The following is a 115,343-nucleotide window of genomic DNA, read 5'->3' as shown; positions in this document are numbered from 1 at the left end:
CAGTCGAAGCATGTGCACGCGGTTCCCCCCAGAGCCGAATGGCTATCTCCACATTGGGAGCGCCTATGCCATTCACACAAGCTATATGCTTGCGAAGCAGTATGGAGGCTCATTTCATCTGCGATTCGACGACACGAATCCTCTGAAGGAGGACATCCATTATGTTCACTCCATCATTGAGGATATGAAATGGCTTGGATATGACCCCGATTATATTTATTATGGATCGGACTATTCGGAGCAGATTTACCAAGCAGCAGTGACCTTAATTAGAAAAGGGAAGGCCTATGTCTGTGATCTTGCGCCAGACGAAGTAGCGAATTATCGGGGGACGTTGACAGAGCCTGGCCGAAACAGCCCTTATCGCAGCCGCACGATACAAGAGAACTTGGAGCTATTTACTAACATGAGACAAGGAGTCTTTCCTACCGCATCTAAAGTGCTTCGCGCCAAGATCGATATGAGCTCGCCGAACATGAATCTGCGGGATCCGATTTTATATCGAATTATTCATGCTGCGCACTATCGAACAAAGGATAACTGGTGTATATACCCGATGTATGATTTTGCACATCCGATTCAAGACGCCATCGAAGGCATCACGTACTCGTTATGCTCGATTGAATTCAAAGACCATCGTCCATTGTACGAGTGGGTTCTCCGCGAACTCGAAGTTCCAGAGCCTCCAAGGCAGCGCGAATTCGGACGATTGAATCTTACGGGTGTCGTAACAAGCAAGCGTTACTTGCGTCAGTTAGTCGAGGAGAGACTCGTTGAGGGCTGGGACGATCCAAGATTGCCAACGATTCGGGGCCTTCGTAGAAGAGGGTACACGTCAGAGAGTATACGCGCATTCATCGAAGAGATCGGCAGCATTCGGAGCGAGAGCACCGCGAATATCTCGCTGCTGGATCATTGCGCAAGACAGGATCTTCAAGACCGAACAAGCGGCATCATGGCAGTACTGCACCCGTTAAAGGTTGTCATAACAAACTATCCAGAGGATAAGGTAGAATGGCTGCAATTGGAGAACAATCCTCATAATGAGCAGCTGGGCCAACGGGATGTTCCCTTTTCGAGAACCATTTATATCGAGCGAGATGATTTTCTGGAGCAGCCACCAAGCCAGTTCCACCGACTACGTCCCAATGGCGAGGTTCGATTGAAAGGTGCTTATTTTATCCGGTGTGATGAAGTTATCAAAGATCCAGCAACCGACGAAATTACAGAACTTCGATGCACATATGATCCGGTCACGAAGAGCGGCACAGGCTTTACTGGAAGGAAAGTGAAGGGAACCATTCACTGGGTGTCAGCAGGTCATGCGGTGGAGGCCGTCGTACATTTGTACGAGAACCTCTTGCTAGAAGAGTCTGTACCGAAGGATAACGACATCATCTGGACTGACCGAATCTGCCGAGACTCACATACTTGTATCTCTAACGTTATGTTGGAGCCTTGGGCAGCACAAGCTCTAACCGAACAGCGATTCCAGTTTATCAGACATGGTTATTTTGCCAGGGAGCAAGGTAGGGAGGGCACACATCTCGAATTTCATCGGATCGTACCGTTGAAGGATTCCTGGGTCAAGAAATAAGCTCTGTATGGAGCGAATCATTTGGATGCCACTCGTGCTGTATAATCTGCTTGTTATTTCATTGCTGTGAAAACGTTTGGTGTGGAAGTTTCGGCGAAATAACACGATAGATCTTTGCTTTTCTGCGAAAATGTATCATTTTCTTTGGAGAATATGAACGAAAATGGAGAAAGAGCTCTCTCGATGCAACACATTCGGGAGAGCTTATTTTATTGCTGTGATTCACCCAGACTGTACTCCTTGGAGATCTGTATGGCTTTTCTTTGGCCGCTGGAACAATTGCTTCAAGCTGTCGTAATTGATAAAGGCTGTGCCGACAATAATGATTACTGCGCCAACAGCCGATACCCATGTGATCCTCTCCCCATAGAACAGTACGCCAACTACAAGCGCGAGCATCGGAGATACGTACAGCCAAGTAGAAGCAAATATTGGCGTCGTCTTGGCGACAAGCCAATAGAACAGACTATGCCCAATCATCGAACCAATCACAATTAAATAAAGCAATGAGCCAAGTGCGCGTTCAGTTAGTATACTCCCAAAGTTCCAATCCTCCGTAAAGGCGGATAGAGTAAGCAGTAGAGCTCCTCCATATATCATCTGAACCGCATTAAGTGCAAATGGTGACGTAGTTGCAAAGCGCTTCGCAACCCGTTTGGAGTAAATTGCACCCCCTGCATAGAACAATTGACCTAAGATAATAACGATGCTGCCGACAATAACCCATACGCTTGCCGATACTGAGATCCCAGGTACTAGCATAAGAACAACTCCTAGGAATCCTATGACACAACCTAGTAAAGCGTGAATGGTGGGTTTGTGGCGCATGAAGATCATCTGCAGCACAAGTACTAGAATAGGCGCTGTAGCTGACAGAATCGCTGCGATCCCCGAAGCAACAAATTGTTCTCCCCAATATAGAGCAGCAAAAGTTCCGAACGTAAGACCTATCCCTGTAAGGAGCGAATCTTTGTGCAATAACAAGGACAGGCTTGCTTTCTTCCTCCATAGCATCCAACTGAACAATAGGAGTCCAGCAATGAAAAATCGAAGCCCCCCTGACAGGAAAGGCGGGGCAGAGGCGTCCACACCAATTTTCACCGCCAGGAAGGTTGTGCTGAAGATGAGACAAACGAGCACATAATTGAAAATAACCATGGTTCCTCCTCCTTTTGGATTGATCATACACGCTATGGGATATGACAGATTACTGCAAATAGAACAGATTACTCCGATACGTTAATCAATGGAAGGAAGATAAGATGTATGCATGTCCATACGAGGAGAGCAAGTGTAATAACGATCAGTCTCCAGCTTCCCATCGTTTCATTGGATGCAAACACGATGTTGGTTTCCATCATAATTGAAGGAGTACACGTCTGTAATGACGCGTAGAAACGGAACATACTTTATGTCTTTACCTTGCGATTTTTACCCAATCATTTCTTTCATATGTTCATATAATTATAGGGTAATTGAAAATACAACTTGCGGGAGGGATTTCATTTGTCACAATCTAATATCCCCAACATTACTCCTATTATTTCTGTAACTAGAGACGATGCAATCAATTTATTGTTATCTTCTATTGCTTTGGAAGAGCTCGGATTAAGTCACATTATTAATGCTGAAGGTGAAAAAATTCAGTTTGCTTTAGGTACTTTACCAGGTGTTACTTCTCCACCTGCTACAATTAGTGACATTTTGCTTGTAAACCAAAGTGTAAGAAATACAATTCAAGACTTAACCAAAAAAGAATTTCTTCTGCAGAATAAACTAGATAGCATCTTGTCTACACCGATATCTGTAGGTCCAACAGGGCCGACAGGCCCTACCGGCCCTAGTACTGGGGTTACTGGTACTACAGGTGCAACAGGCGCTACTGGAGCCGCTGGTGTTACAGGTGCAACAGGCGCTACTGGAGCCGCTGGTGCAACAGGCGCTACTGGAGCTGCTGGTGTTACAGGTGCAACAGGTGCTATCGGCGCTACTGGAGCTACAGGTGCTACTGGCGTAACAGGCGTAACTGGAGCTCCTGGTACAGGAGCCATTATCCCATTTGCTTCCGGTGTACCTGTACTATTGACCACGCTCGCAGGCGGATTGGTAGGAACAGGCGGACTAATTGGATTTGGTAACTCTGCGCCGACCGTAAGTGCATTAGGTGCAACGATCGATCTGACAGGAGCGGCAGGTTTGCTTCTGAACATGGCATTCTCGATGCCACGTAATGGCATAATTACGTCTATTTCTGCTTACTTTAGTACGACAATAGCCCTTAGCCTAATTGGAGCAACTGCAACGATACAGGCCCAATTGTGGCAATCGACTACGCCGAACAACACATTCACTCCAATTCCAGGAGCTATCGTTACATTAGCACCAGCTCTTACTGGAATACTAGCAATTGGTGCAATCTCCCATGGAGTAACGACTGGACTAGCTATACCTGTAACAACAGAGACTCGCTTGTTAATGGTCTTCTCGGTTACAACAACAGGTTTGACACTGGGTACTACGGTTGCAGGATATGCAAGTGCTGGTGTAGCAATTACGTAATCACGAAGATGAAACAATAAACATCATGCATTGGAGCGGCAGTGATACACTTTTAGTCAACGGTGTGGGAACTGCCGCTTCTTTGCTTTGTTCATGTTAATCCATTTCCAGTTCGATCAACGATTCACGTTTCATTCGCTTTATTCTTTTAAAGGTCATCTGCCAGATCTTCAAAGTTTAGTTCCCGTAAGAATCTATCAGCAATTTAATATCAAATTGTGCTAATTTGTTTGTTCTGAACCTACATATTGAACAAGAGCAAAAATTAAAATATTGTTGGCTTCCTCAACTGCAACTATTTCTCTCCCAGGATTATAAATAATCCGTTTACCGGCATAATCAATCCGTTTTGCGGTAGCAGGATCAATCCTTTTTCTTATACCATCTATAGGGAATCATCCGAAGAAGGGGTATAGGAGAGGAGGGCCATTTAAGATGGCTAGAATTCGATTTAGCGTATTTTTCAGTGTATTTGTCTCGATGGTTGCGTTAATGATCATTGCGCCGGTCATGCCGCCGCTCATTCGTGAATTGGGATTAAGTGAGGTGCATTCAGGCATCATCATTTCATTAGGTTCTGTCGCCATGGCTGTTATGGCTCCTGTATGGGGACGACTCAGTGATCTCAAAGGGAGAAAGCCGGTTATCTTATTGGGCTTCATCGGAATGTTTGTCAGTTATGTCATTTTCACTGCAACGATGTATGCCGGATTACATGGAGCAATAGAAGGGGGGCTGCTCCTTGGACTTCTAATCGCTGCACGAGCCATGGTTGGCATGTTCATTCCAGCTGTACCTTCATCTGCACAGGCGTATATGGCTGACGTAACCGATGAGAAGGGGCGTTCTTCAGGCATGGCCCTTATAGGGGCAGCAAACGGGCTTGGTCTTGTGCTCGGTCCTGCAATTGCCGCTGTATTCGCATTTATTGGGCTGATATGGCCTCTGTATATTGGGGCATTACTACCGATTATCGCATTCTTTGTCGTGCTCATGTTAGTTCCTACTCATAAGCAGTTGAATCACACCAAGCCGCCCAAAGTGAGTCCGTTCCAGAAAGGGATACCTCTTAACTTACTGGCCGGGATGATTACCATGCTCAGTATCATTACGCTTCAGGTAGTCGGCGGTTTCTATTTCCAAGACCAGCTAGCGCTATCTACACAAGAGACTGCCCGCATGGTATCCATGGGATTAATGTTGACAGGATTCGCAATGATTTTGACGCAGGGCATTCAAATGAAATCATCGAAGCTGCATCCCGAGCAGCTGCTGCTCGTCGGATCGCTGCTCCTTCTATTCAGTATCGCACTGTTCCTGTTTATAAATAGCTTGCTCAGCTACTATATCGCATTCTCCCTGTTCGGAGTAGGGGCTGGATTGTTGATGCCCGGCTTCATGACAGGCGCATCGCTTGCGGTATCCAGTGAACAACAGGGAGGGGTTGCAGGACTTATTGCGGCCGTTCAGGGAATTTCTGCAGTAATTTCACCTATTCTAAGCACGATGCTGTATCGGCTGGATAAGCATGTTCCATTTGCAATCATGGGTGTACTCGTTCTTATATTGAGCATTACAATGGTTGCTGTACTGAATAAGCCGACCATTAGCAATTCAGCTATCGAGAAATAAAATAAGACTCAAACCGTAGAGTAATCAGCAGCTAAAAATAACAAGAACGGCAAGAAGACAAGTGAAATAATGAAAAGCGATTTTATATTTTCACTGATTGATAATGATAATCATTTGCTTTAATATGGAGATATATACATGGATTTGCTTGATTTGGACTAACATTGGGGGACGGCACAACAGGATCGTCACAACTAAGCCTGCTAGGTTTCATGGGAATATACCGACACAGGATTGCTTTGTTCATGTACCATACAGAAACTTATATAGACATGGAGTGGAGGAGAAGGTCTTGAAACTGCACATCGATTCCCGCGACTTAAGTGATACATTCGGAGATTTCATAGATATCACTCCTTCACTTCGGCCAAATGACGAGAAGCGCATCTATTCCATTCCGACACCTAGCGGAACAGGGCAACTACAGCGGTTTCTCTTAAGAAAAGGGCTAGAAATCAACTTCTTCAACGCAGAATTTCATCGTCCGGTAACGATGGACGTCGATATCCATTATCCTCATCTTGAAATTTCATATACGACTTCAGGCAGCGGCAGTTGGTCAGCGTCATCGCAAGAATATGCAATGATCCCGGGGATGTCCTCGCTCATCTATGTCAAAGAGGCCAACATGATTGCGCAGCTGCACCCTAATGAACGGATGCAGCATATGGAGCTCCGGATTGATCTCAGGTATTTCGACAACGATCTTCCTGAGCTTGAACGATTGACTCGCAGCTCCGTCTTCTGTAAGCAAACGGCTGGCTCAGCCCAGATCTCATTGCTTGTAGAACAGATGAAGCAGTGCCCTTACCAAGGCGCGCTCCAAAAGCTATATTTGGAAGGAAAAGCGCTTGAGCTGCTGGCGCTTCATTTAGCTGCCTTGGAAGAAGAGGAGCCAGCGCAACAGACCACTTCCAAGCTGACTGCCGAAGACATTCAATGTCTGTATGAAGCGAAGGATATCTTGACAAGAACGTGGAAGCAGCCGCCCAGCCTGCTTGGGCTTGCGCGCTTAACAGGACTTAATGATTATAAGTTGAAGCTAGGTTTCAAGACATTATTCGGGACTACCGTATTTGGTTACGTACGGGAACTGCGCATGAATGAAGCAAGACGAGTGCTGGAACGAGGGGAAGCCAATGTAAGCCAGACGGCAATGATGGTTGGGTATCATAATGTCAGCCATTTTGCTTCTCTCTTCCGGAAAACCTATGGCTACAACCCAAGTGAATGCGGCCGATTGACCGCATCAACTTCACAGCATGAGCTGCACCAGATTTGAGTAGAATGCGCTAGGGATAGGGCTCAGGTAATTATTGAAAGTTTTTAGGATTCATGTCTGAGATGCTTGGTTCATTACTGGCTGGATCACGATTGGTGTAACTCCCAATGGTATGGTCGTACATGTGCTTAACTAGAACAGATTGCTCCAAATAGAACAGATTGAAGATGGGTGTAGTACAATATAAGTTCAGATGGGAGAGGAGGCGTGCCGATGCGATCCAAGCAAATATACGATTACATATTGACGAATATTGAACGAGGAGAGTGGGGGGCTCATGATAAGCTCCCTTCGGTACGATCCCTTGCCGCTGAACTCGGCGTGAATCGATTGACCGTGTTCAAAGTCTACAAATTGTTGAAGCAGCACGGTGTGGCCTATGTCAAGGAGAAATCCGGCTACTACGTAAGCCCATCGAAGTCAGCAGTTGAACTGGATTATTTCAATAGTAAGTACAGCTCAACAGCCATACAGTTAACAAGCAATCTGTCCGATATTCACCGAGTGGCGGCTAACTATCAATTTTCTCAAGCTATAATCGATCCGAATTTACTGCCTAATCTGTTCCTGTCCGAATACGTAAAGAAAGTATTCGATAAGTACCCCAAGCTCATGGGAAGCTATTCCACACCGCAAGGGGATGAGGAACTGCGTGATGTGCTGTGTCAATATTTCATGCGGCAATATCGAGTCGATCTGACTATTGACGAAATTCTGATCACAACAGGTGCACAGCAGGCAATTGATCTCCTCGCCAGAATTCTAATTAGACCGCTCGATGCCATTCTCGTAGAGCGGCCAACATACAGCGCTGCGATTGACATCTTTCGAGGGCATGGCGCCCGATTGATACCGGTGGAGTTCACGCCGGAGGGGTACGATTTGGAAGCGATAGAGAAGCTGATGAAGCAGCATCGTCCACGAATGTTCTATATGAACCCAACCTTCCATAATCCGACGGGTTATACGCTTCCTCCGTCCCAGCGCAAGCAGCTTGTAGAATTGGCTGAGCGTTATCGTTGTATGCTTGTGGAAGATGATGCATTTCATGATATTTATTTCGATGAGGGGCCGCCGCAGCCTTTATTCATGTACGATACCTATGGATGGGTTGTCTATCTCCGAAGTTTTAGCAAATATGTCGCTCCTGGTTTGCGCATTTGCGCGGTGTTCGCTCGCAAATCGATGATCGATCCGCTGATTACAGCCAAATCGCTTGCAGATAACGGAACACCACTCGTCACGCAAAAAATATTTCTTCATTATTATCAATCTGAACGGATGCAGCAGCACCTAGAGAAGTTGCGGATCGCGCTGCAAATTAGGCGGGACGTAATGGAAGAGGAACTATCGGCAGCCCCCATTGATTGGAAATGGACAACGCCGCAAGGCGGATTGAACATATGGCTTCGTCTGCCAAGCGACATTTCCTGTGGCGCACTATTACACAACTGCTTCCAGCAATCCATTTCCTTTGTCCCCGGTCATATATGTGATCCGCTGAACGACATGCAATCATGGATTCGTCTAAGCTACTCACTTATGAACGAGATCCAAATACGAGAGGGAATTCAGCAGTTAGCGCAAATCGCCCAGCGAGTAGCAATAACCGATTCACAACCGATGGTTAATCCGAAATAATCCGAATCCTGAAAGGGGAATAGAATAATGAAAAAATACATTATTTTCGGTGCAAGTAAGGGACTAGGTGATGCGTTCGTAAAAGGTCTGCCCAAGCAAGGAGATCAAGTGTGGATTGTCTCCCGTAATCGTCCAACCAGCATAGATCTGGAAGATGGGGTCAAGCGAATCTGGATTCAGGCGGATCTGTCGCAGCATGAGGCTTCCTCTCGTATAGCGGATGCAGTTGCAGAGGATGTGATTGATGTAATCATATACAACGTGGGCATTTGGGAACAGGACGGTTTTGAAGACGATTACAATTTCGACAATGATGATCCTGCGGAAATTGCTAGAATCATTCAGGTCAACATTACATCAACAATAACGTGTATCCAGTCGCTGCTTCCGAATATTCGCAAGTCAAAAGCAGGCAAGATCATCTTCATTGGTTCGACGGCTGGGCTAGATCATACGAACAATTCACAGGTGTCGTTCGTTGCATCTAAGTTCGGGCTGCGAGGAATAACGAATGCGCTGCGCGAGCATGTACGACAAGATCAGATTGCCGTTACCTGCATTAATCCAGGCGAGCTCGCCGCTGAAATTCCTTATGAAGCGGGCGCAGAAAAGGCGCTCTCAGCCTATGACAGTACCCGCATCCCAGTGCAAGATATCTTATCACTCGTCACATGCGTAATTGGACTATCCAAAGCAGCCTGTGTCAAAGAAATCAATATTCCTGCGATGCGGGATACGAATGCATAAATTCGAATTTACTTTTTAAAACCGTGCGATGCACGGTTTTTTGCTTTTCATACACAGGATTCGAGTTACGCCTAACTATTGGATTGACATTTGTAAAAAAAGGAATATACTCCTCTATAACAGGAGATGATCTAATGAATTTGAATACACCCAAGTTCTCTGCCGTCCCTCGCCGCAAGCTGGTGGATCAAGTGCTTGAACAGCTGCACGATGCGCTTGACCACCACTATCGTCCTGGCGATCGCATGCCGACTGAGCCGGAGCTGATGGAGATGTTAGGCGTAGGACGTTCAACGATTCGTGAAGCCGTCAAGATTCTGGTGCATGCTGGAGTGCTGGAAGTGCGACAGGGGGATGGGACGTATGTTCGTTCACGCCCCTCTGATTCAGACTCGTTGGAACAGCGGCTGCTTAGAGCGGAGACCGTGCACATTACCGAAGTGAGAAGCATGATGGATGCTCAGGCAGCACGCTTGGCATCAGAGCGCCGCACGGATACGGATCTTGAGCGAATGAAGCAGCTTCTTGAAGAACGAAAAAAGGCACTGGAGGTTGGCAATTACGCTGCCTATGTAGATTATGATGTGGAATTCCACTGTTCGATTGCAGAGGCGAGCCACAATCCTGTGCTGATTGATCTGTACCGTGCCTTCTGCAGCGCGCTTCGCGGTGAACTAAGCCACCTCATCGTCGACACGCAGCATTATGAAGACCGGTCGGAGCTGCATGATCAACTGCTGCAGGCGATTGCGAATAGAGACGCCGGTACCGCCGTTCGCTTGTCGCTTGCCAATCTGGAGCCGCAAGGCGGCCGTAGAAACAGCAAATAACTGCCGAACACACAAGGGAGAGGAGAGATGTTATGGTTATTGATGTTCGCGATGTAACTTGGAATAGGGATAACAAGATGATTCTGGAACAGGTCTCTTGGGAGGTGAAGCAGGGAGAGCATTGGTGCTTGCTCGGGCTTAATGGCTCGGGGAAGACAACCTTGCTGAATATGATTAACGGCTATATCTGGCCGACCTCAGGCAGCGTATCCGTCCTCGGAAAGAAATTCGGCACATTCGATCTTCGCGAATTGCGGAAGCAGATCGGTTGGGTAAGCACCTCGCTGCAGCAGAGACTCCATGGACACGAAACAGTTCAGAAGATCGTTCTTAGCGGAAAGTTCGCTTCAATCGGACTATACGATAACATCGAAGAGTCTGATGAGGACAAGGCATTAACCTTAATTAAGCTGCTCGGCTGCGAGCGACTGCTAGGCCGCACTTATGATACATTATCACAGGGCGAGCGGCAGCGTGTGCTCATCGGGCGTGCGTTAATGGCTTCCCCGAAGCTTCTAATCCTCGATGAACCGTGCACGGGACTTGATATCTTCGCGCGTGATCAACTGCTCCACATGATTCAAGCAATTGCACGCGAGCCTGAAGCGCCAACACTCATCTATGTTACGCATCATGTTGAAGAGATCATGCCCTGCTTCAACAAAACGCTGCTAATTAAACAGGGATCTGTATTTTCATCAGGCAATACAGCCGATCAGCTGACCTCGGCTCATCTGAGCGAATTTTTCGATTCGACTATCGAGGTGCGGCAAGAATTGGGACAACGTTATTCCCTTCAATTGCTGTCAAATGAACCACATTATCATAAGTAATGACGGAAGCGGGCGAGAGTGCCCGCTTTAGCGAATCAACTTCCACCTCCTTAGCTATGTGCGATCCGGGAGACGACATCCTTATTTTCATACAAGCAGAGAAACTTGCTGTTCAGCATGTCTAATTGGAATGAAATTAGTAGAGCTGTCTAACGCTGTTTATTTGCAGCACAGACCATGCAATTTGCCATGAGGATACTCATATCCCCATGGTTTTTTTGTAGAGACTAGTATTTTCCGATTCAATATGGTAGAATTCGAACAATTTCTTGTTACATAACCATAAAGGACAACTGGGGGACATCAGTATGCCACAACTTGAAACGAATAGATTGTTATTAAGACCTCTGAATTTGAGCGATGCTGCGAGAATTGAACAATTAGCTGGAGATTATGACGTCGCCAAGACAACATTAAATATTCCGTATCCATATCCGAGCGGAGCGGCCGAGTCATTTATCAACAGCATGCTGGAAGCTGAGGCGAAGGGTAGAGTAGTCATTTTCGCAATCTGCGAGAAATCATCTGAAGACTTAATCGGCATTATGAATATCAGCATCTCAGTAATGCATAACCGAGGAGAATTAGCATACTGGATTGGGAAGCCTTATTGGGGCAAAGGGTATGGCACCGAAGCAGCTCAAGCGATTCTATCTTATGGGTTCGAAGAACTAGGGCTTCATAAAATATTCGCTGAAGCATACACCTCTAATCCTGGATCGTGGAGAATCATGGAGAAGATCGGTCTCGCTTATGAGGGAACACTGAAACAACATGTGTATCGATTCGGCCAGCATTACGATCTGGCATTCTATGGCATGTTAGGAGATGAATATAGACAAAGAACGAGCTAATTGGCTCGTTTTTTTGTTGCCAGATTTCACAGTTCTTATAAATAATCATGCCTTCTGTCACAAAAGAGCCGACTGAAATTGTTATATAGAGTAGAACAAGAGAGATTGGAATGGTGAATTCGTATGAATCATGTAGAGAGCAATCCTAATTCGAAAAACAAGTTCAGCTTGATCAAAAAAACCATCATTGTCACTTCCACTGCAGTACTGCTTGGCATTGGAGCATTCAGTTCCAGCATGCCAGCTACAGCAGCACTGAGGATAGATGGCTTTAATGAAAAGACGGCTATCAAGCAGGGGTACCTATACAAGCCTAATTTGAGTGTCAAGCATGATGGAATTACCCTAACTTTGACCGATGTTCGCTACGATGGAACGATATTATCCTTCGCATTGCGTCCGGAAGGAGCGAATCTTGATTTCCCCTTTACCATCAACCCGGAGAAAGAGAAACTCAAAGGTTACATCAAGTCAGAGTGTGAGGTGCTTGCCGATGGCAAACCCATCACCATAAGCAGCTCTGAGACCTTTGGAGAAAATAAGAGCTATCAATACTATGCAAAAGGGGTGAAGCTCCCTGACGAATTCGAGCTCTCGATTAAGGCCGGAGTGACGCATGTGAAGGAAACTTATGATTTCAAAGTGCCGGTGAAGTTGAAAAGCAAACCGCTCGTTGTGAAGCCAGATCGCGCATCCAAAACTTCCGGAAAATTCAGCTATACCGTTAAGCAGATTGTTCTGTCGCCGTTCTCTACACGGCTTATCCTGGACAGCGAAGGTTTGCCCCCTGCTTCAGCTGAGCAATCCGGGAAGTACCATGCAAGTCCAGTTTATTATGAGTTATTCGACAACAACGGCAACGAGATAGGGCCTGAAATGATTGGATTCTTCCATAAAATGCCGGAACCCAAGTACCATGTTGATAAATTCTACTATCCAACAGATAACAAGGCGACATCCATCACGATTAAGCCATATACGTATACCATTAATAGCAAAAACTGGGCTATCCTCGAGGAGAAGGGGAGCAACGGGAAAATGACTCATAAGAAAACGTATTTGAAAGGCTTGGAGCTCACGATTCCAATCAAACGATAACACAAAAATGATTTCCAAATGTAGAAGGGATGATAGTTACAAATGAAGTCAATCAAAAAAACGGCAATCGCAATATCTGTGGCAGCACTGCTTGGAACGGGGGCACTCGGTTCGAATTTGCCCGCAGCAGCAGCGCCGAAACTAGACAGCATCAATGAAAAGACGGCTATCGAGCAGGGTTACCTATACAAGCCTAATTTGAGTGTGAAGCATGACGGGATTACCTTGAAGCTGGAAGAAGTGAAGTACGACGGTTCTACATTATCTATCTTAGTCAAGCGAGAAGGAGCAAATCTGGACGGTACGGTATCCCCATATTTCAGCATGGAGGATCTAAAAGAAAATCCGAACAATGAATTTATCAAAAAAAATGCCGTCCCTGAGCAGGATCAGCTAAAGGGTTACATTAAGCTAAGCCCGAAGGTATTAGTTGATGGAGAGCCGATAAAATTGAACAGTGCCAGTTTCTCTGGTCCTCAAAATAATTTTTATTATGTCGCAAAAGGAGTCAAAGCGCCCGAGAAATTCGAGCTTACCATTAGGGCTGAAGTTACAAAAGTTAGTGAACCATTTGAGCTCAAGGTACCGATCGAGTTGAAAAGCAAACCGCTCGTTATCAAGGCAGAAGCATCCAAAACGTCTGGGAAATTCAGCTATACCGTCAAGCAACTCGAACTGACGCCATTCTCGACCCGACTCATTCTAGACAGTCAAGGTCCAGTACCTGCTTCTGTCGAGCAATCTGGGAAATACCATGCAAGCAAGGTCTACTATGAGCTTATGGATAACAAAGGGAAGGAAATAAATCAAGAAACGATCGGATTCTTTAATAAAAAACCGGAAACCAAATATCATGTTGATCAATTCTACTATCCGATTGACGACAAGACGACATCTATCACGATCAAGCCGTATACATACACGGTAAACAGCAAGGATTGGAGCATCCTCGGAGCGAAAAAGGGCAGTGAAGGAAAGAGAACCTATCTGAAGGATTTGCAAGTTACGATACCGATCAATCGATAATAGATAAACACAAGGGGGTTGCTCCAGAACCATGTTAGCATGGCTGGAACTGCCCTTTTTCATGTGGTGACTTGAAAACCCATCTGCCCTGATAAAATAGGATGGCAAAAAGTCATTCCTAATGCATTTCCTGATAGATCATCCGATGATGATTGCGGAAAATGTCTTTTTACATTGCCTAGATTTAAATTTTTTTGAATGCCTGTCACAAAACCGCCTGTTCCGATTGTTATATATAATAAGTCAACATGAAAGGAGTTAAGCTCTTGCATTCCGCCATCTCTGGGGAACGAGTAGTGAAACCTATGAATATTGAAAAGGTTGTCGCGCAGGTACAATCCGGTGACAAGCAGGCGTACAGAGCAATTCTGCAGCATTATGAACGCCAAATGTATACATACTGCTATTATATTTTAAAAAATCATGCGGAAACGGAAGATGCTGTCCAGGAAATCTTTATCCGTGCATACGTAAATTTACATCAATATAATAAGCGGGTTTCTTTCTCCGCCTGGCTATATAAAGTCGCCTATCACCATTTGATCAATCTGAAGAAAAAGAAGCTCCGATGGCTTAATCTGATTAAGCAGGTTGAGAAGCAGACTGAGCATTCTGAGATTGCCTTTTCCCAGCATGAATCGATAGTCAGTCAGCTGTTGACCTATCTTACTGCTGAAGAGAGGCATATTTTGCTTTTAAAGGCAGTAGAACAGTATACGTTTGAGGAAATTAGCGAAATCATGGGCCTAAAGTCTGCTACTGTACGCAAAAAGTATGAGCGGTTACGCGCAAAATTAATGGATCGTATTTGTAATAAAGGAGAGAAGGTTCATGGAGCATATGCAGCGCACGGATTACGCTGAAATGGATGGAATCGAGCAAATGATTCGTAATTCGTCACTGCCTTATAGCCGAAGCGATGAAATTATGAACCACATTGAACAAGCAGGATGGTCAAGAACAAAAAAACTTTCGTGTAATCCGAATGTGTGGAAAAGAACGGTGCTTGTTGCTTCTATCACGTTAGTATTGGGAGCGGGAATCATTGCTATGGGGTACGTATCACCGGCAATGGCGGAGGCTTTGAGAAAAGTACCAATGATCGGTCAATTATTTTCAGAAATAAGTGAAGAATCTGCACAACAGGCGTTTGACCGCGGTATTGTAACACAGCCAAATCTGAGCGTGACACACGATGGGATTACCTTGAAATTGGCCGAGGTTCTGTACGATGGCACTCGTTTGTCCATTCTTATCGAGCGCAAGGGAGATAATCTACCCGCAAGCACTGTCAGTCCCGATGTTATGAATGATAGTACGCGGCGTTTAAAAGGGAAAAAGACGCCTGAGGAAGAAATAGAAAAAGGGTATATTACGCTTCAGAATATTCTTGTGAATGGACATCCTTTTCAATACGGATCTGCCAGTTTTGGAGATTATCCTTTAGAGGATGTTGCTTATCGTATAGAATATACGGAGGGTCTGAATTTACCCGACGAGTTTGAGCTGAGTATGCAACTGAATGTCACAGGAGTGAAGGAATCGTTCGCATTCAAGGTTCCGGTGAAGGTTGATAATAAATCCGTCGTATTCAAGCCAAACATGACGAAATCCGATGGCAAATTCTCTTACACGGTGAAGCAGCTCAACTTTACACCTGTGTCTACTAGGCTTGTGCTGGATAGTAAAGGCCCTGTACCGGCAACGCCGGAGCAAACCGGCAAATATCATGCCAGCAAAGTCTATTATGAGGTATTAGATGACCAGGGACGCGTCATAGAGCCGCGAATCTTCGGTTATGTTCATGCAAAGCCAAAAACTGAATATCATGTTGATCAGCTGTACCTGCCTGTCGACGGCATACCGAAGTCTATCACGATTAAACCGTACACGCTTACGGTATACAATAAGGGATTCATAGTGAAGGGGCTTAGCAAAACTAGTCAAGGGGATCGAACATACTTGAAAGATCTTGAACTCACTATTCCAATTCAGGATTAACTTCTTTTTATGTAGAGGGGAGTTTCCCGATTCCATGAATTCATGGTGAAGGGACGACCCTCTCTATGTGTTTACTCTGCTCTTCCCTATTCATATACCTCAAAATTCATGCATGGAATGGCTTGTTCAAATAAAAAAATGAAATTTAAAAAGGAGCTGATCTCTTGCAGTCCATTACTGCCGAGGGAATAGAAGCGAATTCTATAGATATAGAAGCAGTTATCATACAAGTCCAAGCAGGAGATAAACAGGCGTATAGAAAGATACTTGACCAATATGAACGACCGATGTATACATATTGCTATTATATTTTAAAAAATCATGCTGAGACGGAAGATGCCGTACAAGAGATTTTTATCCGTGCCTTTGACAATCTACATCAATATAAGAGGCAAGCATCCTTCTCCGCTTGGCTTTATAAGGTAGCTTATCACCATTTAGTTAATGTAAAGAAGAAAAAGAGCCGCTGGTTCCGCATGATTGAAGAGTGTAAAAAATTGGAATCAGAGCAGCAAATCTCCCAACATGAAACGCTAATCAGCGAGCTGTTGACTTATCTTACGGCTGAAGAGCGGCATATTTTGCTACTTAAGGCGGTGGAGCAGTATACCTTTGAGGAAATCAGTGAAATTATGGGTCTCAAGTCTGCTACCATACGCAAGAAATATGAGCGATTACGAACGAAACTGATGGAACGTACTTGTCAAAAAGGAGATGGTGCCCATGGAACCTATGTCCCATCAAAATAAATACGCTGATATGGATGATATCGAAAACATGATCAGAGACTCGTCGCTGTCCAACAGCCGAAGCGATGAAATTATGAATATAATTGAACAAAGAGAATCCGCAATAAATCGAAATTTCAAGGACAACAAGCCCAACTGGACAAAGAGATCGCTATTTGTTGCTTCTGCTGCTGCAATTATCGGCGCAGGAATCATTGGAGTCGGATATATATCTCCAACAATGGCCGAGGCCTTGAAGAAAGTGCCGGTAATCGGACTGCTATTCTCAGAGACGAGTGAATATGCCGTTCAAAATGCGCTTGAGCGCGGGATTATATCAACGCCAAACGTTAGCGTTACGCATGATGGAATTACGTTAAAGGTAACTGAAGTATTATTTGACGGTACTCGCTTGTCATTTCGCATCGAACGTGATGGCCCAAATATGCCAAAGTATCTGACTTCTCCATATATTGCAAGCTATTCGAATGCGGAAGAACCTGCGCCCTATGATAAATTTTTCGAGACAGATGCTAACATGGCGCAAGCCGTCGGCACTCCTGACGAGAAAAAGATCAGAGGGTACATTCGAAGCCCGGAAGTTCTAATCAATGGTGAGCCTATCAAATCCTCTGGCCAACTCAGCAGCTATATGATGGATGATAAGCCGATGTATATGCTGGAGTTTAGACATGTCGCAACCTTACCGGATGAATTTGAACTGACTGTGCGGACAAAAGTGACACAGGTTAAGGAAACGTACGAATTTAAAATTCCTGTGAAGGTGGAGAACAGAGCTACGATTTTAAAACCGAATGCAACCAAGTCCGATGGCAAATTTTCGTATACCGTTAAGCAGCTTGATATCTCACTTGTATCCACTCGCATCGTACTGGACAGCAAGGGTCCAGTTCCAGCCTCTGCAGAACAGACGGGGGATAATCATGCAAGTAGAATGTACTATGAGATTGTGGATGATCAGGGACGTGTACTAAGACCATCCAAACTTATCTATACACCTGTTCTGCCAACAACCGAGTATCACCTCAACGATTGGTATGCGCCAGTAGGGATGAAATCGAAATCCATCACAATCAAGCCTTACAACTATACAATTAGCAACAAGAACTTTGAAATGAAACGAACCAATAAGAACGATTTTGGAGATCGAACATACTGGAAAAACCTTGAGATGACGATCGAAATTCCGCAATTCAAATAATAAATAGTCAGGGCCGACTCTGCGAACCATGAAATCATGGGGAAGAAGTTGGCCCTGTCTCATTTTTATATAGAGAGGTATTTCTCCCTACTTTATTGCAATTTATCCCTTATGATCCGTCCTTTTTTTCTTGATAATGATGGTGTAAGGCTGAGCTGCACGGAACGCCAGTGCAGATGCTCATGCAGGTGTTGTCTCATATGTCTGGTCATGAAGTAGGAGGGATAACCAATTAATTCTGTTATCAACATTTCGCAAGCGCTATCATTATGGATTAAAGGAGGATGATTACGTATGTTTCGCACAGGGAATCCATCCCGCAGCAAATGGATGATTGTCTTACATGCAGCTCTAGCATTGATGCTCCTGCAAGGCCTGGTACTCTGGGCGCCGCAAGCTCAAGCTGCCGTATCCAGCAAGACGATTGTAGGGTACTGGCACAACTTCGATAATGGCTCCGGGTTCATCAAGCTCCGTGACGTATCTCCTACGTTCGATGTCATTAACGTCTCCTTCGCAGAACCAACCTCTGGCGTCACAAATGGTACAATCGGCTTCACGCCTTACAATTATACGGATGCCGACTTCAAGGCGGATGTCGCTTACTTACAGAGCCAAGGCAAGAAAGTCATTATCTCCATCGGGGGCCAGAATGGGCAGGTGCAACTGCCGAACGCCGGAGCCCGTGATAATTTCGTTAATTCAGTCATTGCAATCATTGAGAAATATGGCTTCAACGGACTTGATGTGGACTTCGAAGGACACTCCCTCTATTTGAACGCTGCCGACAGTGATGTCAAAAATCCGACCACGCCAGTTATCCTCAACCTCATTGCAGCACTCCGTACGATTAATAATCATTTTGGAACCGACAACTTCTTCCTGACAATGGCTCCTGAAACCTTCTTCGTTCAATTAGGCTATACCTTCTATGGCGGCAGCTGTATTAGCTGCGACAACCGTGCAGGCGCATATTTGCCTGTCATCCATGCAACCCGCGATATTCTCGACTGGCTTCAGGTACAGAATTACAACTCAGGCCCGATTACAGGACTGGATGATCAGTATCACACGATGGGGAATGCTGACTTCCATGTGGCAATGGCTGACATGCTGTTGACCGGATTCCCCGTTGCCAAAAATCCAAACAACTTCTTCCCGGCACTGCGTCAGGATCAAGTTGTACTCGGATTGCCTGCAAATGCGAATGCAGGGGGCGGCTTCACTACGGTTGCAGAAGTGCAAAAAGCACTTGATGCGCTCATGAAAGGCGTACAGTTGTCCAGCTACAAGACACGAGGCAGTTCGACTGGATATCCGAACTTCCGTGGGTTGATGACATGGTCAGTGAATTGGGATAAATTCAATAGCTTTGAATTCTCAAACAGTCATCGTACTTATCTGGATGTTTTAAATCCGCCTATTCCCGATACGGAACCTCCTTCCGTACCAACAAACGTAATCGTTACAGCTAAGACATCCACCAGTGTCAGCCTTAGCTGGACGGCCTCCACAGATAATGTTGGGGTTACCGGATATACCGTCTCCTATGGGACTCAATCTGTGAGCGTTTCAAATCCGAATGCTGTCATCTCGGGATTGACGCCAGATACATCCTATACCTTCACCGTTACAGCGAAGGATGCGAAGGGGAATCTATCCCCAGCAAGCGCACCGCTTACGGTGAAGACAGATCCAGCAGGATCTGGAGGGGATACAACACCCCCAACCGCCCCAGGTAATTTACAGGTAACAGGAAAATCTGCAACTTCAGTGACACTCAGCTGGTCGGTTTCTACGGATAACGTCGGCGTAACTGGCTATACCGTGTCTTTTGGAACGAATGCAGTCATTGTAACGGCTACGACCGCATCCATTACGGGATTAACGCCAAACACAAACTACGTATTTACCGTAACTGCTAAGGATGCAGCCGGCAATGTTTCCACTGGAACTAGTGTTCAAGTAACGACAGATTTACAAGGCGGAGCTCAGCCATGGGCTCCAAATGTCAGCTATAAGGCAAACGACGAAGTCACTTATGGCGGAAAGACTTATGTATGTCGGCAAGCTCATACTTCATTGCTAGGTTGGGAACCGTCTAACGTTCCAGCTCTGTGGCAGCTCAAATCCTAATAGAACGGAAGTAGGGGAGTTCTGAATCGATCAGAACTCCTTTTTTCATGTAGGTAAACTGTGTCGCTTCTCCTATTGACACTTCCCATTTATGGCTTATAATCATGATTAATACTTAGATTTACTTAATAACACTTAACTTTACTTAACAGAACAGGGGAGAATCCATGTTTCAAGAGGAACGCATGGCAGCTATATTAGAGCACCTGAAGAGAAACAAGCGCATTGAAGTGGAAGAAGTATGCGACCTGCTGTCTATATCACGAGATACGGCACGCAGGGATATTATCAAGCTTGAGGAACAAGGATGTATCGTCCGCACACGAGGTGGAGCCGTCCTTCCTACCATATCGAAGGAAATGCCCAATTACGGCCAACGGTTACAGAAGGAGACGACGTCCAAGCAGATGATCGGTCAGGTTGCCGCTACTCTCCTTCACGACGAAGATTACTTATACATGGACTCATCTACGACGGTACGGTGTGTGGGAGAACATATGAAGACCAAGGGGAATGTCATCGTTACGAATTCCATCGACATGGCTGGTATGATGGCGGCAAGGAATGAAGCTCGCATTCAGCTGCTTGGTGGCCTATTAAACAATGATCAACGCATGATTTATGGATCGCGGGCGATTGAGATGCTAAGCGACTATCATTTTGACAAGGCCTTCCTCGGCACTTGTGGATTATCCATGAATGGACTGACGACCGACTTTGAAGAAGAGACATATCTCATCCGTCAGGTGATTCGCAGCGCAGACCAAGTCATTGTCCTTGCTGACCACTCCAAGTTCGGCAAGACGATGTTCCATCGTGTTGCAGGCTTAGAAGATATAGACTTTATCGTCACAGATCGTGAGCCAGATGCGGAGTGGCAGCGTTATGTAAATGAAATAGGCGTTGAGATCATCATTGCTGACAGAGAGGTGCACCATGATTAACAGACTAATTTGGATGGGTTGTCTATCATACATTGTAACTGGGGTAACACTTGTCATTATGGGTGCAGTGCTCCCTGAACTGCTTCTGAACTATGACTTGAATTATACGGACGGTGGAATACTTGTTTTCGTTCAATTCGTCGGCATGCTGCTCGGCGTTCTCAGTATGCCTGCTATTTCTCGAAGGTTCAGTCGGAAACGAGGAGTTATGATCGGATTGCTGATGATTAGCGCCGAGCTGCTGCTGTTTTTCCTTCCGCCATGGCCAGTCGTTATTTTGATAGCCGGATTTGCGGGGGCAGGAGCGGGGCTTGTGGAGTCAGGGATCGGTACCATTATTCTTGTCGCTGTCAAAGAGAAGCAAGCCATCGCGATGAGCAAGCTGGAGGTTACTTTTGGCCTCGGCGCCTTGATGATACCATTCGTGGCAAGCTTCTTAATCGCACGTGGGATATGGACATACTCTTTCCTGCTGCTCGGCATAAGCGCACTTCTCACGGCAATCGCCTGGCAGCGGATGTCATTCGGTCATGTCGATGCCATGTTGACGCGCACAGTAGGTAATGGCTCCGAAGCCAAGCGTGAATCTTACTCAGCGAAGTCCATTCCTTTCCTTGTCCTATGCGCCTTCTTCTTCATGCTCTATGGAGGAAGTGAAGTGTCTGTTGTGCACTTCTTCCCATCCCTGTTTATCGAGAGATGGGGCGTCGCAACCTCTGATGCAACATTGACGGTTACGGTATATTGGACGGCGATGGTTATCGGCCGTGCGCTATGCGGTGTCCTTGCAGAAAAGATAACGTACTATCGATTTTTATGGATCACGACAGTGCTCAGTGTCCTTGTATTGCTCATTCTGCCTTTCATTTCACAGGCTTGGGGAGGGTACGTCATTAGTTTTCTCCTCGGGCTTGGAATGGCAGGCATGTTCGCGATCATGCTGATTTATGCGAATAGTGTCCTTCCCGGCATGACTGAGCGGACAACGAGTATTTTGCTGGCGGCAAATGGACTAGGTGGTTCGCTTCTGCCGATTGCAGTCGGTAGAATGATGGATGTCTGGTCAGTCCAAGCCGTCATGTGGCTCTTCTTCGGTGTGATGATGACGATGCTGCTGCTCGTATTCGGATCAAAGCGCCTGAATTTGTTCTTGTCGACGAGCAAACAAACGAGCCAAATCCATACTTCAGAAGCGAAATAATATAATGAAAAGCAATTCCTGCCTCGCAAGATGGAAGCGGAATTGCTTTTTTGTTATGCAATCATAGAATGAGGATTCCAGCCATATATTTTGACCATCGGTACATTAAGTGGATTCACTATCCCACAATAACTCCTTTGGAAATGAGGGCAAGCAAGAATGCGCGAAAATACCCATGTGCACCAGCTAGCAGCACTTGTAAGCGGGGGAGGACATTGAATGCCAAAAAAGCTTCACTATACCATTGCCATTGTCGGGGCAGGCAGCGCCGGATTATCGGTCGCGGCCCGCTTGCTGCGCGAATCGAAAGCGCTTCACGGCTCAGTCGTGCTGCTTGATCCGCAAACCAGACATTATTATCAGCCCTTGTGGACGCTTGTCGGCGGAGGCGTCGTCAGCAAGGAGACGACCGAACGCAGCCAGCAATCGCTGATCCCGAAGGGAGCCGACTGGATTCAGGAGGCGGTTGAGGAATTCAATCCGGAGGTCAACCGATTCGTTACCAAGGCGGGCACCGTCATCCAGTACGAGATCCTCGTCGTAGCGGCGGGAATTCAGGTGGACTGGGAGCGGATCAAGGGACTGAAGGAGTGTATCGGACGGGATGGGGTGTGCAGCAACTATGATTATCGATACGTCGATAGCACGTGGAAGTCCATTCGCCAGTTCCGTGGCGGCAATGCGATCTTCACGCAGCCGAACTCGCCAATCAAATGCGGGGGAGCGCCTCAGAAAATTATGTATTTGGCCGATGATGCATTCCGGCAGGCAGGGATTAGAAATAAGACGAACATTATCTTCGCTTCGGGAAATGCGTCTATCTTTGCCGTTCCGAAATATGCTGCGGCACTTAATCGGGTGATCGAACGAAAAGACATTGCGACCAAATATCAGCTTGATCTGATCTCGATTGATTCGGTGAGGAAGGAAGCCGTGTTCGAGCACGTGGTTACGAAGGATCGGGAGACACTCCGATACGACATGATTCATGTCGTGCCGCCCATGTCGTCTCCCGACTTCATTCGAAATAGCCCGCTTGCAGGAGCCGCAGGATGGGCCGAAGTCGACAAACATACGCTGCAGCATGTCCGGTTCAAGAACGTGTTCGCGCTCGGAGATTGCAGCAATCTCCCGACTTCCAAGACGGGAGCAGCCATCCGCAAGCAGGCTCCCGTCGCAGTACAAAATATCGTCAGCTTGCTGGCTGGACAACCGCTTGCCGCACGTTATGACGGCTATACATCATGTCCGCTCGTTACCGGCTATAATCGGCTTATTCTGGCGGAGTTCGATTATGATCTGACCCCGCAGGAAACATTCCCGTTTGATCAGTCGAAGGAACGGTACAGCATGTATATGCTGAAAAAAAATCTGCTGCCTAAAATGTACTGGCACGGCATGCTGAAGGGCCGAATGTAAGAGAAGTCTACGAAAATTTCAGGGTGTGAAGTTAATCAAGTACCCGCGGTTGTTTTATTTAGAAAGGGGAGAGTATTGCCTAATGCTGCTGCGTTATTTTTATGATGACAAATTAGCTCATGCTTCCTATCTCGTCGGCTGCCAAGCTACGGGAGAAGCGATCGTAATCGATCCGGCTCGCGATGTAACTCCATATATCACAACAGCTAAATCCGAAGGCTTGAACATTATCGCTGCTGCCGAAACCCATATCCACGCTGATTTCGTGTCTGGAATGCGCGAATTCGGAGTGGAGCACGAAGCAACGCTTTACTTATCGGGCGAAGGCGGGCCGGATTGGATGTATTCGTATGTGAACGATGAGAGCGGGAACGAGGTCAATCATCACCTCGTGCAGGATGGAGACCGATTCCACATCGGCAATCTCGAATTCGAAGTGCTTCATACCCCTGGCCATACGCCTGAGAGCATTTCGTTCCTGCTAACGGATCGGGGCGGAGGGGCCGATTCTCCGATCGGCATTTTTACGGGCGACTTCGTGTTCGTCGGTGATGTGGGACGCCCTGATCTGCTGGAGAAGGCAGTAGGGCTGGCAGGCACGGCAGAGGAGGGAGCAAAGCAAATGTTCCGCTCCTTGCAGCGCTTCAAGGAGCTTCCCGAATACGTGCAGGTGTGGCCTGCCCATGGTGCGGGAAGCGCATGCGGCAAGGCGCTGGGCGCAGTTCCTTCATCGACGGTAGGCTATGAGAAGCGCTTCAATTGGGCCCTGTCCTTCACGAACGGAAATGAGTTCGTCAACTCATTACTGGCGGGGCAACCCGAACCGCCAACTTATTTTCCGAGAATGAAGCACGTGAATCGGGTAGGGCCTACATTACTTGGCCAGCTTTTTGTTCCAGAGCAGATCGAGGGGAGTGTGGAAGAAGTCGCGAGTTTCGTGCAAGCAGGAGCAATCGTCGTGGACACTCGCCCATGTGCTGCATTTGGAGCCGCGCATGTAAAGGGGACGATTAATGTGCCATACAATCGTTCCTTTACTTCATGGGCCGGATGGCTCCTGAATGACGAGCATCCGCTGTATGTGATGGGGGAAGAGGAACAATTGCCTCACATTGCCCGAGATTTGCGATCCATTGGCATCGATCGAATTGAAGGTCTGATCGAAGCAACGAAGATGTGGGTGGATAGCGCCCTCCGTTCATCTTCCAAAGAATTGCTGGAATCTTATCCTGACGTTACTCCTGCGAGTATCGCAGACCAGGTAGTTGGCGGCGAGATCGCAGTTGTGGATGTGCGCTCAAGTGCAGAATGGGAGGAAGGCCACATTCAACATGCCAAACATATACTGCTTGGCAAGCTTCCGGAACGCGTTCGGGAGGTTCCGACTGAAATGCCCGTTCTCGTCCAATGCCGAACCGGAATGCGTTCCGCCATTGCAGTCAGCATTCTTCAGGCGCATGGCGTTACGAATGTCTTCAACCTGCAGGGAGGCATTATCAGGTGGCAAGAAGAGGGGTTGCCTATTGTAACGCGATAGATGGCAAGATCTTGGCCTATGCATTTCAGAGAATACCCTAAGATAACGAGTAAAAAGCGGGCAAATCATGCTCGCTTTTTTTATTGGCTGTACAGGCAATCACCCATTGACTATATACTATAGGGGGGTATACTATATGGGTAACAGAATACGAACATACGCCCTAAGTATATAGAGGAGGGATCGGATGTCACATCTCGCGAAGTTTGCAGTAACTCCGGGTTTTGAGGAAGGAGGAAGTCTTTTTACGCCTAAACAGTTGTCACTGCTTGGTTCTATCGTAGGCAATCAGGCAAAGATCGAGCTGACTACCTTCAAGCAGCTGTATGTCGAAATGGAAGAAGAACGAATGGATGAGGTACAGCAGCGGTTGAAGGAAGTAGGGTTAGAGATCTATCCAGCGGGCTTCTACACCAAGAGCTTGATTACATGTAATTTCTGCAGAGGAGCAGAAGATACGAATATGGAGCTTGCCAAGCAGCTGAATGAAGCGATAGCTGGAATCGAGGTTCCGTACCCGCTCAGGATAGGCTACTCTGGATGTGCACTCGGAACAGGAGAACCGTTGCTGAAGGATATTGGGATTGTGAAAATGAAGGATGTATTCGATATATACATTGGCGGAGAACCGAAAACAATCAAGCCAACCCTCGGACAATTGGCGATTTCCGGAGTGACAGCGGAGCAGTTAATCCGTTGCGTCACCCGAATGATCGATTTCTTTCAAGCGAATGGTAAGAAGAAGGAGAAATACGCTAAGTTTATTCAACGCGTGTCGATCGAAAAGATTATCGAAGAAGCTGTGCGTACCGAAAGTGAAGCTGAATCAAGTTAACCTTGCACGCTAGGGAAGAGCTGCATGTATATGATATCGTTTCTCGTTCTGATAACCTCTTATTTATAGTTGAATGATGCTCGATACACACTTGTGTATAAAAAAGAGCGGCAGGATCAAGAATCTTCTTGATCCGTGCCGCTCTTGTATTATGGATTATGAGAATTCGTTCAACGCTTCAGGCGTCCAATCCGTAACTCCGTTATCCTCTAAGACGCCCAATATGACATCTGTAATATCTGGATCCGCCATCAGCTTGTCTTGAACGCGGAAAATAATATCATCAGCGTCGGCTAAGGTTAAGCCCTTGCGCAGTTCGATCATCGCATCGACGTGATAATAGCGCCCTTCCTGCGTAATTCGCAAATCATTAATATCCGTAACATCTGTGTCAGCAAGAATAAGGAATGCTACCTTCTCCGCAACATCGCGAGGAGCTGCTACCCCGATAAGTCCAACCATATTGTCATACCCGACACGAAAAGCAACGCCAATCATTAATATCCCGATTAGAAGCGTCGCAATTCCATCCAAAGCCTTAAATGCTGTCAAGGAAGTGACGACAACTGCGCTCATGGCCAATAAGGCACCCGTAACAGCAACCAGGTCTTCATAGAATACCAAGCGAGTGGGCGGTGCAGAACGACTAACATGCTTAAATGAAGCGGGGATAAATGCAATACCTTTTGTTTCAACTCTTGCTTCCTTCGTAATTTCCTTCATCGCTTTGAGCAAAATAGCTCCATCAACAACTAAATTGAATACTAATGCCGCGATATTTATCCAGAACGCCCCACTGCTTGCTTGTACGGGGTGCTGAAGTAAATGCAGGCCCTCACGTATCGTCTCGTAGGCCATAATCGTTACAACGATAACAGCCACCATACAAAAGAGGTTAATGACTCGACCGAATCCAGTAGGGAATTGGCGAGTGGGCTTCTTCTCCGCAAGTATACTGCCGACGAATACAAAGCCCTGATTTACGCTGTCCGCCAGAGAATGCATGGAAGATGCGAACATCGCTCCACTGCCGCTCATTGCAGCACCTGCGCCTTTTGCAGCTGCAATAATGGCATTGCCTATCATTGCAATTGCAGAGGACTTATTTCCTTTCTTAATTAGCTGTAATACCGTTTCTCGTTCCGATTCGGGCTCCATTGCTTCCTCCTAAATGATGAATAAGATAACTGAAATTGTTGCCTAAGCTTACTAATTTTATTACAAAAGGCTTAATGCATTCAATTATTAATACGATTAAATCAAAAATAGTTTCAAGATTTCATTTTTGCTTCTATCATTGATATAATTACCAAGATAGGAGATTGATAGTATTACAGCAACAGAGTGTGTCCGCTGTAAGCTGTTTGTTCGTATTACCAATTTACATAGATTGAGCCTTTGGGGAGGGAACGGTACATGAACCAAGAAGCAAGCACCGCCGGATGGGATGCGATTGATCAAGCAGTCACAGCAATTTATGGCGAGCAGGAGCCTAAGCATTACGGCACGATCATTTCATATGCTTTGGGTGGACATGACCCCTTGGATGGATTAAGTGCATACAAGGCGGATTTTCCATATCCGCATTGGCATTTTGTAACCTATGGTTTTTCAGAACTTTATGATAAAGAATTAGACGATGAAGAATGTAGCGGATACGGGTTTGAACTTACATTCAGACTGGTTAGGCAGGCTGAGGATGAGGAACCTCCCGCATGGGCGCTTAACCTGCTGCAAAATATGGGGAGATACGTATTCAACTCGGGCAATGTATTTCGATCGGGAGATTATCTGGATGCGAACGGGCCGATATGCTTGGATGCAGATACCCAATTAACAGCGCTCGCCTTCGCTGAAGATCCCGTTTTGCGTGCAATCGATACACCGAATGGCAAGGTAGAGTTCATTCAGATGGTAGGGATTACGAATGATGAGCTTGAAGCGATGCAAACTTGGAATACATTAGGCCTTTTGAATGCCTCCCAAATGCACCTGCCTTATTACATTACCGATCTGGAGCGGGAGTCGCTTCTTCGCATGCCAGAAGTGGCCGAAGCTGCTGAGCGAGGAATGCAGAATGACGGTTCAAACACCGGAATCTTATTCGTTCAGCAATTAGGATGGGAATCTGGCAAGAATGGATGGTTAGGCAAAAAGCCGGCTAAACTCATCATCGGTGCAAAGCAGGCAGATTTAATTGGGAAGCTGCTGCAGGGGCGGATCTTGAAGCGCAAAGAACTTACACTGGTTGGGCCAGAGGTTACAATCGTGATAAAAGCGGGCGATCATACCTCCCACGAAACGACGGAAAATGCGATTCAGTTGTTCGTAGATGATCGTACGGTTGCTGAACTAAGCACGAAGCTGGAGCCGAAGGCGGGCATGATCGAACTTGCGTCTACACAGAGCATCGTCTTTCAGATTGAGATAACAGAAATTAAGGATCAAGAAGGCAATGTCGTCGAGGTTATTGGATAAGGCAGACACGAGAGACACGAATGGGTACGAGGAGGAGTTGTCATGAGCTGGCTAAGAGAAGAAATTGCGATGAAGTGGCGCACAGAAGGAAAGCGATATGCCTCGGAAATTAATGAATATGTGCGCGTCGGGATGGAAAGCAACTGGGAACAGGCACAACAAGAGCCTGGGGATGATCAGCGTTCGGGCATGGCCGCAGACATCGTTGACATGATACGGGCTGCCAATCAAGCAGGGGACACCGAACGGCTGCGTCAGGAGATTCCGCCAGCATCCTGGCCAATTACACCCGGTTATGAGGAGAAGCAGCAAGCTATTAAACCAATTGTCTGCTTGAATGATGGAACTGTTCTTGTTCGTACTTATGGCGGCAGCATCTATCTCATTCAGCAAGATCAAATTACAGAGCTACCTGACTTCTATCATATTGGATGCTCCTCGGACGGAAACTATTTCGCGCTTAGTAATGAACAAGGAATACGTATAATACGAGGAATCGTTACAAGCTTGGGGGAGGGCGAAGAGATTGCCGCTTGGTCCTGGCAAGTTATACAGCAACGTATTAAGGCAATCTTGAATGATTGTGAATCACTTGCCGATTCAGAACATCCGGCTAGCCATATTGAGGAGGCTATCCCATTCGACAATGGCTCACGTCTTCTTCTCGTAACCGATTGCGGCATCTATTTGCTTAGCAAAGACCAAGTCGAGCTGCTTCATCCTGAACTGACGGAGATGCAGCAATATGATTACGAGGATACTCACATTGATATGGTGCACGGTGCTGTGTCTCCGGATGGATGCTGGCTTACGTATGGCAGCCAGTGCAGTGAACATCTATTGCGAGATGCGGCGAGTGGGAAGGTGTATACGTTCGAGCCGCAATCCAGTTATCCGCATTATGCGCTGTTCGCCAAGGACAGTAGCGAAGTGTGGTATAATGCATGCCATTTCTATAATGGGGCAACGATTCAAATCCCGCTTGCAGACTTGGAGCAGCTTGAAGCTGGGGCAGAACGAGAGTGGCCGCTCATGAATGATGAGATGCGTGTATACGCCGCTGCTGCATTGACAGATGGTCATATATTGGGTGATGCCTATGGATATTTGCGCAAAATAGACAGTGAAGGTAATGAGATATGGCGATATTTTGTCGGCAGCACCTTATCCGGTATTGTCGCATCTCCAGATGAATCACGATTAGCGGTAGGCACATATGGAGGAATGCTCCATCTCATTGACTTACAGAGCGGTGTCAAGAGTGAGTACAGCATCGGTACTGCGAATATCATAGAGATTGACCGCTGGATTCTATGGCGAGATGAAGAACCGCTCCGCTGGTAGCTGAAGTAAGGTAGAAGTACGGCTGTATGGCATATAACGCTCTACTGATCGAACCTGCTAACCAGATATGAATATAATATTGATGATCTGCGCAGAGTGAGTTTCTGAGTTTGTAAGTTGTCAGCACACACCATAAAATCATGATGTAAAATCTCTAACTTGAAGAAAGATTTATTGAAGAAGAAGGACTGGTCTACAACGATGTGTAAACGATGCGCTTGGGTAAAAGAAAATGAGCCTTTATATGTGGACTACCATGACAATGAGTGGGGAGTTCCCGTATACGACGATCGAAAGTTATTTGAAATGCTGTGCTTGGAAGGTGCGCAGGCGGGGCTCAGTTGGTGGACAATCTTGCAGAAGAGAGAACATTACCGTGAAGCCTTCGATCAATTCGAGGCAGAGAAAATCGTGAAGTACACGGAAGAGAAGCTGGAATCCTTGCTCGATGATGCAGGGATCGTTCGCAACAAATTAAAAATTCACAGTGTCGTTAAAAACGCACACTCTTTTTTGCGGCTCCAGAAAGAGCACGGCTCTTTCTCCACGTACATATGGAGCTTCGTCGATAACCAACCCATTGTAAACCATTGGGCGACCATCAAGGAAGTTCCCGTTACAACCGATATTAGTGATCGAATGAGCAAGCAGCTTAAGAAAGACGGGTTCTCATTCGTAGGCAGCACGATTTGCTATTCCTTCATGCAGGCGGTTGGCATGGTGAATGATCATACGCTGGACTGCCTCTGCCATACGTCACATCAAACAATTCGATCTTAGTTTTTGGATAGATGTCTGTTTATGTATGAATAGAGGTTTCGATTATGAAAAGAGATTTGAAAGGAGGTGAGAAATCGATGAGTTCCATTCACATGCTGGCCGGCATACCGGGTAGCGGGAAGAGCCATTACGCGAAGGAGTTGTGCAAGCAGCATAGGGCTGTTCATGTAGCAACCGACTCCATACGTCAGAAGCTGTTCGGAGATGAGGCGAAGCAAAAGAATACGTATGTCGTATTTGATGAAGCTTTCTCTCAAATTGAGCAAGCATTGGCTTCTGGGCGCAATGTAGTATTTGACGCAACCAATGTCAGCCGAGAACGAAGATTGAAGTTCTTGAAGCGGTTCAGGGAGGTCCCGGTGGAATGTCATGTGTGCAGCACGCCCTATGATATCGCCATGCAGCGGGCCCAATCTAGGAAGCGTAGGATCGACGAGAGTGTAATGTCCAAGTTTGCTAAGCACTTTGAGTTTCCGGTCCTTGGTGAAGGCTTTCAACAACTTCATATCGTGCATGCTCCAGCTGATGCTATGCTTTCGCGCTCGGAGCTGGAAGAGCTGCTTGCGGATAATCCGGATCACGACGAATTGTTCAACTATTTGTCCAGTTCTCCGCATTTTCGGGTAATGGTAGGATATGATCAACAGAATCCGCATCATTCGAGAACGTTGTCCGAGCATACCTATGCGGTGCTGGAATATGTACGTGCGTTCTACGAAGGAGATAACATGCTGGCAATGCAGTTCGCTGCACTGTTTCATGATGCAGGCAAGCCATTCTGCAAGGTGTGGAAGGAAAGCCGGGGATATTACTCCTATTATGGTCATGAACATGTATCCGCAGCGATCGCCTGCCATGTCCTGAAGCAAATGGGGTACGACGAGGAATTTGTCCTTCAGGTTGTCAATCTAGTCAGCTTCCATATGGAGATCCTGCACGGCGGGGATGCTGGAGCATCTCATATTTATCATTTGTTAGGCGATGAGATGCTGGCTCAATTGTATTTTTTTGCGGAAGCCGACACTTTCGCGAAATAAGGAGGTGAAACGACATGAAAATCAAATATCCGAAAACGATGCACCTTCCCTGGTCCAGAAGCTATACGAATGACGATAAAATCTTGCGGAATACGGATCATTTCATCGGCCGCGAGGTTGTTGTTACAGAAAAAATGGACGGGGAGAATACAACGATGTATAACAATGGCATCCACGCTCGTTCCCTGGACAGCAAGGATCATCCTTCTCGGCACATCGTCAAAATGCAGCATGGCGGCATTCAATACATGATCCCTGAAGGCTATCGATTATGCGGTGAAAACGTATATGCGAAGCATTCGCTATCTTATACGGACTTGCCGAGTTATTTCATGCTGTTCTCGGTATGGAATGATCAGAACATATGCCTATCTTGGGATGATACCCTCGAATGGGCTGAACAGCTTCAGCTTACTGTTGTTCCGGTGCTGTATCGGGGAATATGGGATGAGGAAGCTGTCAGGAAGTGCTATACGATGCAATCCCGCTGCGGTGGTGAACAGGAGGGCTATGTTGTTCGTCTCGCGTCTGCATTTCATTATGATGCATTCAAGGACAGCGCAGCTAAGTTTGTCCGCCGCAATCATGTACAAACCGATGAACATTGGTTAAGTAAGCCGATCGAACCAAATGGTCTTGTGAGACGATAATCGAATTTGCGCTTATTTACAATACTAGATTATAAGAAAGGAATGGGTATCATGTAATTCATAATAGAAGTACCCATCAATAGAGGATATATCCTAACAACAAAACTAAAAAACCAGCTTCCTCCATAAGCGGCAAGCAAGCTGGTCTGCTATCGAATACCGTATTTATTTTACCCCTGCTTTTTCTTGCTCCAAGGCATAGGTCGTGCTTCTTTCTAAGAACTCCAATACCTCATCTGATATCGGAAATAACCCCGTCTCACTGGCAGGACGTTTTCTTACTTCCCAGAACTTCTCGATTAACTCCTCATCACCCTCAAATGTGATCATCGACAGCTCATTCAGCTCAATTGCAATTTTGCAGCCTTCAACCGATTCTGGCGGGATAGACTGCTGGATACACCATTCAATCCGCCGCAGTAAGGACACATACTGTTGAGTGATTGGGTCGCTATTGCCTAGATTCGGAAGAGTCTGGCGCAAAAACTCGCTTTCTTCTTCTCCGAAGTAATCCATCCACTGCTTCGAATTCTCCGGTGCGTTCTGCACAAGACTCGATACCTTCTCCCAAGAGAGATTTCCCTCTATATCAATCATATGTATGAGTGTAGCTGTATTGGAAATACTCGTCTGCAGCGATGTTAACTGCTCCTGAAGCTGATTATAATGGGCAGTTAGGATGTGGCGGTAAGACAGCTTGTCTATCAATTGCTGAATATCCTCCAGTGGGAGCGACAATGACTTCATGAGCGTGATCTTCTCAAGTGTAAATAAATCTGCTTCCGAATAATAGCGTCGACCGTTGTCTTCCTTATGACTCGGCGTAAGCAGGCCAATCTGATCATAATAACGCAATGTTCGTACGGATACATTTCTCATCTTCGATACTTGTCCTGTTGTCCAGCGATTCATGTCAGTCCTCCTGAAAAAAGTGCTTGCAGGTTACGTAACGTCACCTAATATAGTTGGATTATAACATAGAGGATTGAGGGATGAAGATTGAAGACAACCGAGATGTGGAAGAAAAGTGATCCTTGGACTTGGCGCCAAATGCTGGCCTTGCTGGCACTGGAATTCGTATTTGTGATTTGTGTGATTAAATATCCACTGCAGCAATTGTACGCTGATTGGATGCAGAACACACTATATGCAGGCACGATGACGGGACTTACGATAGCCATAACGCTAATGCTGGGCATATATTTCGTTGCTTTACGGCCACAGAAATTGAGCTGGGCAGAAGTTGGAGTAAAGTCATTTTCGGCTAAAGATTGGTGGAGAATTATACTCTGGATCCTTGCACTTATTATACTCAGCTTGGCAACCGTTTATCTTACCAGCTTTCTTGGGACTACGGTGGAGAATAGTAAAACAGAGAGCCTAAAACAGCATGTTACGTTATTTACTTTGCTGCTTGGTGTCATATCGGCAGGGATCATTTCGCCAGTATATGAAGAAATCTTCTATCGCGGCTTCATCTATCGCTGGCTGCGGACACGTGTTGGAATGGGAGGAGCAATCCTTCTAAGCGCGCTGATCTTTACTGCAGCGCACTACCCGACGACAAATGCGATGCCCGTTAATTTTGTTGGCGGAGTCATATTCGCATGGGCGTATGAACGAACGGGTTCCGTATGGCCTGGAATCCTTGTCCATGGCATAACGAATACGATTGGTGTTCTATTAACGGTGGCAGGCTGATGCTGATTTATTGTTATCATCATTTTTTCAAGGACAAAGACAACTGTGTCTAATCACGCAGTTGTCTTTTTATATGGAAGGAAATGTATTGATCATCTAACTCTGTCGTACTATTCTATACTTACTTATGAAAATGAGCGAGTTTCAACACCATGTATCATTCAACCGGGAAATAGGGGAGAATCTCACCTTATAAAAAATAAAAAGAGGAGATGGAGCAATATGCCGCATATTACTTGCAATAATATGGACATGTTTGTCGAGCAGCTAGGCGTTGGATTTCCCGTTATTTTTCTGCATAGCGGATTTTCAAGAGGGATTCTCGCATTTGCCAGCCAGATTCTTGATTTTCAAAATAAATATGCTTGTTATTTCCCCGACTTCCGTGGGCATGGCAGAACAAGAAGTGGCAGCTTGGAATGGAGTACGCCGCAGCATGCTGATGACATCATTGCACTCATGAATCGATTAGGGATTCAACAGGCGCATCTAATCGGCTACGGCATGGGAGGAGGGGTCGGCTTGTATTGTGCGATTCACCATCCTGATCGTGTAACTTCGTTAACTTCAATTGGTCAGAGCGGGTATGTTGCTTCGTATGGATCTGAGGAATTTGAACCGGAGTGGCTGCTTGAGAATGATGGCCATGCATTTATCCGGTTAATGGAAGATAGACATAGAGAAGCACATAAGGGTAACTGGCAGGAATTTTTGCGCCAAAAGCTTAAAGATTGGCGAAAGTATCCACAGCTAAGTGAAGAACAATTCAGAGGCATAAGTTGTCCTACCTTGTTCATTGCTGGTCAGCATGATCCTTATGCACCAGAAGGAGATGTATTGAAAGTGACTTCTCTTATTCCCAATTCACGATACCTCATTATAGAGGGAGCAAGTCATCGCCCCCATATGATTCGTGAACAACCTATCTTGGTTAACGATACTATTTTGGCGTTCTTGGAAGAGGTAGAACGTGCGAATGAACAAGCAAGTGCAGTATGCCACACATAGCCATGTAAGCTGAGAAAGTGGGCATATGTGAGCCTGTTATCTTTCCATACAGATGATTATTCTGACGAACCTCGTCCATCTTTGGGCGGGGTTTTTCTATACTTCCTAACAATGACTACCGATTCTAAGAAGGGGGGAATGGAGTTAATCGTGCTTTACCTGTTAACAGAATGATTGAGAACATGGGAGGATCTGAATTTGACATCAACTATTTTAGAGGTATATAATTCAGTAGTAAAATAATAGGTAACCTAATTATTTGATTATCTAATAGTTAGCTAACCTAATATAGAGATGAAACGTGTTCTAGAATCTATGAGGTGATGCGGAAATGTTCGATCCAGATACAACGGCGTATAAGCTCGTCCAATCGTTCATGCGATTCAATCGGGCCGAGTGGAATCAACGGATGTCAGCAGGCAAGAAACGCAGTGAGATGATGATGCTGTTCTGCATCAAGCGCCATGCGCAAGAGGGAGAGCCGGCTATGCGGGTATCCGACATCAGCAACCATCTGAGGCTCACTTCTCCGACGGTTACTCAGACCTTGAATGTGTTGGAGAAGAAGGGACTTGTGGAGAGGTTTATGGATAAGGAAGACAGGCGTGCCGTTCGAGTACAATTGACCGAAGAGGGATTGAAGACAACAGAAGAAGGTCAGAAACAATTCGAGGAACAGATTAACGGGCTGATTCAGCATCTAGGTGAGGAGGATAGCCTTCATCTCGCGGATTTGTTAAAGAAAGTATACGAATACTATGACATCCGCAGCCAACAACGAGAAAAAGAAAAGACACATGATGATGGAGATGGAGTTGAGGAAGCATGATGAAGTTGTTTCGGTATTTGAAACCATACCGAGTGCCGATAGGCGTCATATTAGCGCTTGTCTTTGTACAATCGCTGTCGGAGCTGTATTTGCCGACGCTTATGTCTGATATTGTAAACTTCGGGATTTCAAAAGGAGATGTCCCGTACATTTGGAAAATTGGCAGTCTCATGCTAGTGGTAGCAATCGGAGGAACAATCTGTGCGATTGTGAGCAGTTATTTGTCAGCCAAGGTTGCAATGGGGTATGGAAAATTAATGCGCGGCAAGGTATTTAACCACGTTCAGCATTTTTCCCTGCAGGAGTTCGACAACATTGGTACTGCTTCGCTTATTACGCGTACGACCAATGACATTACACAAGTACAACAGGTGCTTGTCATGATTCTTCGCATGATGATCAGCGCTCCGATGATGTGTATCGGCGGGATTATTATGGCCGTTAATAAAGATGCCAAGCTAACGTTAGTGCTAGCCGTTGTTATCCCAATCTTGGCACTTGCAATCTTTCTCGTAGCTAGTAAAGGGATTCCCCTGTTCAAGGCACAGCAGAAAAAGCTCGATAGGCTGAATCAAGTGCTTCGTGAAAGCTTAATTGGTATTCGGGTAATTCGTTCCTTCAATCGCACCGAGCATGAGAAGGATCGTTTCAACGAAGCCAATACAGACCTAACGCAGACAGCGGTAAAGGTAAACCGCATTATGGCATCGCTAATGCCAGTCATTATGCTTGCCTTTAACTTCTCGACACTTGCGATTATTTGGTTCGGAACGGATCGAATCAATGCCGGCAGCATGCAGGTTGGCGATCTGATGGCATTTATTCAATATGCGGCTCAGATTATGTTCTCACTTGTTATGGTATCGATCATTTTCGTTATGATACCGCGCGCCTCCGCATCTGCCACACGAATTAACGAGGTGCTTGACATGGAACCAGTCATTCGTGATCAGGATCATGTAAAGAAAGCGGAAGGACTTCGCGGATACATTGAGTTCGATCGCGTGACGTTCAGCTATCCGGGTGCAGAGAATCCAGCATTGTCCAATATCTCATTTAGCGCCCGCCCTGGAGAGACGACTGCCATTATTGGCGGTACAGGTTCCGGTAAATCTACGATGCTGAATCTCATTCCGCGATTCTATGACATTGACAGTGGGCGCATCCTGATTGATGGTGTAGATGCGAGAGAGTTATCTCAGGAGGGCTTGCGGGAGAAGATTGGGTACGTGCCGCAGAAGGCCGTACTATTCTCAGGCACAATTGCAGATAATATTCGCTATGGCAAGCAGGATGCGACAGATGAGGAATTGCAGCATGCAGCAGTAGTTGCGCAAGCTGCTGATTTCATTGCAGCTATGCCAGAAGGATACGATTCAGCTATTTCCCAAGGGGGAACGAACGTATCAGGCGGACAGAAGCAGCGCTTATCCATTGCGCGGGCACTAGTGCGCAAGCCTGAGATTTATCTCTTTGATGACAGCTTCTCCGCTCTAGACTTCAAAACAGATGCCAAGCTGCGGACAGCATTAAGAGGAGAAACAACTAACGCAACTGTAATTATCGTCGCACAACGTGTAAGTACGGTGAAGGACGCTGATCAGATTATTGTGCTGGAGGAAGGACGAATCGCAGATATTGGCACGCATCAAGAACTGCTGAAATCTAGTGAAGTGTATCGTGAGATTGTATCCTCGCAGCTGTCGGAGGAGGAGATCGCATGAGTGAAAAAAATAAAGCAGCGAATTCCGGCCGTAAGCATGGCGGCGGTGGACCGATGGGGCCAGGGATGATGATGCCGGGCGAGAAGGCCAAGGACTTCAAGGGTACCCTACGCAGACTTCTCGGTTATTTGAAACCGAGCCGAACCAAGCTATTCATCATCTTTTTGATGGCTATACTCAGTACCATATTTTCAATCGTCAGTCCGAAAATTATGGGGAAGGCAACAACCAAACTGTTTGAATTTACAATGGCGAAGTTCAACGGACTCCCAGCTGTCATGGACTTTGACTTTATTAATAATATCCTAATGCTGCTTGTTGGCTTGTACCTGTTCAGTGCGTTTTTCAGTTATATCCAACAATACTTGATGGCAGGTGTAGCGCAAAAAATTGTGTATGACATGCGTCAGCAGGTCAATGATAAGCTGAATCGTCTACCGCTCAAGTACTTTGACGGGCGCACGCATGGCGAGATTCTAAGCAGAGTTACGAACGATGTAGATAACATAAGTACAACGCTGCAACAAAGCTTAACGCAGTTAATTACGTCCATCATCACGATCATTGGAGTCATCGTGATGATGTTGACCATCAGCCCGCTATTAACCCTCATCTGTATGCTGACATTGCCGCTCAGTGCGATCGTCATTAAGATGGTGGCTTCTCGGTCGCAGAAACACTTTATGGGACAGCAAAAGTCACTTGGTGAGCTAAACGGGCATGTGGAAGAAATGTATACGGGGCATAATATTGTCAAAGCGTTCGGCCATGAGGAAAAATCACTCGAAGAATTTAATGAGGTTAATGAACGCTTGTATGAATCGGGTTGGAAGGCACAATTTATTTCCGGCATGATTATGCCGCTTATGAACTTCATCGGCAATATTGGATATGTGCTGATTTGTGTAGTTGGCGGATTGCTCGTGACGAAGAAATCGATCGAGATCGGTGATATTCAAGCATTCATTCAATACGCTCGGCAATTCACACAGCCAATTGCTCAAACAGCCAACATTGCAAACGTCATTCAATCGACGATTGCCTCTGCAGAGCGGGTATTCGAAGTACTCGATGAGGTAGAAGAGGTTCCAGAAGCAGCGAAGCCGGTTGAGATCGCACATCCAGTCGGCCAAGTGGACTTCGAGCATGTGCAATTCGGCTATAAGGAAGATGAACTGCTCATTACAGACATGAATATCCATGTAAATCCAGGACAAATGATTGCGATTGTAGGTCCTACTGGAGCAGGGAAGACGACGCTCATTAACCTGCTGATGCGCTTCTATGAAATTAATGGCGGTGCCATTAAAATCGATGGCGTGGATATAACCGACATGGAACGCAGCAGTCTGCGGTCGATGTTCGGTATGGTGCTTCAAGATACATGGCTCTTCAATGGTACCATTCGTGAAAATATCGCGTATGGCCGAGAAGGAGCGTCGGAAGCGGAGATTGTACGCGCAGCGAAGGCTGCGCACGCCGATCATTTTATCCGTACGCTACCGAAGGGATATGATACGGTTCTGAATGAAGAAGCCTCCAACATTTCACAAGGTCAGAAGCAGCTCCTTACGATCGCACGCGCGATTCTTGCGAATCCATCCATTCTTATCTTGGATGAAGCAACGAGCAGTGTCGATACACGCACTGAGGTTCATATCCAGCGCGCAATGAACGAATTAATGAAGGGAAGAACGAGCTTCGTTATCGCTCATCGTTTGTCGACAATACGTAACGCTGACCTGATTCTTGTAATGAACAAAGGTACTGTAATTGAGCAAGGAACCCATGATGAGTTGCTCGAACAAAAAGGCTTCTACGCGGATCTATATAATAGTCAATTCGAAGAATCAACACCAGAAGCAATTTAATTTCTATAGCCTGAGTATGTCAGTCCACGATGGATCAGCATACTCGGGCTTTTTATTTGCAAATGAAACCCGAATTTAAGTTTACATAATAAATATTACGTTACTTCATTTGATTACAAGATCTCTATTTTTGAGTAAATTACGCGTTACAGAAACGAATAAAATTTGACAATTTCCGATTACGAGTGTAATCTATACCTCGGGATGTTAATTACATATGTAATCAATAGAAAGAAGGTTGAAGATATGACAGAAATTCCGCGAATCTCGGATGCTGAATGGGAAGTCATGAAGGTATTCTGGGGGACAAACCATAAGCTGTCAGCGAACGATGTAATCGAGAAGCTAAGTGAGAATAGCGACTGGAAGCCAGCTACGATTAAATCGTTAATTAATCGATTGCTCAACAAAAATGCGCTCGGCTATGAACAGGAAGGGAAAACCTATCTATATTATCCTGTAGTCAGTGAAGAAGAGTGCGTCAGGGCAGAGAGCAATTCCTTCTTGCAGCGTCTATATGGAGGCGCCTTGAAGCCAATGTTTGTTAATTTCCTGAAGCAAGAGAAGCTATCCACAGAAGAAGTAGAGGAGCTGAAGAAAATACTCGACGAGGGGCAGCGTAGAGATGAATAACTTATTAACATGGTTAACTATAATTTTTGATTGGGTTGCAAAGACTTCCTTAATGGCATCAATCATTGTTGTCCTTATCTTGCTTGTGAGGGCCGCATTGAAGGATCGTCTCCCGATCAAATGGCAGTACATGCTCTGGTTCGTTCTGCTTGCCAGGATGCTGCTGCCTTGGGTACCTGAAAGCTCGTTCAGCTTATATAATCTATTTTCATTTACAGATAAACCAATTGCGCTTCCTATCTCGTCAATGGATGATGATATGAACAGATTATCGGCGGAACATGCATCAGGAACAAACGAAACCAGCCATATTCTGGACAATAGCATGTCTGGTGCTGAGCGGTCAGATGTCACGAATAACGATAGTCCTACATTCATTCACTCCGCATTGTCACTTAGCTGGTTACTTGGCGTATTGACAATGACAGCCTATGTGCTTGTATCGAACCGCAAATTTTCACGCGGGATGATGAGAGAATCCTATGTCGTATCCGATGAAGCCAGCTTGCGTGTACTTCAGCAATGTCGCGAGGATTTGAAGATAAAGAGAACACTGCCGCTGCTGATATCGAATGGAGTGAGCAGTCCTACACTGTATGGGGTATTACGACCGAAGATATTGCTGCCCGGCAAGTATTTTGCACAGTTTCGCAATGAAGAACTAAGACATATTCTGCTTCATGAATTTGTTCATTACATACGCAAGGATATTGTGACAAACTGGTTATTCACCATCCTGCTTATCCTGAACTGGTTCAATCCGATTCTATGGTACGCATCCAGGAAAATGAGGGAAGACCAGGAGCTGTCTTGTGACAATCGCGTCATTTCTTGTTTGGAAGAAGATGAGGTCAAACAGTATGGATACACCATTGTCAAGCTGGTGGAAGCGAATATGACAACCGGCTTTCGTTCTGTCAGTGCGACAAGCTTCTCAACCGACAAATCCCTCATTAAAAGGAGAATTAACATGATTGCTTTGTTCAAACGAGGTTCGTATAAATGGACCATTTTCGGGATCGCGATCATTTCCATTTTTGCCTGCATTGCCCTAACGAACGCGGCAGCGGATAAACCAGAGCCGAAGAAATCCGAAATCCTTGAGCTGTATGCAAAGGAGCCATTATTTAATCAGGTTAATGAACAGATCCGCAATACGGTTAAGCAAACGGTTAGTGATGTCATGCAGCAGTTGGGCAAGCCGCTTCCGCTCCAAGAGATCATGCCCACAGAAGACACGAAGGATTTGTTCCTTGCATTCAAAAGCTCTCCAAATGACGGCCCCGGTCAGCGTTACATATGGGTAAACGCTGACACCGGCAAGCTATCGAGAGTACAACTAGGGTTGGATCTGACGCCAGAAGCAGCCGGCTCTGAATTGTTGAAGAAGGCTGCACAAGCGCTGCAAGATAGTGGATACAAAGGGAATCCATATTTTAAAATCAGTCGTTCCATTTTCAATGATCCTTACACGAATGAATATACGGTTCAAACGAAATTGATAGATAATCAGAACGATCATCGAGTTGAAGTACTCTTTTTGAATGACACAATCACTACGTCCTATGATGTAGGTCCTGACCAAATTTCGGATGATGAAAATAAAAAAGGTCAATACATGCTTGCTGTACTGCGCGGAAAAAAGGCTGATCAGCTTACCGCTGCATCCAAACTTTTCTCTGACAGCTACAATACCGTGTATTTGTCTTATGGTTCTGACGGCGGTGTCAGCTTCGATCCGAAAACCTATAAGATTCGTCAAATTTATGATTCTTCATTATCTACCTATTCGAGCAATCCTAAAACAAGCGCGAGCCAAAAGCAGAAAAAGCTTGAAATCACGGATGAGCAATTACAAACAGCTGCTTTCCCTCTTGTTGCTGAATTGCTCGGATATAATCTACATGAATATGAAATGCAGAGAAATCCAAAGGCTCCCGGCAGTGCTCAATTTGTTAAAGATGGAGAGCGTATATTTGCGATAGAGTTTAACGAGAATGGTGATATATGGATGATCAACGACTACACGAATTAAAGCAGACATTCATATCCAAATAACGACGACCTCAGACATAGTCATGCATAACAAGTATTATATAAATCCATGACAGGAATCCTGAATCATCAAGATTCAGGATTCCTGTATTTTGGTCAATGGTTTGGCTGCCGGGCCCTCTAATACATCGCCTTCATAGGAGAACCTTGACCCATGGCAAGGACAATCCCAGCTTCGTTCGCCGTGGTTCCATTCCAGTTCGCAACCCATGTGCGTACAAGTGGTATCAACGAGATGAAGCATGCCATGTTCATCTCGATAAGCTCCAGCTCTTTTACCGTCAATCGATACAACGGCGCCTTCATCATTCGATAGATTCTCAGGCTTATTGTGAACACGCTCCAATTTGCCGCTAATGAGATGTTTGGCAACATCCGCGTTCTGAGCGAAAAATGTCTTCACATCAGGATCGACATGAAAGCGCGACGGTGTATATAGTTCCTGATAGGCATTCTCTCTCCCCATAATCATATCCCTCAACAGGAGCGCAGCAGCCGTGCCATTGGTCATGCCCCATTTCCGGTATCCGGTTGCAACGTAAACATTCGGTACTGAAGAAGATATTTGTCCGATATACGGCATTTTATCCAAAGAAACTAAATCCTGAGCCGACCATCGATACGATATTTCTGCTGCCCCAAACACATCATTCGCGTATGCTTGCAGTGCTTCATAGTGCTTAATGGTGCAAATGCCCTGTCCGGTCTTATGACCTTCACCGCCAATAAGTATCAAGCTTTCACCGGTATCCAATGCCGCTGTACGGATCGAGCGTTTTGGGTTCTCTGCGCTAATATACATGCCTGACAATTGAACATTCTTATTGGGGATGCCCACAACATAGGAGCGTTCAGCATGCATTCTTGCAAAATAAAATCCCATCCCGTCATAACAAGGAAAGTGGGAGCATGAAACGGCATGCTTGCAGGTCAACTTGAAGCCATCTTGCGTAATTACGGTCGGCAGCGTACCCTTATCGATGGTTTCTACAGTGGTATGTTCATAGATCTGCCCGCCTAATTCCACAAACAGCTGAACTAACTTGTCCAAATACTTAACCGGGTGAAATTGGGCTTGATTCCGCATGACGAGGGCCGCCTTGATCGGCACAGGCAGATCGATTTGAGTGACCAATTCACCGTCAATCCCGAGCTTCTCATAGGCAGCGAGTTCCGTTTGAAGCTTCGGCAGGTACTCATCCGAATTTGTATAGATATAAGCGTCCCGTTCCTCATAATCGCATGGAATCTTATGTTCCTGAACCATATGCTTAATAAATTGCTTTGCCTCGATATTCGCTTGATAGTACAGCTTTGCCTGTTCTTGACCGAAATGGTGATTGAACTCGTCGTAAATAAGGTCATGCTGCGCTGTTATTTTGGCCGTCGTATGACCAGTCGTGCCATTCAGCAGCTGACCTGCTTCAACAAGCACGACGCGGAGTCCTTCCCGTGCCAAGAGGTAGGCCGTTGTTATGCCGGAAATTCCGCCTCCAACTACTACAACTTCTGCTTCCGTATGTTTAGCAAGTTTCGGGAAGGAGGGAATCGTTGCGGAGTCCCGCCAATAGGATTCAGGAAATTGGGGGAGATCTTGAATGGACGAGGAATCATTGTGCATAGTAGCGAACCTCCTATATAGATTGTCTTTGTCTATTCATTTCCTTGGGAATCCGTGTTTAATCAGTGTGTGATTGAAATCATACATACAGATTAGGGAATACAAACATCGATCTGTATGACGAAGAAAGGAAATATCAGCGCTTCTAGGGTATAATCCGAATCGTTCGATGCCTTGCAGCCTAATTGACATGCTAGCCATTCGCGGATATTATCGATATCATAAATCTATGATTAAGAAGGGTTGTCCATGAAATTTACAAAAGCAACGAATTATGCGCTCCATACTATGCTCATGCTGATTGAGGCATCTACCGTTAAGCCAGTTGGCGTACAACAGTTGGCAGAATCCCAGGGCGTGTCCCCAACGTACTTGTCCAAAATATTAACGAGACTTGTGAAGGCCGGCATGATTGAATCGATCTCGGGAGCAAATGGGGGATATCGCCTGACTCGTCATCGAGATGATATTACATTTCTGGATATTATCCATGCTATCGAAGGCTCGACCTCGTTATTCGAATGTAACTTCGTCCACGGCGAAGAATGCCTGATTCAAGCCGTGATGAAGGAAGCAGAAGAGAAGATGGAGAATCATCTGAAGAATAAGAAATTAGTCGATATCGCTCAACAACTCCATAAAAAATCGCATTCGTAATCTACTGAAATGGAGATCATTTCGTCTAGTACCTAATGTTGTTGTTAATATGTGTATCTCGAAATGTCGAATGTTCCAAACTACAAATAAATATGAAGTGTTCATGCAGGGGGACAGATGAAATCTCAAGGGATATGAACTGTCCGCTGAACGAAAAGTGAAGAGGGGTATGTCCTGATGTCAAATCGTCAATTGAATCCGAAGGTCGATGAATTTATACGGAAAGCGAAAACGTGGAAAGAAGAATACGAGAAGCTGAGACATATCGTTCTTGACTGCGAGCTGACCGAAGATTATAAGTGGATGCACCCATGCTACACCTATGAGAACAAAAACATCGTTTTAATACATGGGTTTAAAGAGTACTGTGCACTTCTGTTTCATAAAGGGGCCCTGTTAAAAGATCCAAGCGGAATTCTCATCCAACAGACGGAGAATGTACAAGCAGCCCGTCAGATTCGGTTCACCAATGTTCAAGAAATCGTTGAGATGGAAGATATCTTGAAGGCCTATATTAAGGAGGCCATTGAAGTTGAAAAAGCGGGATTGGAAGTGAACTTTAAGCAAACGGCAGAGTACACAGTTCCCGAAGAATTTCAAGTTAAACTCGATGAAAACCCTGCCTTGAAAGAAGCATTTGAGGAATTAACGCCAGGGCGTCAACGACAATACCTGTATTATTTCTCAGAACCCAAACAATCCAAAACGCGAACATCAAGGGTAGAGAAATATAATCAGCAAATTCTTGATGGAAAGGGATTAAAAGATTAGATTATTTGACGATAATCGTGGGTGGACAAGAACATACCTTCATGTAGATCCGCGCATTGCGCGGTTTTTTTTATTTATATGCATACCAATACAAACAATAGGGGTTGGATCGGGCGCATGAAAATCAACCGTTGACAGGACACCTTTTGGTGTCTTATAATCAAACCGACACCAAAAGGTGTCTCTTTTGAAGACAGTCATAGCGAAATTTGCAAACCTGATTATGTTTCACCTGAATTATTCTTTGTCATGACTGGTGCAGCTCTCTCTCATGCGTTTGCTAATGATTATGGTGATTACGGTTTTTATGCGATCCTCCCGCTTTCCTATGCAGCACTGAACATCCCCTCATGGACACTGTGTCCAAATAGCCGTAAACTCTAAGGAGGTGATAGAAGTAGTCATAGCTGATCCCTCATATCACCAACAGATTTCTACTACAGAATGTAAGATATTGGAGAGGTTGTTGTGGGTGAGAATAATCAGTTGCGGGATGTGTTTGACGCGATTGCAGATCCAACTAGGCGGAGACTCATTCGTTTGTTAGCAGAGAAAGAGGAGATACCGCTTCATGAATTAACGGCACAATTTCAAATGGGACGTACAGCGGTATCCAAGCATTTGACAATTCTTAAAGAAGCCGGACTGGTATATGACCGCAAAGTCGGCCGAGAGACACGATTTAGGCTGAATGCCGCACCACTGAGAGAAGTCCAAGACTGGGTGGCTTTCTACAGCAAGTTCTGGGGTTTGAATATGTTGCGCTTGCAACATTTATTAGAGGAGGAAGAAGAATGAGTGTAACATTAACACTGGATTTTCAATACAAGACTACAATTGAGAAGTTGTGGTCCGCATTAACCGATTCCAGCAAGCTTGCCAAGTGGGTGCAGAATATCCACACTGGTGAGGCAATGGAAAATGATTTTAAAGCCGTCGTTGGACACCATTTTCAGTTCCGCACGCAGCCGAACGAATGGTGGAATGGAATTATTGATGGCGAAGTACTGATTGTAGACGAACCTAACAAGCTGTCCTATACATGGGAAAGCGGGGAGAAACACACGATCACGTGGACACTGCAAGACTTAGGGAACGGAAGCGTTAACCTTCATCTCGAACAAACCGGAATTTCCAATGAGCAAGCACTCGCAGGCGCTAAGTATGGTTGGACGAAGTGGTGCAGTGAGCTTGAGAAGGTATTCGCTTAGTTATAAACAAGTGCACGTTAATGCAGCAATCAGGCATAATGAGCACAGGTACCGCTTATAAGAAGAACTCTCCATGTCAGGAGGGTTCTTTCTGTATTTTTTACGATAACGCGAGTAATAACTGCTTCATAAATAGGAGAAGAATATGTTATCATAGATATTATCAGTCTGTAATATCCTATTTAGTAAGGAGATGAGTATCATGATTTACGATTGCGCCATCATTGGGGGAGGACCTGCAGGATTGAACGCTGCTCTCGTACTCGGAAGAGCAAGAAGAAGCATCGTATTGTTCGACCACAATCGCCCTAGAAATGCGGTGACACATGCATCCCACGGTTTTATTACGAGGGACGGGGTAACGATTCCAGAATTCCGGCGCATCGCGCACGAAGAACTAGGTCGCTATCCATCCATCCGTCTGATGCATGTTGAAGTTACGACAGTTGTTAACGTGGATGGTGTCTTTATCGTACACGACACAATGAGTCAGCGCATTCAAGCGAAGAAATTGATACTTGCGACAGGGGTCAAGGAGAAATTCCCGGAAATTGAAGGATTCACTCCGCTATACGGAAAAAGCTTGTTCAACTGCGTATACTGCGATGGCTGGGAATTGCGCGATCAACCACTTGTAGTGGTGTCTGAGCATGCCGCTGGATTTCACACCGCCAAGTTGCTCTATCAATGGAGCAAGGATTTGGTCGTTTGTACGAACGGTCACTCCGCCCTGACACAAGAGCAGAAGATGAAGCTTCAATCCAAAGGGGTGCAGGTTATAGAACAACAGATAGCCGCTTTTATCGGAGAGCATGACAAACTACAACATCTCCAATTTGCAGATGGAACAGAACTTGCAAGATCAGGGGGCTTCGTCACTCCCAAGTTTGAACAAAGTGCACCATTTGCTGAACAGTTGGGCTGTGAATTGACCGCTTCTGGCGGGATTAAGACAGAAGAATCAGGACGAACTACGATAAAGGGTGTCTACGCAGCAGGGGATGCGTCTTCCTTTTCTCCTTCTCAAGTTGTATTCGCAGCGGCAGACGGCAGTCGAATCGCGATGCATATCAATCGAGAATTGACCGAGGAGGAGTTCGAACAAGGGAAGCACTAGATGGGACGAAATCACTTTGGTAGTCATTCAAATCATTATTGGAGGGGTAACACATGAACATTGCATGGAATGAGCGTTTCGGTTCAGCAGAATATTACTACGGGGAAGAGCCAAATGGATTTATTCGGGAGCAGGCGTACCGATTAGACAGCAACCAACGTATCATTGCTTTTGCGGAGGGTGAGGGCAGAAATGCAGTCTATTTAGCGCGAGCAGGACACGATGTGACGGCCGTTGACTACTCAGAGAACGGTCTAGCTAAAACGAAAAAGCTGGCTCAAAAGCACAATGTCCTTGTGCATACGAAGCAGTTGAACCTACTTGAAGATCATGTCCCTCAAAAAGAATATGATGCTGCGATCATGGTATTTGGTCATTTTCATCATAGTGATCAGTTTGTAGTTCTGAATAAACTCAAGCAGGCTGTAAAGCCTGACGGTATGATCATGCTTGAGGTCTACTCGAAGGAGCAGATCCATTATCGAACAGGCGGACCTTCCGATATTGAATTGCTTTACGAGCCCACGGACATCCTCGCTTGGTCTAGGGGATTAAAGGTGTTGCATTTCTTTTACGGAGAGCAGGAACGGGTAGAAGGGAAAGGACACACTGGATTAGCCCATGTTATTCAACTCGTGCTGAGGCTATGACCTATTAGCCCTTTAGAGAGTAGTATTACTTTTTACTTTACATTAAAAAAATCAATTGTGTTAAATTTCTAAGCATTATATTGTAAACAAAGTCTGTGGGTGCTACTATTTTACAAAGTAGGGCAATTATAGTACCTCTGCATATTAGCCAAGATAAACTCCAGATTCGCTTAGCCTACTATTACTTATGATAGGAAAACGAAACAATTAGGAGGACTGAAGGCACCCCAATGGATAAAAAACTATTTCCTTTAACCCAGGCGCAACGAAGGATATGGTACACGGAGCTTTTATTTCCGGATACAACATTGAGCATGATGGCCGGAACGATGGTAATGAGGGGATCTATTGATGCATCTCTTCTCATGCAGGCGGTTCAAAAGCTCGTCAAAGATCACGATGCATTTCGGATTCGCATAACTGAACAGCACAATCAACCCGTGCAATGGTTTGAAGATGAGTCCAATATTCATCCCGCAATCGATTATTTGGAAATGCCGAGCCGCGCGGAAGCCGAGAAATGGATGCAACATTTCTGCAGCTCCCCGATCAACATGTTCGAAATCAACAAGTATAAGATTGCCATCATGAAAATCAATGATGAAGAGTATTGGTTTAACTTGAAAATCAACCATGTCATTGCGGACGGCGTGTCCATGTATCAAGCATGCAAGTACATCATGAATAATTATATGGCATTAAAAAGTGGAGCAAATCCGCTCCCTGTTCCAAAAGGCACATATATGGAGTACATACATGCCGACCACGATTATATGATGTCGGAACGTTATCAAAAAGATAAATCTTACTGGATGAAAAAGTTCGAAACATTGCCGGAAGTCACTGGAGTGAAACACATTTCCCCTGATGAACCACTAACAGACGCGAAAAGAATCAGCATCTCCCTCACCGATGAACAATACCGTCGATTACGAGCATTTAGCGAAGCAAGCAATATTAGTGTCTTTGTTTTTTTTCTAACCGCCATGTATCTGCTGCTATACAAACATACGGGAAATGTCGATGTTCCCGTCGGTACCGTATTTGCCAACCGCACAAGCAGGAACGAGAAAGAAGCTATAGGAATGTTTGTAAGCACGGTTGCCACCCGATTGTCGCTTGACCCCGATCAAACACTGGAGTCCTTGCTCTATCTTGTTTTCAAAGAACAGCAAGCCTATTTCCGTCATCAAAAATACCCATACAACCACCTTGTCCAAGATTTGCGGGAGCGGGATGCGAAAAGAGATATGGAAGACCTGTTTCGCGTATCTTTGAACTACTCGCCAATTAAGTGGACACAGTATGGCGATATCTCTGTTCAGCTGAACGCTAGATTTTGCGGCCATGAGACGAATGACTTTTTTGTACATATCGATGATTTCTTAGATTTGCAACAGATGAGCCTGCATGCAGACTATCGGATTGAATTATTTAAAGAACACGAAATTGAGAGAATTATGGAGCAATTACTTATTATTGCGGATCAGATACTTTCAAATCCCCAACAAACTGTGCGCGAGTTGTCGATAGTCGGGGAAAGGGAGCTAAGCAGATTGTTGACGGAGTTTAATCCTCATTTTCTGCCGCATTGCCCGGAGCGCTTATTGCATCAAGCTTTTGAAGAGCAAGCCAAGCAGAATCCCGACCATGAGGCCATCATCTGTATAGACAAAAAGCTTACCTACAAGGAGTTGAACGAGAAGGGAAATCAGTTGGCAAGAACATTGCAAGCCCACGGTATAGGCAGAGCATCAATTGTTGGAATATTGGCCGATCGTTCCGTCGATATGCTCATTGGCGTTTTGGCGGTATGGAAAGCGGGAGGTGCGTATGTTCCGATCGATGCCGATTATCCTGAGGAACGCATTCAATTCATGATTGTTGATAGCGGAGCGACATTATTGCTGACGCAGTCGCATTTCCTGCAGCGTTCTCCAGTTCTTGGGGAAATGCCGTCCCTGCCAGCCGTACTCTGCATGGACGACGGAACGATTTATAACGGAGACAATGCGAACTTGCCTAATTTGAACGAGCCATCTGATCTGGCTTACGTGATTTATACATCAGGCACGACCGGACGCCCGAAAGGCGTCATGATCGAGCATTCGGCTCTTACGAATACAGCCGAGGCCAATCGACGAGAATACGGTCTTGACCAATTCCCTGTAAAGCTCCTTCAGCTTGCGAGCTTTTCTTTTGACGTGTTCGTCGGAGACATAGCACGAACGCTTTATAATGGCGGGACGATGATCATTTGCCCGGCAGATGACCGGGTCGATCCGTCTCGGCTAAATGGCTGGATTCAGGAATTTGAAATTACGATATTCGAAGCTACGCCCGCTCTCATCATCCCGTTCATGAATTACGCATACGAGCACGATTTCAATATGAGCTCCATGCGCCTGCTGATCGTCAGCTCCGATAGCTGCAGTGTTAATGATTACCGGACATTGCAGGAGCGCTACGGCTCCCAATTCCGGATTATTAACAGCTATGGGGTGACTGAGGCGGCAATCGATTCAAGTTACTATGACGAGCCGCTGGATTTATTGCCGAAGACGGGGAGCGTACCGATCGGCAAGGCTTGGATGAATGCACGATTCTATATTGTAGATCGGCAGCTTAATCCCGTTCCGATTGGAATGCCGGGTGAACTGTGCATCGGCGGCCCGGGAGTAGCCAGAGGATATTTGAACCTCCCGGATGCTAGTGATGAGAAATTCGTACCAAGTCCGTTCGTTCCCGGTGAACGACTATATCGCACGGGCGATCTAGCGCAGTGGATGATTGACGGCAATGTTGATCTCATTGGACGCATCGATTTTCAAGTTAAAATACGTGGCTTCCGCATCGAACTCGGAGAGATCGAGGCAGCTATGCTTGCATTTCCGGGAGTTCGGCAAGCAGTCGTAATCGACCGGTTGGACAGTAGCGGAGAAAACTATCTCATTGCTTATGTAGCTGCCGATTCATTGGATATGAATGAACTTCGGTGTTTCATAAAGAAAACATTGCCGATCTATATGATTCCTGCGCGTTTCATGCGTCTTGACCGTCTGCCTTTGACATTCAACGGCAAAATAAATCGAAATGCTCTTCCAACGCCGAAAGCTATCGAGCCTTTCGAAGAGGAACACGAAGTGGCGGAGACTCCATTGGAAATCAGACTTGTAGACATGTGGAAACAAATGTTGGGAGTTGAACAGATTGGCGTTAAGCAGAATTTCTTTGATATTGGTGGACATTCTTTGCGCGCAACAATGCTGGTCAGCAGGATTAATAAAGAATTACAAGTCAATCTCCCGCTGCGTGACGTATTCCGGTTCCCTACGATTAAGGCAATGGCCCAAGCGATAAGCGAATTGGAGCAGCGGACGCACAAGCCTATTCCCGTAACGGAAAAAAAAGAATATTACGCGATCTCATCTGCCCAGAAAAGGCTTTATACCCTTCATCAGCTTGAGGGAGCAGATCAAAGCTACAACATGTCCGGCAGTGTGTTAATTTTGGGATCATTGTGTCGAAAACAATTTGAGAAGGCGTTTCGAGATCTGATTGCGCGACATGAAACGCTGCGAACCGGATTCGAGCTGGTTGACGGCGAACCTATGCAGTGCGTGCATGATGAGATCCACTTTGAAATCGAATATTTGCATGCTGGCGAGGAAGAAGCGGCGGAAATTGAAAATGCCTTTATCCGGGCGTTTGACTTAAGTAAACCTCCGCTTATGCGAGTAGGCTTGGCTGAATTGAAGAACGATCGCCATCTGTTTCTTTTCGATATGCATCACATTATCTCTGATGGCGTCTCGACCGCGATTCTGGTCAATGAATTTTCCCGCTTGTACGGCGGAGAGGAACTGATGCCTTTACGCATTCAGTTCAAAGACTACGTGGCATGGCAAATGTCCGAAGCACAGCAGGAAGAAGCGAAACTTCAGGAGGGATACTGGTTAAGCGTGTTGGAAAGACATTTTCCAGTATTGGAAATGCCGACTGACTATGCAAGACCTGCCGTGCGAAGTTTCGAGGGAGATACGCATCAATTTGAGTTGGATGCTGAAACGAGCAGGGCACTCGTACGATTGTCATCCGAAACTGGAACAACACTGTTCATGGTATTGTTCACTGTCTATGTGGTCATGCTTCACAAATATTCAGGGCAAGAGGACATTGTGGTTGGCACCCCGATTGCTGGCAGGACGCACGAAGACTTACAACCGCTCATAGGAATGTTTGTCAATACGCTAGCCATTCGCAGTCATCCGAGCGGGGACAAAACATTCCTGACTTACTTGGAAGAAATAAAGGAAACGACATTGGGATCCTTGGAGAATCAAAGCTATCCTTTTGCGGAACTCGTAGAAAAGGTTCTTGTGGCGCCGGATAAGAGCCGTAATCCAATATTCGACACGATGTTTGTATTGCAAAACACGGAAGAAGCTGAAGTGAATATTCTCGGGTTGCGCTTGAAGCCGCAGCCAAGTTTGCGGCCGGTTTCAAAATTCGACTTGACCTTCCAGGCTTCGGAGGAAGAAGGCCGGCTTGTGTGCAGCATTGAATATTCGACAGCTTTATACAAGAAGGAAACCATAAAACGCATGGCGGGGCACTTCAAGCAGCTTGTCAGTCAGGTAATCAATCATCCGAAGGCAGATTTGGCCTCGCTGCAGATGTTAACTCCCGAAGAATCTGCGTTAATTTTGAGCAACTTCAATGGTACAGAGATGGAATATGCCAGAAAGAGGACGATACATCAGCTTTTCGAGGAACAAGCAGTGCAAACACCAAATTCTGTGGCGGTCGAGTTCGAAGGCCTACGGCTCACCTACCGGGAACTGAATGAAAAAGCGAATAGTCTGGCGCGAACGCTGCAATCGGCTGGTGTCGTGCCGGATGCACGAGTAGGGATCATGGTCGAACGTTCGATCGAGATGATTATAAGCATCCTGGCCATTCTGAAGGCAGGTGGCGCTTACCTGCCAATTGATCCGGATTATCCGCAGGAGCGAGTTCAGTTCATGCTAGAGGATTCGGGAGCTCAAATCATAGTGGGACATCGCCGGTTGCTAGATTCAATCCAGGTGAAATGTAAAATCGTGGCGTTGGGCGATCCGTATGTATATAGCAAAGATATGACAAATTTAGAACCAGTTTCCACTTCATGCCATTTGGCATATGTGATCTACACGTCAGGAACGACGGGAAAACCGAAAGGCATTCTAACAACCAATCGAAATGTAGTACATTTTGTGCATGCATCGAAATTTCTCGAAATTTCCGAAGAGGATCGTGTATTGCAGCTTTCCAGCTTTTCATTTGACGGATCGATATTCGATATTTTCGGGACGTTATTGAACGGAGCCAGACTCATTCTTATCCCGCAAGAGTCGGTATTGAATATCGAAAAACTTGCAGAACAGATTGAGCGCAAGCAGATTACGAGAATGGTAATTACAACTGCGCTATTTCATCTTCTCGTCGACACAAACCTGGAATGCCTGAGCCATATGAAATCAATTCTAGTCGGAGGCGAGCGCGCTTCCGTCAGTCACGTACGCAAAGCGCTGAACCGTCTCGGTCCCGGAATTATTAAAAATATATACGGTCCGACAGAAGCAACCGTATTTGCGACATACCATGATATCAATGAAGTGGATGATAATGCTATAAGCGTTCCAATCGGAAAACCGATCAGCAATACGTCCATTTATATCGTCAATGAGCGAAACGGATTACAGCCTATCGGCATGACGGGGGAAATATGCATTGCTGGAGACGGTATAGCACGCGGTTACTTGAATCGTCTTGACTTAACGAGCGAAAAGTTCGTGGATCATCCATTTTCGAATGGGAATCGGATGTACCGAACGGGAGATCTGGGGAAATGGATGCCTGACGGGACGATAGAGTATGTTGGACGAATGGATGACCAGGTCAAAATCCGTGGCTTCCGCATCGAACTGGGAGAAGTTGAAGCCCAGTTATTAACAATCGATTCGGTAAGAGAGGCATTCGTCATTGCGCAATCTGATGAAAGCGGTGCACAACAGCTTTGCGCCTATGTAGTGGCGGACAGGGAATTAACGGGCAAAGAGCTGAGAAGCGCATTGTCGGATAAATTGCCGGCATACATGATTCCGTCTTATTTGTCGCAGGTTGCGAAAATGCCGCTGACGACAAACGGAAAGGTAGACCGGAGAGCACTGGAAGATTTGGCAGTAAGCTTGCGGCATGACGAGGAACATGTAGCGCCGCGGACAGAAACGGAAACGCAGCTTGCGCGCATCTGGCAAGATGTGCTCGGGTTGCCTAGGAATCGCATCGGCGTAAAGGACAACTTTTTCGAAATAGGAGGCCATTCCCTGCGGGCAAGCACTTTAGTTAGCAAATTGCACAAAGAGATGCGCATCCAATTGCCGCTGCGAGACGTGTTTCAGTACCCGACAATCGAGCAAATGGCTGAAACGATCAAGCATCGGAAACATGCCGACTACGACATGATCCCGAGGATCGGGAAGAGAAATTATTATTCCGTATCTTCAGCGCAGAAACGATTGTACATTCTCCAGCAGTTGGAGGGCGGAGAGTTGAATTATAATATGCCGACCGCATTGGAAGTTATAGGGCTTATTGACAGAGAGCGTCTGGAAGCAGCGTTGCAGGCTCTCATCGCGAGACATGAGCCGCTTCGCACCTCTTTCCATATCGTGGATGGCAAGCCTGTTCAACGAATTCATGCGAACACAGAGTTTGAGCTTGCTGGTAAGGGGCTGATTGGAGAAAACACAGAGGAACTCATCCATTCCTTTATCCGGCCATTTGATTTAGGACAGGCTCCACTGCTGCGCGCAGCTCTTGTAAAGCTTGAGCCGGAGCGTCATCTCCTTCTCCTGGACATGCATCATATTATATCCGACGGTACTTCTGTCGCAGTGATAACCGAAGAACTAACTCAATTGTACGCAGGCAACACACTGTTGCCGCTGCAGCTGCAATATAAAGAATATGCGGCATGGCAGCAAACTAGTTTGCGCACGGAGACCATAAAGCAGCAGGAACAATTTTGGATGAAGCAGTTCACCGGGGAGATCCCAGTGTTGAACTTGCCGACTGATTTTCCTCGGCCGGCATTGCGCAGCTATTCGGGAGGATGCGTAAACTTCTTGCTGGATGAGGAAATGACAAGGAATGTAAAGCGTCTGGCAAGACAAACAAATACGACAATCTATATGGTGTTAGTGTCAATTTATGGATTACTGTTGTCAAAACTGAGCACTCAGGAAGAAGTTATCGTCGGAACACCAGTAGCAGGCCGAAGCCAAGCAGACACGGCAAGGATGGTAGGCATGTTCGTGAACACGTTGGCGCTGCGCATGTCCCCAAGCGCCAATCAATCATTCGCTGGCTATTTGCAGGTTGTCAAGCAGACCGTGCTTGGTGCGCTGGAACATCAAGATTATCCCTTTGAGGAACTTGTACAGCGAGTTGCTCCGCCTCGGGAGTTGAGCCGCAATCCGATATTCGATGCCATGTTCATATTGCAGAACATGAAGAATGCGGAGCTCGCTTTGGATAGGGCCAGCCTGCGGCAGCACCATTTTGATTACTTGGCGGCTAAGTTTGATGTGACTTTGTCGATAACTGAAACCGATAACGGCTTACATGGAAATATGGAATATGCTTCGGCGCTGTTCGCTAAGGATACTGCAGATCGGTGGATAAGCTGCTATATTGAGCTGCTGCGGCAGGCCATTTCCAATCCTGACATGGAAGTAAGAAGCATGGGCCTGATGAACGACGAAGAGCAAAAAAGACTGTGCGCTAGGTTTGCTGGAAAGCAGGTAGCTATTCAGGACGAACAGACTATCCACGGCCTTTTCGAAAGGCAGGCGGCAAGAACGCCTGATCAAATCGCGCTTATTTGCAATGGAGAGCAGATGAGCTACGAGGCGCTGAACCGAAAAGCTGCACAGTTGGCACATGCAATTCGATCACAAGGCGTTTCTCGAAATGAAGTCGTTGCAGTGCTTGCCGATCGCTCGATATTGCTAGTGGCAAGCTTGTTGGCTGTAGGCAAAGCTGGAGCCGCATATCTTCCGCTTGACCCGCTTCTGCCGGAAGAACGGATTGCGAACATCATACACGATAGCGGATGTCAAGTGGTCGTAACGGATTCTGCACATGTGGCGAAGATTCCTGATAAACAATTAACCGTATTGCTGGATCGGCTGCCTACGTCATGCGAAGAAGACTCCCTCGCATTCCCATGTTCATCCGTTAGCCCGTCAGATCTCGCGTATGTCATTTATACGTCAGGCTCTACGGGCAAGCCCAAAGGGGTCATGATCGAGCATCGTTCGGTTCATAATTTGCTCGTTGGTATCATTCAAGAAATACCACTCGAAACGATAAACAATGTATTGTCTTTGACGACGGTCTCTTTTGATATTTTCGTACTCGAAACGCTGCTGCCGCTCATGCTAGGTTGTACGGTGGTTATGGCAACGCATGAGGAACAAATGGAGCTTGAGCGACTTGCTCATTTATGCCAAGATCATCGGATCGAGCTTCTTCAAACGACGCCTGCCCGGCTGAGGATGCTGCTTGATAATACCCGTATGGCAGAAGCGCTGGGTTCGCTGCGCTATATGCTAATTGGGGGAGAGGCGCTGACAGAAACGCTATTGCATCGTGTCCGTACGATGACGAGCGCCCGTTTGTTCAATATGTACGGCCCGACAGAAACAACCGTCTGGTCGACCGTCAAGGAACTCACTCATGATACGCGCATTACGATAGGTCGGCCGATTGCCAATACAAGGATTTATATTATGAACGATCACGGCCTGATTCAGCCCGTCGGCATCGAAGGCGAACTGTGCATCGCAGGTAAGGGCCTGGCACGGGGTTATATGAACAATCGGAAGCTTACGGATGAACGATTCGTACAAGAGCTGAATGGAGATCACGATGATGGTTGCGGAAAAATGTATCGTACAGGAGATCGTGCCCGTTACCTCAACGATGGAACCATCGAATATTTGGGCCGCCTGGACGATCAAGTGAAAATTCGCGGGAATAGGGTCGAACCTGGCGAGATTGCTGCCGCATTGTCCAACCATCCATCAATCCGTGCAGCGGTAGTCGTAGACGGGGAAGAGGCGGGCAACAGCACATATTTGATTGCCTATTATGAATCGGCAGAACCAGAACCGCTGCCTGTATCTAATCTCCGTGAATATTTAGGATGCCGTCTTCCTGCCTATATGATCCCGTCTTTTTTTGTGCAGTTAAACAGCATTCCTATGAACTCAAATGGGAAGGTCAATAAGCATGCACTGCCTCTTCCGAATGCAACAACAAAATCTCCTGTATCGCGAGATGCTCTGCCGCGCAATGAAGGAGAACGAATGCTTGCTGACATGTGGAAGGAAGTGTTAGATGTGCGGGAAGTCGGACGAAATGATAATTTCTTTGAGCTGGGGGGACATTCACTGCATGCTGCGCTATTAGTTGAAAGAATCCGCAGGGAACGAAACAGCCAGATAAAGCTGACCGACTTTTTCATGCATCCCACGATTGCCTCATTGACAAGCCGCCTGTTCGAGCCGTCCGTTCGCAAAGAGCGGATTGCTGATGTCGAAGAAAGGGTGGAATCACGCAAATCATTGATGAAAAGACAAAGAGATCTCAGAGGAAAAGCAAGAACATAAAATAAATTGGGGTGAACCACTTGTTACGAGATGAAACATTATGGGAGCAAGGAATCGCTGTCATCGGCATGTCCGGAAGATTTCCCGGAGCTAAGGATGTAGAAGCATATTGGAAGCTGTTAAGCCAGGGCGATCAAGGAGTTCGCTTCTATACAGATGAGGAGCTGCTGCAAGCGGGGGTTCGGGAAGAAGTTCTGCAGGATTCCCAATATATTAAAGCAAAAGGGGTGTTGGATGACCCGGTCATGTTTGATGCCGCTTTTTTCGGAATGAATCCCCGTGAAGCGGAATGGACCGACCCCCAGCAAAGGCTGTTTCTCGAATGTGCGCATGAGGCACTGGAGAATGCAGGCTGGATTTCCGACGGCTATCCCGGACGGATCGGGGTCTATGGCGGCTGCTCGCTAAGCACTTACTTGTTGAACCATGTTATTGTTTACGGACTCGATCAAGGATTGGGAGATATCACCTCCATTGTATCAAGCAATGATAAGGATTTCTTGACAAGTCGCGTATCATACAAGCTTGATTTAAAAGGTCCTGCAGTGACCGTACAAACAGCGTGCTCCACTTCTTTGGTCGCTGTACATATGGCATGTCAGTCTCTTATGAGCGGGGAATGCGACATTGCGTTGGCAGGCGGAAGCTCCGTTACGTTCCCCAATCATTCCGGATACAAGTACCAGGAAGGCATGATTTTGTCTCCTGATGGAATCTGCCGCGCTTTCGATAGTGAGGCTCAGGGAAGTGTCCCCGGCAACGGCGTTGGGATCGTAGTACTGAAGCGTCTAGAAAAGGCCGCGGCAGACGGGGACTTCATCTATGCTGTAATTCGCGGTACCGCGATTAACAATGACGGTGCACTTAAGGCAGGTTTCACTGCCCCTAGCCCGGAAGGTCAGGCTGACGTTGTTGCAGAAGCCTTGGCGATCGCCGATGTCCATCCCGAGACGATATCATATGTCGAAGCCCACGGCACGGCTACTATAGTTGGAGATCCAATTGAAATCGAAGGATTAACAATGGCTTATCGGCAGTGGACAGATTTAATCGGATACTGCGCAATTGGTTCCGTTAAAACGAATATCGGCCATCTCGACTGTGCCGCAGGAGTGGCAGGATTCATCAAGACGGTGCTCGCCCTTCATCATCGCCAAATTCCACCTTCCCTTCATTTTAAAGCACCGAATCCGCAAATCGATTTTGCGGAAAGCCCGTTCTACGTTAATACGGCACTGAGGCATTGGGAAGATGCCAGATATCCAAGGCGTGCGGGAGTAAGCTCTTTCGGCATCGGGTCAACGAACGCTCATGTCGTCCTGGAGGAAGCACCCCTGACAGAAAGCGATGCTTGCTTGCGGCCTTGGCACAGCTTGCTTATATCCGCTAAATCGGAGAAGGCACTTGCCGCAGCTTGCGAAAGGATGGCTGGCTATTTAACTAGCAACCCTTTTATACCATTCGAAGAAATTACTTATACAACGCAGGTTGGCAGAAAAGCATACCCGTTCCGCAAAGCAGTCGTTTGCCAAAATGCCGCCGATGCACAGCGCATGCTGGCCTTTAAACCAGGTTCGGAAAAGATTCGGAGCACAGATGAACAACCAATGACTGTATGGATACTTCTCCCTTGGTTGGAGAAGAGCTTTTCCGGGTTACTAGAGTTGTACAGAACTGAACCGCTCTTCCGCCGAGAATTAAATGAAGCAATTGAAAAAGCTGAATCTGTCAGCGGACTAGAATTGAAAGCCACATTTAAAGGCTTCTTAAACGATACCCACGCTAACCAGCAGAATCATCCACTACAATTGAATTCACGCATGAAAATACTGATCTCAGTAGCGGCTTCCTACAGCCTTGCTTCTGTATTGAATCACATGGGGCAAAAGCCCGATCGAATTGGAGGTAAAGAAGAAGGGGAGTATGCGGCCGCCTGCATCGCTGGGTGTTGTTCATTGGAAGAAGCCTTCAAGCTTGCGCTTGCCCGGCAAGACTTTTTAGAAAACGGAGACATCGAGAAGTTCGCCAATACAGTTAATGGTATACGCTTTACTGCTCCCCGCATCCCAACCTTGAATGCGGAGATGAATATCGCATTATATAAAGAATCGGAATTGACGGCAAAAATCAGAGAACGGTCGCTAAGTTCAGAAATTACAGAAGCGCTCAAGAATGGGCGATGGAGAGCAATAGCGATCGGATCACCACTGCACACCTACACAAACGGGCATGAAGATTCCTTAAGCTGCTTCGACTGTCATTCTTGGGCGAACACATTGGCAGCCATTTGGGAAGTAGGCAACGACATGAATTGGCAGGCGCGTTATGCGTTAGAGAAGAGAAGAAGAATGCCGCTGCCAACTTATCCATTTGAAAGACAACGCTATGAAATTCCGAACTCGAGAGGCTTCGACGCTTCCTCTTCTTCCTTCCCGAACGCGAAAAGCAATGAAAGACAGGAGGAACCGAAATACCCGGCTCCACTAGAATACGAGAGCCCGCGTCAGTACGTGGAGCAGAAGCTTATTGTATTTTTCGAAGAGGTTCTCGGCGTGCCGGAGCTGGACATACATGCTCCATTCTATGAGCTTGGTGCTGACTCTCTGAATAAAATGCAGGTTATATCACGAATTCGGGAGATGTACCCGATCTCGCTGAATGTGCAGGAATTGTATGCGGCTGAAACCATTTCCGAGCTGGCAGACATTATCGAACTAGCCTATATCGAACTGCTGGAAAAAGAAGAAGAGGAAGGAGAGGAGAAAACCCATGACCAATCGGCATTCGTTAGCACAACGTAGAGCTCAGTTATCGGACAAGCAGCGGGCGATGCTAGAAAAAATGCTTCAAGGGGACGTCAAAGCTGATCGCACTCCTTCCTCTGACAGGCATGAGATTCCGGTTCGCCAAAAAAAAGAAAAGCATCAGCTTTCGTATGCCCAACAGAGGCTATGGCTATTTTCTACCCTGGAGCCGGAATCAACGGCGTATAACTTGGTTTACGGCATGAGGCTGAGGGGAGATTTGCAGGCCGAAGCATTCGAGAAAAGCCTGCAGGGACTCGTAAAACGGCACGAGGTTCTACGCACCGTATTTCACGAGGAGGATGGAAGTCCTTATCAACTCGTGCTGGATGACATGGATATGCCGCTGGAGCGGAAAGACTTGCGGGAAGTACCGCCAAGCGAACAGGATGAAGCGGTGAAACAGCATATGTCCTTGATTAGTAGGCCGTTTGATCTCACACATGGACCGCTTCTTAGGGCGATTCTTCTATGCCTTGCTGATAGGGAGCATGTACTGCTGATTTCCTTTCATCATATCATTACTGATGGTTGGTCCCACCATGTATTTGGCAAGGAGCTGCTGGAGTATTATCTTTCCTTCGTTAGCGGAGAGGCGGAGCGCATGCCCGCCCTTCGCGTGCAGTATGCGGACTTTGCGGAGTGGCAGCGGGAACGGTACAGCGAGAACGCGCTTCAAGAACAGTTATCGTACTGGATACAAAAGCTGGCTGGCGCGCCGGAACTGCTTCAGCTTCCGACAGATCGCCTGCGACCTGCCCGGCAGCAATATACGGGAAAGAAGCTTAGCTTCGATCTTCCGCAGCAGTTATCGACAAGGCTTTTCCAACTCGCTGCCGAGGAGAAAGCCACTTCCTTTATGCTGTTGATGGCAGCATTTCAGACGCTGCTGCATCGCTATACCGGTGAGGAAGATATTTGCGTTGGAACCGCGATATCAGGCAGAAACCACAAAGATGTGGAATCTATGATCGGTTTTTTTGTCAATACGCTCGTCATTCGTTCTGAGATCACTTCAAATTTGCCGTTCCGCGAGCTACTTCGCCAAGTTCGCAAGCATGCGTTGGAAGCCTATGCATATCAAGACGTTCCGTTCGAGCTTGTAGTGGAGAAGGTGGCTGGTACGCGAAGCCTGGGTTATTCGCCATTGTTCCAGGTCATGTTCACGCTTCAAAATACGCCTGTAATTGATGTTGAAATAGCTGACCTGACATTCGAGCCTTTACACGTAAATACGGAGACAACTCTCTTCGATCTGACTCTTGAAGTGATTGAGAGGGGTGGGAGCTGGAAAGGAACTTTTACATACAATCAAAGTCTATTTGAAGAAGCAACGGTGAAGAAAATGATAAGGCACTTTCTGATGCTGCTTTCCAGTATTGCTGACAATCCGGATACGCCTGTCGGATCTTTGCCGATATTGCTGGAAGAAGAGCATAATTTGCTTCTAAATGTATGGAACAGAACCGAGCAGGAGTTCCCACCTTGCGAAACCCTTCATCAGATGGTGCATGCACAAGCTGAGGCAGAACCAGATCGGATTGCCGTTCAGTACGGCGACGAAATTTTAACCTATAAAGAGCTCATGGTTCGCTCCGAACGTCTGGCCCATTTCCTGCGCAAGCAGGGCATCGGGTCAGGAAAGATTGCTGCAATATGCCTCAACCGCTCGCCTGAACTGGTCATTGCCCAATTGGCCGCGCTTAAAGCGGGCGGGGCGTACTTGCCCATCGATCCTGAGATACCGGTGGAACGAATCGCTCATATCCTTGCAGATTCCAGGGCGTCCATTTTACTGACGAATCGTTCTCTGCATGAGCATATCGCATCGCGCTGCGGAAGTGAAATCGACATGGAACATGAAGAGATCATTCTTGCATCGCGGAAGGCTTATGAAGAGACGAGCCCACCGATTGACAAAGTTATTGGCAGTGACGCCACTTATGTCATTTATACGTCCGGTTCAACGGGTAATCCTAAAGGGACAATAATCCCGCATGCATCGGTTGTCAACTTCATGCACTGGTATAAAGACATTACGGCATTAACGTCCACTGACCGCGTTTGCTTTGCTGTTGGTGTTGGCTTCGATATGTCCGTTGCGGAAATTTGGGGGTCACTGATCTGCGGAGCATCCTTATGGATTCCGCCGCAAGAAATAAGACTCCAGCCCGAGTTGCTGCGAGACTGGATGGTGGACAATGAGATCACATTTGCCTTTCTTCCAACACCGATAGTTGAGCTATTAGTCAATATTCCTTGGCCCGAGCATACCTCTTTGCGCCGCTTATTAACGGGGGGAGACAAATGGAGCGCAACGCTTCCGATCGGACTTCGGTTTGATGTATACGAAGCATATGGTCCCACGGAGTGCACGATCGCCAGTACTTATCGCATCATTGAACCGGGACATGCGCATAGCCCCGCTCATATCGGTAGGCCGCTCGCAAATACAAAAATATATATTGTGGATAAAATGCTGCAGCCAACCCCGATAGGTATTCCCGGGGAACTGTGCATCGGCGGAATCGCGGTCGGCAGCGGTTATTTGCGAATGCCGTCGATGACCAACGAGAAGTTTATACCGGATCCGTTTTCGTTACGAGAGGGAGCGCGGTTATACCGCAGCGGAGACCGGGCCCGCTATTTGCCGGATGGACGTATCCAATTTCTTGGGAGATTGGACGATCAGGTGAAAGTCCGGGGCTTCCGTATCGAGCTTGGTGAAATTGAAGCGGTGCTTGCCGCACAACCTTCCATAAAAGAAGCGGTCGTGATCCTGAGGGAGGATATCCCTGGCGATAAACGAATTACGGCTTACCTGACAGGAAATACAAAGATTGCGCCGGACATAGAAGTCCTTCGTTGCGCTCTTAAAGAGCGTTTGCCCGATTATATGATTCCAACGGCATTTGTTGCGCTTGATCGACTTCCGCTCAATAATAATGGCAAAATCAACCGGAAGGCGCTGCCGAAGCCGAATGAGGAGAGCATGTCCAAGGATTCGTCCGACGAACCACGCAATGATATCGAAAAGCTGTTGTGCGGTATAATGTCTAATCTGCTTGGACTTAGCAGGGTCGGAATACATCAGAACTATTTCGAGATCGGCGGAGATTCGATCAAAACGATGATGTTGATATCCCGTGCAAGACAAGCGGGTGTATCGATATCCCACGAGCAGATTTTCCAATATCAGACTGTTGCGGAATTAAGCGGGGTTATTGCCGAGAGCGACAAGAGAACGATTGCTGCCCACGACGAAAAAGCAGTGCGAGAGAACGAAGCCGATGCGGGCTTTTCATTAGTAGGATTGAACCGAAGCGATGTTGCCGCTATTGCCTCCTTGGATCCTGAAGAGATCGAGGACGTATATCCGGTTACGCCGCTACAAGATTACATGCTTGATACCTTGCTGAACAATCCCGAACCGGCTCAGTTTTTTGTTAATATGGTCATGCGCTTTACGGACAAATTGGAGCCTGAACTCATGACACAGGCCTGGAATCGAGTGGCAAATCATTATGCATTGACGAGAACTTCCATCTTCCATGAAGGATTCGACCAACCGATACAGGTCATGCGGCGGAATGTTCGTATACCGGTTCACTACGCGGATTGGCGCGAATGGGATGCTGACCGTCAGTTTCATGAACTGATGCGATATCAGGATGTTCAACTGTGTGCAAGCAACATTGCTTATATCAAACGGCCGACTACTTATGAAGTCATGTTTGCTCGGACAGGAGATCGCGAGCATTTCCTGGTTATGAGCTGTTCGTATTTGCTGATGGACGGGTGGAGTCATTTTATTGTCTTGGCTGAAGTGCTCAAATGCTATTACAGTCTGGTGGAGAGCAGGTCTTATCAGCTGACGCCGGTACGCAATTATCGGAATTACATAGCATGGCTACAGCAGCAGGATATAGAACAATCTAAGCGATATTGGATTGCGGAACTTGCTGGCTTCCGCCATGCGACCCCGCTTATCGAATATGCGCCGCATAACCGGGAGGGTTCAGGAACTGGCGGCTTCGCGAAACAATACGTCGAATTCGAGGTCTCTGCTCCGCACATGGTGAAAGAGCTAATCCGTCAAAGTGGTGTAACAATGAGCGTACTGTTTCAATTGTCTTGGGCGCTGCTCTTGGCTCGGTATACAGGTCAGCGCGATGTATTGTTCGGCGTCATGTCGACTGGCAGACACCCGGAATTCGAAGGGATAGAGGAGATAGTTGGTCCTGCAATCAACACGCTCCCCATGAGGATACGTCTGCTTGAAGACGAAAATGTATTGAAGATCCTCAAGCAAATTCAAGCGAAGCAGCTTCGATTGACGAAATATGATTATACACCGCTCAAGAAAGTCCAGGAGTGGAGCAGACTAGCGGATAATCAGATCCTGTTTGAGTCATACATGATTGTTCAGAACCTAGGATCATACTTTGATGTCGCCATCGAAATGGATGAGGATGAGATTCCGTTGGTTAACGAGTATGGCAAGTCGCTTGCGATTTTCAACTCTGGTACGCCGCTTCGCATTGATGTCGTTGGGACTTTGGAGGGTCGCTGTCAAATTTATATGACCTATCTTAAAGCGCGTTTCCGCGATGAATCGATCTTGCAAATGCTCTCGGATCTTCAGAATATGCTCAATGACATCTGCCTACATCCGGATCAAAGCATTGCGAGCATGATCTCTTCCACCCCTGATCCTGTATGTATCTAAGTAAGTGGGTATGAAGCAACATTCTGGTAAGGAGCAACAATATTCGTGCGAAGGAGCAGAATGCGAAAGCATCTGCTCTTTTCATTTTTTTCAGCATTAGCTTCATCAAATTCTGATATCATTACTCCTGAATGAATTTCGGAACAAGCTCATTTTGCTCTTGAATCCCTGATTCGTATGGTATATTATGTAAGGGAATGAACGTTCATTCCGCGAAAAGGGTGATAGCTAGTGACCACGAACAAAAGAGACGATATTTTACTCGCAGCATTGCATTTATTTACTGACCGCGGTTTCGACGCGACTACCGTACCGATGATCGCTGAACGAGCCAAGGTTGGCGCAGGCACCATCTATCGTTACTTTGAGAACAAGGAGGAGCTGCTGAATTCTTTGTTCCAAGAATGCACCGAGCAGTTCTTTCGTGCTGTTAAACAAGGCTTTCCTGATTCTGCAACCGTCCGCGAACAATTTCATCACATTTTTGTTCAGACCATCCATTTCGCGAAAGAGAACAGGGAAGCCTTCTCGTTCATTGACTCTCACTTGAATCCTCGATTATTGGACGAGAAAAGCCTCAAAACATTTGAAATAGGCATGGATTTTATTCGCTACTTCTTAATCAATGGCCAGCAGCAGAACGTTATCTCTCCATTGCCGCCAAATGCGTTAATCTCTATCTTCTACGGGGCGCTTGTCAAATTGTTCGAAACAATCCGGGCAGAAGTGCTCGAAGAAACGCACGAACTCCTCGTTGGAGTGGAGGAATGCTGCTGGAATGCAATCCGAGTTCATTAACTCGATTGTTTTCCTTTGCAGCACGGAATGAATATTCATTCCTACCTGTCGACTGGAAATTTCAATCGCTTATTGCTGCAATGTAACACTGACATCCATGAGCTACCTCTTACGAACGAATCTGTATTCCATATAGAGGAGGCAATATCATATGTCTATTGCGATTCCACAACCCAAAACCTACGGCCCTCTCGGCAACATTCCTCAACTGAATCCGAATACCCCCATCTTGTCTTTTATGAATCTTGCTGATGAATACGGTGAAATCTACCGCATGAAGCTGCCATTTGGAACGCTTCATGTCGTCTCCGGGTACGAGTTGGCCAAGGAATTTAGCGACACTGCTCGCTTCGGCAAAATCGTAGATAAAACGATATTAAACAATGTGCGGGCATTTGCAGGGGATGGCTTATTTACCTCTGAGACGGAAGATCCGAATTGGAAGAAGGCCCATAATATTTTGCTTCCGAGCTTCAGCCGCACAGCAATGCGGGGCTATTTTGACAAGATGCTGGATCTCGCCATGCAGTTAATCCAAAAGTGGTCGCGCCTAAATCCGGATGATCATATCGAGGTGCCAGAGGATATGACAAGACTGGCGATGGATACAATCGGGCTATGTGGCTTCAATTACCGCTTTAACAGCTTCTACCGTGATCAGCCCCACCCATTTGTAACAAGTATGGTTCGGGCATTGGATGAATCCTTGAATCAAGCGCAGCGGCTTGGCATTCAGGATAAGCTTATGGTCAAAACACGGCGGCAATTCCAGCAGGACATTGATGTCATGTTCTCCTTAGTCGATAAAATGATCGCTGAACGCAAAGCGCACGGACACGAAGAGGCAGATGACTTGTTAGCCTACATGCTGCAAGGCAAGGATCCAGACACAGGTGAAGCTCTGGACGACGCCAACATTCGGCATCAAATTATTACGTTCTTAGTAGCCGGACATGAGACAACAAGCGGATTATTGTCCTTCGCCCTGTATTTTCTGCTGAACAATCGCGATAAGCTGCAAAAAGGCTATGAGGAAGTAGATCGTGTACTGAAAGATCCCGTTCCCACCTACACACAGATCAAGAATTTGAAATACATCCGCATGATTCTCGATGAATCGCTGCGATTATGGCCAACAGCACCCGCGTTCAACTTGCATGTGAAGCAAGATACGCTGCTCGCGGATCGATATGAGATGAAGAAGGGAGATCGCTTACTCCTGCTGCTTCCTCAATTGCACCGAGATCCTGCTGCTTGGGGAAGTGATGCTCACGAATTCCGCCCAGAGCGATTCGAGGATCCAAGCCAAATCCCTCATGATGCTTATAAGCCTTTCGGAATCGGTCAACGCGCTTGTATCGGTCAGCAATTTGCTCTGCAAGAGGCGACATTAATGCTTGGTTTAATCTTGAAACATTTCGAACTCATCGATCACACCAATTATCAATTGAAGCTTATGGAGTCGCTGACCATCAAGCCCGAAGGCTTCACCATGCAAGTCCGACCGCGACGCCCACAGACCAGAGCAGCAACCAGTCACAACGAAACTCATGCCCCATCTAATGAAGGAGTCTCCTTAAGCCGAAAGCCTCAACAACGATCCCTTCACCATACGCCGCTCCTCGTATTATACGGCTCTAATTTCGGCACAGCAGAGGGCATTGCCCGCGAACTGGCGGAGAAAGGACGTGAACTAGGCTTCCTAAGTAAAGTCGCACCCCTAAACGATTATGCAGATGGTCTTCCCAAGGAAGGCATCACCTATATCGTAACAGCATCATATAACGGTCAACCGCCCAGCAATGCACGACGCTTCATGAAGTGGCTGAAGGAAGTGGGGCCGGAAGCATTGACAGGAATTCGCTATTGCGTCTTCGGTTGCGGCGATCATAACTGGCCTAGTACCTATCAGAGCATTCCCATGTTCATGGATGAACAACTCGCGGCTAAAGGCGCGAATCGACTGCTGTCTGTCGGACATGGCGATGCCAGCGGTGACTTCGAAACCGAAGTGGAGGAGTGGTGCGCTATGCTGTGGCCAGCAGTTATGCGTTCACTGGAATTAGAATTTGATGGAATTGATGGAACAGAGGAATCGACAGTTTCTTCGTTAACTGTAGAGGTTGTAAACATATCGGTTGAATCACCGTTTGCCGAATCATACCATGTCCATTGTGCAACGGTCATAGACAATCACGAGCTGCAAAGGGGAGGAAACGGGCGTAGTACACGTCATATCGAGATTGAACTACCTGAAGGAGTTTCTTATCTTGAAGGGGATCATTTAGGTGTGTTCCCTATCAATTCGGATAATCTAGTCGAACGGGTAATAAGCAGATTTGACTTAAATGGAAGCGATCACGTGGTGTTGCGAACAATAGAGAACCGTTCTTCCCATTTGCCGTTACATCGACCTGTGTTGATACATGATCTTCTAAGCCGGAGCGTCGAACTTCAGGAGCCCGCCAGCCGAGCGCAAATTCGCGAGCTTGCCGCATTGACGGTATGTCCTCCGCATCGAATTGAATTAGAAGCACTGCTTGAGGCAGAAGCCTATAGGCGGAACATCCTAGAGAAGCGAATATCAATGTTAGATTTACTTGAGAAATATGAAGCTTGCTCAATGACATTCGAGCGCTTTCTAGAGCTGCTCCCGCCACTAAAAATACGATACTATTCGATATCCAGCTCTCCTCGTGTACAGCCGAATCAGATTAGTCTTACGGTAGGAGTCGTACAGAGTCCGGCTTGGGATGGACGCCATGAATATCGTGGAGTTGCTTCTAACTATCTTGCCGACAGACAACCAGGCGAATCCATCAGGATGTTTATTCAGCCACCGCAGTCCAATTTCCGGCTGCCAGAGGATCCAAGCACACCTATTATTATGGTAGGCCCGGGGGTAGGAATTGCGCCATTCCGTGGATTTCTTCAAGCTCGGCAAGCCATGAAGGAGCAAGGGATTCCGCTCGGCAGCGCATATCTTTATTTCGGCTGTCGAGATGCGACGGATCACATCTATGAAGAAGAACTGGAGCATTATCAACAAGAGGGGATTGTTACGGTACACACCGCATTCTCTCGTATCGAGGGTCAACCAAAAACCTATGTCCAGCACCTGATCAAGCAGCGTCAGCAAGAAGTAATCGGTCTCCTTGATCAAGGGGGACAGTTCTATGTGTGCGGAGACGGGAGCGCTATGTCACCAGATGTAGAGGCAACACTTAAGCAAATGTATCAAGACATTCATGGTGTTAGCGAGACGAAAGCAAACAGATGGCTGGAGCAGCTTGGATCCGACAGGAGATATGTGAAAGATGTATGGGCAGGCAGGAAAGTTTAATTAGCCAGAACAAGTTGTAAACGAGTTGCAGGACAAGGGCGCCCTAGATGGGCGTCCTTTACCATTTAGACAGCTAACTAGGTCATTCGTGTGATTGTGTTGCAAGAACAGGCTTTATATACTTGATTGGAGGTGGAAAGCAAGGAAGACTTTCTAGCATCGCTGACTAGTAGGGGTGGAATATCGATGATATATATTGAAGCTGCCGGGGTCGAGGAAGACGAAATGTACTATTTTGAGATTGACGAGAACGGAACAGCTTATCGACAAATAAGCAAACATGGCGATTTGCATAGCGTGGTCTCCACTGCGCCCGATTTTGTGCTGTGCGATCAAGAAGTAATTATTGAGGCGAGCGATCGTATCCTTACGAAGGAACAATTTGAAATCGAGTGGCAGCAAGCAATTGAGCCTAGCCTAGCGGCATGGAAGAAAACGAAGAAGCAGTATCCCCCGGGGCGTCCGGTTCGCGGGGAAATTGCGATGTTTTATCCGCAAGGAGCAATCATCCGAGTGAGCGATAATGCTTATGCCATAACAGATTACAATAAACTAAGAGAACGAACACCGTCACAATATTTATATCCAGGCTACTGTGTAGATGGGATCGTCGCAGACTATGATGAGAACAATTTATGGCTGGTCATGGAGGACTGCAGGATGACGGAGGAAGCGCTTTGTAAGTAGAAGCATCGTATCTATTGAACCTAACTTTTACAGAAAGGAAGTGGTATGATGACGAAAGACGAGGCGCTATTTCTTCTCAAATGCCATGCCTTCCAACATGATGACATCGAGCACGAGAAAATGACGAATGGATTTTTAGGCATGCTGAGACCTTTTCGCGGTGAATTAATTGAAGATAATTTCCACGAGCTGATGAAGATCATTGAAGTTCTGGCCGATGAGTTCGCGAAGCCGCAAGTAAACAGAATCTTGATATCGTGCTTCTGGAGCATCTGCCAGCTATCCCGAGCATGGGCTTTATATCCTGACGGTATGCTGCAGAGCAATGGCCTGCTTTCCCAAGAACAGGTTCGAAAAATGGACGAATGGGTGGACATGATCTCGTATGCAGTGATGGTATTATTGGAAAGCGAAGATCAATTGGATGAAGCACTATGGTTATATCGAGAATACTTGAACAATCAAGAGAAATGAGAAAAGCGTGAAGGCGAACCAAGGGTATATCGAGGGAAATACATGCACTTGATTGGAGAGAATGGGATGAATAGCAAGCTTGCCTCATTAGACTGTATTCCATGGCAGCGAATGACAACCGCTTATGGAAGGGGAACGGACATTCCTCAACTGATTGAAGAAGGACAATATCATGAATTGGCTAATTTAATCGAGCATCAGGGGACATTGTGGCAGGTAACGCCATGGGTACTGCTTGTGTTGCTGCAGAAGCTGGCGGATCGAGCTCGCCAACCAGAACAAATTACGGAAAACGAAATGACGCCTTACGCAGCTGTTGCCTCCGCATTAGCCTTTCAAGACATGGAGGCGGGGCAAGCGGTTGACAAGATGGAAGACTTACTAGAAGAAAAGTACTTATGGCCGGAGAGCGAGGAAGAGGATGAGGAACAGTGGGAGGAAGGGGAGCCGCCTGGATATGATCCAATACCGTTCTTTAGTTATTATTACTATAGCTTTGACTTATTGAAGCAGGCAGTGCCTACTTTCATTGCAATCAAGAATGGCAATCGCCAGCTTGCTCCCACTATTGATGAGATTCTTCAGTTATTCGCAAGCTAATTTATACGGAACTTATCACCGTCAATAGAAGAATAGAGAAGGGTAATGCGTAATTTCGGTGATTTATCTATCTTTACCTTGGCCGCATGCTTACCTGAACAGGTATAATAAATATACGTTAGCAAACCCTAACAGCACGATACATACGAAATAGCAGGAATGAAAAGGAGATACAATGGACGAGAAACCTTCTAATTTAGACGCAGGATGGAACTTTGACAACAGTTACTCCCGTCTTCCACATTCATTTTACTCCAAGCTGAATCCAACTCCTGTCCGAGCGCCGGAACTTCGTGTTTTGAATGAATCGCTCGCAGCCTCCCTCGGATTGAGTGCAGAAGCATTAAGAAGCGAGTATGGCGTAGCTACGCTTGCCGGCAATACGATTCCAGAAGGGGCGCTGCCGCTCGCCCAAGCTTATGCTGGACATCAATTCGGGTATTTCAATATGCTCGGGGACGGAAGAGCAATTCTGCTTGGCGAACATATTACGCCTACAGGTGAACGATTCGATATTCAATTGAAAGGCCCCGGCAGAACCCCATATTCACGAGGTGGTGATGGTCGAGCCGCCCTCGGGCCGATGCTGCGAGAATACATCATCAGTGAAGCGATGTACGGTCTTGGCATTCCAACAACACGCAGCTTAGCGGTAGTGTCCACCGGTCAAGGAGTCATACGTGAATCAGAGCTGCCGGGCGCGATACTCACTCGTATCGCTGCGAGTCATATACGTGTTGGGACATTTCAATACGTATCCAATTGGTGCGGAGTTGAGGATTTGCGCACATTGGCTGATTATACGCTGAACAGACACTTTGCAGGATCAGTCGACAGCGGTGGCAGTGACAACCAATATTTGATCCTGCTCAAAGAGGTTATAAAGCGTCAGGCATCGCTTATCGCGAAATGGCAGCTTGTCGGATTCATTCACGGAGTCATGAATACGGACAATATGGCTATTAGCGGTGAAACGATTGATTATGGCCCTTGCGCCTTCATGGATGTGTACAATCCAGATACTGTCTTTAGTTCCATTGATCGAGAAGGACGCTATGCATATGGCAATCAGCCGAATATTGGCGGGTGGAACCTTGCCCGGTTCGCGGAATCCATCTTACCGCTGCTGCATGACAACGAGTTGAAGGCCGTGGAATTGGCCGAGGAAGCCCTGAATGAATACTTTGAGCTGTATCATGGTCACTGGCAGACTGGTATGAGAGCAAAGTTAGGCATATTCAATGAAGAAGAGTACGATGAAGCCTTGATTGACGAGCTACTGAATCTGATGCAGAAGCACCATGCTGACTATACCAATACGTTCCGTGCATTGACCCTCAATACTGGTGAGAAAGAGTCATCTTTATTCGCTAGCACCGAGTTAGGACAATGGCATGAGCAATGGCAAGCAAGACTAGCCAAACAACCGCAATCCAAGGAACAGTCACTTCAGCTTATGCGCAGCAGCAATCCAGCCGTCATACCGCGCAATCATCGAGTTGAAGAAGCTTTGGATGCAGCGTCGCAAGAAGGGGATTTCAGCGTGATGAAGCGGCTGTTGGATGTGCTCGCGAATCCATTTGCGTACTCTGCGGATCAGGATGAATACTGCGAATTGCCGCCTACGCCTTCCCGTCCTTACCGGACTTATTGCGGCACGTGATAGACAGCACGAGCAGAAACTTGACATGAACAATTACAAGGTGTTACGATAAATGCATAAATTTTCTAGGGAGAGATGTTGATGTTGGCGGTCGTTCTTAACTAATCAAATTCCATAGTGAGGTATATGTAATGCCAGTGAGAAGTGTTGCTGCTTAGCAATATTTATTTGCTGTGGATTTGCGTACCCTCGGAATTAGTTAAGAACAACGGATATCATACTTGCCTTAGGTCATAAGTATGCCTATTTATTGAACCCGCATCCGTGCTTCTTGAAGCACGGATTTTTGCTTTATTTGGGGGCTTATTTAGTCATCAATCAAGAAGGGCGTAGAATGACGTTTGTTCATTCTGCGCCTTTTTTGTGTGCCATGAATGAGCGTCATTCCACCACAAAGGAGGAATACCGAATGCGCAATTTTATCGACATCGCAAATGAAGGCGTACGCTTGGAAGAAGGGATCACTGTCATCGAGCAGCTCTTGATGGAATGTTATTTGAACCCTGGAATCTCTACCAAAGAATTGGCCCGGAAAGCTCTTATTCCAATACCAACTGCTGCTGCCGTCAAACGGGAACTTATCAAGGTCGGGGCCATTGTTCAGGATAAAGGAGCACGCTGTACCGTGAAAGGGAAAGCATGGGTTGAGGAACAATGGGGATATCTCGGAATCCATAGAAGCCTATATCAAGAGCTGATGGCTCTCGAAAATGGGATTCATTCCGATCTGCACCATGTATTAGCCGATTTGCGGGAAATCATGAAGTATCGTCCACAGGCCGATACTCGAATCGATCAATCCAAATGTACACCGGAGACAAGCTTACGTAGAGCAGTGCTTTGTTTGAAGCAGCAATTCTTAATTGGGAAACAGATTATGTGTGTGGGCGACGACGATTTGGTTAGCGTATCAATTGGACTCCTGCTTCAAGCTCTATTCCCTAATGGGAGACATTCCAAAACAGCAGTGCATGTCGTTGACATGGATGAGCGATTTTTACATTACATTCATGATGTGGCACAGCAAAAACGATTGCCGATTCAATGCATCTATCACGATTTAAGAGAACCACTGCCGGCAAACTTGCAAGGGAAGTTCGATTGTTTCTTCACAGATCCCCCGTATACGCTGCAGGGGATGAGCCTCTTCGTATCTCGAGGTATTAGCGCACTGCGGAAGAGAAAAGGCTTGCCAATTTTCTTATCCTTCGCACATAAGTCACCTGATTACATGTTTACGATGCAGCGTGAGTTCCTAAGAATGGGGGTGACGACCAGTGCAACAATGCCGCGATTTAATGAATACGAAGGAGCAGAGATTATCGCGAATCGGAGCCAGATGATCATTCTCAAAACGACTGAGCGTACCATACCGGAATGCTCAGGGACATTTGAGGATGCATTATACACAGGTGAAGTGAGGCAGACGATGCGTACGTACAAATGTAAACAGTGCGGGAACAAGATCACGGTTGGCTGCCAATGTGAGATCGCAACGATAGAGCAGCTCAAGCACCGAGGCTGCCACTCATGCGGCAACGATACGTTTGATTTCATGAATAAGAAAACATTATGATATATCAAGAAGGAGAAAACATGGACATCATCATTCGAAAAGAAACACAAGCAGACTACCAAGTGACTGAATCCGTTGTGAAACAGGCATTCGACTCATTGGAATTCAGTGATCAAAAGGAACATGAATTAGTATCCCGTGTCCGGCAATCCGACGCATTCATTCCGGAGTTATCCTTAGTCGCTGTTCTCAGTGATCGTATCGTCGGTCACATCCTGTTATCTCGAATAACAATTCGTGGAGATAAGCACACCGTAGATTCACTCGCCTTGGCTCCCGTATCCGTGTTACCGGAATACCAAGCTCTCGGAATTGGAAAGAAGCTGATCCGCGAAGCACTGCAGCTAGCTGTACAGTTGGGATACAGTTCTGTGATTGTGATGGGTCATCCTCAATATTATCCGAAGTTCGGCTTCAAGAAGGCCTCTATATGGGGGATACAGCCGCCAATTGAAGTGCCTGACGAGGTTTTCATGGCATTGCAGCTGCAAGAGCACGCTCTGGATCACGCTTCCGGGGTTGTGCAGTATCCAAGTGAATTTTTTGAATAAATGGTCGTTCTGGCCGGTATGCAGATGATCAGGCCAGGTAGCGAGTCATACATGGGAGAGTCGATAATGAGGTACCCAATTGTCGCGTATGATGCGAAATACCATGAACGATTAGTAGACATATGGCTTCGTACGTACAGATAGGGCCTTCAGCACTCGACGGAACAGGCCGACCATTTCCATTGCTGCATCTAGAACTAAAAAATGGTCCATCGGGTTAAGCTTTTATATCGAAATAGAATCATGTAATTCTATTGCTGGTGAAATGATAAACGAAGTAATCGGGTGTTTTATATTCATATTTTATCTTTTGATGTTCAAGTCAGTCTCCCTAGAGGGGATTGGCTTGAACTCTTTTTGTCTTGAGATTAATTTCATAATGAAAAAGGATGAGGGCGGCATATTTGGATCGTTTCATCATATGATCGATACTGACCGAAAGGTTAGTAAAAAGTGAAGGAGGAGAAGCTTTGCCTGTAAGGCTCTACGAAAGAGAAAAAGTGTTGAGGGCCTGCATATCCGTATTTGCGAGCAATGGTTATAAAAACACTTCGACCGGGATGCTGGCTGAAGCTGCCGGCACATCGAAGGCTTTAATATTTCATCACTTTACTAGCAAGAAAAAGCTGTATTTCAGCTTGCTGGATCATTGCTTTGAAAAGCTATTCGGCGAAATTCAAGCGGATTGCATATTCGATAATAAGGATTTTTTTGAGGCTATAGATACGATCAGCCGCTTAAAACTCAATTACTTTCGCAAACATGCCAATGAGTACAAATTGGTGTACGAAGCTTTCTATTTAACGCCTGATGAACTGAAAGAAGACATTGAGCTGAAGTATGGGCACGCAATTGCCATCAGGTATCAAGAGTGGGAACGATTATTTGAAAAAGTTCAGCTGCGAGAAGGCGTTCCGCGCAAGCAAGCTTTTGAACTAATCAAGATTACGCTAGAGCATTTCCAAAGGAAGTTTATTGAGGAGCTCAAGGATATTGATAACATTGAAGAAGAATGCCTTAATGTCTTGCTTGATGAGATGAAAAGCTTCTGCTGCATGATCCGTCAAGGAATTGCATCGGACACGACTGACACGAATGCATGACCCAATGATTATGGAAACGGCGAATGTGAAAAGGAGCAAAAATATGAAGAGATTAACGAGTGACGACTTTATCTCTACGGAACCAATGCACGATGTCGTCTCATTTTATGCGAAATTTTATGAGCAGCAGGAACCGCTGTACCGCCTTGATAATTTTTTTGGCATGGGGGAAGCATGGCTCGCATTTCGCCACGATGATGTTGTTGCAATATTGAAAGACCCGCGCTTCATCAAAGACATCCGCAAGCTGACACCAAGGGAACAACCCATAGAGGAGAACGCATCCGTGAATGCCTTGATGGAATGGGTGATCAACATGCCGAATATGCTCACTGTTGATCCGCCTGATCACACCAGGCTGCGCAGGCTGGTATCCAGAGCCTTCACCCCCAACATGATTGAGGAGCTACATCCCCGTATTCAGCAGATTGCCGATGAATTGCTGGATGCTGTGCAGGAGCAGGGAAAGATGGATCTTGTATCGGATTTTGCCTATCCGCTTCCTATCACCGTCATTTCGGAAATGCTTGGCATTCCCGTCGCTGAGCGAAGCCAATTCCGAGAATGGACGCGTACACTTGGGCAAGCCTCACTGGATCCGAAGGAAAGTGAGGCGGTTGTTGCCACACTGAATGAATTTATTCAATATATTCAATTACTTCTAGTCGAGAAACGCAAAAATCCTGGGAACGATGTAATCAGCAGTCTCGTTCAGACCTATGACGAAGGCGACCAATTAAGCGAGAATGAGCTCCTATCGACCATATGGCTGCTTATCTCCGCCGGACATGAAACGACATTCAATCTGATTGCGAATGGCACGCTGGCTCTGCTTCAGCACCCTGATCAGATGCGTCTGCTCCAGAACGATTCCTCTTTGGTGCCTTCTGCAGTGGAGGAATTATTGCGTTATGCCGGTCCTGTCTTGCTTGGCAACCGCATTGCGGGCGAAGATATAGTGCTTCACGGCCAGACGATCCGCAAAGGCGAAATGATAGTGATAACGTTGAACGGAGCCAATTTCGATCCGCATAAGTTTGCGAATCCCGGTACTCTGAACATTACGCGTGAAGAGAATGAGCACTTAACCTTTGGCAAGGGAATTCATCACTGCTTAGGCGCCCCATTGGCCCGATTGGAAGGTCAGGTTGCTTTCCGCACACTGCTGCGACGACTGCCTAATCTGCGCCTGGCAATTGATCCCGAGCATCTGACCTATAACAAGGACTCAATGCGTTCACTTGCGAGCTTGCCTGTATTGTTTTAGGTTCTTCATCACGGTTCGCTTGACTGTAATTCGACGTTCACATGTCTTCAGGTTTTGTCGTATCAATGATACGCAAGCTTGAGGACATTTCTTTTTTTGCAAACATACAAGCCTTTAGCAAGAATGGAACAGCATCTATCCCACAGAACAGATACAATAAAGGTACCAACGAACCACTGCTAGAGGAAAGGACAGATTTTGCATTGGATTACAATGACGATATTCAGCGCAGTATCGAGTATATCGAAACAAATCTAACCAGAGAGCTTACTGCCATTGAAATTGCAGAGCATATCGGATACTCGGTATATCATTTTTGCAGAGTATTCAGCGTCCACCAAGGTATGCCTCTGATGGATTTTGTGCGTAAGAAAAGATTGATTCAGGCAAGGAGAGCGCTGCTCACGAACCGTAAAATTATTGATATAGCTCTAGAGTACAGCTTCGAAACAGCAAGCGGGTTTTCCAAAGCCTTTCGCAAAGAATTCGGATACAGCCCAACAGTTTATCTCGCGAAGTTCAAAGCATGGCATTCAAGCAATCTATTCATTCATTTGGAGGGAGACAGAATGCAGCCTACATTTGTAACGAAGTCTGGATTCAAAGTAGCTGGCTATGGCATTTACACGAATCTGGCGAACGGGTATACGAAAGACATAGCAGCCTATTGGGATACGTATATCGGAGACAATTTGGAAAGTAAGATGTATGCGCAATTAACTCCGCCGGAGCACGGCGAGGTAGGAATCTGTATCCCTGCATCAGAGGAAGGAAATATTGTCTATTTATTTGGCGTCATCGTTGATGATTATAGCAAGGTTACACCCGACATGATAACTGTCGAAGTTCCTGAGGCACATTATGCCATCTTCACAACACCGCCAGTCGATTACTTCAGGAGCGAGGCAGCCTATGAAGCAGATCCACTAGCTGCGGCCGTTCAAGCAACCTGGACCTATATTTTCGAAGAATGGTTCCCGAACAGTGAATATGTATACGATGAATCCAAGCTCGATTTTGAATTTTATGATGAACGCTGCCACGGACATCGCAATGTCGTCATGGATATTTATGTCCCAGTCCAAAAATCAACTGCTCAGGGGGAATAGAGTATGGAGAAGCAATATTATGGAGAGTTATGCTCCTTATTTTACGATTTGGATAAGCCAGAGGCACCGAAGGAACAAATGGACTTCTGGATGTCTTATGCCGATAAGACTATGAGAATATTAGAGCCTATGTGCGGGTCAGGCCGTTTTCTAGTCCCATTTCTTGAACAAGGTTATCAGATCGATGGATTCGATTTGTCTGCGGCTATGATACATAGATGTATAGAGAAGCTCACATCATTAGGCTTCAGTACACGTATTGATATATGTGATTTCAACAACTTTGATACGTCGATTGCGAAGTATGATTTAATCTTTATTGCAGCCGGATCATTTTCCTTATTAACGGAACGGGACGAGGTAATCAAGGCTCTCCAAGTTATGAAGAATTGTCTAACTCCGACAGGTCGCATCGTGTTAAGTGTTGAATCCGACCTTTCTTATCGTGGATTTGGACAAACTAGCATTAATCAACAGCAATTCGAATTGGCAGCGTTCGAGGAAGGCAGGAGGGTAGGTAAGGACTCCGTAGAAGTAGCCCTACGAAGCAAGCATGCTTACGATACGGATCAACAAATTTTGTACTCGATGATTTCCTACGAGTTGTATATCGATAATAAACATGTGCGTACCGAATACGAGGATTTTCATTTAAGACTGTATCAACCGAATGAATTCGACAGCATCGTTGAGCAATGCGGGTTCGTGATCGCTCATAAATATGCCGATTTAGATAAAAATAATGTTGATTTCCAACAGGCAGAAGAGATCTATTACGAGCTTCATAAATAAATCGAAGAGGGCGGCCTCATTCTACACACGAGAGCTGCCCTCTTCGGTTCATGCAACCACGTAAGGATTGCTAGTATCGTTATTGTCCACAATGATATCCGCGTAATCACGCGCCTCTGCCTACATTGAAGTTCCTCAGCTAGCTCATTTGCAAGTGTTGTCTTCCTAGATGCAGTGATTCCACTAATCCCCACACGAATCGGATGGTCTAATCTCAAATCTACGATTCGATCCGCGATTTCAGCGATTAACTTTCTTCGCAACATATTGCTCCTCCTTATGTGATTGAGCAGCATCCATTCTTTTATTTGCAGGTCGAAAACGTGAGGGTGATATCAGATTGATTTATGAATGAGCGGACACTGGAATATGCGTAAAGCTAGCAAAATCGAACAAGCCCATATCGGTCAGCTTCAGTTCCGGAATTACCGGCAAGCAGAGGAATGACAAGGTGACAAAAGGATTGAACTCCTGTGAAGCGCCAATGTGTGCCAATGCATCATTGAGACGTTCCATACGATCAAGTACCTCCGTGTATTTGCCCTTCGCCATCAATCCTGCCAGCGGAAGCTCGATCGAAGCGAGGACTTCGCCCTGGCTTACTACAACCAAGCCGCCCTCTAAGTCACGCAGCGCCTGAACAGCTGTCAGCATATCCTGATCGTTGCTTCCGGCTACAACTAAATTGTGCGAATCATGTGCTACGGTAGAGGCAATCGCTCCGGATTGTATGCCAAATCCCTTCACAATGCCTAGTCCAACACAGCCAGTATGGTGATGTCGCTCGAACACAGCGATCTTCAATTGATCCTTCTTGGTAGAAGGGCAGAAGTACCCATTCGCTAAGTCTACTTCCTCAATAAGATGTGTCGTGATTAGACTATTCGGATTAATGCCGATAATGTGGCAGTGTCGTTCTGTTTCACCCAGTTCAATTTGCAGATCATGCTCCGTAATTTCAGACAGATGTACGGTCTTCAATAAAGGGGCAGGGATATCAGCTGCTTGGATCTTCGGCCCTGTATACTGGCCATTCTCGCCGACTAAGCTTCCGCCTTTGTACACCTGAGCAATCGTCAGTTCCTGCAGGTCATCCAACAATAACAGATCTGCCTCGTACCCTGGGGCGATCGCACCCTTCGCATGCAAGCCGAAGCATTCAGCTGCATTCAGAGAAGCCATCTGAATCGCTTGCAGCGGATCAAGACCGTATCGAATAGCAAGGCGTGCATTATGATCAACGCTGCCCTCATGGAGCAGCTCATCCAAGTGCTTATCGTCGGTACAGAACACACAGCGACGGGCATTGCTCGCCGTAACAGCCGGGATGAGGGCCTCAACATCCTTCGCAACCGATCCCTCCCGCAGCATGACATACATGCCTCTGCGCAGTCTTGCCTTTGCTTCCTCAGCTGTCACACATTCATGGTCATTGCGAATGCCTACAGCTCGGTACACATTGATAGCTTCTTCATCTAATCCAGCACCATGGCCGTCAATCAGCTTGCCGTGCCGATGCGATGATAACAACTTGTCCACCATATCCGCATCACCACGGCGTACAGAAGGGTAATCCATCACTTCCGCCAATCCTAGGACGCGTGGGTGAGTGTAGAAGGGTTCCAGACTGGCAGCATCCAGCTTCGCTCCGGCATGCTCGAATGGCGTACAAGGGACACACGATGGGAGCATGACAAAGACGTCCAGCGGCAGATTTTCAGAGGCATCGAGCATATATTGAATGCCATCCGCTCCCGCAACATTTGCAATCTCGTGGGGATCTGTAATGACCGTCGTTACTCCATGCGGAAGTACAACACGAGCGAATTCGGATGGCGTAACCATAGCAGATTCAATGTGAACGTGCGTATCGATGAAAGAGGGTGCAATATAGCGGCCTTTCGCATCGATGACGCGATCTCCTTCATAGCTGCCGCCAATTCCTATGATAATGCCATCTACAATCGCGACATCACCTTCCATAATTTCTAGATTGAAGACGTCAACGATCTTTCCGTTCGTGATGACAAGATCAGCAGGCTTCATTCTGCCCGCCGCGGCAATTCGATTGTTCCAATGCTGCTTGCTCCAATTCATTCGAAATCACATTCCTTTTCTCGTTGTATGAATAGTGTGGGGATAAAGCACCCATATAAATACAAAAAACTTTAGTTCTGATAACTAAAGTTTGACGGTAAGGAGCAAGAACAGCCTGTCCATGATAGATAGAAGAGTTAGCGCTCAATCCGATCCCACATAGCAAGCATTCTTTTCCTCGTAGTCAAACTGTTTACGGCAGCTCGGTAGAGACGATTGGACCATATTTCCAAAGTTATACGAAGAAGTATACGGTTGTAATTCTCTACATTGTATAGGGCGCCATTATTCCCGTCAACCCGGTAGCCTGTTCCTAGCAGATCAATTGTTTGTAATAAGAGGAAGAGAAAACAACAGGAATGGAAAGCATTATAGGGTAAAGTGGAAATGAGTGATGAAACCATAAATTGTAGTTCCATATGGAAAATGGGGAAGTAGTTGAACAGAGGGAGTGAGTATCCCTCTGTTCGTTTGTGAATTCACTTCTAATCCTTCAAAGCATATAGCTGCTGTTGATTCACTGGTGACGTAATTACTGCTCCAGCATAGAAATTCAATAATGCCATCATATCTTGCGTATTTTGACTGGAATTGCTGGATAGATTGTTAACCGGCTGTTGAGCTACGGACGACTCAGCATTGCCAATGAATTCACCAAAAGTCTGTTTTGTTTCGCCTAACAATACTTTGCTGCCGTCTGGTCTGACGAGATATTGCCGAATATAGCCGTCTTCACGGGCCGTTACGAGTTTTCCTTTTTTGTTCTCTTTTTCATCTGATTCCTGCTTTTGAATTTCCTTCATTGTGTCCGCAAATAACGGCTCAGATTGTGCTTTGGATCGCTTCGCGGTAGGCGGAATTCGATAATAAGATTCAATACGCATCTATGTAACCCTCCATCATTTTGCATGTAATAAGTAATTTGCTTTCATGTTATCTATCGGAAAATAACGGCTTATTGCTTAATAATTTTGAAAAAAGAATAATGAAATTATGTCTTGAACCTGGACAGCACATACAAAACAGGCGTATTTCACCTCTATTTCTAGCTGGTTGACCGCGTCATCTTTCATTATCATTTCATATAATTGTAATGATAGGGGGGGTAATTTTGTGCAATCATGGGTTTGAAGATGACCACTGCGACAACTCGAAAGAAATATTTATCATTGAATGGGATTCGACGAAGCCGCTCAATGATTTCTTCGGAACAGTAGAATGGAAAGAGTTGTTCCAGAACTGGGTCGCTAGGGTTAGAAATGGTTATTTCATACAGACTGAGCCTTCATTCCAATATGAATGTCGGGGAAATCTGTAGAGAATTAAGGAAAATGCTATAATTTGAATATAAATAGGATACGCCACAAAAAGTACCTCTAATCCATTTCGAAAGAGGTACCTTTGTGTGGCGTATATAATTTCAAGTCATACAGGGAAGAAGAATCAGATTGTAATGAATTAAGAATTGATAACCTGAATCCCTTTGATAATATTCCATACAAAGTAGTACACGCTTATCGCTCCGCATACACAAAATGCGATAATTGCACCGATTCCCCATGCGACGCCAATGTCGCGTACACTAACCCCAATTAAGCCAAACAACATTACCGCAATAATGACCGCGATACTTGGAATAAGGTGAGTCCATAGCGCACGTTTGGCATGGCTTCTTGTTACCGAATCTCCAACAATCCAGGCTAAAACAGGGAATAAGATAGGCGCAAAAAGAACGCTCCAGTACGAAAATGCAGATATAACTTTGTTTTCTTTCATTTATGTTCACCTCTAGTAGTAATTGTTCATGTCTTGTTCTTATACATAAATCATACAATAAGACCCTGGATCTACCTATCGATCAAGCTTTCAATATCATTACGAATTTGTAAGACTAGGTCAAGTTTCATCATTCGATTCGCCTCGTAGTCCATCCGTTGACTGCTTACATGCATGATTCCTATAATAAGTTCATAGGAATTCATTTCCAACGAAACTTGTCCATCGCGCTTATGAGACGCATCGCCACACGATAAAAGGTGGGGAAGAGCTTCATCTAAGAAGCATCGAGGTTGGCATGAGGCCTGCCCGGGGATGGGTATCCGATAATCGGATATCACGAATCTAAGAAGGGGTTGTATCTTGCCGTCATGCATTCCGCCATCATATTAGCTTCGCTTATCAGCTGACTCGCTGCTAAGGAAATTATTGATAAAGTGCAATTGGAGGAATTACAAGCATGCCGATTGGCTAGATTTAATAAAGAAAGCAGATCTTAAGCGATCAAGCTGACTAATGCACTTGGATAGCAGCTTGATCGCTCATGTCACGTACTACTTGAGTATCTTGTCAATAATCCCATATTCCAGCGCTTCTTCTGCAGTCATAAAGTAGTCGCGATCCATGTCTTTCTCAATTCGTTCGGCGGGCTGACCAGTATGGCCAGCCATTAATTGCACAAGTCTCTCGCGCATCTTGAGAATGCGTTTGGCGCTGATGGCAATGTCGCTTGCCTGTCCTTGAGCGCCTCCATGGGGTTGGTGAATCATGATTTCGCTATTGGGTAGTGCAAAGCGCTTGCCCTTGGCTCCTGCTAACAGCAGAATCGAGCCATAGGAGGCGGCTAATCCTGTACAGATGGTATGAACCTGCGGCTTAATGTATTGCATTGTGTCATAGATGCCAAATCCTGCAGTGACCGAGCCTCCTGGACTATTGATGTACATATAAATGTCTTTGTCTGAATCCTCCGCTGCAAGAAGAAGGAGCTGCGCAACAACACTATTGGCCAGACTATCATTAATTTCAGAACCGACAAAAACAATTCGATCCTTCAACAATCGGGAATAGATGTCGTAGGAGCGTTCGCCTCGACTCGTTTGCTCAACAACATATGGGATATAGTTGGACATGGTAATACCTCCTCTGTTTTTCCACTGTGGAATATCCAGAAAACGAATGGATCGCAGCAGAAGATACGGTTCAGAGGACAAAAGTTTTTTTCACAAGGTTGCGTAACGCAATGCATGCTTCATTCGTTTACTGATAAGAAGATAAACCATAATTGCCGCATGAATGATTCATGTTAGGCATGAAGAAGGCTGATGAAGTGAAAGCGAGAACGAGCGAATGAAGGAGTTGACTGTGAAGGATGACCAATCTAGATCAAGTGCAGAGCGTCGAACAACCTAATCTGAAGCAGTTGAACGACGTACTGAACAGATATTGCCTCTCTCTCACACATTCCAAATGGGATTCTGAGGATCTCGTACAGGATACGTGGGTCAAGATTCTAGCCCGTAACAAGGAGATAGAACACAACAACCCTGAAGCGCTGCTGCTGCGTACAGCCAAGAATGCTTGGATTGACCAAGTACGCCGAAGACATCGATTGGATCAAATTCTGGTAAAGCAGCAGCTTCAATCTGAAGAACACAATGATCCTATACAAGAGAATAGTACAATTGACATCGAAGCCGCCTTCCAATATATGATGACACACTTGTCTCCTCTGCAAAGAACCGTCCTCCTTATGCGCAGCGTACTCGGGTATTCTGTTGCTGACACTGCAAATAAGCTGAAGACAACGGAAGGGGCGGTGAAGGCTGCATATCATCGAGCACGGAAGGTGCTGCTTGATGTGAAGGAAGATGAATACATGGAAGAAGCGGCCCTGCCAGACAATGTGGAAGCTCAAAGCCACATACGGGCACTCGCTATTGCATTTGTCAATGGAGAAGTCAATGAGGTATTGAGACTTGTGCAGGGAGAACAGGATCTCGTTCCTGTATTAAATATGTACTCTAGGTCGAATCAGATGCGTTATAAACAGAAGCAGCGGGATTATAAGCAGATGTTCCACCATTTCGAAGCATTACTAGCTGCATAAAGTATGCTCGTATGGAGCAATGCAGCATGCTGTTTCTGGATAATCTGTTAATCGCTTAGCCCCCTCATGCATACACGTCGATATGGGCAAACGTCTTCAGCATGTGACACGTAACATGGAGCTGAGGGCGCTTGCCCGATCCTCCTTTATGAAAAGGTGAGAAGGGGAGCAATTTATCTAGTTTAAGCGAGCAATAATAATGATAACCGTGCTATAAACATCTTTGGATATTCATAGTGTTGTAGACAATCCCAACATTAGGAAGTAGACTGGCTATATAGTATTTTGGACATGTCTACATATTCATCGATGAGAGGAAATTGAAGATGACAGATGAACAATTTCATCACATTCTACACTGTTTTCGCTTCCATAAGCCTGAAATCACTTTCCTGAGGCATAATGAGAATCGGACATATAAAGTGAGCGACGCTGACGGCAGAACTTATGTCCTACGTATTCATCAGCCGTTTAAAGAAAGTATGACAGGCTTGCAACATACTTATGAAGGTTTGCTAGGTGAACTGCTCATGCTGGAAGCCTTGGCGAAGGAGAGCAGCCTGCTGGTGCAATCGCCGCTGCGCAATCGAGATGGGGAATTGATTACCGTCATCGAACATGAAGGGCAGCGATTGAACTGTTCGGTTCTAACATGGCTGGAAGGCAGGGATCTTCAGAAAGAAGACGTTCAGAAGCCAGAATTGGTCAAACTGCTCGGTTCCCAAGTTGCTGAACTGCATGAATTTTACCGTCAGTATCCGCAAGTTCACGTTAAGAATAGACCCGAGCAAGGGATTGCGTATAATGTAGGCTTGATTCGAACCATACATACAGGGTTGGAACTCGGTTTATTTGCGTCTTCTGATGTCGTGATTATCGAGAAATGCATCCATCTTATCAACGATAAACTTGAGCAAATCGGAACCGATACGGATAGATGGGGACTTATTCACGGTGATTTAGGTTTTGGTAATATGATTATCTCTCCTGAAGGACAATTAAGCTTCATTGACTTCGGATTCTTTGGCCCGGGATACGATTGGACAGACATCGCCATGGGGGCGATGATGGCTCCCGCAGCACACAGAGACATATTCCTAGAGGGATATTACGGAACTGCGAACATTGCTGTGGACGAGCTTGTTCTAATCGAAGGCATGATGCTGATTTCGATTATCGGATATTATGCGTTTCAAATGGGGAATGAGTCTGTACATAATTGGATGCGGGAGAAAATGCCTAAACTTTGTGTAGATCATTGTGTGCCATTCCTAGCAGGAGAGCGAATATTTAATCAGGTATAGGGTAATTATGTCACGTCGAGTCCTTATATTTTTCCAGGCGGATTGATAAGATAGAGGAAGATCATTTATTTCATGACAATCAATAAGAGTAAGAGGAGGAGCTCCTATGCACGCGAAGAAAGTCCCTCGTTAAGCCCGTGGCCCTCCATTCATGAATCTGTATCCACTCATTCCAATTACACAAACTAAGGGAGAGATACACAAATGACCATGAATGGACCAGTTGAAATTTCAAGACAAGAAAGACTGGCAACCTGTTGTGAACTTGCCGACCGCTTGCAGAAGGTATATGGCGAGCAAATTATTGCAATCGGAGTGTACGGCTCCGTATCCCGAGGCACGGACGGTCCTTATTCGGACATTGAGATGTTCTGTGTGCTGAAGAACGCAGATGAAGAGATAGACTTCAGTTACGAATGGTCATCCGGGCCTTGGAAGGCCGAAGTGAATGTACGAAGTGCAAGTGTGGTTCTGAACGATGCCGCCACAGTGGAAGGGGACTGGCCATTAACACACGGGCCGTTCTTCTCACCGCTCAGCCTCTATGATCCAGATGGATTTTTTTCTAAGCTGAAGGAAGCGGCACAATTACCCTCAAGTGTGGATTTCTCGAATGCAATTCATGAAGTGCTCGTGGGAGAAATGTATGAATTCATTGGAAAGCTCCGGAATGCAAATCGAACCGGCACACAAAGCTATCTTCCTTACTTAGCTATGCATTTTGCCAAATACGGCGCCATGTTAATCGGTCTTTACAATCGGAAGCTATATTCGACAGGAGCTAGGGTACTTCCAGAATCATTAGAGCTGCCAGAGCGCCCAGATGGCTATGACGCGGTCGCCAATATGGTCATGTCTGGTCAGTTGTCTGAACCGGATCGAATTATTGATGCGTGCGAACAGTTCTGGAATGGACTCGTCTCATGGGCTGAAGAGCATGGTTACAAGATTCATTCGGAACGTATTCCATTCTAAGAAATCTTGGCGGCGTTACATGGCGATTGATGACCTGATCATCAAATCACAATATGCACTTCATGTACAAAAGCTCTGCTCTAAGCAGGGCTTTTTTTATAATTCAACAGGTGGTAAGCAAATGTACCGATGATGATTCGATCATAAAAAGAAGATGATTCCGCCTGTTTTTGAGATTCATACTCGTTTTCGGGTTTGAATCCAACTGTTTGATTTTTCCTATAAATGAAACTTGTCTCACCATTTGAGATATGTGATACTATTGTTAACTGCAAAAAAGGGAGGTGAATGCATTGCTGTTGGAACTCCAGGATCTGATGTCTTCTGATTTGATTCCGTATTTGATCTCGATCGGTCTAATATGCTCACTGACGTATGCTTACGTTGCACATCTGTATGTCGCAGTCGATCGCTTCTTAGTCCCTGCATACAGAGGCCGAGTCGCGATTGTTCCTCATCAGGAACGGATCGTCGGTCGGACAGAGATACATCACTGGCTAACCAGAAGCGTGAAGCGAAAAGAAGCGCCGGATGGAGATTCAGGAGACTGCCGTTCCTTGATTGGAATTAGAACGTTACCCAATCAAGGAGGACGATTATGGAGCAGTTCAATGTATTCACCTACAAGCGAAAGTTCATTCTAATCGGGGCACTGGTGCTTCTAGTGCTGTTAAGCGGATGCGGGGTAAGCGGGGCTAATGCCACCGTTGATGCTAATACCCCAGGCTTTTTTAATCATTACATTGTGTATCCGTTTGTGTATCTGATTCAACATTTTGCGGCATTTTTCGGTGGAAGCTATGGTCTGGCATTGATTTTGCTCACACTGCTCGTACGATTAGCGCTGATGCCGCTCATGATGAGACAGTATCGCAATCAGCAGAAGATGAAACAGAAGATGGACGTTTTGCAGCCAGAGTTGAAGCTTCTTCAAGACGCATATAAGGATAAGAAGGATGCGGAATCAAAAGCAAAGATGCAGCAAGAGATGATGCAATTGTATCAGAAGCATCAGGTGAATCCGCTGGCAATGGGCTGCTTGCCGCTGCTTATCCAGCTGCCTATCTTGTCCGGATTGTATTATGCCATTAAGTTCACACCGGAAGTAGCTGCACACTCGTTCCTATGGTTCCAACTCGGACGACCAGACATTGTGCTCCCACTGCTCGTTGGGATCATCTACTTCTTTCAATATAAGGCTACACAAATCGGCATGGATCCGATGCAGAGCAAGCAGTTTGCATTTATGGGTTACTTATCTCCCATTATGATGACCGTGTTTTCCCTGATCACTCCCGCAGTCATACCGATGTATTGGTGTGTAGGCGGCGTGTTCGTTATTCTGCAAACACTGCTTGCGAAAAAGTTGTATCAGACGAAGATAGAACCAGCCGCAACCGTTAGCAACAATTAAAAGCGTAACAACAAAGCAATCAAAGCTGTCCTGAATGAATTAGTGGGGCAGCTTTTTATTTACTTGAAAATGGATAAAAAGCTATTTAAACAATGGAGGGAATGGATATGGAGTTCCAATCTAGCATATTTACGCAGGAGCAAATCGAAACTATCGTGAATCGATTTGGAAATACATTTTATGAACAGATGCTGCGCCATCTCGATGATTATGCCGAGAAGTGGTCGTTGTCTTCATTGCAGCTGATTCCATCCTTCTCAGCAAACGTAGTGTTCACTTGCTTCTCGGAACAATTTGGGCATGCGATACTTAAAATAGGACAACCATCGGAAACGATTTGGACGGAAGTTACGACATTGCTACAATATAAGGGGCAGCGATTCTGCAAGGTATATGAGGCGGATATAAAAAATGGCGTTTTACTATTAGAACGTTTGCAGCCGGGTACTACCTTGCGGGACGAGCATTCGTTACAACGAAGATTAGATGTGTTCTGTTCCTTATATTCGAATATACATATCGCGGCTGTTGAAGGAGAAAAGTTCCCAACCTATATCGGTTGGGTAGAACGGATAACAGATTACATGAGTCAGCGTCAAGATTGCCCTGAATTATCTAGACACATGCAACGAGCAAGAGAAATATGCTTGACCATAGCTTCAACGTATTCACAAAATCTGCTGCTGCATGGTGATCTTCATCATGATAATATGCTGCTCGGCAGCAATGGGGAATACGTGATCATCGACCCGAAGGGTGTAATCGGCGATCCTGTATTCGATATTCCTCGATTTATATTAAATGAGTTCGAGGAAAGCATTACGGAGAACTTATATGAGAAAATAGACGAAATCATAGGTGTTCTCACGAAGAAGCTTGCGATTCCGAACGATGTCATAAGGAAATGCCTATATGTAGAAACGACAATGGGAATGTGTTGGTGTGTAGAAGACGGTTCGACACCTGAGGAATATACTGCCCTTGTCCAAAAGGTAGCCTTTGCCGAGGCAATCATGAACGAGCAAGGTACCTGGTAAGAATGATTGATGCAGCGAACCAACTGCTATATGATTGGAATGGAGTCAAATAGGCTCCCATGCTTTTACGCGAGGCAGGAGGGAAGATACATGCAGTTTTTATTGTTCTATTAATACGGGCTTCTTCTTAACCAGATAGAAGCTCGTATCGTAACCATTCCTATGGCTATCGATACGAAATGATGATATTTCGGAGGTAGCAAATAGATGGAACATATTTGTTTTGAACTCGAAAACGTCGAAATGACGTATTTAGATAAAGAGATACTCAAGATTGCCCGGTTAGCTGTACATCAGTTTGACCGCATTGGCATCGTTGGCAAGAACGGGGCAGGGAAGAGCACGCTTCTGAGGTTGATTGCAGGTACTGTTCAACCCACGAGCGGGAACGTGAAGCGGCATGTCGAGTATGGCTTGTTTGAGCAAATGGAGGCGCCTGCAGATGCTGAAGCAGATCCAGCGTTACTAGGCAGATTGGCGGTTCCGAATCGTACTGAGGGTTTAAGCGGCGGGGAGCAGACAAGGCTGAAACTAGCGCACATGCTGACTCATTATTATGAAGCACTGCTCATCGATGAGCCAACAACCCATTTAGATCAAGCGGGCATTGCGTTCCTGCTCGATGAGCTTCGCTATTACTACGGAGCGCTTGTCCTGATCAGTCATGATCGTGCCGTACTGGATGAGCTCGTCACTACGATTTGGGAAGTGCATGAAGGCAAGGTGCGTGTGTATTCAGGGAACTACAGCGATTACGTCGAGGCGAAGCGCCTGGAGCGCGAACAGCAGATGCAAGCACACGAGCAGTTTATCAAGGAGAAAAACCGCCTAGAAAAAGCTGCACAAGAGAAAATGAAGAAAGCCGAAAAGATTGCGCAAGCAGGCAGTATGTCTAAGAGAGAGTCGAAGGCATTGGCAAACCGCATGTTCGAAACCAAATCGAAAGGCACCAGTCAAAAAGCAGTCCATCGTGCCGCTCGCGCTATTGAACATCGTATGGAAAAGCTTCAAGAAATAGAGGCCGTGCAGGAAGAGAGACAGATCGTGTTTCGCCAAGCGAAAACAGCAGAATTGCACAATAAGTTTCCCATTATGGCAGACAGACTCACGCTCCAATTGGGTGACACTGTATTACTTAAAGATGTAAATTTCCAGCTCCCTCTGGGGAAGAAAATAGCGATTACGGGTGCAAATGGAAGCGGAAAAAGCTCTCTGTTAGCACAAATAGCAAATGCGGGGGCAGGCTTAACCATTTCCCCAAAAGCGAAAATAGGCTGGTTCTGTCAAATGAGTTATCAATATACAAGCAATGAGTCCGTGCTGCAATTCGTCAAAAATCGTTCCGACTATGAGGAAGGTTTTTTGCGAGGTGTGCTGCATGCTATGCAGTTCGTCGGGACTGACATTCAGAAGAGTGTCCGATCCTTAAGCGGTGGGGAAGCGATTCGTCTCCAGCTGTGCCAGCTATTCCTAGGGGAATATAACATACTATTGTTGGACGAGCCGACCAACTTTTTAGATATTCATGCTATAGAAGCATTGGAGCGGTTCATTGCCGCATATGAGGGAACGATCATCTTCGTGTCTCATGACAAGAAGTTCGTGGAGCATGCCGCAGATGTACACTTCCATCTCTCGGATCGCAAATTGCATTTAATGTAAACGTAGTTAAGCATTTAAATAAGCCGCCAAGTTCAATTTGGCGGCTGTTATCTTTTCAGCTGTGTCCTCAGTTATGCGTTCAGCATTCCTGCGAAGCACAGCGTGCATAGAAAGCACGCATAGCTCATCAGGACAAAGCTTTCAGACCCGTAACCCCAATAATAATGGCGATGAGGCTCACGATACGTGCTGGGCTTTTGCTTTCACCGAAGAAAATCATATTGAGAAGCACGGCTCCAGCAGTACCAATGCCGACCCATACTGCATAGCTGACACTAACCTGAAGATATAGGAATGAAGTATAGAGTAGGGCGAAGGAAGCTCCGAATCCACCCAAGAAGATCACTCCATTTTGCAGCGTTTTATGCTGGGAATACTTCTTAAGCCCGACTACACCGACCATTTCACACATTGCCGCTAGGAAAACAAACAGCCATCCCATCGTTATGCAACTCCTTTCTGTTTATGATCCGTGGCAGCTTGATCTGCCAATTTAAGTCCAATTACGCCTGCAACAAGCACAATCATAAAACCAATTTTGCCGATGCTAAGACTCCCGCCGAAGAACAATACATCCATCAGTGCCGTACCGACTGTCCCTGCACCTGCGAAGATCGCATATACGGTACCGGTAGGTAGCTTCTCACAAGCCTTAGCCAAGAAATGAAAATCAACAGCAATAATTCCGAGAATAATGGCCCAATGCCACCACGATGAGGCCATATTAAAACCGCATACCCACAGCAGCTCGAACAGGCAAGTGAGCATCACATACATCCATGAACGATTCATGATAACACCTCTCTTAATATGAATGACATTCAGTCATTTTGTAGACAAAAAGATAGGCCCTTGTGCTACAGGACCTGAATCCCTAGTGCGTGAGTGACGAAGGCGTATACTTCCTCCGCTTGCGCTTGTATTTCTGATTCATCCGCTTGATCGAACAGATACACTTGCTCAGCTGCGGATTCAATGGCCCCAATCACAATTCGCGCCGTTCTAGCAGTGTTGAGCGATTTCCGGATTGATCCGTTAGCTTGAGCCCTATCGAGCAGTGCAGTAACCCAGTCATAATAAGGCTTATAAATGGATTCCCATTCCTTAAGATGCTCACTGGAGGCTAATCCTGCATACAGCAGCGCTAGTTGCTCTCGGCCATCATGATGAAGCTGGAATACCGTTGCAATAAAGGACTTGATCTGATCCCGAAATGGGGCATCCTGATCTACTGAGCTCTGGAGCGCTTCTATAATCTTCTGCACCATGACTTCTGCAATAGAAGGCATGACAGCCAGCTTAGAAGGGAAGTAAAGATAAAATGTGCCCTGTGCAATCCCGGCTCCCTTCACGATATCAGATACCTTCGTCTTTTCGATGCCTTTGCTGCACAATACTTCGATAGCCGCACGAACAATACGTTCCTTTTTGTCTTCGATGAGTATGACCTCCTCTAACTCGATCACAAATGACTGACTATCATTCATTTTATAGGAGAAGACGAACTGTTGTCAAATGAACAAACATGCTTATACAATATACGCTAGCAACAATCAATTTCATGCAAATATCGGCAAAAAGGCACAATACATTCTTTAAAATTGAAGAAACCTATTTTACGCTTACTTTTAAGCTCGATAACGTTTATAATATATCGAGTACAAAGACTATAAGAAAAGGTGTCATGAATGAGCATATTAAACGTAGAACGACTCAGCCACGGCTTTGGAGACCGTGCGATCTTCAAGGACGTATCCTTCCGCCTGCTCAAGGGCGAGCACATTGGACTGATTGGCGCCAATGGAGAAGGCAAGTCCACTTTTATGAATATTATTACTGGCAAACTACAGCCGGATGAAGGCAAGGTTGAATGGTCCAAGCGCGTGCGCGTCGGCTACCTCGATCAGCATGCCGTACTTAGCAAAGGTTTGACAATTCGTGATGTATTGAGAAGCGCGTTCCAATATTTATTTGATATGGAACAAGAAATGAACGACATGTATGGCAAAATGGGTGACGTAACGCCGGAGGAACTGGAGAAGCTTCTAGAGGAAGTCGGTACGATTCAAGACACACTTACGAATCAAGACTTCTACTTGATCGATGCGAAGGTCGAGGAGACTGCTCGAGGACTTGGCTTGGTTGATATTGGCCTGGACAAAGACGTACATGACTTGAGTGGCGGTCAGCGTACAAAGGTGCTGCTCGCAAAGCTATTGCTTGAGAAGCCAGACATCCTGCTCTTGGACGAGCCTACGAACTATTTGGATGAACAGCATATCGAATGGCTGAAGCGTTATCTGCTAGCGTACGAGAATGCGTTCATTCTCATCTCGCACGATATTCCGTTCTTGAATAGCGTTATTAACCTGATCTACCATATGGAGAACCAGGAGCTTAACCGCTACGTGGGCGACTATGACAAGTTCCAGGAAGTCTATGAAATGAAGAAGCAGCAGCTGGAATCTGCCTATAAGCGCCAACAGCAGGAAATTGCTGACCTGAAAGACTTCGTTGCACGCAATAAAGCAAGCGTCGCGACACGCAACATGGCGATGTCCCGTCAGAAGAAGCTCGACAAGATGGAAGTGATTGAACTAGCGAAGGAGAAGCCGAAGCCGCAGTTCAACTTCAAGGATTCCCGCGCTTCCAGCAAGCTTGTATTCGAGACAAAAGACTTGGTTATTGGTTACAATGAGCCATTGTCCCGTCCATTGAACCTCCGTATGGAGCGCGGCCAAAAGATCGCCTTCGTCGGTGCGAACGGTATCGGTAAGACGACATTGCTTCGCAGCATCTTGGGCGAAATTCCTGCAATCTCGGGCTCTGTAGAGAAAGGTGACAACCTGGACATCGGGTACTTCGAACAGGAAGTCAAAGACGCGAATTACAATACATGTATCGAAGAGATCTGGAAAGAGTTCCCTTCCTTTACACAATTCGAAGTTCGTGCAGCACTGGCGAAATGCGGACTGACAACGAAGCATATCGAAAGTAAAATTGCGGTGCTAAGTGGTGGGGAAAAGGCGAAAGTTCGCTTGTGCAAGCTCATTAACGTGGAGACAAACTTGCTCGTACTCGATGAGCCGACGAACCACTTGGATGTCGATGCGAAGGAAGAGTTGAAGCGTGCCCTTAAAGCGTACAAAGGCAGCGTTCTGCTTATTTCCCACGAACCTGAATTCTATCGCGATATCGTGACAGAGACATGGAACTGTGAATCTTGGACGACAAAAGTATTTTAATTGAATATGTAAAAAAAACGACTCTGTTACCACGGAGTCGTTTTTTTGTACATGAACACAGACTGACTAAGTTCATTTAATATGGCCGTTCCGTACCTGTTTGAAGAAAAGTTTGTTATGCACATCAGTTCCAAATCTAACACCTGAGATTGTTTCCCGTTGAGATACCGAGCAAATTAGCGAAGATCGTAAAGAAGTTGACCCGATTTTCAACCGCCGCTGGATTTGAGCCGTTACATTCCTGTGTCCCGTTAATGGAACGAATGGTCTCCCCGTAGCCTGCTCCGTTGACAATTGCATTATGCGGAGTCATAGTCCCTGCTCCGTTCTGTGTGTTCCAGAACCACAAGGCTGTTTTCCATGCTACCGAGGAATCCTGCGCGACCAAATCTGGATTGGTCAGAAGCGGAAGTCCCAATGCAGCGCCAGCAGCACCATAGTTGTAGTTCCAGCTTATTTGGAGCGGGCCTCTTCCATAGTACTGCTTTCCAGGAGCACATGGATACTGAACATTATTGTTATTGCAATAAAACGGATAATTTGCCGTATCCAACTCAACGATGTATTTTAAATGTCCCGTTTCTTGGGCTACATTTCCTAGAAAAGCTGCTGCCTCTTGTTTTTTGAGTGCGTCGCTTCCTGTATTGGCAAAGGCAGGGTAGGAGGACAGAGCGGATACTAAACCAGAATAAGTATAGAATGGATTGCGGTTAGGGAACATTTGATTGAATTGAGCCTCGGTAACGACAAAGCCGCCACCAGTACCTCCAGAAACAGGCTTGCAAGTTTTACTGGAGCTTTGCGGGGAAGAAGTAACGGGAGTTGTCGTGTCATTTTGCGCGGCAACCGTATACGTATAGGTTGTTCCGTTCGTCAACCCTGTATCGGAAAAGGACAAAGCGCTGATCCATTTATACCAATCGCCGTTGCGATAGACGTCGTAGCCTGTAGCGCCATTGATAGCATTCCAGCTTAAGCTGCAGGTTCCATTCGATGCACTTACCGATAAAGTAGGAGCTGGCAATGTGCTGCCGCCTGAGGCGGTTGGCGTGCAAGCTTTGCTGGCGCTATGCGGGGATGTCTCTACCGGACTAGTCTTGTCATTTTGCGCAGCAACCGCATACGTATAGGTTGATCCATTGGTCAATCCCGTATCAGAGTAGGACAACGTATTTGTCCATTTATACCAATTGCCGTTGCGATAGATATCATACCCTGTAGCTCCACTAATCGCATTCCAGCTCAAGGCACAAGCTGCATTCGAAGAACTAACCGTTAACGATGGGGAAGTTAAAGCAGCAAAGGCAGTAAGAGGAGATACAAGAACGGTTACTATCACAATTGCTAGCATGAATACTCTCTTATCGATCATCTTTTTCATAGAAAGCCTCCTTATAGTAAAGTAAGAAGAAATAGAATCAAACAATTGGTCATCCTTGTACATAGCCTCTGATTCGAAGGAGTCGATTTAACATGGGAATGTGATAGAATGAATACTTCTTTTTCAATAGAGGAGATTAGATCAATTTTCATACATGTTGTGGAAATAAGTTGAGGCCATTAAACTGACGGCTTCTGTGCACGATAGGAGCGCAGCGTACCGAATATGGTCGCAAACTGACCGGTTTGCTCCACATTCTCAAATCCACATTCCTGGTACAATTCAGGAAGAATACCGTGGACATGATCCCGGGTCGTTGTGAAGCCATCCAGCCATTGAATCGGGTAAAAGGCAAGACGCATCAAACTGTTTTGCGGTTTATCAAAATCAATGATGTTAATCGTCCCGCCAGGACGCAAGGTGCGATGCAGCTCTTCTATCGTTCGACGCTTCATATCGAGGGTCAGATGGTGGAAAAAAAGACTTGAAAAAACGTGATCCAAATGGGCATCTGGAAAAGGGAGATCCGTGGACATTCCTTGCTGAAACTCAATATCCACCTTATTCTGTACTGCCTTATTCTTCGCAATCGCCAATATTTCTGGATCAGCATCAAGCCCTACAATTTCAGCTTCCCCCTGCGTTTGCTTCAACATTAACGTCAATGTGCCCGTTCCACAAGCCAAATCGAGAATACGTTGAGCTGGCTTCACATTCCCTTGCTGAACCAAATGGGTCTTGAACTTGTTCTCTTTCATCCCCCATTTTAACACCGGATCATATATAGGGGTTAACCAATGGAACTTCATAGCCGGAATATACCCTTTTTGTGTCATGAATGCACAGCCCCTTTACTCCTTAGTTCGAATGCAGAAGTATGTAAGATGTGTAATGTGGGATTCATCATATGTTATTCTTATTCTCTGTACTATACTAACATATAAGGGTAAATATGTCAGGACATTAGTATTAACCTCCATTGAAAAGTTCATATATATGACCTGGTACGACACGGTTATCCCGCTTATATCCAATGTCCTGAATCCATGGAGGAATTTGAATTCGTCATGCAGATTCCATCTGAAGAGAAGCCGCGGTTCATGATCGGTGACAACGGAACATGTATATATACCGATCCACGACAGACGATGAGTGGTATTTGAATTGGGATTGTTATTGATACTTGCCAATATGGCTTGTGCTTCGGGTGTTCGCCCATTTCCAATTCGCCCTGTATGGAATAATGTATCCATAACAACGCAGCGGCGATGGAGGCGGATTCAATGCCCGTGAAGAGCGGCAAGGAATATATAAAACGGATTAACAACAATCTCCCCGATGTTAGAATCGCAGGGAGGAGGGTAAGTGGGGAAATTTCCGAACACGAAGCCTTCAAGGGACTTGTGGCTACACAAGCGAACATGTATGACATGCAGGTTGCCGAGGAATTGAAGGGACGCCTCGTATATTCTTCCCCCTCAACAGGCGATCCAGTAGGTCTTTCCTACATGCAGCCGAGGACGATGAAGGATCTCGTACAGCGGAGAACCATGATGGAGACATGGGCGAGTGTCCATCACGGATTCCTCGGTCGTGCTCCCGATTATATGAACACAGCCATTATGGCCTATGCATCTGCTGCGGGGGTACTTGAAGAAGAATATCCTGCGTATGCATCCAACTTGAAACGGTATTATGAGTATTGCCGCGAGAACGATATCACTCTCTCTCATGTATTCATTCAGCCTAAGGCAGCTAGAATATCTACCTTTCTCCGTACCTTCAAAGAACCGGAAGCTGCCCGTATCGTGGATAAAAATAAGGATGGGATCGTTGTTCGCGGGGCGTTTCTATTGGATACACAGGGAGCAACCTCAGATGAAATACTCGTATATCCAACTCCTTTCTCTTGGACTGAAACGGAAGACAATCCTTATTCATTCGTATTTGCGGTTCCAAGTAACCTAGAGGGCATCCGTTTTATATGCAGAGAAAGCTTCTCAGCAGGCGATTCTTCCTATGATTACCCGCTTAGTTCCCGATTTGAAGAGATGGATACGCTTGTCGTGTTCGATGATGTTACTGTCCCATGGGATCGGGTATTTGTATGCGGGGACGAGAGGATGGCGTCTCGGCTCATGACGGAAAGTCATTTCCACGTTTATGCGGGTACTCAAATCATTTGCAAAAACATTGCAAAAACGGAGTTCATGCTCGGTACGATCGAAATGCTGGTCGAAGCCACAGGGATTAATAACCATGAACATATTATTGAAAAGGTTACAGAAGTTATTGTAGCCGTGGAGACGCTCAAGGCATTCCAACTTGCAGCCGAGAAGGGAGCAGCTAAGGACAGATGGGGCAGTATGCTTCCTAATCGCAAGCCGCTTATTGCCGCCAATGTATATTATCAGAAGATGTATCCTCGTATCATTGAAATCATCCAATTGATCGGCGCCAGCAATTTAATTATGATTCCACAAGAGAGGGACTTCAACACCGATATTCGCGATCAGCTAGATCGTTACATGAAGGGTATTGATCTGGATGCCAAGAAGAGCGTGCAGTTGGCGCGATTGGCATGGGAGCTGAGCGTCAGCTCATTCGGCGGGAGGCAGTCTGTCTATGAACGCTTCTTCTTCGGCAACAGCACAGTTGTGAACAACCGGCTTTATGCCGAATACCAAGATAGTCGGGCGAAGTATGCAGATCGGGTCAACCGCTTTTTGACATAATTCCTTGAATGTTAATGATCCCTGAGTACCTTGCCATCACAAGCCAAGAACCCAGGGAATATAGATTTCGTATTGAATTCCTACCAATTCCTACTTAGCAGCTGCTCTTCGCTCTTCAAAGACTTCCGCTGCTACCTTAAAGATCGTGTTCAGGGCATGTGGAAATCCGGCATAAATAATCATCTGCATAATTACTTCAACGATCTCTTCCTCTGTCCATCCAACGTTGAGCGCTCCATTGATATAAAATTTGAGCTGCGTAGTGTTGCCTATTGCAGTCAAACCTGCCACCGCAGCAAGCAGTCGCGATTTCAAATCGAGCCCTGGTCGTGAAAAGATCTGTCCATAATTAAATTCTACTGCAAGTCGCCCTAAGTCCGGAGCAGGCGAATCCTTGAAGCTGTTTACAATGGCCTCAACATGATCTTTGTCGATACGTGCCAAGATGTCCAAGCCTTTTTGATAGTGGTCTTCACAGCGTGACATTATGAAATTTCCCCCTTTGCAATATATTCATTTTCTTATACTCAACCGTTAGATGTTCCAAATGAGTTCCCTCTGTCAATCAGACCGATGGAAGAGAGGAGGAGCATGGATAACCCTGTGACACAGACTCCTACCCATTGCCAATGGCTCCATGCAAGCAAACCCAAGTAAGAGCCTAGAGCCCCTCCCAAAAACGTTGCAACCATATATAGTCCATTCAGACGATTGCGAGCTTCGGAAGACTGTTCGAAAAGACGTGCCTGACAAGCCACCTGATTCGCTTGCGTACCAATCGTTAGCAAGAAAGCGGCGAACACGAGTACCAGCAGACTTTCTCCCCATAACAGAAGCAGCAAGTAAGAGAACAGAGCAGCAGCCGTACATACTCTTCCAGCAAACACAGCTCCCATGCGATCGATCACTCTCCCGACGAGGGGAGTTGCGAACGCGCCTCCAATCCCAACCAGACCGACCATACCTACTGCACCAGAACCTAAGGAGTAGGCGGGCGAGGCAAGCAGCAAGGCTAACGTTGTCCAAAACACACTAAATGATCCAAATACGAATGCTTGACTTATACATGTCTTGCGCAGTACTTGCTCCTTCCGAATCAACGGAAGAAGAGAAGCGATTAACGCTCGATATGTCATCTCTGCTCGGCCATAACTGCGTGGGAACAAGCTGCGAACGAGTATCATCAGACCGATCATGCAGCCAAATGATATCCAGTACATGACTCTCCAGCCATAGATAGCGTCTATCCATCCACTAACGAACCTGGCACCCAATATTCCGCACACTAACCCGATTGCCACATTTCCGAGCACTCTCCCTCGCTGTTCCGCTTTGACCAGAGAGGCCGCCATCGGAACGACAACTTGTGGGATAACAGTGGTTACTCCGATAACCAAATGAATGCTTATTAACCAGTTCATATTCGGGGATACCGCAGCTGCCGCTAAGGAGATACTCACGATCCCGAGAAGGACAAGCATAAGACGCCGTCTCTCTACCATATCAGCAAGCGGAACTAAGAACAGATTACCCAGTGCATAGCCTACTTGCGCCAATGTTGCAACCCAGCCAATTTGAGTAATCGTCCCTCCGAACGTCTGGGCCATACTGGCAAGCAAGGTTTGGCTCACATACACATTGGCGACCGTAAAGCCGCATGTTAATGCCATTAAGAACAATAATCCTCTTGTTAGCTGTGGATAATGCACATCTGGTAAAGTACGATTCATTTTTTCAATCACCTCCGTTCTTCTTAGTTGAGTTACTTCTATCCGCAGTGATAGAATAAGGGTATTTTCCTAATCCAAATAGGTTCCTGTTAATCATAGTATTGAGAGTAATAGGTATAGGAGTTGAGATAGCTTGGATAAGAAGAACGACCGGGGGCGGCGCCAAGAATTAGGGGACTTTCTCAAATCACGGCGCAATCGCCTACAGCCTGCCGATTATGGTCTGCCGATCGGAACGAGACGCAAAGCGAAGGGGCTTCGTAGGGAAGAGCTAGCACAAATAGCTGCCATCGGCCTATCGTGGTATACATGGCTGGAGCAGGGAAGAGAAATCAATGTCTCTCAAGACGTATTAGAGAGCTTGGCTCGGGTGATGCGATTAAGCGCGGAAGAGAAGAATCATCTGTTTCTACTTGCTCTTCAGCAGCCTCCGGCAGCAAACAAGCCGGAAACGATTCGTGCGGATGTTCAAACTGTTGTGCAGCATTTTCTAGAGCATTGGGCGGATTGTCCTGCATACGTAACCGATCATAAATGGGATGTGTTGGCTTGGAACCGCGCTGCATGTGCGGTATTTGGTGATTTTTTCGCCATGAATGGGAAAGAGCGCAATGCGGTATGGCGATGTTTTCGATCAGCATCTTACCGAGAGCTGCTGGTCGATTGGGAGGGTCACGCGAAGCGGCTGCTTGCTTCATTCCGATCTACCAGCACATGTTACGTAGGAGAGGATTGGTACAAGGAACTTGTCCAAGAATTAATCGAGCATAGTATGGAGTTCCAACAATGGTGGCCTCGCCATGACATCATGGGCACCCCAATTGGTACCAAAGCATTGCTCCACCCAAAGGCAGGGCTAATGATGATGGAGCATATTACGTTTCAGGTATATGATGCTCCCGATCTGAAGGTGACATTGTACCGGCCGCTTCCTGACAACAACACAGCGATGACACTTGCCAAGCTTATTGAGGAATATGAGGATAGAAACAGCCTGACTGCCAATAGTAGTCGGGCATTTCCATGACAAACAACATTTTTTCTGAAAAATAGTAGAGTCCGTGTTACTATATTACATGTTCATATATTCATTCAGTTACATACATTACAGGAGTGGTGAAACATCATGTTGTCGAACAAAAGGATCAAAAGATGGAGTAGTGCCTTGTTGGCCGTTGTATTGTGCTTGAGTGCTGTAACTAGTGTCTCAGCTAGTAGTGCAAGTAAACCGCTGCCGAAGCCAAGTTGGCAAAAAGACTTGTCCGAGATGAATCAATTTATTGAGGCGCCATATCATATTCCGAACACAAAGACCGTGTATTTGGCATCGAATACCTATATCGCCTCTCAAACGAAAGTATGGGAAGCAGGTGTTGTCACTGCCGTAGATGAGAGCAGCGGCAAGCCGAAATGGTCCTTCACATTCTATCAAAAAGGAACACCTTATCCATGGAATACGAAGATTGCTTATAGCAAGTTAGGCTCGGTGTATGCCCTCGTAAAAGATGGTCAAGGAACGAAATTATTCTCCGTGAATGCCTCTGGCAAAAGCAACTGGATCATCCCTGTTCCAAATGCCGAAGACGTGCACGTGATGAATGATGGTACGATTCTATTAATCGACCCGGATAGAAAGGTTACACCTTCAGCGAAAAGCAAACCTCGTGCATATGCCTATAGTGCAAACGGCAAAAAACTTGCTGAGCTATCACTGGGACAAATGTATTCCGTAATTGGCGGTCAATATGTTGTGTCCCAAATAGGAGAGATCGGCAAGTCCAATTTAGCGGTGTATGGTTCGAAATTAAACAAGCTATTCACTTATAACCTCCCTAGCGGCGCGGTTACCTATGTGAATGAGGCGACTTGGGTCATGAACAACGGCGATATTCTGCTTCGTGTGAATGTGCCGAAGAGCGGAAATAAGTTAATCGCGATGAACGCTAAAGGGAAAACATTATGGGGACGCAGCATTCCAGGAAATGCACGAGTTCAATCCATCGGTCAGAACTATGTTGTGTACGCGGATGGGGTAATGAGCTTGTTCAATGCCCAAGGACTTGTCACGAAAGCCGGAGTGAAAGTGGATCTCCCGATAGCCATTATTTACGAAACACCAGATCAGCAAATCGAGATACATACAGAGAATGCGAAAAAGGTGCTGAATGCCAAGACCCTGCAAACGATGTATGAGTATCCTAATGATCAAGACAGACAGAAGTATCATTATGCAGGCAATGGATATCTGTACTCGATTAGCCAAGGGAATCAGCTAGCCCAATATAAATTGCAAAAATAACACAATGAATGGGGTTGTCTCAAAAGGATAGGATCAAATGAGTCAGTCCCATAAGATGTGCAAAGACGCTTCCAAAACCACTGAATATGTGGGGATGAAAGCGTCTTTCTTCGTGCATGTACCTATCAATGCGGAGGCTTCAAATTTAATATTGACCTATGAGACTGTCCCAATTAATCATTGCTTTGTCCATTGAGCTTCAATTGCGATTTGCGATTCCATAAGGTTGACATCACAAGCGCAGCAAGCAGGATTACTGCTGCGAACATGTATGGCGCATTAATGTCCAGGTCGAATAAGAAGCCGCCTATGGCCGGCCCAGCAATAATGCCTAAGCTTGTGTAGGTGGAGTTCATTCCTGCGACGAAGCCTTGATTTTCTCCAGCCATTTTCGAGAGTAAGGAAGTGACGGCTGGACGAAGTATATCACAAGCGAAGAAGACAATGCTCGTCACGACCATTATGGCTAAATAACTGCTTACGAATACCGTGGCCATAATGAATAATGCCGCTATAACGAGGGAAGCGTGAATGATATTCTTCTCCCCAAATTTCGCCACCATCTTCTCAAAGAACAGAATTTGCGCAACAACTCCTAGAATTGAGCCGATCGTAATAATGAATGCAATATCTTTGGCCGTAAATCCAAACTTTGCATCAACGAACAGGCTAAACATCATCTCGTATGCTGCCAATCCAAACGCGAGCACAAACACGATAAGGAACGGTACAAAATAGACGGACTGCACTGATTTTTTCATTTCAGCAAAGAAGTTGACGCGAATATGTTGTGCACGGTTTTTCTCCATTTGCTCCTGAGATAGCGATTCTTGCAGCAGGAAGATGGAGAAGATCGCCGCGATGAATGCAAAGGCTGCAGCGAAGAAGAAGGGGGCACGTATGCCTAATTCGGCAATGAAACCGCCTAGTCCCGGCCCGATAATGAAACCTGCACTAATAGCAGCAGCTTGATAACCTAATACCTTGGCTCTATTCTCAATTGACGTTCGATCTGCAATGTACGTAATAACGGCTGGCATAATGAATGCATCACTAATACCGCCTAATATTCGCGACGCAAATAGAACCCAAGCCTGCGTTCCAATGCCGAACAAGATCTCTGAAAACGAGAACAGACATAACCCGAATACGATCATTTTCTTTCTCCCCAGTGTTTCTACCATTACGCCGGTAAACGGGGAGGCGAGCAGCTGAGCAAAAGCAAAGACCGAAATCATATACCCGACCATTTGTCCGCTTAAGTGCATCTCCTTCGCAATGGACGGCATGACAGGTACGGCAAGACCAATACCGACGTAAGCAATAAATAAATTAAACAATACGAGTGGTAATGACATTTTTTCCTTTGTAACTATACTCATCTTATTCCTCACTTATTCAATTTTCTGTCTATTCATGTTGTGTGATGATGTTTCATAACCGTTATTGTTATTCATCAGACCCCGTTATCACCTGGTTGATCTTCTTCATCGTGTGAAGCATCTGTTCCAACTCCTCAAGCTCAATATGAGATGAGAACTTCTGTACAATCGACTCATCCGCTTTGTTAATGAGCTCCGCATAGTTTGTTCCTTCCTCTCCAAGAAGAATAAAGGATTCGCGCAGATTTTCTGGATTGCTCTCACGGATAATAAAGTGTCCAGTCTCCAATTTAGACAGCACCTGACTAACCGCGCTTTTGGAAATCGAAAATGCTTTTGCGATCTCATGAGCGGTCGTCCGCTCGTTTCGCATAATAAATAGCATCATATTTTCTTGTTGCACCGTTAATTGATAATCATCTATTTGTTTAGCTCCCTTGTTATAGACCGTGAAATAATCTTGAAAAGCATCATTGAGCTCGTTCATAACTCTCCGGTATTCCGCAATCATATCAATTCCCTCCATAGCGGTAGTATTCACCTCATCCTCAACCAGAATCAATTCCGTTACGTTAGGATAAGTTCCTTTTAGTTTAGTTAAGTTCACTTAACTATATAGATGGAATACGCTATTGTCAATTCATTAATAGGGATAATTAATGAGGTTAAACGTCGATTCATGGAGTAAGCTTGCGATACCAACATAAGATTGAGGGTTTTTGTGGAAATAGATTCATGCTATACTGAATCCGTTACTATAGATAAGGAGGTTGAACCATGTTAAAAAACGAACTCGGGACATCGCTCTGTGCAAAGTCTTACCTATAAACAACGGCGGTTGTTTGTATAGAGCCAAGCATGCTTGAACCGCCTTCATCCGTGACGGTGAGATATGTTTATATTGAGACTTTGCCACCTTACTATCTAACTAATATAAGGGGTAGAGTTATCATGAAATATGTCAACGCGGACATTTTACCACAAGAACTGCTAAAGGAAGTTCAAAAATATACGAATGGTGTCATGCTGTACATTCCGAAACGCGAGGAAGAACGCAAGGCATGGGGTACAAAAACCGGAAGCAGGAAGCTGCTGGCCTTTCGAAATCATGAGATTCGCAACAGATTTGCCGAAGGTGCAACAATCGAGCAGCTTATGGAGCACTATTTCCTGTCATACGACAGTATTAAGAAAATCGTATATACCAAGTTAAAATAGATGATTCAATGCGCAAGCCACATCAGATTTCGATCTGACGTGGCTTTTTATGTGCAAAGAACAGTTTAGATTTATTTGCTGTCTAACATCTCAGAGGGCATGTTGATACAATCGACTTCAGCAGCACATGTGAGCAGCCTGACTTGATTATAGACACAAAGAATACAAGTATCTTGAGCAGATGAATTCAACATCCCAATATGATTTTGTCATAAAGAAGGAAGCCTATGGAAAGTCAATTCCCGTTGGCTTAGCTCAAATTTGGAGTTACTCCGAACACCGAAAGAGTTGGGAACTCGGATTTGCGATAATTCCAGAATTCCAAGGACAGGGTTATGGTTACGAAGCCATAAATCTATTACTTGATTACTCATTCCATCAGCTACAGGCTCATAAAGTCGTGGGTATGTGCAATTCTCACAATGTGAAATCCATGCAACTGATGGAGAAGTTAGGAATGAGGAGAGAAGGGACTTTCAAAGAGGAATTAATGTGGAAGAACCAATGGGTTGACCAGTATTTTTATTCAATACTCAATACCGAGTACATAAAAAAAGCGAACATCACGGTCCAACTGTAGATTTAAATATAAATTGCATTAACAAGATGGATTATGACAATTCAACAAACGGGCCATTTTGCGGAACAAGGGTTAGAAATCACAGGGGAAAAAGAGTTAGCTTTGTTGAATATTTTGTGTATCCTATTTTGAGAATTATGGAAAAGATATTCGGGATGTTTGAGGCCATGTGTGAAAGTGGCTTGTCTTAGGAGAGGAGATAAATAAATGATCGAATTACGAAAAATTACCGGAGCTAACATAGATGAAGTAATAGCACTTGAAGTAGGAGAAAACCAGAAAGACAATATACAAACTACTAACCTCAGAAGCTTTGCAGACGCTCATATGTTGAACGCAGACGGGATACCAGCGACTCCCATTGCTATTTATGCCGATGGAGTTGCGGTTGGATTTTTGATGTATATTTATGATACGTTGGATCATGAATCATTTGAAAATGAAGTTTTTTACGGGAAGAAGAGCTATTTTATATGGCATATTATGATTGAAAAGAGTTATCAGGGGAAAGGATACGGCAAACTTGCCTTTGAAAAAATGTTGATGGATATTGAAAATAAGCCATATGGGGAAGCAGAATATGTAGCCCTCTTTTATCGAACAAGTAATGTCATAGCTAAAACATTATACGCTTCATTTGGTTTCGTAGATACAGGGATCATTCAGGATAATTCGATGTTGGCGATTAAAAATCTAGATAGGAAAATAACTGAATCCTTAGTAGAATAGGATCTATCGGAAAGAAATGTTAGCTATCTACGTAGAATCACTACTCCTCCCAATCGGGGATGGAATGACCATTGCCCAGGTAAAGCAATAAGAAGGTGTAACGGAATAGTTCTTTTTAAGTGAGTTCAATCATACAGAACAGTTATAGAAAAAAGTGCCTATCTTGGTGAAGGCACTTTTTGCTGAGCTGGCTCGACTGGCCATTTTATCCAAGATGCTCAATTAAGTTCGCTAAAGGAACATCCTGCTCCTGCTCTGGATCGTCAAGTGGATAAATTCGAGCAGATTCGTTGTCGGAATCTACATGCTGAATATAAACTTGTCTACCGTTGTAGGTTACGTTAGCCAGCATTGGAGAGCCTGCGATCTCTTGTGCGCGTTGTGCGTTCATGCCGATACCTCCTGGAATCATCATCTTTACACTAGTGTGTGTAAATGAACTGGAAAATAATCGGCATGAAGCTCGTCATCATCTCAATGGCTTGCCTTCTTTATAATAATAGTGCGGATCGAGGATGATGAAGAAAATATGAACGCCTGGATATCCTCGCTCTCGCAACATGTGGTCGATGCTGGCAGCAACGGCGTCATGCGTTTCCTTGTCCCGTTGGAACATCATAATCTCGACCGATAGCGGAGTGTTCGTAATAATATGAACGTTCAGCACTTCAATCTTGACCTTCTCCTGTTCCACGCGAACAATCGAGGCGAATTCCTTTACAATTTCTGGTGCGATCTCTTCCACGAAGGCATCTGGAAAAGCTTTAAATCGAATGTATGGCATATAAATCCCTTCAATCTGTCTAATGTTCAATATTGTGATTTTAGGCGCAAATCTATGAAAAAGTCAATTCCCTTGTATCGGAACAATGCACAATACCTATATTCAGCAGCGGGGGCGTAAATCCTTTTTCTTTCCTTGAAGAGTTAAGGTTCATTTATTTAATCCTATTAACAAATAAACATGACTCGATTCGATCCTGTTTGAAAAAACAGGATCTTTTTATTACACTAAAGAGATCAATAGGCATAAAACATAGAATACAATGACGCAACGGGAGCGAAGATATGATGGAGAGACAGCCGATGAGAGATCATTTGGTGAATATACTTAATGTCATTAATCTTGGGGAGAAGTTAAAGTCTGAGCTGCGGCACAGCTGGCTATCGAACGGCAGACAGGAAAGCGTGGCGGAGCACACGTGGAGAGTTTCGCTCATGGCCATGCTGATTGAGCCGTATTTAGATCAAGAAATCGATACCGCCAAAATGCTGAAAATGATCATTATTCATGATTTAGTGGAAGCAGAAGCGAAAGATATTCCTGCATTCGATACAATGAACAACGAACAATTGCGAGAGCAAAAGGCTCAGAACGAAATGAAGGCCATACAACGAATTCGGGAAACACTGAAAGGGGATCTAGGGCGAGACGTATATGACCTGTGGATCGAATTTGAACATAAGCAAACGTATGAAGCCAAGGTTGCAAATGCTTTGGATAAACTGGAAGCTCAAATCCAACACAATGAGGCGGATATAAGCACATGGATTGAAATCGAATACGAGATGAGTTTTATGATGGGGAAGCATACCGACTTTAGCCCTGTATTGTCCCAGTTGAAAGAACTCATTGAAGAGGAAGCAGAGGATAAACTACGACGTGCAGGTATTGATGTAGACAATCGCAAGAGTAAGAAATGAACGGCGGCCAATTTCTAGCCAATTGGAAATTAAAGCGAAAGTCGTAGCGCAAGCGATGGTCCAGGTTGCGAATCAAGACCGTACAGGAATTGCTATCTACACCCCAAATCAAATAGAGAACGCGGCAATATGAATATATCGCATATCTTCGGGGACTAAGGCTACAAGCTATTTTAATGGGATACAGATACACATCATCTAAAAATGACAATGACCCCGCCTAACGCCAATGCGTTGGTGGGGTCATCTTGTGGTGCATATTCACTTAAAAGCTTATTTGCTTACTTGATCGATTTGGCATATTCAGCGGATTTCGTACCCGCTTGACGACCGAAGATAATGATCTCCGCAACGGAGTTGCCTCCAATTCGATTCTCGCCATGCAATCCACCTGTCACTTCACCTGCAGCGAACAATCCTGGGATAGGCTTGCCGTCCTTGTCCAGCACTTCTGTATTCGTGTTGATTTTTACACCACCCATAGTGTAGTGAATCCCTGGGCCGATTTTGATCGCATAGAATGGGGCAGCTGACAATTCATGATCCATCCCCGTTTTTCTGTCGAACTCCGCGTCTTTCTTATTTTTCACCGCACTGTTCCACGTATCGAGCGTTTTTTGCAGCTCTTCAGCCGGTACCTTAATTTCTTCTGCCAGCGCCTTGATCGAGTCTTTTGTTTTGACAAAGCCCATCTTTTCGTACTGTTCGATGGCTTTTGCTCGTGAGCGGACACCCGCGTCAAATATAAGGAACGCGTTTTTCTCTGGCAGCTTTGTAATTGCAGCCGTTACGCTATCTCGGGCAGCCATCTCGTTAACGAATCGCTTCCCTTTGCTCGTAACGAGAATCGCACCTTCGCCGCGCACAACTTCACCAATCAGGTAGGAGTTTTCCTGCTGTACAGTAGGATGCACCTGAATTTGCTTCAAATCAACCGTAGTTCCGCCCATTTTCTCAACCATAGAGATGCCATCACCTGTGCTTCCCGGTTGGTTCGTTGTGACATAGCCTTTCAGGTCGGGACGAACTTCAGCAATGCGATTCATGTTGGCTCCAAAACCACCAGCTGTTATGACAACCGATTTTGCTGCAATCGTTTTTTCTCCATGCTGGCTGAATCCAACCTTCACTCCCGTTGCTTTACCATTTGAACTTGTAATTTCTTTAACATCCGCATTTACAAATACCGGGATGCCTTTTTCTTGTACATTTTTAAGCAATCCAGTCACGAGATACTGGCCCACGGCTGAACCGTCTTTGGGACGGTGGGTACGCTTCTCGCTCATGCCCCCGGTAATCGTGATGTTGTTGAGTGTTATACCAATGGAGTCGAGCCAATCGATCGCTTTGGCCGAATTGTCTACGAAGAAGTGGAGCATATCTTTGTTGTTCGTGTTATGTCCACCTTTAAGCGTCTCTTCATAAAATAAGTCATTTTTATCAGAGATGCCTTGTTCCTTCTGGAACTTTGTTTCTGATGCATTCATACCCGAAGATGCTTTACTTGTATTGCCGCCTGCAACTGGCATTTTCTCAAGAATGACAGGATTCATCCCCGCTGCCTTCGCCTCAAGCGCGGCAGTCATGCCGGCACCACCCGCGCCAACGATGACGATATCGTAGCTATTCTTCAATTCCTCAAGCGGGGTATACTTCGCCACTGAAGCACCTGATGTGGCATCTTTTTCTCCCTTATCCTTCTCTTTTTGTACATTTTTGTTCTCGCCCGCATTAGTCTCGGGCTTCTTGCTTGCATTCCCACAGCCTGAAATCAAAAGCAGCATAGAGAGCAAGAGAATCATGACAATGGTTGATTTTTTTTGCATGATGCGATCCTCCACTATGGAATCTGTTCTTCTCACTAGGATGAACACAAGGCACCCTAATCGAACTGAGCGTTTCATCACATTTAGCATGTCATTTTCAGCTTTATATTATTTATGAACATCTGAAGCCTAGATGGGGAGACATGAACGATAGGAGTTGACTTTGCCCTTAGGGGAAGATGTACAGTGGAGTTGAACCAAGAAACGATACACAATTCATGTTGATGATTAGATAAATGATAAAGAATGGAGGTTATCTCTTGTTATCAATAGGAGAATTCTCGAAAATATGCGGAGTGTCAACCAAAACACTTCGATATTATGGTGAAATCGGATTAATTAATCCTAGTGAGATTAACCCTGAAAATGGGTATAGGTATTATTCCATTAAGCAGCTTACAAGAATGCTTTTCATTAACCGTTTGAAATCTTATCACTTCCCGCTGGAGGAGATTAAAGACATGCTCGTGTGGGAGGAGAATGATTCGGAAGAAAAGTTGTGCGATTCCCTGATCCGCAAACGACAGGAGTTGCAACGCAAGATCCAAGCATTAGAACTAACGCTTGCACAAATGAATCATGATATTTCAAGTTTAGATGAGGGCGTATCGATCATGTCGTACCTTGATCATATTGAAGTGCAGCTTGTTGAGACTCAGCCTATGAATATTTTGTATATGCGTCGGATGATGAGCAGCGATGACTACGCTGCAGGATATGGTAAGTATTTTGGTGCGCTCTATGAAAAAATTGCCGCCGATCATCTCACAATGACGGGCACACCAATGACGATTTATCACAGTCCAGAATACAACCCCGCGGGCAACGATACAGAGTTTGCTATTCCGATTCGGGAAGCAGTTAAGGGGACAAGAGATTTGCCGGAAGGACTATGCGCAAAGTCTGTCGTGAGGGGACCATATGCGGAATTAACTTCGGTATATGCCAAGTTAAGGGAGTGGGTAGAAAAAGAAGGTTATGCACAAGTGAACTCCCCCTATGAAGTTTATGTAACGGATCCAAATCAAACCGCTGAGCCTGAGGCAATGGTTACTGAGGTATATTTTCCTGTCAAGAAAAGATAGAACCTGAGACTGCCATCATCCTTAATTAGGTTAAACAAATTAACTAGGACAGTACTCTCGAAGGAGTTGCGATATGAATAGAAATGACTTAACAACTACAGAATGGCAAGTTGAAGTTCCATCTGTCTTGGGGATGGACGCTAATAAACTATCAACGCTTGAACCTATTATACAATCAGAGTATAGCAATATAAACGGGATTGTCATTGCGAGACATGGATACATTGCTTACGAAAGGTATTTTAATAGCTTCGGCCCAGATGATACGCACCATGTAGCCTCGGTGACGAAAAGTGTGCTCTCCGCGCTGATTGGTATTGCCATAGATGCAGGCTACATTCAACATATAGACCAGAGGGTGGTTGATTTCTTCCCTGAATATGTGCCTGATTCGGCTGACAGACAGAAGCGAGAAATCACCCTTCGTCATCTTCTCACGATGACGGCTCCTTATTCATTTGAGGACTGGCGGGAGCCGCTGGACAAGATGTGTATGCAGCCTGACTGGGTAACTTATTCACTCGATATGTTGGGACAGGATGGTAGCATTGGAGATTTTAAATACTCAACCGCGGGGGCACACTTACTATCGGCCATTATTACACGCAGCACAGGACAGAGTGCCCAATCGTTTGCCAACGAACGAGTATTTGCACCCCTCGGCATGAGCATAATTCCTGATTTTGAAATGAAGGAGTATGACTTTGAGCATTTATTCGGGAAGAAGGTAAAAGGGTGGGTGAAAGACCCGGACGGCAACTCTACAGGAGGGTGGGGACTTACATTAAGTCCCCGTGATATGGCTCGGTTCGGTGTTCTGTATTTGAACCGTGGTAGTTGGAACAATCGTCAAATCCTATCAAGCTCATGGATTGCTGAATCAACAGCGATGAATCCCAATCATTACGGTTATCTATGGTGGTTGCGTGAAGAGAATGGGGTACTTGCTTATATGGCACTAGGCGATGGCGGCAACGTTATTTGCTGCATTCCAGATCAAGATCTGGTCATTGCCATTGCATCTGAATTCACCATGAATCCTCGGAATAGATGGACACTGATTAAGGAATGCATTATCCCGGCAGTTATAGACTAAGTAAGTTTGAAACTTACGGTTTCACATTCCCCAAGCTATTCTCGAACATATCAATGATTTCAAGGAAGCGTTCAGCTTCACGAAATACATGGTCGGCTAGCAATGGATGAATAATGCTCTTGATTTTACATGCATCAATCAAGTCTCTCGCCGTCTTTTTGAAATCACGCAGGGAGGTTACGGAGACGCGGTTCTGATCCAAAAATTGTTCCAATAGCGGCTTCGTCTGCGATTGTGGTCGCATGTGATCTAAATCAATCGCTTGATAGAGCAGCTGGTCAAAGTCATGACTAAAATTGCGGGCCTGCTCAACTAATTGGCGTTCAGATGGATCAAGCAAATGCCCAATAAACTTCGCGTGATCGGCCATGATTTTCAAGAAGAATACATTTTCATTAATGATTGCATCGGGGAGTGGATCCAACTGACCATTATTCAGCTGTTCCATACGATTTCTGAAATAGTTGGCTTCCCTGCTCGTATGATCAATAAGCAAGGGGAAGTTATTCGCGCCTGGCATCTGGCAAGTGAGCACAAAGCCGAGTATTTTACGTTTGAAGGCCCATATGTACGCGGCTGCGTTACGCACTTCTGTATTAAAACGAACAATTACTTGTGGATCTGTATCCTCCTTAAAAGCATGTGATTGATTTTCTATTTGCTCAAATAAGGAATAGAACTGGTTCGCTTCATTGATTAGCTGTGTATCTTCACATCTAAATCCAAGCTTTAAAAAAAGAGAATGTTCTTTCATAATGCGCGACCAAAAGCGTATTTCGTCTAGTGAGCGCGAGACAAATAAGTCCGGCACAGTGCACACCTCCAATGGATCAACAATGGAAAGTCCTTAGTTCATCGTATTCTCTGGCATTCAGATTATGTAATATTTCAAACATAGGGAATGAAAATTAGCCCAAGTCGTATTTTTCAGGTATTGTTGAATGAACGTGTATGTAAATAAACAAGAAATAAGCTAAAGTGTCAGGAAGAGCTTGAACCAACAAGCTCTTCTTTTGTTGACTTACAGCTCAGGAATTGATTCTTCGCTGAAAACAGAAACTGGAACCTATCGCTTATGTTATTCTTTCAGGAAAAGTTCGTTATAATAGAGTCAGGAAGTGAGGAAAGGAAATCAAGTATGAAAAAAGTCATCGTTGTAGGAGCAGGAATTCTTGGGGCATCGACCGCTTACCAGTTGGCTAAGTTCGGAGCGGATGTCCTGATTGTAGACCGTAAGGATCAAGGACAAGCTACAGACGCTGCAGCAGGGATTATATGTCCATGGCTGTCACAGCGACGCAATAAAGCTTGGTACCGATTAGCGAAGGCCGGAGCCCATTTCTATCCGCAGTTAATCCAGGATCTCCAGAGCGAAGGGGAGACGGATACGGGTTATGCGCAAGTGGGAGCTCTCTGTATACATGAAGATGTTGAGAAACTCATCAAAATGGAAGAGCGCGCATACGTACGTAAAGCAGATGCACCAGAAATCGGGGAGATCACACAGCTTGATGAATCAGAAACGCAGGAACGATTTCCTCTGTTGGCTGAGGGATATCGATCCGTACATATAAGTGGTGCCGCTCGAGTAGACGGTCGTGCACTTCGTGATGCTCTGCTCCGATCCGCTCAAAGAAATGGCGCTGTCTTCATAAATGGAGATGCCACGCTTCAATATGAGTCGAATCGCGTTACAGGTGTAACCGTAGATGAACAGAGCTACACATCTGAGCTTGTGATCGTATGTGCAGGAGCATGGGCCAACCCGCTTCTTCAACCATTAGGGCTTGACTTTCGGGTAGGATATCAGAAGGCGCAAATTATGCACTTGCGAGTTCAGGGGGAACACGACACTGGCAGCTGGCCATTAATTATTCCGCCTTCTGATCAATATCTGCTTACCTTTGACCAACAGAAGATCGTGATTGGAGCCACACATGAAAATGATGTCGAAGGTTATGATACGAGAGTAACAGCAGGGGGAGTACAAGAGGTTCTGAATAAAGGATTGCATTTAGCACCACCGTTGGCTGACAGCACAATGGAGGAGATTAGAGTCGGATTCCGCCCTTTCACACCAGGCTTCCTTCCCGTTATCGGCGCTGTTCCCGGCTGGGAGGGGCTTATTGCAGCCAATGGGCTAGGATCATCTGGATTGACGGCAGGGCCTTATTTGGGTAGCCAACTTGCCAAAATGGCACTGAATATGGAGCTTGATATCGATCCGACGGACTATGATATTCGAAATGCCATGGAGGAAATCTGAAACTCTGACCATCGATAAGCAGCATCATCATTATAATTTTTAGCAATGATAACAAGATTCAGGATCGTCATAGGTTCATGAGTACAATAACGCCGCTAGCTTCCGCCTCGAAGTATAGCGGCGTTTTTCTATACCGATGATTTCGTTCCATTGACACGTGACGTCCCCATATACAATCCAGCATTCTCCCTTGTTCTTTTTATCGAAAGCAAACTTTT

The 115,343-nt window shown here is 45.8% G+C and carries 94 protein-coding genes, 2 pseudogenes and 1 riboswitch (1 of these 97 cut by a window edge); of the genes and pseudogenes, 74 read left to right on the top strand and 22 right to left on the bottom strand.

Annotated features, from left to right (window positions below; translation table 11 throughout):
• Positions 1-1,597 carry the 3' portion of a glutamine--tRNA ligase/YqeY domain fusion protein gene (locus ABN764_RS05600; protein WP_446671219.1) on the top strand. Its footprint begins 77 nt before the window's first position, so 1,597 of the gene's 1,674 nt are visible here — the last part of the coding sequence; its start codon lies off the left edge, out of view; it ends in the stop codon at positions 1,595-1,597.
• Between the two features lie 222 nt (positions 1,598-1,819).
• Here the strand turns inward: ABN764_RS05600 and ABN764_RS05595 are convergent, their stop codons facing one another.
• Positions 1,820-2,755, bottom strand: coding sequence for a DMT family transporter (locus tag ABN764_RS05595; protein WP_446671218.1), 936 nt, complete (start codon positions 2,753-2,755; stop codon positions 1,820-1,822).
• A gap of 348 nt (positions 2,756-3,103) precedes the next feature.
• Here ABN764_RS05595 and ABN764_RS05590 point away from each other — a divergent pair, with 348 nt between their 5' ends.
• The 10 genes from ABN764_RS05590 (at position 3,104) to ABN764_RS05545 (ending at position 14,099) form a co-directional block, all read left to right on the top strand.
• On the top strand, positions 3,104-4,156 hold the full coding sequence (locus ABN764_RS05590; RefSeq protein WP_446671217.1) for an exosporium glycoprotein BclB-related protein: 1,053 nt from the start codon (positions 3,104-3,106) through the stop codon (positions 4,154-4,156).
• A 435-nt stretch (positions 4,157-4,591) separates the two neighbouring features.
• Entirely contained in the window at positions 4,592-5,788 is a 1,197-nt protein-coding gene (locus ABN764_RS05585) for an MFS transporter (protein WP_446671216.1), read from the top strand.
• A gap of 292 nt (positions 5,789-6,080) precedes the next feature.
• The gene (locus ABN764_RS05580) at positions 6,081-7,070 is read left to right on the top strand and encodes a helix-turn-helix transcriptional regulator (protein ID WP_446671215.1); all 990 of its coding nucleotides are present in this window, start codon (positions 6,081-6,083) and stop codon (positions 7,068-7,070) included.
• Between the two features lie 213 nt (positions 7,071-7,283).
• Positions 7,284-8,711 (top strand): aminotransferase-like domain-containing protein, encoded by a 1,428-nt coding sequence (locus ABN764_RS05575; protein WP_446671214.1) that lies wholly within the window; start codon positions 7,284-7,286, stop codon positions 8,709-8,711.
• Between the two features lie 27 nt (positions 8,712-8,738).
• Positions 8,739-9,458 carry an SDR family NAD(P)-dependent oxidoreductase gene (locus ABN764_RS05570; protein ID WP_446671213.1) on the top strand — a complete coding sequence of 240 codons (720 nt, stop codon included), beginning with the start codon at positions 8,739-8,741 and terminating at the stop codon, positions 9,456-9,458.
• Between the two features lie 134 nt (positions 9,459-9,592).
• A complete protein-coding gene (locus ABN764_RS05565) occupies positions 9,593-10,288 on the top strand; it encodes a FadR/GntR family transcriptional regulator (RefSeq protein WP_446671212.1) in 696 nt (231 codons plus the stop codon).
• Positions 10,289-10,320: 32 nt separating this feature from the next.
• A complete protein-coding gene (locus ABN764_RS05560; protein WP_315745933.1) occupies positions 10,321-11,121 on the top strand; it encodes an ABC transporter ATP-binding protein in 801 nt (266 codons plus the stop codon).
• 308 nt (positions 11,122-11,429) lie between these two features.
• Positions 11,430-11,975 (top strand): GNAT family N-acetyltransferase, encoded by a 546-nt coding sequence (locus tag ABN764_RS05555; protein WP_446671211.1) that lies wholly within the window; start codon positions 11,430-11,432, stop codon positions 11,973-11,975.
• Positions 11,976-12,098: 123 nt separating this feature from the next.
• The gene (locus ABN764_RS05550; protein ID WP_446671210.1) at positions 12,099-13,073 is read left to right on the top strand and encodes a DUF4179 domain-containing protein; all 975 of its coding nucleotides are present in this window, start codon (positions 12,099-12,101) and stop codon (positions 13,071-13,073) included.
• 42 nt (positions 13,074-13,115) lie between these two features.
• On the top strand, positions 13,116-14,099 hold the full coding sequence (locus ABN764_RS05545) for a DUF4179 domain-containing protein (RefSeq protein ID WP_174809973.1): 984 nt from the start codon (positions 13,116-13,118) through the stop codon (positions 14,097-14,099).
• A 59-nt stretch (positions 14,100-14,158) separates the two neighbouring features.
• On the opposite strand, the gene ABN764_RS05540 is transcribed toward ABN764_RS05545, so the two are convergent.
• Positions 14,159-14,371 (bottom strand): hypothetical protein, encoded by a 213-nt coding sequence (locus ABN764_RS05540; RefSeq protein ID WP_446671209.1) that lies wholly within the window; start codon positions 14,369-14,371, stop codon positions 14,159-14,161.
• Between ABN764_RS05540 and ABN764_RS05535 the strand changes: the two genes are divergently transcribed.
• The 10 genes from ABN764_RS05535 (at position 14,366) to ABN764_RS05490 (ending at position 26,122) form a co-directional block, all read left to right on the top strand.
• Positions 14,366-14,962: an RNA polymerase sigma factor gene (locus ABN764_RS05535; protein ID WP_419149784.1), complete on the top strand. Its 597-nt coding sequence runs from the start codon at positions 14,366-14,368 to the stop codon at positions 14,960-14,962. The two genes, ABN764_RS05540 and ABN764_RS05535, sit on opposite strands and share 6 nt — an antisense overlap.
• The gene (locus ABN764_RS05530; RefSeq protein WP_446671208.1) at positions 14,931-16,100 is read left to right on the top strand and encodes a DUF4179 domain-containing protein; all 1,170 of its coding nucleotides are present in this window, start codon (positions 14,931-14,933) and stop codon (positions 16,098-16,100) included. The genes ABN764_RS05535 and ABN764_RS05530 overlap by 32 nt, the downstream gene beginning before the upstream one ends.
• A 164-nt stretch (positions 16,101-16,264) precedes the next feature.
• On the top strand, positions 16,265-16,849 hold the full coding sequence (locus ABN764_RS05525) for an RNA polymerase sigma factor (protein ID WP_174811014.1): 585 nt from the start codon (positions 16,265-16,267) through the stop codon (positions 16,847-16,849).
• Entirely contained in the window at positions 16,824-18,050 is a 1,227-nt protein-coding gene (locus ABN764_RS05520; RefSeq protein WP_446671207.1) for a DUF4179 domain-containing protein, read from the top strand. Before ABN764_RS05525 ends, ABN764_RS05520 begins: the two co-directional genes overlap by 26 nt.
• A 294-nt stretch (positions 18,051-18,344) precedes the next feature.
• Positions 18,345-20,186, top strand: a complete 1,842-nt coding sequence (locus ABN764_RS05515) for a fibronectin type III domain-containing protein (RefSeq protein WP_446671206.1) — start codon at positions 18,345-18,347, stop codon at positions 20,184-20,186.
• A 167-nt stretch (positions 20,187-20,353) separates the two neighbouring features.
• Positions 20,354-21,130 carry a DeoR/GlpR family DNA-binding transcription regulator gene (locus tag ABN764_RS05510; RefSeq protein ID WP_446671205.1) on the top strand — a complete coding sequence of 259 codons (777 nt, stop codon included), beginning with the start codon at positions 20,354-20,356 and terminating at the stop codon, positions 21,128-21,130.
• Positions 21,123-22,331 carry an MFS transporter gene (locus ABN764_RS05505; RefSeq protein ID WP_446671204.1) on the top strand — a complete coding sequence of 403 codons (1,209 nt, stop codon included), beginning with the start codon at positions 21,123-21,125 and terminating at the stop codon, positions 22,329-22,331. Before ABN764_RS05510 ends, ABN764_RS05505 begins: the two co-directional genes overlap by 8 nt.
• 219 nt (positions 22,332-22,550) lie before the next feature.
• Positions 22,551-23,750 (top strand): FAD/NAD(P)-binding oxidoreductase, encoded by a 1,200-nt coding sequence (locus tag ABN764_RS05500; RefSeq protein ID WP_268625470.1) that lies wholly within the window; start codon positions 22,551-22,553, stop codon positions 23,748-23,750.
• An 82-nt stretch (positions 23,751-23,832) separates the two neighbouring features.
• Complete coding sequence (locus ABN764_RS05495; protein ID WP_174811214.1) at positions 23,833-25,287, top strand: MBL fold metallo-hydrolase; 1,455 nt, start codon at positions 23,833-23,835, stop codon at positions 25,285-25,287.
• Positions 25,288-25,474: 187 nt separating this feature from the next.
• Positions 25,475-26,122: an NAD(P)/FAD-dependent oxidoreductase gene (locus tag ABN764_RS05490; protein ID WP_174811353.1), complete on the top strand. Its 648-nt coding sequence runs from the start codon at positions 25,475-25,477 to the stop codon at positions 26,120-26,122.
• Positions 26,123-26,278: 156 nt separating this feature from the next.
• On the opposite strand, the gene ABN764_RS05485 is transcribed toward ABN764_RS05490, so the two are convergent.
• On the bottom strand, positions 26,279-27,280 hold the full coding sequence (locus ABN764_RS05485; protein WP_446671203.1) for a cation diffusion facilitator family transporter: 1,002 nt from the start codon (positions 27,278-27,280) through the stop codon (positions 26,279-26,281).
• A 258-nt stretch (positions 27,281-27,538) separates the two neighbouring features.
• Between ABN764_RS05485 and ABN764_RS05480 the strand changes: the two genes are divergently transcribed.
• The 5 genes from ABN764_RS05480 (at position 27,539) to ABN764_RS05460 (ending at position 32,411) form a co-directional block, all read left to right on the top strand.
• Entirely contained in the window at positions 27,539-28,600 is a 1,062-nt protein-coding gene (locus tag ABN764_RS05480) for a suppressor of fused domain protein (RefSeq protein ID WP_446671202.1), read from the top strand.
• A gap of 42 nt (positions 28,601-28,642) precedes the next feature.
• Positions 28,643-29,944, top strand: a complete 1,302-nt coding sequence (locus ABN764_RS05475) for a WD40 repeat domain-containing protein (RefSeq protein WP_446671201.1) — start codon at positions 28,643-28,645, stop codon at positions 29,942-29,944.
• Positions 29,945-30,145: 201 nt separating this feature from the next.
• The gene (locus ABN764_RS05470; protein WP_446671339.1) at positions 30,146-30,724 is read left to right on the top strand and encodes a DNA-3-methyladenine glycosylase I; all 579 of its coding nucleotides are present in this window, start codon (positions 30,146-30,148) and stop codon (positions 30,722-30,724) included.
• Between the two features lie 77 nt (positions 30,725-30,801).
• On the top strand, positions 30,802-31,761 hold the full coding sequence (locus tag ABN764_RS05465) for an AAA family ATPase (RefSeq protein WP_446671200.1): 960 nt from the start codon (positions 30,802-30,804) through the stop codon (positions 31,759-31,761).
• A gap of 14 nt (positions 31,762-31,775) precedes the next feature.
• Positions 31,776-32,411 (top strand): RNA ligase family protein, encoded by a 636-nt coding sequence (locus ABN764_RS05460; RefSeq protein ID WP_446671199.1) that lies wholly within the window; start codon positions 31,776-31,778, stop codon positions 32,409-32,411.
• 165 nt (positions 32,412-32,576) lie between these two features.
• Here ABN764_RS05460 and ABN764_RS05455 read toward each other — a convergent pair whose 3' ends face one another.
• Positions 32,577-33,323, bottom strand: coding sequence for a MerR family transcriptional regulator (locus ABN764_RS05455; RefSeq protein WP_174810837.1), 747 nt, complete (start codon positions 33,321-33,323; stop codon positions 32,577-32,579).
• Between the two features lie 87 nt (positions 33,324-33,410).
• Here ABN764_RS05455 and mrtD point away from each other — a divergent pair, with 87 nt between their 5' ends.
• From mrtD to ABN764_RS05420, 7 genes are all read left to right on the top strand, one after another.
• On the top strand, positions 33,411-34,112 hold the full coding sequence (mrtD, locus tag ABN764_RS05450) for a CPBP family intramembrane glutamic endopeptidase MrtD (protein ID WP_021255973.1): 702 nt from the start codon (positions 33,411-33,413) through the stop codon (positions 34,110-34,112).
• A 222-nt stretch (positions 34,113-34,334) separates the two neighbouring features.
• Entirely contained in the window at positions 34,335-35,120 is a 786-nt protein-coding gene (locus ABN764_RS05445) for an alpha/beta fold hydrolase (RefSeq protein ID WP_446671198.1), read from the top strand.
• 331 nt (positions 35,121-35,451) lie between these two features.
• A complete protein-coding gene (locus tag ABN764_RS05440; protein WP_021262764.1) occupies positions 35,452-35,949 on the top strand; it encodes a MarR family winged helix-turn-helix transcriptional regulator in 498 nt (165 codons plus the stop codon).
• Entirely contained in the window at positions 35,946-37,673 is a 1,728-nt protein-coding gene (locus ABN764_RS05435) for an ABC transporter ATP-binding protein (RefSeq protein ID WP_446671197.1), read from the top strand. Before ABN764_RS05440 ends, ABN764_RS05435 begins: the two co-directional genes overlap by 4 nt.
• Positions 37,670-39,544, top strand: coding sequence for an ABC transporter ATP-binding protein (locus ABN764_RS05430; protein ID WP_174808981.1), 1,875 nt, complete (start codon positions 37,670-37,672; stop codon positions 39,542-39,544). Before ABN764_RS05435 ends, ABN764_RS05430 begins: the two co-directional genes overlap by 4 nt.
• A gap of 246 nt (positions 39,545-39,790) precedes the next feature.
• The gene (locus tag ABN764_RS05425; RefSeq protein ID WP_072729542.1) at positions 39,791-40,177 is read left to right on the top strand and encodes a BlaI/MecI/CopY family transcriptional regulator; all 387 of its coding nucleotides are present in this window, start codon (positions 39,791-39,793) and stop codon (positions 40,175-40,177) included.
• Positions 40,170-42,212: a M56 family metallopeptidase gene (locus ABN764_RS05420; protein ID WP_446671196.1), complete on the top strand. Its 2,043-nt coding sequence runs from the start codon at positions 40,170-40,172 to the stop codon at positions 42,210-42,212. Before ABN764_RS05425 ends, ABN764_RS05420 begins: the two co-directional genes overlap by 8 nt.
• A gap of 96 nt (positions 42,213-42,308) precedes the next feature.
• Here the strand turns inward: ABN764_RS05420 and ABN764_RS05415 are convergent, their stop codons facing one another.
• A complete protein-coding gene (locus tag ABN764_RS05415; protein WP_446671195.1) occupies positions 42,309-43,853 on the bottom strand; it encodes an FAD-dependent oxidoreductase in 1,545 nt (514 codons plus the stop codon).
• Between the two features lie 249 nt (positions 43,854-44,102).
• On the opposite strand from ABN764_RS05415, the gene ABN764_RS05410 reads away from it, so the two are divergent.
• From ABN764_RS05410 to ABN764_RS05305, 22 genes and pseudogenes are all read left to right on the top strand, one after another.
• Positions 44,103-44,510 carry an RrF2 family transcriptional regulator gene (locus tag ABN764_RS05410; protein ID WP_028532762.1) on the top strand — a complete coding sequence of 136 codons (408 nt, stop codon included), beginning with the start codon at positions 44,103-44,105 and terminating at the stop codon, positions 44,508-44,510.
• Between the two features lie 177 nt (positions 44,511-44,687).
• Positions 44,688-45,281 carry a YdeI/OmpD-associated family protein gene (locus ABN764_RS05405; protein WP_446671194.1) on the top strand — a complete coding sequence of 198 codons (594 nt, stop codon included), beginning with the start codon at positions 44,688-44,690 and terminating at the stop codon, positions 45,279-45,281.
• A 237-nt stretch (positions 45,282-45,518) separates the two neighbouring features.
• Positions 45,519-45,665, top strand: a pseudogene (locus ABN764_RS05400) (DoxX family protein); the annotation flags it as partial.
• Positions 45,666-45,749: 84 nt separating this feature from the next.
• Positions 45,750-46,079, top strand: coding sequence for an ArsR/SmtB family transcription factor (locus tag ABN764_RS05395; protein ID WP_021255963.1), 330 nt, complete (start codon positions 45,750-45,752; stop codon positions 46,077-46,079).
• On the top strand, positions 46,076-46,492 hold the full coding sequence (locus ABN764_RS05390) for an SRPBCC family protein (protein ID WP_446671193.1): 417 nt from the start codon (positions 46,076-46,078) through the stop codon (positions 46,490-46,492). The genes ABN764_RS05395 and ABN764_RS05390 overlap by 4 nt, the downstream gene beginning before the upstream one ends.
• Positions 46,493-46,694: 202 nt before the next feature.
• Positions 46,695-47,609 (top strand): NAD(P)/FAD-dependent oxidoreductase, encoded by a 915-nt coding sequence (locus ABN764_RS05385; protein WP_446671192.1) that lies wholly within the window; start codon positions 46,695-46,697, stop codon positions 47,607-47,609.
• A 53-nt stretch (positions 47,610-47,662) separates the two neighbouring features.
• On the top strand, positions 47,663-48,259 hold the full coding sequence (locus tag ABN764_RS05380; protein WP_446671191.1) for a class I SAM-dependent methyltransferase: 597 nt from the start codon (positions 47,663-47,665) through the stop codon (positions 48,257-48,259).
• Positions 48,260-48,489: 230 nt separating this feature from the next.
• Positions 48,490-57,978, top strand: coding sequence for a non-ribosomal peptide synthetase (locus ABN764_RS05375; RefSeq protein ID WP_446671190.1), 9,489 nt, complete (start codon positions 48,490-48,492; stop codon positions 57,976-57,978).
• Between the two features lie 20 nt (positions 57,979-57,998).
• On the top strand, positions 57,999-60,779 hold the full coding sequence (locus ABN764_RS05370) for a type I polyketide synthase (RefSeq protein ID WP_446671189.1): 2,781 nt from the start codon (positions 57,999-58,001) through the stop codon (positions 60,777-60,779).
• Positions 60,748-65,511 carry a non-ribosomal peptide synthetase gene (locus tag ABN764_RS05365; protein ID WP_446671188.1) on the top strand — a complete coding sequence of 1,588 codons (4,764 nt, stop codon included), beginning with the start codon at positions 60,748-60,750 and terminating at the stop codon, positions 65,509-65,511. The genes ABN764_RS05370 and ABN764_RS05365 overlap by 32 nt, the downstream gene beginning before the upstream one ends.
• Before the next feature lie 231 nt (positions 65,512-65,742).
• The gene (locus tag ABN764_RS05360) at positions 65,743-66,309 is read left to right on the top strand and encodes a TetR/AcrR family transcriptional regulator (RefSeq protein ID WP_446671187.1); all 567 of its coding nucleotides are present in this window, start codon (positions 65,743-65,745) and stop codon (positions 66,307-66,309) included.
• Between the two features lie 151 nt (positions 66,310-66,460).
• Entirely contained in the window at positions 66,461-69,652 is a 3,192-nt protein-coding gene (locus ABN764_RS05355) for a bifunctional cytochrome P450/NADPH--P450 reductase (RefSeq protein ID WP_446671186.1), read from the top strand.
• A 186-nt stretch (positions 69,653-69,838) separates the two neighbouring features.
• Positions 69,839-70,339, top strand: coding sequence for a hypothetical protein (locus tag ABN764_RS05350; RefSeq protein ID WP_446671185.1), 501 nt, complete (start codon positions 69,839-69,841; stop codon positions 70,337-70,339).
• 48 nt (positions 70,340-70,387) lie between these two features.
• On the top strand, positions 70,388-70,813 hold the full coding sequence (locus ABN764_RS05345; protein ID WP_072729532.1) for a hypothetical protein: 426 nt from the start codon (positions 70,388-70,390) through the stop codon (positions 70,811-70,813).
• Between the two features lie 66 nt (positions 70,814-70,879).
• Complete coding sequence (locus ABN764_RS05340; RefSeq protein WP_268625421.1) at positions 70,880-71,413, top strand: hypothetical protein; 534 nt, start codon at positions 70,880-70,882, stop codon at positions 71,411-71,413.
• Between the two features lie 175 nt (positions 71,414-71,588).
• Positions 71,589-73,076 carry a protein adenylyltransferase SelO gene (locus ABN764_RS05335; protein WP_446671184.1) on the top strand — a complete coding sequence of 496 codons (1,488 nt, stop codon included), beginning with the start codon at positions 71,589-71,591 and terminating at the stop codon, positions 73,074-73,076.
• A gap of 409 nt (positions 73,077-73,485) precedes the next feature.
• A complete protein-coding gene (locus tag ABN764_RS05330; RefSeq protein ID WP_446671183.1) occupies positions 73,486-74,652 on the top strand; it encodes a bis-aminopropyl spermidine synthase family protein in 1,167 nt (388 codons plus the stop codon).
• A gap of 20 nt (positions 74,653-74,672) precedes the next feature.
• Positions 74,673-75,203, top strand: a complete 531-nt coding sequence (locus ABN764_RS05325; protein ID WP_446671182.1) for a GNAT family N-acetyltransferase — start codon at positions 74,673-74,675, stop codon at positions 75,201-75,203.
• Between the two features lie 470 nt (positions 75,204-75,673).
• Positions 75,674-76,306, top strand: a complete 633-nt coding sequence (locus tag ABN764_RS05320; RefSeq protein ID WP_315745965.1) for a TetR/AcrR family transcriptional regulator — start codon at positions 75,674-75,676, stop codon at positions 76,304-76,306.
• 43 nt (positions 76,307-76,349) lie between these two features.
• Positions 76,350-77,573 carry a cytochrome P450 family protein gene (locus ABN764_RS05315; RefSeq protein ID WP_446671181.1) on the top strand — a complete coding sequence of 408 codons (1,224 nt, stop codon included), beginning with the start codon at positions 76,350-76,352 and terminating at the stop codon, positions 77,571-77,573.
• Between the two features lie 65 nt (positions 77,574-77,638).
• A complete protein-coding gene (locus ABN764_RS05310; protein ID WP_446671180.1) occupies positions 77,639-78,682 on the top strand; it encodes an AraC family transcriptional regulator in 1,044 nt (347 codons plus the stop codon).
• Between the two features lie 3 nt (positions 78,683-78,685).
• Positions 78,686-79,474 (top strand): class I SAM-dependent methyltransferase, encoded by a 789-nt coding sequence (locus tag ABN764_RS05305; RefSeq protein ID WP_446671179.1) that lies wholly within the window; start codon positions 78,686-78,688, stop codon positions 79,472-79,474.
• 345 nt (positions 79,475-79,819) lie between these two features.
• Here ABN764_RS05305 and ade read toward each other — a convergent pair whose 3' ends face one another.
• Together ade and ABN764_RS05295 are read right to left on the bottom strand one after the other, a co-directional pair.
• Positions 79,820-81,571, bottom strand: a complete 1,752-nt coding sequence (gene ade / locus ABN764_RS05300) for an adenine deaminase (RefSeq protein WP_446671178.1) — start codon at positions 81,569-81,571, stop codon at positions 79,820-79,822.
• Positions 81,572-81,732: 161 nt separating this feature from the next.
• A riboswitch (purine riboswitch) is annotated at positions 81,733-81,834 on the bottom strand.
• 222 nt (positions 81,835-82,056) lie between these two features.
• Entirely contained in the window at positions 82,057-82,455 is a 399-nt protein-coding gene (locus ABN764_RS05295) for a hypothetical protein (RefSeq protein ID WP_446671177.1), read from the bottom strand.
• Between the two features lie 227 nt (positions 82,456-82,682).
• Between ABN764_RS05295 and ABN764_RS05290 the strand changes: the two genes are divergently transcribed.
• Positions 82,683-82,889, top strand: a complete 207-nt coding sequence (locus ABN764_RS05290; RefSeq protein ID WP_446671176.1) for a hypothetical protein — start codon at positions 82,683-82,685, stop codon at positions 82,887-82,889.
• 140 nt (positions 82,890-83,029) lie between these two features.
• Here ABN764_RS05290 and ABN764_RS05285 read toward each other — a convergent pair whose 3' ends face one another.
• Both ABN764_RS05285 and clpP read right to left on the bottom strand, forming a co-directional pair.
• On the bottom strand, positions 83,030-83,347 hold the full coding sequence (locus ABN764_RS05285) for a magnetosome magnetite crystal formation protein family (protein WP_072729521.1): 318 nt from the start codon (positions 83,345-83,347) through the stop codon (positions 83,030-83,032).
• Between the two features lie 554 nt (positions 83,348-83,901).
• Positions 83,902-84,480, bottom strand: a complete 579-nt coding sequence (clpP, locus tag ABN764_RS05280; RefSeq protein ID WP_065291791.1) for an ATP-dependent Clp endopeptidase proteolytic subunit ClpP — start codon at positions 84,478-84,480, stop codon at positions 83,902-83,904.
• A gap of 239 nt (positions 84,481-84,719) precedes the next feature.
• On the opposite strand from clpP, the gene ABN764_RS05275 reads away from it, so the two are divergent.
• The 7 genes from ABN764_RS05275 (at position 84,720) to ABN764_RS05245 (ending at position 91,849) form a co-directional block, all read left to right on the top strand.
• Entirely contained in the window at positions 84,720-85,457 is a 738-nt protein-coding gene (locus ABN764_RS05275; RefSeq protein ID WP_142542149.1) for an RNA polymerase sigma factor, read from the top strand.
• A 326-nt stretch (positions 85,458-85,783) separates the two neighbouring features.
• A complete protein-coding gene (locus ABN764_RS05270) occupies positions 85,784-86,761 on the top strand; it encodes a phosphotransferase enzyme family protein (protein WP_446671175.1) in 978 nt (325 codons plus the stop codon).
• A 204-nt stretch (positions 86,762-86,965) separates the two neighbouring features.
• Positions 86,966-87,736, top strand: coding sequence for an ANT(4')-I family aminoglycoside nucleotidyltransferase (locus ABN764_RS05265; protein WP_446671174.1), 771 nt, complete (start codon positions 86,966-86,968; stop codon positions 87,734-87,736).
• Positions 87,737-88,029: 293 nt separating this feature from the next.
• Positions 88,030-88,380 (top strand): hypothetical protein, encoded by a 351-nt coding sequence (locus tag ABN764_RS05260; RefSeq protein ID WP_021255595.1) that lies wholly within the window; start codon positions 88,030-88,032, stop codon positions 88,378-88,380.
• Positions 88,335-89,150, top strand: coding sequence for a membrane protein insertase YidC (yidC, locus tag ABN764_RS05255; protein ID WP_446671173.1), 816 nt, complete (start codon positions 88,335-88,337; stop codon positions 89,148-89,150). Before ABN764_RS05260 ends, yidC begins: the two co-directional genes overlap by 46 nt.
• 107 nt (positions 89,151-89,257) lie before the next feature.
• Positions 89,258-90,187 (top strand): aminoglycoside phosphotransferase family protein, encoded by a 930-nt coding sequence (locus tag ABN764_RS05250; RefSeq protein WP_446671172.1) that lies wholly within the window; start codon positions 89,258-89,260, stop codon positions 90,185-90,187.
• A 207-nt stretch (positions 90,188-90,394) separates the two neighbouring features.
• A complete protein-coding gene (locus tag ABN764_RS05245; protein ID WP_446671171.1) occupies positions 90,395-91,849 on the top strand; it encodes an Msr family ABC-F type ribosomal protection protein in 1,455 nt (484 codons plus the stop codon).
• A 127-nt stretch (positions 91,850-91,976) separates the two neighbouring features.
• Here ABN764_RS05245 and ABN764_RS05240 read toward each other — a convergent pair whose 3' ends face one another.
• The 3 genes from ABN764_RS05240 to ABN764_RS05230 all read right to left on the bottom strand — a co-directional run bounded on the left by ABN764_RS05240 (position 91,977) and on the right by ABN764_RS05230 (position 93,288).
• Entirely contained in the window at positions 91,977-92,291 is a 315-nt protein-coding gene (locus tag ABN764_RS05240; RefSeq protein ID WP_021255599.1) for a DMT family transporter, read from the bottom strand.
• Between the two features lie 2 nt (positions 92,292-92,293).
• Positions 92,294-92,641: a DMT family transporter gene (locus ABN764_RS05235; RefSeq protein ID WP_446671170.1), complete on the bottom strand. Its 348-nt coding sequence runs from the start codon at positions 92,639-92,641 to the stop codon at positions 92,294-92,296.
• Between the two features lie 65 nt (positions 92,642-92,706).
• A complete protein-coding gene (locus tag ABN764_RS05230; protein ID WP_072729637.1) occupies positions 92,707-93,288 on the bottom strand; it encodes a TetR/AcrR family transcriptional regulator in 582 nt (193 codons plus the stop codon).
• 249 nt (positions 93,289-93,537) lie between these two features.
• Between ABN764_RS05230 and ABN764_RS05225 the strand changes: the two genes are divergently transcribed.
• The gene (locus ABN764_RS05225) at positions 93,538-95,094 is read left to right on the top strand and encodes an ABC-F family ATP-binding cassette domain-containing protein (protein ID WP_072729510.1); all 1,557 of its coding nucleotides are present in this window, start codon (positions 93,538-93,540) and stop codon (positions 95,092-95,094) included.
• A 136-nt stretch (positions 95,095-95,230) separates the two neighbouring features.
• On the opposite strand, the gene ABN764_RS05220 is transcribed toward ABN764_RS05225, so the two are convergent.
• Positions 95,231-96,475, bottom strand: a complete 1,245-nt coding sequence (locus tag ABN764_RS05220; RefSeq protein ID WP_072729509.1) for a glycoside hydrolase family 19 protein — start codon at positions 96,473-96,475, stop codon at positions 95,231-95,233.
• Between the two features lie 179 nt (positions 96,476-96,654).
• On the bottom strand, positions 96,655-97,311 hold the full coding sequence (locus ABN764_RS05215) for a class I SAM-dependent methyltransferase (protein ID WP_174810668.1): 657 nt from the start codon (positions 97,309-97,311) through the stop codon (positions 96,655-96,657).
• Between the two features lie 447 nt (positions 97,312-97,758).
• Here ABN764_RS05215 and ABN764_RS05210 point away from each other — a divergent pair, with 447 nt between their 5' ends.
• Positions 97,759-99,210, top strand: a complete 1,452-nt coding sequence (locus ABN764_RS05210) for a 4-hydroxyphenylacetate 3-hydroxylase family protein (RefSeq protein WP_446671169.1) — start codon at positions 97,759-97,761, stop codon at positions 99,208-99,210.
• Positions 99,211-99,300: 90 nt separating this feature from the next.
• Here the strand turns inward: ABN764_RS05210 and ABN764_RS05205 are convergent, their stop codons facing one another.
• Together ABN764_RS05205 and ABN764_RS05200 are read right to left on the bottom strand one after the other, a co-directional pair.
• Positions 99,301-99,696 (bottom strand): carboxymuconolactone decarboxylase family protein, encoded by a 396-nt coding sequence (locus tag ABN764_RS05205; protein WP_028532778.1) that lies wholly within the window; start codon positions 99,694-99,696, stop codon positions 99,301-99,303.
• Positions 99,697-99,737: 41 nt separating this feature from the next.
• The gene (locus ABN764_RS05200) at positions 99,738-100,940 is read right to left on the bottom strand and encodes an MFS transporter (RefSeq protein ID WP_446671168.1); all 1,203 of its coding nucleotides are present in this window, start codon (positions 100,938-100,940) and stop codon (positions 99,738-99,740) included.
• Between the two features lie 133 nt (positions 100,941-101,073).
• Between ABN764_RS05200 and ABN764_RS05195 the strand changes: the two genes are divergently transcribed.
• Positions 101,074-101,967, top strand: coding sequence for a helix-turn-helix transcriptional regulator (locus tag ABN764_RS05195; RefSeq protein WP_446671167.1), 894 nt, complete (start codon positions 101,074-101,076; stop codon positions 101,965-101,967).
• Between the two features lie 99 nt (positions 101,968-102,066).
• Complete coding sequence (locus ABN764_RS05190) at positions 102,067-103,239, top strand: PQQ-binding-like beta-propeller repeat protein (protein ID WP_446671166.1); 1,173 nt, start codon at positions 102,067-102,069, stop codon at positions 103,237-103,239.
• A 173-nt stretch (positions 103,240-103,412) separates the two neighbouring features.
• Here ABN764_RS05190 and ABN764_RS05185 read toward each other — a convergent pair whose 3' ends face one another.
• Both ABN764_RS05185 and ABN764_RS05180 read right to left on the bottom strand, forming a co-directional pair.
• Positions 103,413-104,621: an MFS transporter gene (locus tag ABN764_RS05185; protein ID WP_446671165.1), complete on the bottom strand. Its 1,209-nt coding sequence runs from the start codon at positions 104,619-104,621 to the stop codon at positions 103,413-103,415.
• Between the two features lie 67 nt (positions 104,622-104,688).
• Positions 104,689-105,132 (bottom strand): MarR family winged helix-turn-helix transcriptional regulator, encoded by a 444-nt coding sequence (locus ABN764_RS05180; protein ID WP_446671164.1) that lies wholly within the window; start codon positions 105,130-105,132, stop codon positions 104,689-104,691.
• A 440-nt stretch (positions 105,133-105,572) separates the two neighbouring features.
• Here ABN764_RS05180 and ABN764_RS05175 point away from each other — a divergent pair, with 440 nt between their 5' ends.
• From ABN764_RS05175 to ABN764_RS05165, 3 genes and pseudogenes are all read left to right on the top strand, one after another.
• Entirely contained in the window at positions 105,573-105,839 is a 267-nt protein-coding gene (locus tag ABN764_RS05175) for a CD3324 family protein (RefSeq protein WP_028532780.1), read from the top strand.
• A gap of 172 nt (positions 105,840-106,011) precedes the next feature.
• Positions 106,012-106,419 (top strand): annotated as a pseudogene (locus ABN764_RS05170) (GNAT family N-acetyltransferase); the annotation flags it as partial.
• 207 nt (positions 106,420-106,626) lie between these two features.
• Positions 106,627-107,148: a GNAT family N-acetyltransferase gene (locus tag ABN764_RS05165; protein WP_446671163.1), complete on the top strand. Its 522-nt coding sequence runs from the start codon at positions 106,627-106,629 to the stop codon at positions 107,146-107,148.
• A gap of 205 nt (positions 107,149-107,353) precedes the next feature.
• Here ABN764_RS05165 and ABN764_RS05160 read toward each other — a convergent pair whose 3' ends face one another.
• Together ABN764_RS05160 and ABN764_RS05155 are read right to left on the bottom strand one after the other, a co-directional pair.
• The gene (locus tag ABN764_RS05160) at positions 107,354-107,539 is read right to left on the bottom strand and encodes a small acid-soluble spore protein H (RefSeq protein WP_065290772.1); all 186 of its coding nucleotides are present in this window, start codon (positions 107,537-107,539) and stop codon (positions 107,354-107,356) included.
• Between the two features lie 78 nt (positions 107,540-107,617).
• A complete protein-coding gene (locus tag ABN764_RS05155; RefSeq protein WP_446671162.1) occupies positions 107,618-107,932 on the bottom strand; it encodes a DUF1904 family protein in 315 nt (104 codons plus the stop codon).
• Positions 107,933-108,234: 302 nt separating this feature from the next.
• Between ABN764_RS05155 and ABN764_RS05150 the strand changes: the two genes are divergently transcribed.
• Positions 108,235-108,852: an HD domain-containing protein gene (locus tag ABN764_RS05150; RefSeq protein WP_446671161.1), complete on the top strand. Its 618-nt coding sequence runs from the start codon at positions 108,235-108,237 to the stop codon at positions 108,850-108,852.
• Positions 108,853-109,133: 281 nt separating this feature from the next.
• Here the strand turns inward: ABN764_RS05150 and ABN764_RS05145 are convergent, their stop codons facing one another.
• Positions 109,134-110,678, bottom strand: coding sequence for a flavocytochrome c (locus ABN764_RS05145; protein ID WP_446671160.1), 1,545 nt, complete (start codon positions 110,676-110,678; stop codon positions 109,134-109,136).
• A gap of 260 nt (positions 110,679-110,938) precedes the next feature.
• Here ABN764_RS05145 and ABN764_RS05140 point away from each other — a divergent pair, with 260 nt between their 5' ends.
• Together ABN764_RS05140 and ABN764_RS05135 are read left to right on the top strand one after the other, a co-directional pair.
• Positions 110,939-111,763, top strand: a complete 825-nt coding sequence (locus ABN764_RS05140; protein WP_446671159.1) for a MerR family transcriptional regulator — start codon at positions 110,939-110,941, stop codon at positions 111,761-111,763.
• Between the two features lie 73 nt (positions 111,764-111,836).
• The gene (locus tag ABN764_RS05135) at positions 111,837-112,859 is read left to right on the top strand and encodes a serine hydrolase domain-containing protein (RefSeq protein WP_446671158.1); all 1,023 of its coding nucleotides are present in this window, start codon (positions 111,837-111,839) and stop codon (positions 112,857-112,859) included.
• A gap of 13 nt (positions 112,860-112,872) precedes the next feature.
• Here the strand turns inward: ABN764_RS05135 and ABN764_RS05130 are convergent, their stop codons facing one another.
• Positions 112,873-113,670, bottom strand: coding sequence for a DUF2935 domain-containing protein (locus tag ABN764_RS05130; RefSeq protein WP_174809534.1), 798 nt, complete (start codon positions 113,668-113,670; stop codon positions 112,873-112,875).
• A 327-nt stretch (positions 113,671-113,997) separates the two neighbouring features.
• On the opposite strand from ABN764_RS05130, the gene ABN764_RS05125 reads away from it, so the two are divergent.
• The gene (locus tag ABN764_RS05125; protein WP_446671157.1) at positions 113,998-115,125 is read left to right on the top strand and encodes an NAD(P)/FAD-dependent oxidoreductase; all 1,128 of its coding nucleotides are present in this window, start codon (positions 113,998-114,000) and stop codon (positions 115,123-115,125) included.
• The last annotated feature ends 218 nt before the right edge of the window (positions 115,126-115,343 follow it).

It is taken from the genome of Paenibacillus wuxiensis (genome assembly GCF_040195695.1).
Classification (GTDB): domain Bacteria; phylum Bacillota; class Bacilli; order Paenibacillales; family Paenibacillaceae; genus Paenibacillus_B; species Paenibacillus_B suaedae.
This window is presented reverse-complemented; position numbering and strand designations above follow the sequence as displayed.

Coding starts and splice junctions, on each gene's coding strand:
- ABN764_RS05595 (WP_446671218.1), bottom strand. CDS start 2,755: ATGGTTATTTTCAATTATGTGCTCGTTTGTCTCATCTTCAGCACAACC.
- ABN764_RS05585 (WP_446671216.1), top strand. CDS start 4,592: ATGGCTAGAATTCGATTTAGCGTATTTTTCAGTGTATTTGTCTCGATG.
- ABN764_RS05575 (WP_446671214.1), top strand. CDS start 7,284: ATGCGATCCAAGCAAATATACGATTACATATTGACGAATATTGAACGA.
- ABN764_RS05570 (WP_446671213.1), top strand. CDS start 8,739: ATGAAAAAATACATTATTTTCGGTGCAAGTAAGGGACTAGGTGATGCG.
- ABN764_RS05565 (WP_446671212.1), top strand. CDS start 9,593: ATGAATTTGAATACACCCAAGTTCTCTGCCGTCCCTCGCCGCAAGCTG.
- ABN764_RS05560 (WP_315745933.1), top strand. CDS start 10,321: ATGGTTATTGATGTTCGCGATGTAACTTGGAATAGGGATAACAAGATG.
- ABN764_RS05555 (WP_446671211.1), top strand. CDS start 11,430: ATGCCACAACTTGAAACGAATAGATTGTTATTAAGACCTCTGAATTTG.
- ABN764_RS05550 (WP_446671210.1), top strand. CDS start 12,099: ATGAATCATGTAGAGAGCAATCCTAATTCGAAAAACAAGTTCAGCTTG.
- ABN764_RS05545 (WP_174809973.1), top strand. CDS start 13,116: ATGAAGTCAATCAAAAAAACGGCAATCGCAATATCTGTGGCAGCACTG.
- ABN764_RS05540 (WP_446671209.1), bottom strand. CDS start 14,371: ATGCAAGAGCTTAACTCCTTTCATGTTGACTTATTATATATAACAATC.
- ABN764_RS05530 (WP_446671208.1), top strand. CDS start 14,931: ATGGAGCATATGCAGCGCACGGATTACGCTGAAATGGATGGAATCGAG.
- ABN764_RS05520 (WP_446671207.1), top strand. CDS start 16,824: ATGGAACCTATGTCCCATCAAAATAAATACGCTGATATGGATGATATC.
- ABN764_RS05515 (WP_446671206.1), top strand. CDS start 18,345: ATGTTTCGCACAGGGAATCCATCCCGCAGCAAATGGATGATTGTCTTA.
- ABN764_RS05510 (WP_446671205.1), top strand. CDS start 20,354: ATGTTTCAAGAGGAACGCATGGCAGCTATATTAGAGCACCTGAAGAGA.
- ABN764_RS05505 (WP_446671204.1), top strand. CDS start 21,123: ATGATTAACAGACTAATTTGGATGGGTTGTCTATCATACATTGTAACT.
- ABN764_RS05500 (WP_268625470.1), top strand. CDS start 22,551: ATGCCAAAAAAGCTTCACTATACCATTGCCATTGTCGGGGCAGGCAGC.
- ABN764_RS05495 (WP_174811214.1), top strand. CDS start 23,833: ATGCTGCTGCGTTATTTTTATGATGACAAATTAGCTCATGCTTCCTAT.
- ABN764_RS05490 (WP_174811353.1), top strand. CDS start 25,475: ATGTCACATCTCGCGAAGTTTGCAGTAACTCCGGGTTTTGAGGAAGGA.
- ABN764_RS05485 (WP_446671203.1), bottom strand. CDS start 27,280: ATGGAGCCCGAATCGGAACGAGAAACGGTATTACAGCTAATTAAGAAA.
- ABN764_RS05480 (WP_446671202.1), top strand. CDS start 27,539: ATGAACCAAGAAGCAAGCACCGCCGGATGGGATGCGATTGATCAAGCA.
- ABN764_RS05475 (WP_446671201.1), top strand. CDS start 28,643: ATGAGCTGGCTAAGAGAAGAAATTGCGATGAAGTGGCGCACAGAAGGA.
- ABN764_RS05470 (WP_446671339.1), top strand. CDS start 30,146: ATGTGTAAACGATGCGCTTGGGTAAAAGAAAATGAGCCTTTATATGTG.
- ABN764_RS05465 (WP_446671200.1), top strand. CDS start 30,802: ATGAGTTCCATTCACATGCTGGCCGGCATACCGGGTAGCGGGAAGAGC.
- ABN764_RS05460 (WP_446671199.1), top strand. CDS start 31,776: ATGAAAATCAAATATCCGAAAACGATGCACCTTCCCTGGTCCAGAAGC.
- ABN764_RS05455 (WP_174810837.1), bottom strand. CDS start 33,323: ATGAATCGCTGGACAACAGGACAAGTATCGAAGATGAGAAATGTATCC.
- ABN764_RS05445 (WP_446671198.1), top strand. CDS start 34,335: ATGCCGCATATTACTTGCAATAATATGGACATGTTTGTCGAGCAGCTA.
- ABN764_RS05440 (WP_021262764.1), top strand. CDS start 35,452: ATGTTCGATCCAGATACAACGGCGTATAAGCTCGTCCAATCGTTCATG.
- ABN764_RS05435 (WP_446671197.1), top strand. CDS start 35,946: ATGATGAAGTTGTTTCGGTATTTGAAACCATACCGAGTGCCGATAGGC.
- ABN764_RS05430 (WP_174808981.1), top strand. CDS start 37,670: ATGAGTGAAAAAAATAAAGCAGCGAATTCCGGCCGTAAGCATGGCGGC.
- ABN764_RS05425 (WP_072729542.1), top strand. CDS start 39,791: ATGACAGAAATTCCGCGAATCTCGGATGCTGAATGGGAAGTCATGAAG.
- ABN764_RS05420 (WP_446671196.1), top strand. CDS start 40,170: ATGAATAACTTATTAACATGGTTAACTATAATTTTTGATTGGGTTGCA.
- ABN764_RS05415 (WP_446671195.1), bottom strand. CDS start 43,853: ATGCACAATGATTCCTCGTCCATTCAAGATCTCCCCCAATTTCCTGAA.
- ABN764_RS05410 (WP_028532762.1), top strand. CDS start 44,103: ATGAAATTTACAAAAGCAACGAATTATGCGCTCCATACTATGCTCATG.
- ABN764_RS05405 (WP_446671194.1), top strand. CDS start 44,688: ATGTCAAATCGTCAATTGAATCCGAAGGTCGATGAATTTATACGGAAA.
- ABN764_RS05390 (WP_446671193.1), top strand. CDS start 46,076: ATGAGTGTAACATTAACACTGGATTTTCAATACAAGACTACAATTGAG.
- ABN764_RS05385 (WP_446671192.1), top strand. CDS start 46,695: ATGATTTACGATTGCGCCATCATTGGGGGAGGACCTGCAGGATTGAAC.
- ABN764_RS05380 (WP_446671191.1), top strand. CDS start 47,663: ATGAACATTGCATGGAATGAGCGTTTCGGTTCAGCAGAATATTACTAC.
- ABN764_RS05375 (WP_446671190.1), top strand. CDS start 48,490: ATGGATAAAAAACTATTTCCTTTAACCCAGGCGCAACGAAGGATATGG.
- ABN764_RS05365 (WP_446671188.1), top strand. CDS start 60,748: ATGACCAATCGGCATTCGTTAGCACAACGTAGAGCTCAGTTATCGGAC.
- ABN764_RS05355 (WP_446671186.1), top strand. CDS start 66,461: ATGTCTATTGCGATTCCACAACCCAAAACCTACGGCCCTCTCGGCAAC.
- ABN764_RS05350 (WP_446671185.1), top strand. CDS start 69,839: ATGATATATATTGAAGCTGCCGGGGTCGAGGAAGACGAAATGTACTAT.
- ABN764_RS05345 (WP_072729532.1), top strand. CDS start 70,388: ATGACGAAAGACGAGGCGCTATTTCTTCTCAAATGCCATGCCTTCCAA.
- ABN764_RS05340 (WP_268625421.1), top strand. CDS start 70,880: ATGAATAGCAAGCTTGCCTCATTAGACTGTATTCCATGGCAGCGAATG.
- ABN764_RS05335 (WP_446671184.1), top strand. CDS start 71,589: ATGGACGAGAAACCTTCTAATTTAGACGCAGGATGGAACTTTGACAAC.
- ABN764_RS05330 (WP_446671183.1), top strand. CDS start 73,486: ATGCGCAATTTTATCGACATCGCAAATGAAGGCGTACGCTTGGAAGAA.
- ABN764_RS05325 (WP_446671182.1), top strand. CDS start 74,673: ATGGACATCATCATTCGAAAAGAAACACAAGCAGACTACCAAGTGACT.
- ABN764_RS05315 (WP_446671181.1), top strand. CDS start 76,350: ATGAAGAGATTAACGAGTGACGACTTTATCTCTACGGAACCAATGCAC.
- ABN764_RS05310 (WP_446671180.1), top strand. CDS start 77,639: ATGATACGCAAGCTTGAGGACATTTCTTTTTTTGCAAACATACAAGCC.
- ABN764_RS05305 (WP_446671179.1), top strand. CDS start 78,686: ATGGAGAAGCAATATTATGGAGAGTTATGCTCCTTATTTTACGATTTG.
- ade (WP_446671178.1), bottom strand. CDS start 81,571: ATGAATTGGAGCAAGCAGCATTGGAACAATCGAATTGCCGCGGCGGGC.
- ABN764_RS05295 (WP_446671177.1), bottom strand. CDS start 82,455: ATGCGTATTGAATCTTATTATCGAATTCCGCCTACCGCGAAGCGATCC.
- ABN764_RS05285 (WP_072729521.1), bottom strand. CDS start 83,347: ATGAAAGAAAACAAAGTTATATCTGCATTTTCGTACTGGAGCGTTCTT.
- clpP (WP_065291791.1), bottom strand. CDS start 84,480: ATGTCCAACTATATCCCATATGTTGTTGAGCAAACGAGTCGAGGCGAA.
- ABN764_RS05275 (WP_142542149.1), top strand. CDS start 84,720: ATGACCAATCTAGATCAAGTGCAGAGCGTCGAACAACCTAATCTGAAG.
- ABN764_RS05270 (WP_446671175.1), top strand. CDS start 85,784: ATGACAGATGAACAATTTCATCACATTCTACACTGTTTTCGCTTCCAT.
- ABN764_RS05265 (WP_446671174.1), top strand. CDS start 86,966: ATGACCATGAATGGACCAGTTGAAATTTCAAGACAAGAAAGACTGGCA.
- yidC (WP_446671173.1), top strand. CDS start 88,335: ATGGAGCAGTTCAATGTATTCACCTACAAGCGAAAGTTCATTCTAATC.
- ABN764_RS05250 (WP_446671172.1), top strand. CDS start 89,258: ATGGAGTTCCAATCTAGCATATTTACGCAGGAGCAAATCGAAACTATC.
- ABN764_RS05245 (WP_446671171.1), top strand. CDS start 90,395: ATGGAACATATTTGTTTTGAACTCGAAAACGTCGAAATGACGTATTTA.
- ABN764_RS05240 (WP_021255599.1), bottom strand. CDS start 92,291: ATGGGATGGCTGTTTGTTTTCCTAGCGGCAATGTGTGAAATGGTCGGT.
- ABN764_RS05235 (WP_446671170.1), bottom strand. CDS start 92,641: ATGAATCGTTCATGGATGTATGTGATGCTCACTTGCCTGTTCGAGCTG.
- ABN764_RS05225 (WP_072729510.1), top strand. CDS start 93,538: ATGAGCATATTAAACGTAGAACGACTCAGCCACGGCTTTGGAGACCGT.
- ABN764_RS05220 (WP_072729509.1), bottom strand. CDS start 96,475: ATGAAAAAGATGATCGATAAGAGAGTATTCATGCTAGCAATTGTGATA.
- ABN764_RS05215 (WP_174810668.1), bottom strand. CDS start 97,311: ATGACACAAAAAGGGTATATTCCGGCTATGAAGTTCCATTGGTTAACC.
- ABN764_RS05210 (WP_446671169.1), top strand. CDS start 97,759: ATGCCCGTGAAGAGCGGCAAGGAATATATAAAACGGATTAACAACAAT.
- ABN764_RS05205 (WP_028532778.1), bottom strand. CDS start 99,696: ATGTCACGCTGTGAAGACCACTATCAAAAAGGCTTGGACATCTTGGCA.
- ABN764_RS05200 (WP_446671168.1), bottom strand. CDS start 100,940: ATGAATCGTACTTTACCAGATGTGCATTATCCACAGCTAACAAGAGGA.
- ABN764_RS05190 (WP_446671166.1), top strand. CDS start 102,067: ATGTTGTCGAACAAAAGGATCAAAAGATGGAGTAGTGCCTTGTTGGCC.
- ABN764_RS05185 (WP_446671165.1), bottom strand. CDS start 104,621: ATGAGTATAGTTACAAAGGAAAAAATGTCATTACCACTCGTATTGTTT.
- ABN764_RS05180 (WP_446671164.1), bottom strand. CDS start 105,132: ATGATTGCGGAATACCGGAGAGTTATGAACGAGCTCAATGATGCTTTT.
- ABN764_RS05175 (WP_028532780.1), top strand. CDS start 105,573: ATGAAATATGTCAACGCGGACATTTTACCACAAGAACTGCTAAAGGAA.
- ABN764_RS05165 (WP_446671163.1), top strand. CDS start 106,627: ATGATCGAATTACGAAAAATTACCGGAGCTAACATAGATGAAGTAATA.
- ABN764_RS05160 (WP_065290772.1), bottom strand. CDS start 107,539: ATGAACGCACAACGCGCACAAGAGATCGCAGGCTCTCCAATGCTGGCT.
- ABN764_RS05155 (WP_446671162.1), bottom strand. CDS start 107,932: ATGCCATACATTCGATTTAAAGCTTTTCCAGATGCCTTCGTGGAAGAG.
- ABN764_RS05150 (WP_446671161.1), top strand. CDS start 108,235: ATGAGAGATCATTTGGTGAATATACTTAATGTCATTAATCTTGGGGAG.
- ABN764_RS05145 (WP_446671160.1), bottom strand. CDS start 110,678: ATGCAAAAAAAATCAACCATTGTCATGATTCTCTTGCTCTCTATGCTG.
- ABN764_RS05135 (WP_446671158.1), top strand. CDS start 111,837: ATGAATAGAAATGACTTAACAACTACAGAATGGCAAGTTGAAGTTCCA.
- ABN764_RS05125 (WP_446671157.1), top strand. CDS start 113,998: ATGAAAAAAGTCATCGTTGTAGGAGCAGGAATTCTTGGGGCATCGACC.